Source organism: Dethiosulfatarculus sandiegensis (assembly GCF_000931935.2).
Lineage (GTDB): Bacteria > Desulfobacterota > Desulfarculia > Desulfarculales > Desulfarculaceae > Dethiosulfatarculus > Dethiosulfatarculus sandiegensis.
Map to the genome: position 1 here is coordinate 1 of NZ_AZAC01000014.1, position 115343 is coordinate 115343.

General features: G+C 53.0%; 93 protein-coding genes and 1 tRNA gene. 32 read left to right on the forward strand and 62 right to left on the reverse strand.

Annotation, left to right across the window (positions count from 1 at the left end; translation table 11 throughout):
• The 3 genes from X474_RS09780 to X474_RS09790 all read left to right on the forward strand — a co-directional run.
• Positions 1-630, forward strand: a 630-nt coding sequence (locus X474_RS09780; protein WP_231688316.1) for a Slp family lipoprotein, incomplete at its 5' end; no start/stop codon positions are given.
• Positions 631-912: 282 nt separating this feature from the next.
• Positions 913-1311: a response regulator transcription factor gene (locus X474_RS09785; protein ID WP_044348577.1), complete on the forward strand. Its 399-nt coding sequence runs from the start codon at positions 913-915 to the stop codon at positions 1309-1311.
• A 15-nt stretch (positions 1312-1326) separates the two neighbouring features.
• Positions 1327-2079 (forward strand): DUF364 domain-containing protein, encoded by a 753-nt coding sequence (locus tag X474_RS09790; protein WP_044348578.1) that lies wholly within the window; start codon positions 1327-1329, stop codon positions 2077-2079.
• A gap of 230 nt (positions 2080-2309) precedes the next feature.
• Here X474_RS09790 and X474_RS09795 read toward each other — a convergent pair whose 3' ends face one another.
• Positions 2310-2798: an MOSC domain-containing protein gene (locus X474_RS09795; RefSeq protein WP_044348579.1), complete on the reverse strand. Its 489-nt coding sequence runs from the start codon at positions 2796-2798 to the stop codon at positions 2310-2312.
• A 558-nt stretch (positions 2799-3356) separates the two neighbouring features.
• Here X474_RS09795 and wtpA point away from each other — a divergent pair.
• From wtpA to X474_RS09840, 8 genes are all read left to right on the forward strand, one after another.
• On the forward strand, positions 3357-4343 hold the full coding sequence (wtpA, locus tag X474_RS09805) for a tungstate ABC transporter substrate-binding protein WtpA (protein WP_044348581.1): 987 nt from the start codon (positions 3357-3359) through the stop codon (positions 4341-4343).
• A complete protein-coding gene (locus X474_RS09810) occupies positions 4343-5185 on the forward strand; it encodes an ABC transporter permease (protein ID WP_082464281.1) in 843 nt (280 codons plus the stop codon). The genes wtpA and X474_RS09810 overlap by 1 nt, the downstream gene beginning before the upstream one ends.
• Entirely contained in the window at positions 5182-6219 is a 1038-nt protein-coding gene (locus tag X474_RS09815; RefSeq protein WP_044348582.1) for an ABC transporter ATP-binding protein, read from the forward strand. Before X474_RS09810 ends, X474_RS09815 begins: the two co-directional genes overlap by 4 nt.
• A 285-nt stretch (positions 6220-6504) precedes the next feature.
• Positions 6505-7593, forward strand: coding sequence for a YedE family putative selenium transporter (yedE, locus tag X474_RS09820; protein WP_044348583.1), 1089 nt, complete (start codon positions 6505-6507; stop codon positions 7591-7593).
• Between the two features lie 104 nt (positions 7594-7697).
• Positions 7698-7916 (forward strand): sulfurtransferase TusA family protein, encoded by a 219-nt coding sequence (locus X474_RS09825; protein WP_044348584.1) that lies wholly within the window; start codon positions 7698-7700, stop codon positions 7914-7916.
• An 8-nt stretch (positions 7917-7924) separates the two neighbouring features.
• Positions 7925-8476: a putative Se/S carrier protein gene (locus tag X474_RS09830; protein WP_044349029.1), complete on the forward strand. Its 552-nt coding sequence runs from the start codon at positions 7925-7927 to the stop codon at positions 8474-8476.
• Positions 8461-9336, forward strand: a complete 876-nt coding sequence (locus X474_RS09835; protein WP_044348585.1) for an NAD(P)H-hydrate dehydratase — start codon at positions 8461-8463, stop codon at positions 9334-9336. Before X474_RS09830 ends, X474_RS09835 begins: the two co-directional genes overlap by 16 nt.
• A complete protein-coding gene (locus X474_RS09840; RefSeq protein ID WP_044348587.1) occupies positions 9329-9553 on the forward strand; it encodes a hypothetical protein in 225 nt (74 codons plus the stop codon). Before X474_RS09835 ends, X474_RS09840 begins: the two co-directional genes overlap by 8 nt.
• 211 nt (positions 9554-9764) lie before the next feature.
• On the opposite strand, the gene X474_RS09845 is transcribed toward X474_RS09840, so the two are convergent.
• Positions 9765-10733: a choice-of-anchor A family protein gene (locus tag X474_RS09845; protein ID WP_044348589.1), complete on the reverse strand. Its 969-nt coding sequence runs from the start codon at positions 10731-10733 to the stop codon at positions 9765-9767.
• 413 nt (positions 10734-11146) lie between these two features.
• Positions 11147-14350: a carbamoyl-phosphate synthase large subunit gene (gene carB, locus X474_RS09850; RefSeq protein ID WP_044348591.1), complete on the reverse strand. Its 3204-nt coding sequence runs from the start codon at positions 14348-14350 to the stop codon at positions 11147-11149.
• A 970-nt stretch (positions 14351-15320) separates the two neighbouring features.
• Between carB and X474_RS09855 the strand changes: the two genes are divergently transcribed.
• Positions 15321-16874 carry a histidine kinase N-terminal 7TM domain-containing diguanylate cyclase gene (locus X474_RS09855; protein ID WP_044348594.1) on the forward strand — a complete coding sequence of 518 codons (1554 nt, stop codon included), beginning with the start codon at positions 15321-15323 and terminating at the stop codon, positions 16872-16874.
• Positions 16875-17340: 466 nt separating this feature from the next.
• Here the strand turns inward: X474_RS09855 and X474_RS09860 are convergent, their stop codons facing one another.
• The 5 genes from X474_RS09860 to X474_RS09885 all read right to left on the reverse strand — a co-directional run bounded on the left by X474_RS09860 (position 17341) and on the right by X474_RS09885 (position 24137).
• Positions 17341-17898 (reverse strand): hypothetical protein, encoded by a 558-nt coding sequence (locus tag X474_RS09860; protein ID WP_044348596.1) that lies wholly within the window; start codon positions 17896-17898, stop codon positions 17341-17343.
• Between the two features lie 737 nt (positions 17899-18635).
• Positions 18636-19793, reverse strand: coding sequence for a DUF362 domain-containing protein (locus tag X474_RS09870; RefSeq protein WP_044348600.1), 1158 nt, complete (start codon positions 19791-19793; stop codon positions 18636-18638).
• Complete coding sequence (locus X474_RS09875) at positions 19786-21669, reverse strand: TRAP transporter permease (RefSeq protein WP_082464282.1); 1884 nt, start codon at positions 21667-21669, stop codon at positions 19786-19788. Before X474_RS09875 ends, X474_RS09870 begins: the two co-directional genes overlap by 8 nt.
• Before the next feature lie 187 nt (positions 21670-21856).
• Entirely contained in the window at positions 21857-22807 is a 951-nt protein-coding gene (locus X474_RS09880) for a TAXI family TRAP transporter solute-binding subunit (protein WP_044348602.1), read from the reverse strand.
• Between the two features lie 454 nt (positions 22808-23261).
• The gene (locus X474_RS09885) at positions 23262-24137 is read right to left on the reverse strand and encodes a PAS and helix-turn-helix domain-containing protein (protein WP_052515070.1); all 876 of its coding nucleotides are present in this window, start codon (positions 24135-24137) and stop codon (positions 23262-23264) included.
• A 570-nt stretch (positions 24138-24707) separates the two neighbouring features.
• Here X474_RS09885 and X474_RS09890 point away from each other — a divergent pair.
• Both X474_RS09890 and X474_RS09895 read left to right on the forward strand, forming a co-directional pair.
• A complete protein-coding gene (locus tag X474_RS09890; RefSeq protein ID WP_044348604.1) occupies positions 24708-26561 on the forward strand; it encodes a PAS domain-containing protein in 1854 nt (617 codons plus the stop codon).
• Positions 26555-27325 carry a response regulator gene (locus X474_RS09895; RefSeq protein ID WP_052515071.1) on the forward strand — a complete coding sequence of 257 codons (771 nt, stop codon included), beginning with the start codon at positions 26555-26557 and terminating at the stop codon, positions 27323-27325. Before X474_RS09890 ends, X474_RS09895 begins: the two co-directional genes overlap by 7 nt.
• A gap of 161 nt (positions 27326-27486) precedes the next feature.
• Here the strand turns inward: X474_RS09895 and X474_RS09900 are convergent, their stop codons facing one another.
• Positions 27487-28341 (reverse strand): aminotransferase class I/II-fold pyridoxal phosphate-dependent enzyme, encoded by an 855-nt coding sequence (locus X474_RS09900; RefSeq protein ID WP_082464283.1) that lies wholly within the window; start codon positions 28339-28341, stop codon positions 27487-27489.
• A 683-nt stretch (positions 28342-29024) separates the two neighbouring features.
• On the opposite strand from X474_RS09900, the gene X474_RS09905 reads away from it, so the two are divergent.
• Positions 29025-30941 carry a tetratricopeptide repeat protein gene (locus tag X474_RS09905; RefSeq protein ID WP_044348606.1) on the forward strand — a complete coding sequence of 639 codons (1917 nt, stop codon included), beginning with the start codon at positions 29025-29027 and terminating at the stop codon, positions 30939-30941.
• Positions 30942-31072: 131 nt separating this feature from the next.
• Here X474_RS09905 and X474_RS09910 read toward each other — a convergent pair whose 3' ends face one another.
• From X474_RS09910 to X474_RS09985, 16 genes are all read right to left on the reverse strand, one after another.
• Complete coding sequence (locus X474_RS09910; protein WP_044348608.1) at positions 31073-31591, reverse strand: NUDIX hydrolase; 519 nt, start codon at positions 31589-31591, stop codon at positions 31073-31075.
• 41 nt (positions 31592-31632) lie between these two features.
• Complete coding sequence (locus X474_RS09915; RefSeq protein ID WP_082464284.1) at positions 31633-32487, reverse strand: response regulator; 855 nt, start codon at positions 32485-32487, stop codon at positions 31633-31635.
• On the reverse strand, positions 32484-33659 hold the full coding sequence (locus X474_RS09920; protein ID WP_044348612.1) for a PP2C family protein-serine/threonine phosphatase: 1176 nt from the start codon (positions 33657-33659) through the stop codon (positions 32484-32486). Before X474_RS09920 ends, X474_RS09915 begins: the two co-directional genes overlap by 4 nt.
• A gap of 7 nt (positions 33660-33666) precedes the next feature.
• Entirely contained in the window at positions 33667-34770 is a 1104-nt protein-coding gene (locus X474_RS09925) for a protein-glutamate methylesterase/protein-glutamine glutaminase (protein WP_231688317.1), read from the reverse strand.
• A 256-nt stretch (positions 34771-35026) separates the two neighbouring features.
• Positions 35027-35611, reverse strand: a complete 585-nt coding sequence (locus tag X474_RS09930) for a hypothetical protein (protein WP_044348614.1) — start codon at positions 35609-35611, stop codon at positions 35027-35029.
• A 5-nt stretch (positions 35612-35616) separates the two neighbouring features.
• Positions 35617-36504, reverse strand: coding sequence for a CheR family methyltransferase (locus X474_RS09935; RefSeq protein WP_052515073.1), 888 nt, complete (start codon positions 36502-36504; stop codon positions 35617-35619).
• Positions 36505-36506: 2 nt separating this feature from the next.
• A complete protein-coding gene (locus tag X474_RS27605) occupies positions 36507-37889 on the reverse strand; it encodes a chemotaxis protein CheW (RefSeq protein ID WP_082464285.1) in 1383 nt (460 codons plus the stop codon).
• 70 nt (positions 37890-37959) lie between these two features.
• A complete protein-coding gene (locus X474_RS09945) occupies positions 37960-40005 on the reverse strand; it encodes a chemotaxis protein CheA (protein ID WP_044348616.1) in 2046 nt (681 codons plus the stop codon).
• Between the two features lie 12 nt (positions 40006-40017).
• The gene (locus X474_RS09950) at positions 40018-40401 is read right to left on the reverse strand and encodes a response regulator (RefSeq protein WP_044348618.1); all 384 of its coding nucleotides are present in this window, start codon (positions 40399-40401) and stop codon (positions 40018-40020) included.
• 33 nt (positions 40402-40434) lie between these two features.
• Positions 40435-40728 carry an STAS domain-containing protein gene (locus X474_RS09955; RefSeq protein ID WP_044348620.1) on the reverse strand — a complete coding sequence of 98 codons (294 nt, stop codon included), beginning with the start codon at positions 40726-40728 and terminating at the stop codon, positions 40435-40437.
• Between the two features lie 12 nt (positions 40729-40740).
• Positions 40741-41052: an STAS domain-containing protein gene (locus tag X474_RS09960; protein WP_044348622.1), complete on the reverse strand. Its 312-nt coding sequence runs from the start codon at positions 41050-41052 to the stop codon at positions 40741-40743.
• A gap of 215 nt (positions 41053-41267) precedes the next feature.
• Complete coding sequence (locus tag X474_RS09965) at positions 41268-41696, reverse strand: PilZ domain-containing protein (protein WP_044348624.1); 429 nt, start codon at positions 41694-41696, stop codon at positions 41268-41270.
• 421 nt (positions 41697-42117) lie between these two features.
• Positions 42118-42831 (reverse strand): OmpA/MotB family protein, encoded by a 714-nt coding sequence (locus X474_RS09970; RefSeq protein ID WP_044348626.1) that lies wholly within the window; start codon positions 42829-42831, stop codon positions 42118-42120.
• Positions 42828-43616, reverse strand: coding sequence for a motility protein A (locus tag X474_RS09975; protein ID WP_044348629.1), 789 nt, complete (start codon positions 43614-43616; stop codon positions 42828-42830). Before X474_RS09975 ends, X474_RS09970 begins: the two co-directional genes overlap by 4 nt.
• 54 nt (positions 43617-43670) lie before the next feature.
• Complete coding sequence (locus X474_RS09980; RefSeq protein WP_044348631.1) at positions 43671-44744, reverse strand: ChaN family lipoprotein; 1074 nt, start codon at positions 44742-44744, stop codon at positions 43671-43673.
• A 493-nt stretch (positions 44745-45237) separates the two neighbouring features.
• Positions 45238-46629: a M23 family metallopeptidase gene (locus tag X474_RS09985; RefSeq protein WP_052515074.1), complete on the reverse strand. Its 1392-nt coding sequence runs from the start codon at positions 46627-46629 to the stop codon at positions 45238-45240.
• Between the two features lie 523 nt (positions 46630-47152).
• Between X474_RS09985 and X474_RS09990 the strand changes: the two genes are divergently transcribed.
• Positions 47153-47641, forward strand: coding sequence for a gamma carbonic anhydrase family protein (locus X474_RS09990; RefSeq protein ID WP_231688318.1), 489 nt, complete (start codon positions 47153-47155; stop codon positions 47639-47641).
• Positions 47641-48729 (forward strand): Sfum_1244 family protein, encoded by a 1089-nt coding sequence (locus tag X474_RS09995; protein WP_044348635.1) that lies wholly within the window; start codon positions 47641-47643, stop codon positions 48727-48729. Before X474_RS09990 ends, X474_RS09995 begins: the two co-directional genes overlap by 1 nt.
• A gap of 65 nt (positions 48730-48794) precedes the next feature.
• Here the strand turns inward: X474_RS09995 and infA are convergent, their stop codons facing one another.
• Positions 48795-49013: a translation initiation factor IF-1 gene (infA, locus tag X474_RS10000; RefSeq protein WP_044348637.1), complete on the reverse strand. Its 219-nt coding sequence runs from the start codon at positions 49011-49013 to the stop codon at positions 48795-48797.
• A 514-nt stretch (positions 49014-49527) separates the two neighbouring features.
• Here infA and rpmB point away from each other — a divergent pair.
• Complete coding sequence (rpmB, locus tag X474_RS10010; protein WP_044348639.1) at positions 49528-49719, forward strand: 50S ribosomal protein L28; 192 nt, start codon at positions 49528-49530, stop codon at positions 49717-49719.
• A gap of 120 nt (positions 49720-49839) precedes the next feature.
• On the opposite strand, the gene X474_RS10015 is transcribed toward rpmB, so the two are convergent.
• From X474_RS10015 to purM, 5 genes are all read right to left on the reverse strand, one after another.
• Positions 49840-51987 carry a RelA/SpoT family protein gene (locus tag X474_RS10015; protein WP_044348640.1) on the reverse strand — a complete coding sequence of 716 codons (2148 nt, stop codon included), beginning with the start codon at positions 51985-51987 and terminating at the stop codon, positions 49840-49842.
• Between the two features lie 132 nt (positions 51988-52119).
• A complete protein-coding gene (locus X474_RS10020) occupies positions 52120-53835 on the reverse strand; it encodes a proline--tRNA ligase (RefSeq protein WP_044348641.1) in 1716 nt (571 codons plus the stop codon).
• Entirely contained in the window at positions 53825-54928 is a 1104-nt protein-coding gene (gene ispG, locus X474_RS10025; RefSeq protein WP_044349042.1) for a flavodoxin-dependent (E)-4-hydroxy-3-methylbut-2-enyl-diphosphate synthase, read from the reverse strand. The genes X474_RS10020 and ispG overlap by 11 nt, the downstream gene beginning before the upstream one ends.
• Before the next feature lie 159 nt (positions 54929-55087).
• Positions 55088-55546: a 2-thiouracil desulfurase family protein gene (locus X474_RS10030; RefSeq protein ID WP_044348642.1), complete on the reverse strand. Its 459-nt coding sequence runs from the start codon at positions 55544-55546 to the stop codon at positions 55088-55090.
• A gap of 194 nt (positions 55547-55740) precedes the next feature.
• A complete protein-coding gene (gene purM / locus X474_RS10035) occupies positions 55741-56787 on the reverse strand; it encodes a phosphoribosylformylglycinamidine cyclo-ligase (RefSeq protein WP_044349044.1) in 1047 nt (348 codons plus the stop codon).
• Positions 56788-57013: 226 nt separating this feature from the next.
• On the opposite strand from purM, the gene recG reads away from it, so the two are divergent.
• Positions 57014-59128: an ATP-dependent DNA helicase RecG gene (gene recG / locus X474_RS10040; RefSeq protein ID WP_044348643.1), complete on the forward strand. Its 2115-nt coding sequence runs from the start codon at positions 57014-57016 to the stop codon at positions 59126-59128.
• 313 nt (positions 59129-59441) lie between these two features.
• Here recG and X474_RS10045 read toward each other — a convergent pair whose 3' ends face one another.
• Genes X474_RS10045 through X474_RS10060 form a run of 4 tightly spaced genes read right to left on the reverse strand, consistent with a single transcriptional unit; the run spans position 59442 to position 62769 of the window.
• Entirely contained in the window at positions 59442-60194 is a 753-nt protein-coding gene (locus X474_RS10045) for an RNA 2'-phosphotransferase (protein ID WP_044348644.1), read from the reverse strand.
• Entirely contained in the window at positions 60195-60557 is a 363-nt protein-coding gene (locus tag X474_RS10050; RefSeq protein ID WP_044348646.1) for a hypothetical protein, read from the reverse strand.
• Between the two features lie 2 nt (positions 60558-60559).
• Complete coding sequence (locus X474_RS10055; protein WP_044348648.1) at positions 60560-61840, reverse strand: dihydroorotase; 1281 nt, start codon at positions 61838-61840, stop codon at positions 60560-60562.
• Positions 61840-62769: an aspartate carbamoyltransferase catalytic subunit gene (locus X474_RS10060; RefSeq protein ID WP_044348650.1), complete on the reverse strand. Its 930-nt coding sequence runs from the start codon at positions 62767-62769 to the stop codon at positions 61840-61842. The genes X474_RS10055 and X474_RS10060 overlap by 1 nt, the downstream gene beginning before the upstream one ends.
• A gap of 222 nt (positions 62770-62991) precedes the next feature.
• Between X474_RS10060 and X474_RS10065 the strand changes: the two genes are divergently transcribed.
• On the forward strand, positions 62992-65898 hold the full coding sequence (locus tag X474_RS10065) for a DEAD/DEAH box helicase (RefSeq protein ID WP_044348652.1): 2907 nt from the start codon (positions 62992-62994) through the stop codon (positions 65896-65898).
• 93 nt (positions 65899-65991) lie between these two features.
• On the opposite strand, the gene X474_RS25590 is transcribed toward X474_RS10065, so the two are convergent.
• A complete protein-coding gene (locus X474_RS25590) occupies positions 65992-67155 on the reverse strand; it encodes a tetratricopeptide repeat protein (RefSeq protein WP_082464288.1) in 1164 nt (387 codons plus the stop codon).
• 537 nt (positions 67156-67692) lie between these two features.
• Between X474_RS25590 and X474_RS10075 the strand changes: the two genes are divergently transcribed.
• The 4 genes from X474_RS10075 to X474_RS10090 all read left to right on the forward strand — a co-directional run bounded on the left by X474_RS10075 (position 67693) and on the right by X474_RS10090 (position 69421).
• Positions 67693-68160 (forward strand): hypothetical protein, encoded by a 468-nt coding sequence (locus tag X474_RS10075; RefSeq protein ID WP_044348653.1) that lies wholly within the window; start codon positions 67693-67695, stop codon positions 68158-68160.
• On the forward strand, positions 68157-68423 hold the full coding sequence (locus tag X474_RS10080; RefSeq protein WP_156360714.1) for a hypothetical protein: 267 nt from the start codon (positions 68157-68159) through the stop codon (positions 68421-68423). Before X474_RS10075 ends, X474_RS10080 begins: the two co-directional genes overlap by 4 nt.
• Positions 68424-68563: 140 nt before the next feature.
• Complete coding sequence (locus tag X474_RS10085; RefSeq protein ID WP_044348656.1) at positions 68564-69091, forward strand: HAMP domain-containing protein; 528 nt, start codon at positions 68564-68566, stop codon at positions 69089-69091.
• A gap of 117 nt (positions 69092-69208) precedes the next feature.
• Complete coding sequence (locus X474_RS10090) at positions 69209-69421, forward strand: dodecin family protein (protein ID WP_044348658.1); 213 nt, start codon at positions 69209-69211, stop codon at positions 69419-69421.
• Positions 69422-69485: 64 nt separating this feature from the next.
• On the opposite strand, the gene X474_RS10095 is transcribed toward X474_RS10090, so the two are convergent.
• The 15 genes from X474_RS10095 to X474_RS26100 all read right to left on the reverse strand — a co-directional run bounded on the left by X474_RS10095 (position 69486) and on the right by X474_RS26100 (position 85561).
• Entirely contained in the window at positions 69486-70004 is a 519-nt protein-coding gene (locus X474_RS10095; protein WP_082464289.1) for a molybdopterin-dependent oxidoreductase, read from the reverse strand.
• Between the two features lie 242 nt (positions 70005-70246).
• Positions 70247-71443: a knotted carbamoyltransferase YgeW gene (ygeW, locus tag X474_RS10100; protein WP_044348660.1), complete on the reverse strand. Its 1197-nt coding sequence runs from the start codon at positions 71441-71443 to the stop codon at positions 70247-70249.
• Between the two features lie 280 nt (positions 71444-71723).
• The gene (locus X474_RS10105; protein WP_044348661.1) at positions 71724-73184 is read right to left on the reverse strand and encodes a pyridoxal-phosphate dependent enzyme; all 1461 of its coding nucleotides are present in this window, start codon (positions 73182-73184) and stop codon (positions 71724-71726) included.
• 14 nt (positions 73185-73198) lie between these two features.
• Positions 73199-74371: a threonine synthase gene (thrC, locus tag X474_RS10110; protein ID WP_044348662.1), complete on the reverse strand. Its 1173-nt coding sequence runs from the start codon at positions 74369-74371 to the stop codon at positions 73199-73201.
• A gap of 58 nt (positions 74372-74429) precedes the next feature.
• Positions 74430-75464: a TRAP transporter substrate-binding protein gene (locus X474_RS10115; protein ID WP_044348663.1), complete on the reverse strand. Its 1035-nt coding sequence runs from the start codon at positions 75462-75464 to the stop codon at positions 74430-74432.
• Positions 75465-75613: 149 nt separating this feature from the next.
• The gene (locus X474_RS10120) at positions 75614-76897 is read right to left on the reverse strand and encodes a TRAP transporter large permease (protein WP_197282050.1); all 1284 of its coding nucleotides are present in this window, start codon (positions 76895-76897) and stop codon (positions 75614-75616) included.
• Positions 76894-77415, reverse strand: coding sequence for a TRAP transporter small permease (locus X474_RS10125; RefSeq protein WP_044348664.1), 522 nt, complete (start codon positions 77413-77415; stop codon positions 76894-76896). The genes X474_RS10120 and X474_RS10125 overlap by 4 nt, the downstream gene beginning before the upstream one ends.
• 83 nt (positions 77416-77498) lie before the next feature.
• Positions 77499-78449, reverse strand: a complete 951-nt coding sequence (locus X474_RS10130) for a carbamate kinase (RefSeq protein ID WP_044349047.1) — start codon at positions 78447-78449, stop codon at positions 77499-77501.
• 130 nt (positions 78450-78579) lie between these two features.
• Positions 78580-79797, reverse strand: coding sequence for a YgeY family selenium metabolism-linked hydrolase (locus tag X474_RS10135; protein WP_044348665.1), 1218 nt, complete (start codon positions 79795-79797; stop codon positions 78580-78582).
• A gap of 80 nt (positions 79798-79877) precedes the next feature.
• A complete protein-coding gene (locus X474_RS10140; RefSeq protein ID WP_044348666.1) occupies positions 79878-80549 on the reverse strand; it encodes a GntR family transcriptional regulator in 672 nt (223 codons plus the stop codon).
• Positions 80550-80899: 350 nt separating this feature from the next.
• Positions 80900-82117: an SGNH/GDSL hydrolase family protein gene (locus X474_RS10145; RefSeq protein WP_044348667.1), complete on the reverse strand. Its 1218-nt coding sequence runs from the start codon at positions 82115-82117 to the stop codon at positions 80900-80902.
• 225 nt (positions 82118-82342) lie between these two features.
• A tRNA-Pro gene (locus tag X474_RS10150) sits at positions 82343-82419 on the reverse strand.
• A gap of 24 nt (positions 82420-82443) precedes the next feature.
• Positions 82444-83691: a BPL-N domain-containing protein gene (locus X474_RS10155; protein WP_044348668.1), complete on the reverse strand. Its 1248-nt coding sequence runs from the start codon at positions 83689-83691 to the stop codon at positions 82444-82446.
• A 135-nt stretch (positions 83692-83826) separates the two neighbouring features.
• Positions 83827-85212 (reverse strand): TldD/PmbA family protein, encoded by a 1386-nt coding sequence (locus X474_RS10160; protein ID WP_044348669.1) that lies wholly within the window; start codon positions 85210-85212, stop codon positions 83827-83829.
• A 136-nt stretch (positions 85213-85348) separates the two neighbouring features.
• Positions 85349-85561: a hypothetical protein gene (locus X474_RS26100; protein WP_156360716.1), complete on the reverse strand. Its 213-nt coding sequence runs from the start codon at positions 85559-85561 to the stop codon at positions 85349-85351.
• 269 nt (positions 85562-85830) lie between these two features.
• Here X474_RS26100 and X474_RS10165 point away from each other — a divergent pair, with 269 nt between their 5' ends.
• The 3 genes from X474_RS10165 (at position 85831) to X474_RS10175 (ending at position 88033) form a co-directional block, all read left to right on the forward strand.
• Positions 85831-86466, forward strand: coding sequence for a rhodanese-like domain-containing protein (locus X474_RS10165; RefSeq protein ID WP_044348670.1), 636 nt, complete (start codon positions 85831-85833; stop codon positions 86464-86466).
• 41 nt (positions 86467-86507) lie between these two features.
• Positions 86508-86906, forward strand: coding sequence for a hypothetical protein (locus X474_RS10170; RefSeq protein WP_044348671.1), 399 nt, complete (start codon positions 86508-86510; stop codon positions 86904-86906).
• A 419-nt stretch (positions 86907-87325) separates the two neighbouring features.
• On the forward strand, positions 87326-88033 hold the full coding sequence (locus X474_RS10175) for a DUF169 domain-containing protein (protein WP_052515075.1): 708 nt from the start codon (positions 87326-87328) through the stop codon (positions 88031-88033).
• 280 nt (positions 88034-88313) lie between these two features.
• On the opposite strand, the gene X474_RS10180 is transcribed toward X474_RS10175, so the two are convergent.
• Both X474_RS10180 and X474_RS10185 read right to left on the reverse strand, forming a co-directional pair.
• Complete coding sequence (locus X474_RS10180) at positions 88314-89489, reverse strand: YibE/F family protein (protein ID WP_044349051.1); 1176 nt, start codon at positions 89487-89489, stop codon at positions 88314-88316.
• Between the two features lie 119 nt (positions 89490-89608).
• Positions 89609-91129, reverse strand: a complete 1521-nt coding sequence (locus X474_RS10185; RefSeq protein ID WP_044348672.1) for an alkaline phosphatase — start codon at positions 91127-91129, stop codon at positions 89609-89611.
• 422 nt (positions 91130-91551) lie between these two features.
• Here X474_RS10185 and X474_RS10190 point away from each other — a divergent pair, with 422 nt between their 5' ends.
• The 3 genes from X474_RS10190 (at position 91552) to X474_RS10200 (ending at position 93616) form a co-directional block, all read left to right on the forward strand.
• Positions 91552-92259, forward strand: coding sequence for a molybdopterin-dependent oxidoreductase (locus X474_RS10190; RefSeq protein ID WP_044348673.1), 708 nt, complete (start codon positions 91552-91554; stop codon positions 92257-92259).
• Between the two features lie 247 nt (positions 92260-92506).
• Entirely contained in the window at positions 92507-92995 is a 489-nt protein-coding gene (locus tag X474_RS10195) for a bactofilin family protein (RefSeq protein ID WP_052515076.1), read from the forward strand.
• Positions 92996-93616 (forward strand): hypothetical protein, encoded by a 621-nt coding sequence (locus X474_RS10200; protein ID WP_044348675.1) that lies wholly within the window; start codon positions 92996-92998, stop codon positions 93614-93616.
• Positions 93617-93698: 82 nt separating this feature from the next.
• Here the strand turns inward: X474_RS10200 and pbpC are convergent, their stop codons facing one another.
• Together pbpC and X474_RS10210 are read right to left on the reverse strand one after the other, a co-directional pair.
• Positions 93699-95861: a penicillin-binding protein 1C gene (pbpC, locus tag X474_RS10205; RefSeq protein WP_052515077.1), complete on the reverse strand. Its 2163-nt coding sequence runs from the start codon at positions 95859-95861 to the stop codon at positions 93699-93701.
• Positions 95858-101407 (reverse strand): alpha-2-macroglobulin family protein, encoded by a 5550-nt coding sequence (locus tag X474_RS10210; RefSeq protein WP_052515078.1) that lies wholly within the window; start codon positions 101405-101407, stop codon positions 95858-95860. The genes pbpC and X474_RS10210 overlap by 4 nt, the downstream gene beginning before the upstream one ends.
• 1039 nt (positions 101408-102446) lie before the next feature.
• Between X474_RS10210 and X474_RS10220 the strand changes: the two genes are divergently transcribed.
• Positions 102447-105317: a discoidin domain-containing protein gene (locus X474_RS10220; protein WP_044348679.1), complete on the forward strand. Its 2871-nt coding sequence runs from the start codon at positions 102447-102449 to the stop codon at positions 105315-105317.
• Positions 105318-105344: 27 nt separating this feature from the next.
• Here X474_RS10220 and X474_RS10225 read toward each other — a convergent pair whose 3' ends face one another.
• From X474_RS10225 to X474_RS10245, 5 genes are read right to left on the reverse strand one after another with little or no spacing between them, the layout of a single operon-like run.
• Positions 105345-106697, reverse strand: coding sequence for a hypothetical protein (locus X474_RS10225; RefSeq protein ID WP_044348680.1), 1353 nt, complete (start codon positions 106695-106697; stop codon positions 105345-105347).
• Positions 106694-107386: an ABC transporter ATP-binding protein gene (locus X474_RS10230; RefSeq protein WP_044348681.1), complete on the reverse strand. Its 693-nt coding sequence runs from the start codon at positions 107384-107386 to the stop codon at positions 106694-106696. The genes X474_RS10225 and X474_RS10230 overlap by 4 nt, the downstream gene beginning before the upstream one ends.
• Positions 107387-107412: 26 nt before the next feature.
• Positions 107413-108633, reverse strand: a complete 1221-nt coding sequence (locus tag X474_RS10235) for an ABC transporter permease (RefSeq protein ID WP_044348682.1) — start codon at positions 108631-108633, stop codon at positions 107413-107415.
• A gap of 25 nt (positions 108634-108658) precedes the next feature.
• A complete protein-coding gene (locus tag X474_RS10240; RefSeq protein WP_197282051.1) occupies positions 108659-109900 on the reverse strand; it encodes an ABC transporter permease in 1242 nt (413 codons plus the stop codon).
• Between the two features lie 6 nt (positions 109901-109906).
• Positions 109907-110668, reverse strand: a complete 762-nt coding sequence (locus tag X474_RS10245; protein ID WP_044348683.1) for an outer membrane lipoprotein-sorting protein — start codon at positions 110666-110668, stop codon at positions 109907-109909.
• Between the two features lie 190 nt (positions 110669-110858).
• Between X474_RS10245 and X474_RS10250 the strand changes: the two genes are divergently transcribed.
• The gene (locus X474_RS10250; protein ID WP_044348684.1) at positions 110859-111965 is read left to right on the forward strand and encodes a hypothetical protein; all 1107 of its coding nucleotides are present in this window, start codon (positions 110859-110861) and stop codon (positions 111963-111965) included.
• Positions 111966-112019: 54 nt separating this feature from the next.
• Here X474_RS10250 and X474_RS10255 read toward each other — a convergent pair whose 3' ends face one another.
• Positions 112020-113066 carry a class I SAM-dependent methyltransferase gene (locus X474_RS10255; protein WP_044348685.1) on the reverse strand — a complete coding sequence of 349 codons (1047 nt, stop codon included), beginning with the start codon at positions 113064-113066 and terminating at the stop codon, positions 112020-112022.
• A 1-nt stretch (position 113067) separates the two neighbouring features.
• On the reverse strand, positions 113068-115167 hold the full coding sequence (locus X474_RS10260; RefSeq protein WP_044348686.1) for a TonB-dependent receptor: 2100 nt from the start codon (positions 115165-115167) through the stop codon (positions 113068-113070).
• Between the last annotated feature and the right edge of the window lie 176 nt (positions 115168-115343).

Sequence of the window (115343 nt, forward strand, 5' to 3'; positions counted from 1 at the left end):
TATTTAGCAACTACACCTAGCGGCCCGCATGCCGAAGAAGCCCTTTCCAAGGGATGGGCTCCCGAGCCTTTTATCAAAGGGAGATTTTATATGAACAGGTTTTTTATCTTCTTGGTTTTATTGCTCTTTGCTTTTGCAGCCGGATGCGTTGCGGTGGATAACGGTTTCGGTCCGGAACAAGCGCCTTCGGTCAAACTGGGTTTGGTAAAGCAAAACCCCGAGGCCTATAAAGGTATGGATGTGCTTTGGGGCGGCAAGATCCTCAAGGTTGTGAACAAGGAGAAAGGCACTTTGCTGGAGGTGCTGGAGCAACCTTTGGGGTATGACAACCGCCCCCTTGACTCGGATTCTTCTGAAGGCCGCTTCATTGTTTCTGTTAAGGATTTCATTGATCCGGCCATATACCAGGAAGGCCGGGAGTTGACAGCCAAGGGGGCTGTGGCCGGGGTGAAGGATCTTCCCCTGGGGGAAATTACCTATAAATACGTTCTGGTAAAGGGCGCGGAACTAAAACTTTGGAAAAAAAGACCTCAGGTGATAAGGGTTTACCATACCGGAGATGCTTTCTACGGCCCCCGCCCGGCCGGTCCCGGAGCTTACTGGTATTGGGGACCCTATTATTGGTGGTAGGGTCTAACGTATGTTTCAATATGAAATTTTACGTTTCTTAATGAAATGAGTTCTGCCTGTCCGCTTTAGGCCTTTTTTCATATTGTGCTTTGTTTGCAAGGAGTTGTCAGGCCGGACAAAGTGGCACATTATTTGAAAGCCTGTAAAACGGTGCAAAAGGCAGGTAAAGTGAAAACTGTTGCCTTTTGCTTAAACGGACAATGAGTTACTTGAGCCTGTTTTACGGGCCATGCAATTTGCCCGGCTTGAGTTGAAACACAATATTTGCTTCAGGAGTAAAAAATGCCCCAAAATGGAGCCTCTTACAAAATTATGATAGTCAGCAACCGGAAGCAGGCTTTGGCGGAGTTTGCCGATACCTTGAGCCAGGAGGGGCGGCATGAGATCGCCTGGGCTCAAACCGGAGAAGCGGCCTTGAACTTGGCCAAGGAAAAGATCTTTCAGATGGTGGTGGTTGATCACGAACTGGCAGACACCACAACCGGGAAGCTTTGCAAGGATTTGTTGGATGTAAACGCCCTGATCAACACCGTTGCTGTAAGTGAACTTTCGCCCGAGGACTTCCATGAAGAGTATGAGGGATTGGGTATTCTGTCCCATTTGCCCCTTGAGCCCGGGGCCGAAGACGCCAATGCCGTCCTGGAAAAACTTTCCGGCCTGGCCTTTATTCTGACCGACTGAAAAAAAGGGGGGGTCGTGAGTATCCAAACCGATTTGAAAAACGCCCTTATGCCCCTGGCCAAAGGGGTTATGGTTACGGAAGTCGCCATAGGACTGGGATATACTGCCGTGGCTTTGGATAACCAGGGCGCCGGTGTGGCCTACACCTTCAGGGACCTGGCTACCGGCGGGTGCAATGTATTTCACGGCACCCGCCCCTTGGCCGGGGCCAACGCTTTGGAACTGCTTTCTTATCTGGAGAGTGACGACGCTGTGGAGTTGGCGGTTGGCATGGCCACTGCCAATGCGCTTACTCCTTTTGATCATGATAAAGTCCTGCAAGGCGATGTGCTTGAACATCTGGGAGTTAAACCGGGTGATAAGGTAGGTATGGTCGGTAATTTCGCGCCGGTTATACCCGGCCTTAAAAAGGCCGGGGCAGAGGTGCTGGTTTTTGAACGGCTGCAAAAACCAGTGGTGGGTCTTTTGCCCGAAGAAGATGCCCCCCGGATTTTACCCCAGTGTGATCTGGCCCTTATCAGCTCCACCACCCTGTTAAACCGCACCATTGAGCCCCTGCTTGAGGCCGCGGCGACCTGCAGGCAGGTGGTTCTTTTAGGAGCAACCACCCCTCTTATGCCCAAGGTTTTTGCCAAGACGCCGGTGACGATGCTCTCCGGTGTACGGGTTGCGGATACGGCAGGCGTAATGCAGGTGGTAAAAGAGGCCGGGGGAATGCGCCAGTTTATGGGAATGGTGGAAAAGGTGGGGCTTAAGGCAGACGCATAAATAAAAGCCCACCCCTTTTCAGGTTGGGAGCAGACAAGTTGGGGGCGTTATTTGTCTGTAATTAAAAGACCCGGTTTTTTTGAGAAAAGACCGGGTCTTGATTTTTAGTTTGATCAGAAAAGCCTGTGTAAATGCGCCATTGTTTTTAGGCTGTCCACGGTAAAAAACTGAAGAACAATTTTAAGGACATAACGACATGTTGGTGACATGCCCGAATCTCGCGCTAAGTTTCACGGCATTTCTTCGGGGGAGAGAATGTCCTCTTTGGTGATTTTACGGCCCACTATCTCCACTCCGTCGCCGGGGACCACCACCCCGCCGCGCATGACCCTGAGATATATGCCTCCTTCTGCGAGCAAGGCCCTTCCTTTAAAATTATAATCACCTGGCTTCCATTCAGGTTTTCCTATGCCCACCACCTCTAAAAGGCAAGGTCCGACCCTGAGACGCACTCCAGGGGATAGAAGCTTATGATCCAGGCTGCGTACGATTATGTTCTCTGCAAAGTCACCTGGTTCAGGGGAAAATCCGGCTTCTTCGGCCTTCTCCCAAAGCAGTATGCTCACCTGACGCGGGCCCTTGTTAAAGTGGGCGTCGCCTTCAACCCCCATGTCCTGAATCAGGCTGATCCAGTCTTTTTTGTCTTTACGCCCCCGTGTGGGTGAAAGGGCCACGCTTTGGACTATGCCCGTGGGCAATTCGTCCGCCGGTTGGTTCATTGGTTTCCTCCAGGGTAAACCCCGTTTGCCCAAGTCTTCTGATTTGTAGCTAAAAATCAGGGATGTAGGGCTTGTTATGGGGTTTAATCACTTAAAAACCTGGGTGTATGGTAAATTTGATTGCCCACAGGTTTATCTCAGATTTAAAATATGTGCAAATCAGGTTAACTTTTCGCTCAAGACCTTTATTCCGGTCCGGAGCTTGCCGATAAACAGTTTGTACATTTTAGAACAAAGTAATCCCAAAAAACAATCGGTCAAGCCGTTTCACTTCAAAAAGGCCGTTATTTTATTTTTTGCGATGAAAAATAAGAAATCAGGTGGCTGTTCCGAGGGCTGAAAATGGGGTTGCCCTCCTCTCTTAAGAAGCAGTCGTTTTCTTTTAAAATAGCAGCATTTCTCAACTATTTTTTGGCTCTGACTTGTGTGTTTTTTTTAGCTTGACCTTGTCAGGTTACTATGTCAAGTAAGACATAGTCGTAAAATTCCTAAGGTTTTTGGGGTTATATCTATTATCGGCTTGAGCTTTAAAGGCTTAGCCCGTAAGGAGAGAGCAAAATGAAACGGAAGCTCGGGTTTTTAGGGGTATTCCTTCTTATCTGCGGATTGACTCTGGGAATGGCCCCTGCCCAGGCCGGGGCTGAAATCTCCGGCAATGTGATTATTTTTCACGCCGGTTCTTTGACCGTACCTTTTGCGGCTATGGAAAAGGCCTTTGAGGCCAAGCATCCCAAGGTGGATATCCTGCGCGAGGCGGGCGGCAGCACCAAAATGGCCCGTATGATCTCCGAATTGGGGAAACCTGCGGATATCATGGCTTCTGCCGATTATATGGTGATAAAGAAAAGCCTTATGCCGAAATTCACGGATTTCAATATCCGTTTCGCCACCAACCAGCTGGTGCTTTGCTACACAGATAAAAGCAAATTCGCCAAAGAGATCAATAAAGACAACTGGTATGAGATCCTTACTAAAAAAGGCGTGGTCTGGGGGCACAGCGACCCCAACCTGGATCCTTGCGGCTATCGCAGCCTCATGGTTCTGCAGTTGGCGGAGAAGTACTACAAAAAAGAGGGCCTTTACGATAAACTCATCGCCAATAGGCCCAAGGCCAACATAAGGCCCAAGTCGGTTGAGCTGGTAAGCCTTTTAAAGACCGGCAACATGGATTACGCCTGGGAATACCTTTCCGTGGCAGTGCAGCACAAACTGAAATACCTGACCCTGCCTGCGGATATCAACCTTGGTGACTATAAAAAGGATTCTTTCTATAAAAACGCCAAGGTCAAGGTAACCGGTAAAAAACCCGGCACCTTCATGACCAGGACAGGCAAGTCATGCACCTATGGCATCACCCTTATCAAAAACAGCCCCAACCCCGAGGCGGCCAAGGCCTTTTTGGCCTATCTGCTGGACCCCCAGGGTGGGCTCAAGATTTTGAAGAGCATGGGGCAGCCTCCTCTGGACCCGGTGCGGGTGCCGACTGCCGAGATGAAGGCCGCATTGCCCAAGTGCCTGGACAAACTGGTTGAGGTTAAGAATTAATGCCAAATCAGGCCGCGCGGGCCGATACCGGCCCGCGCAACCCTTCACATATCAGAAAAAAAAGGCCGGATATCTTTTCGGTGGCGGTTTGGTTCTGCGCCCTCACCATTCTGGCCTTTATCGGCCTTCCCCTGGTTCAGATGATCACTGAGCCGTCCTTGGGCGACCTGGCTGAATCCATCAGCGACCGGGATGTGCAAAACGCCATCTGGATGAGTATAAAAACCTCGGGCCTTGCCGCCTTGATCTCGCTTTTCTTTGGCACTCCACTGGCATATCTTCTGGCCCGTAAGGAATTTTGGGGCAAAAAACTTCTGGAGAGCGCGGTGGACCTGCCGATCATGATACCCCATCCCGTGATTGGCATCGCTGTTTTGAGTCTGGCCGGAGCCAACCACCCCATAGGCCGTTTCCTGGCTGATTTGGGGGTTCGGCTCATGGGCACGGAGGCCGGTCTGGTTGTGGTTCTCACCTTTGTGGGGCTCCCCTTTCATATAAATTCCGTGCGCAATTCATTTCAGGCCGTGCCTCCCCGGCTGGAAAAGGTGGCCAGAAGCCTGGGCGCAGGTCCGGCCGGAGCCTTTTTCAGGGTGACCCTGCCCCTGGCCTGGCGCGGAGTGCTGGCGGGAATGATCATGTGCCTGGCCAGAGCCATAAGCGAGTTCGGAGCGGTTGTGATTGTGGCCTATCACCCCATGACCGCGCCTGTGATGATCTATGAAAGATTCACCGCCTATGGGCTCAAGTATTCCCAGCCGGTGGCGGTGTGGCTTATATTTGTCTCCCTGGTTTTGTTCCTGGGGCTGCGTTTGCTTTCGGGAAACAGAAAAGCCCGCACATGATTAAGATAGAAAACCTGACTATAAAACTGCCCGGTTTTTCCCTTGAAAATTTCAATCTAAGGGTGGAGCCTGGTGGGTTCTCGGCCCTTTTGGGCCCCACCGGAGCCGGCAAGACTCTGGTTCTTGAGGCTGTGGCCGGGCTTTGTTCCATCTCAAAAGGCAAGATAATCATAAACGGCAGGGATGTTGCCGGGTTGGGTCCCGAAAAAAGAGGAGTGGGGATCGTTTATCAGGACTGCGCGCTTTTTCCCAATCTGGATGTAAGGGAAAATATCACCTTTGGGCTGCGCTATCAGCCAAAGGGCGGCCAGGGGGGGACAGACCGTTTTGACTGGCTGGTTGAGAATCTGGGTATCGGCCATCTTCTGGGCAGGGACGTTGTCAGTTTGAGCGGCGGGGAAAGGCAGAGGGTTGCCCTGGCCCGGGCGCTCTTGGTGGAGCCAAGCCTTTTACTTCTGGATGAACCCATTTCAGCCCTGGACCCCAATTTCAGGCAGGAGATAAGGGAGCTTTTAAAGAGGCTGCACCAAAAGACCAAGGTGACCTGCCTGATGGTCACCCATGATTTTAGTGACGTGCTTTTTCTGGCCGACCGGGCTGCGGTGATGAGCCGGGGTAAACTGGAGCAAAAGGGTAGTGTTGACGAGGTGTTCAATAATCCCAGCTCGCCTTTTGTGGCCAGGTTTGTGGGCATGAAAAATGTCTTTGAGGCAGAGTTTTCCGAAGGCTGCGCCCTGGTGAACGGATGGAGACTGAATTTGAATCCTGCTCCAAAAGGCCTGTGCGGCCATGTGGCCATAAGGCCGGAGAACATTTTTTTAAGCCTGGATAAACCAGACTCCTGCCGGGAAAATGTCATAACCGGTCGGTTGGCTGATTTGGTGGATTTGGGGCCCTATTGGGAGGCAAGGGTCTCGGCCGGATCAGAGATGATGACCACCATCCTTTCTAAATCCGAGCCGTTACGGCTGGGATTAAAGCCGGGCAGGGAAGTGCATTTATTAGTGCCGTATGATGCGGTACATTGTTTTTAAAGGCGGTTGACCGGCAATTGGGAAACTGTTATCTTGCCTTATGATTATTCCTCATACTACGGGGTAAAAGAGGATGTTCCATTTCTTTGGCTTTACTTGACAAGAGGGCGCGGGATCTGCCCGGGTTCGGTAGTCGAGTTATGGCCAAAGCCATTCTTTTTTGAATTTTAAAACAATTTAAATAATTCTCGGTTATCGACTCCTTTTTGGGCAGATGGTTGCATCGCGTTCCGCGCCGTTTGTGCGGCATGTTTATTGTTAACCCAGAAGGGAGTTTTAGATCCAATGTCTGGTAAGAATTTATTTTCAACCACCGGCGGCATAGTGGGGGTGGGGGCTTTTATTGGTGTTTTCGCCGCTCTTTTGCAGTACTGGGGCAACCCGGGCAACATGGGCATCTGCGTTGCCTGCTTTGAGCGGGATATAGCCGGTAGTGTGGGATTACACAGGGCCGGGGTGGTGCAGTACATGCGGCCCGAGATAATCGGCTTTGTATTGGGTTCCTTGATCGCCGCCTTTGCGTTTAAGGAGTTCAAGCCCAGAGTCGGTTCGGCCCCTATTGTGCGTTTTGTACTGGGAGCCTTCGCCATGATAGGCGCTTTGGTATTTTTAGGGTGCCCCTGGAGGGCGATCCTGCGCCTGGCGGGCGGAGATTTAAACTCCCTGTTCGGCCTGGCCGGGTTGGCCGTGGGGGTTTGGATCGGGGTTATGTTCCTTAAAAACGGATATAACCTTGGCCGTTCCCAAAAGACTTACGCCTCGGTGGGCCTTCTGATGCCGATCCTTATGGTATGCGCACTTGTTTTGATGCTCATCTATCCCCAGATTACCGGCCAGCCCAAAAGCGGGGTGCTTTTCTACAGCTTAAAAGGCCCCGGAGCCATGCACGCACCTTTGATTATTTCATTGTTGGTGGGTCTTGGTGTGGGAGTGCTGGCCCAGCGCAGCCGTTTTTGCACCATGGGCGCTCTGCGCGACTTGATTCTTTTCCGCCAGGCCCATCTTTTCTATGGTGTGGCCTCTCTTTTGGTTTTCGCCTTTATCGCCAATTTGATTTTGGGACAGTTCAATGCCGGATTCAGCGGTCAGCCGGTGGCTCACACCATGGGCCTGTGGAATTTCATGGGCATGGTCCTGGCCGGATTGGCTTTTGCCCTGGCCGGTGGTTGCCCGGGCAGGCAGTTGTTCCTGGCTGGTGAAGGAGACGGCGACGCAGCGGTCTTTGTGTTGGGCATGGTGGTTGGAGCCGGTTTTGCCCATAACTTCGGCTTGGCCAGTTCGCCCAAGGGTGTGGGCCCTCACGGCATAGCCGCTGTGATAGTGGGGCTTTTGTTCTGCCTGTTTATTGGTTTCACCATGCGGAAAAAGGCCTGAGTCCGACTGCCCACGGTTAGGAGCTGCTGATTTACCCCGTTAAGCCTTCCCGGCCTGGGTTTGTCAGACTGAGGTTTTTAGCTTGAAAGGAAAAGGAAACAAAAATGAGCGATATAATCGATGCCAGAGGGCTTTCCTGCCCCCAGCCCGTGATATTGGCAATGGACAAGATGAAGCAAATGAAAAAAGGTGTTTTTGAGGTGCAGGTGGATACTGAAACCTCAAGCGAAAATGTATCCCGGGCCGCTAAAAGCAAAGGCTGGGAGGTGAAAGAGGTCAGGGAAGAGAATGATGCTTTCTGCCTGACCATTGCAAAGGACTGATCTTGGGCTTGCTTAAGTTCTTGAAACGCAGGCAGCCTTCTGAAGGGGAGGCTGCCTTGGGGCAGGGGTGGGGGATACTGGTATTTGAAAATACCAGTGAGGTCATCCGGGCCGAGGCGGGCTTAAGGGCCGCCGGCTGGGAAGTCAAGGTCATGGGGCCGCCTCCCGAACTGCGCACCGGTTGTGACCTGGTGATCCGTTTTCCCTTGATTGAACAGCTCAATATCATTCGTTCCCTGGAAAACCTAGGCATACCGCCCCTTGAGGCTGTACCGGTAACCGATCCCCTGCTTAAACCTGTGGATCTTTTTCTGGTGAAGGATCTGGGGGCATGGCTCATGATCAGGGCCGCCAATATGAAGTTGACTGTAGAGAAAGAGTCTCGAAAGATAGTCAATATTTCAGGCGGCGGATGTCCGGATGTTCCATATCTGGCAGCACTGATGGTGGGCAGGGATCTTGAATCCGCTCCCCAGCCCCGGGAATTGGGACACACCCTTTGCGGTTATGCGCTTCAGTTGGCTTATGAGGAGATGCTTAGAAAATGCTTTCAGTCATAGGCACCATACCTGATCCGGATATGCCCGTTTTTGAGGGAGAAGCCCGTCTGGAAGGCGACCACATCAGGGTGGCCGGTCGCAGCGTTTCCGTAAACCGGGGTACGGCAGCCCTTTTGGCCGCCGCCTGCCAAACCGTGCAAGTTTGGGGCGGGCATCAGGTTTTTGCCCATTTGGTTGGTGATACAGGCCTGGGCCAGGGCAGCCGGGAGCTTTACGCCCACCTGGCAGCGGGGATCTCAGATTGCGGCAATAAAAAAGCCCTGGTTTTTCATTACCTGCAACCCGATGCCGATTGGTGCGCTAAACTGATGCTCCGCTTTGAGGCAAAGGCTGATAGGCCCCTTCTCATAGCCGACGCAGGATTCATGTATGCCGCAAAAATGGCAGGACTTGCGGGAATATTTGATCTTTTTACCCCTGATATGGGTGAGCTGGCCTTTTTGGCTGATGAAAAGGCGCCTCATCCCTTTTATACCCGTGGATTTATATTGCATGAGGGTATTCAGGCCGATGAACTTATAAAAAAGGCCTATGCCGCTTCCAATGCTCCGCCTTACCTTTTAGTTAAAGGCAATCCGGACCAGATTGTGCATCAGGGCCGGATTATGGGCACGGTTGACTCTCCCAGTGTTCCTTCCATGGAGGCCATGGGTGGCACCGGAGATACTGTCACCGGTGTGGTTTCGGCCTTGCTTGCCCTGGGGGTTGAGCCACTGAGAGCTTGCCTGGTGGCGGCCAGAACCAATCGCCTGGCCGGGGAAATGGCGGATGTGAATCCTGCTTCCCAGATTATGGAGATGGTGGGTAAAATTCCCCAGGCATTGGAGCTGGCCCTTGAGGAGTATTCCGGCAATGAGTAAAGAAAATTCTATAAACCAAGGCATGACCGTATTGGATGTGGTGCACCGTTTTCCGAGTACCGAAGAGGTTTTCAGGTCTTATGACCAAAAAGCCGGTGTATGCGTGCTCTGCGAGGCGCTTTTTGAAACACTGGAGGGTTTTGCGGGCAGGTTTGGTATTGATTTGGACGAGCTGTTAAACCGCTTGGAAAAAAGCCCGCCTGGAAAGTCAACATAATTGAACAAACGGGCAGGAGGCGGCTGGCCTCCTGTCTGTTAACTTGCTGACAATGTCCTCCTGGACTTTGCCTGAGGCCGCTTGACAAAAACTTGGGTTTTGTCAAGCGGCTCGAATTATTCATCTTAAGAAAGCCTCGCAATTCGGCGGGCCGTCATTCGGGGTCCCCGAAAAATCGCAGATTTTTCAAAGGTGTGTCCTTGCCCCGGTTTCAGGCTGTTTTCTTTTTTCTGCGCGATCTGTAGACCAGACCGGCCAGGCCGGAACCCAAAAGCAGCAAGGTCCCCGGCTCGGGAGTGGCAGCGGCTCCGCCACCGTTATATCCGGCAAAGGGATTAAGATTCTGCTGCAAAGACCCCTTCATGGATTTGGCAATAAGGTTTCCCTGAATCACACCTTCTGCAAAAACAATATCCGCAAAAGGAGCCAGGATACTGCCTTCCACGCTGATCCCTGAGATCCTTAAGGTTTCAGCCTCAAAGAAGTTAAATAAAACCCTTGAGGAAAGTTGGGAAAACACGGATTGATTGCCCTGCAGGGAAACATTTTTACCGCTGATATTGAGCAGGATGGTGGCGTCATCCGGGATGCTGCTCAGGGCATTCCAATAGGTGGCCTGGCTTAAAAGGCTGCCGTCCACATCTATCACCTGTAAATCACTTTTGCCGTCACCGAGCATATTCATTCCGCCCCAGAGCGTGGAACTGGAACCTGTGGCGTCCAGCCCGGCCAGCTCACCGGAAAGACTGGAAAGCCTTTTTTGCTCAGTTGCGAAATTCACAGACAGGTTATCCTTGCCCTGTTTGTCTGTGAGGGTGGCTCCGGGAGCCAGACCATAAACCACAGACTGATCCACCTTGGCCTTACCGCCGACACTGATGTTGCCCCAATAGACTCGGCCGTTGTTAAAATTAAGATTGCCGCCAACCACCAAGGAATCGCCGGAAAAACCAGGTTTGAGCCGGTCTCCCACGGAATAACCGCCTATCATTTTGGCGTTGCCACCCACAGCCAGTCGTCCCTGGGTGTCTGAAGATATTTGTAAATTTTCAAAAATAAAGGTGTTGAACTGGCCTGCTGTCATAAGGTCTATGTTCAGTGCCCAGGCCTGAGTTCCCGTGCTAAGGAGAAACAAGGCCCCCAGTAAAAATATTGGGAAGCACAATGAGCGCTTGATCATTAATTTTATCTCCCTGGAGCTCTTTGGTTCCGGTTCTTTTGCTCGCCGTTGCCAAGGATAAGTCCTTGTATATACTATATTTGGAATCTTAGCAGTTATTAAGCCGATTGCCATAATGGAAAAACAAGATCCAATAATAGTTTTGTCGTGAATCAGAAGGTACGCAAAAAGCGGGCCAATATGTATTTAGAATGAGCCTGGATTTCAGATAAAGAGTTATGGCTATAAAAATAATTATTTTAGATAGTTATCAACGACGGACGAAATCAGATTTTTTTTGATGTCTTTGGGCTGCGCCCTGAAACTGGACAAGTCTTGCCCAGCAAGACAATACTTTTCCATTATTAGAGGACAAGGAGTCGGCAGCCGGCCCAAGCCGGGGGCCCTGGCGAAGCAAGGCCCCCGAAGGGATGCTAATCTGTTATGGCCTGGTGATACTCCTGCAGGCTTCTCACCTGACCTGCTCCCCTTAAGCGGGCTGCAATTCCCCTGGCAGCCGCCCTGGCCGCAGCCACTGTGGTGATATAGGGGATCTTATAGCGAACCGCAGCCTTCCTGATGTAGGAATCGTCGGTTTTGCCCATTTTTCCGGCCGGGGTATTGACCACAAGCTGAATCTGACCGGATTTGATGGCGTCTGTGATATTGGGCCTTCCCTCATAGAGCTTCAGAATGGATTTGCTCTCCACCCCGTTTTTGCCCAGGAAGTCACAGGTGCCCTGGGTGGCCATGATCTCAAAGCCCAGCGCCTTGAATTTACGTGCGACTTCAAGGGCTTCTTCCTTGTCAGGGTCCACCACGGTGAGCAGTACGCAACCCTTGCTGGGAAGGATCTGGGAGGCAGATTCCTGGGCCTTGTGGAAGGCCAGGCCATAGGTGTCGGCCAGACCCAGAACCTCGCCGGTGGAGCGCATTTCAGGTCCCAACACCGGGTCCACTTCCGGGAACATGTTAAAGGGGAAGACCGCTTCCTTGACTCCGTAGTGGGGAATGTGACGTTTCTTAAGGTTCAGGTCCTTGATGCTCTTGCCCAGGATCACCTGGGTGGCCAGGTTGGCCATGGAGATGTTGCAGACCTTGCTGACCAAAGGCACCGTACGGCTGGCCCTGGGGTTGGCCTCCAGTACGTAAACCTTGCCGTCACTGATGGCATACTGAATGTTCATCAGGCCCACCACCCTAAGGGCAATGGCGATTTTTCTGGTGTATTCCTCTATGGTGGCCAGATCTTCGGGTGAGATGCTCACCGAGGGGATGGTGCAGGCAGAGTCGCCGGAGTGAATACCGGCCAGCTCAATGTGCTCCATAACCGCCGGCACAAAGGCATCTTTGCCGTCGCAGATGGCGTCGGCCTCGGCCTCTATGGCGTTTTCCAGGAATTTATCGATCAGGATGGGCCTTTTATGGGAGATGCCCACTGCCGCGGCCACATATTCCCTAAGCATATCCTCGTCGTGCACCACTTCCATGCCCCTGCCGCCGAGTACATAAGAGGGGCGCACCATCAATGGATAGCCTATCTTGTCTGCAATGCCAAGGGCTTCGTCTATATTGATGGCCATGCCTGATTCAGGCTCGGGTATGCCGAGTTTTTCCATGACCACCCGGAAGCGGTCCCTGTCCTCGGCCAGGTCAATGGTGTCAGGCGTGGTTCCCAGGATATTGACCCCGGCTTCGGCCAGTTCGGTGGCGATATTCAGCGGAGTCTGTCCGCCGAACTGGATAATCACCCCCTTGGGCTTTTCTTTTTCATAGATGCTGAGCACATCTTCCACAGTCAGCGGCTCAAAATAGAGTTTGTCGCTGGTGTCATAGTCCGTGGAAACGGTTTCGGGGTTGCAGTTGACCATAATTGAGCCAAGGCCGGCTTCGCGCAGGGCAAGGGCGGCATGAACGCAGCAGTAGTCGAACTCGATGCCCTGGCCAATGCGGTTGGGGCCGCCGCCTAAGACCATGATTTTTTCACCCTCGGCCGCTTCCACTTTATCAGGGGCGTTATAGGTGGAATAGTAATAGGCAGCGTCTTTTACACCGCTTACAGGCACAGGCTCCCAGGCCTCGGCCAGGCCCAGCTCGAGCCTTTTGACCCTTATATCTTTTTCCGGCAAGTCCAGTATCTGGGCCAGGTAGATATCGGCAAAACCGTCTTTTTTGGCCTGGATTAGAAGTTCGTCCGGAGGCAGTTGGCCCTTATAGGCAAGTATGTTTTCTTCGAGCTCAACCAGTTCCTTCATCTGTTCTATGAACCAGGGCTTGATCGAGGTGCGCTGGTTCAGGGCTTCTACTGTGGCACCCTTGCGCAGGGCCTCATACATGATGAACTGGCGCTCGCTGGTGGGCGCCCAGAGAAGGCCCATCAGCTCATCCAAGGTTTTTTCATGGAAACCATTGGCAAACCCCAGACCGTAGCGACCCGTCTCCAGGGAGCGGATGGCTTTTAACAAAGCCTCTTTGTAGTTTTTGCCGATACTCATCACTTCGCCCACGGCCCGCATCTGGGTGCCGAGCTTGTCTTCCACGCCTTTGAATTTCTCAAAAGCCCAGCGGGCGAATTTCACTACGACATAGTCTCCGTAAGGGGTGTACTTCTCCAGGGTTCCGTCCCGCCAATAGGGGATTTCGTCCAGGGTCAATCCTGCGGCCAGCAAAGAGGAGACCATGGCGATGGGGAAGCCCGTCGCCTTGGAGGCCAGGGCGGAGGAGCGGGAGGTGCGGGGGTTGATCTCAATTACAACCACCCTGCCGGTCTTGGGATCATGGGCAAACTGCACGTTGGTGCCGCCTATGACCTCAATGGCCTCTACAATTTCATAGGAGTATTTCTGGAGCCTTTCCTGGAGCTCCTGTGAGATGGTGAGCATGGGCGCTGTGCAGTAGGAATCGCCTGTGTGCACGCCCATGGGGTCCACGTTCTCAATAAAGCAGACCGTGATTTTCTGGTTTATGGCGTCCCGGACCACTTCCAGTTCCAGCTCTTCCCATCCGATCACTGATTCCTCGACCAGAACCTGGCCCACCAGGCTTGCGGCCAGGCCCCTGCTCACAATGGTGCGCAGCTCGTCTGTGTTGTAGACAATGCCGCCGCCGGTCCCGCCCATGGTGTAGGCCGGGCGGATGACCACCGGATATCCCAGATCCCGGGCTATGGCCTCTGCTTCTTCCAGGGAATAGGCCACCTGGCTCTTGCACATCTCTATGCCCAGGCGGTCCATGGTCTTCTTAAAGGCGATGCGGTCTTCGCCTCTTTCAATGGCGTCAACCTCAACCCCGATAATACGTACGCCATATTCTTCCAATACTCCGGCCCTGGCCAGTTCGGAAGAGAGGTTCAAACCGGATTGGCCACCCAGGTTGGGCAACAGCGCGTCCGGTCTTTCTTTTTCTATGATGCGCGTAACGGATTCGACCGTAAGGGGTTCAATATAGGTGGCGTCTGCCATTTGGGGGTCAGTCATGATGGTGGCGGGGTTTGAGTTGACCAGGACAACTTTGAACCCCAGGCCCTTAAGAGCCTTGCAGGCCTGAGTGCCGGAATAGTCAAACTCACAGGCCTGGCCAATCACAATGGGGCCTGACCCTATGATGAGAACCTTGTTGATGTCGCTCAGCTTGGGCATGCGGACTGACCTCCTTTATGGGAAAAAGCTGTAAACTTTTTGGCTACTTAAAAAACAGCATCCCTTGGCTGCGTAAGAAATGCGCCTTAAGGCGCACTAATACCACCAGCATTTTCCAGGATGCCGCAGATTAACATACCTCATTTTGCGCCAAGATAAACCCAAATAATGACTAATGTTAGCCTGCAGCCGGGAAAAAGTGGCTCAAGCTGTAGCGAATGAACGATTAAGTTTAGCTAATCAATAGGATTAAGCAGTCGGCTGAGACAGACGCCATACTATATGGGAAGGCATATCTGTGAGCCTTCTTTGGCACATTTGGGGACGGGTTTCAAGAACTTGAATAATGATTAGTTTTTTTGGGGAGAAGTGGGATGAGGAGGCGGGCCAGACTTGTTTGTTCACCTCAAACCGAGCCGGGAGGAGATGCTTTTTCGCATACTCCGTTGCCATTGGTAGAATTAAAAGTAAGAATTCGGATAAAAACCGGCAACAAACAAGTGCTTTTTCAAGTGGACCTGAAACAATTTTTGGCTTCCCGGACAATGCCGGTTTTTTCGGCCCTGGAGAAAAGCATCTGAAAAAATTTTTGTGGCTTTGCTTTATTAGAGTTTGGGAAAGGTCCTCACTTAGGTGCTTAGGCAACTACTCTGACGAAATGATGAAAGATAGGTATAGTTACTTGGTTTTGGTTATAAAATAGTGTAAGAGACAGTTTACCTAATCAAAGGCCGGAAAGATTGCCGTGAAGGCCAATGCCTGGTGATCCCGGCTTTTTACATGTTAAAGCCGAGGGAGGGTGATTTGCCCTCGTGGATATGGTACAGGACTTTCCAAAATTTATGCCTGCCTTGGTCGTTTAATACTCTGAATTTTCGGGATGCGGTAGACTAATTTAAAATGGCCTGAATTATTGGAGGGCTTCGCCTGAAGGATTATTTGGGTAAATCCTGGTAGGGTGCGTTTCTGCATGGATTTTAAGATTCTAATTGTTCTGTTATTGGTCTCGGCCTGTTTCACCACAGGGCTGATTTTCTATGTCTGGCGGCACAGGACGGCCCTTTGCGCCGGACCCTATATGGGGCTGCTTGCCGCGGCAAGTATTTATTCCGCGGGCTATGCCCTGGAATTGGCCAGTCCAAACCTTGAGGACATGCTTTTATGGAGCAAGGTGCAGTATTTTGGGATCAGTTTTATTCCGGCTTTTTATATCCTTGTCGCACTTCGTTATATTGGCTGGGACAGCAGACTTTCCACCAGCATGACAGTCACTGTTTTTTTCTTTTCGTTTCTGACTTTGGCCTTTAGGCTGACCAATCAGCACCATGGCTTGATCTATCAGTCCTCTTGGGTTGAATATTCTTACGGGCACCGGATTCTGGCCTTTGAAGAGGGCCTTTGGTATTACGTGCACATGGTGTATATAAATTTTTCCTGCGCCCTGGGAGCCTTTGTATATATACGTTTTTACTTGAAGGCCGCTCCGTTTTACCGCAGACAGATAATGGCCATGGTGGTGGCATCCACCATTCCCTGGAGCGCTTACATAGTTTATATTTTGTGGCGCGACATGCCCAAGATTGATTTAATCCCCTTTGCCATAACACTATCAGCACCGGTTTGGGCCATAGGTATTTTTCGCTATCAACTAATGAATCTGGCGCCCATTGCCAGGGATTCCATATTTGAAAATATGGCCGATGGAGTAATGGTGCTGGATTGGGAAGACAGGCTGACCGATTACAATCCGGCGGCACAGCGAATTTTGCCTGAATTGAATGATCACCTGATTGGTTACAGACCGACATTTGTTTTCCAGAATTATCCGGAAGTGGCAGGGCTTTTGAAAAACAGGCAAGAGGCTCATCTGGATATTGAAACCACCAATAACGGCGAAACAGCCTTCTACCGCACCAGCCTGATTCAGTTAAACAGCAAAAAGGGGCGTGCTCTGGGATATATGCTTTCCTTCAGTAACATTACAGAGCAGGTAAAGCTCATGCAGAAGCTGGAAATCATGGCCTCCACAGATGAGTTGACCGGCATATACAACCGCCGTTATCTGCTGTCACTTTCCAAGGTGGAGATAAGCCGGGCCAAGCGTCACGGCCTGCCTCTTTCTCTGATCATTATGGATCTGGATCACTTTAAAAATGTAAATGACCAATATGGTCATGCCCTGGGGGATCAGGTTCTGAAGGAAGTGGCACAGGTGATTTCGAATAATATCAGGGATATTGATGTGTTTGGCCGCTATGGTGGGGAGGAGTTCGCAGTTCTTTTGCCGGACACCCTGCCTGCCAAGGCCCGGCAGGTTGCAGAAAGGCTCTGTTCTGCCCTTCACCATCATCTAGTTCCATATGAGGAAGGCTTCATCAAAGTAACAGCCAGTTTCGGAGTTGCGGGCAGCCTGACTATGCATCAGGACAGCCTGCGCGGACTGCTAAACAATGCAGATCAAGCCCTTTATAAGGCCAAGGCCGGAGGCCGCAACCAAGTTGTGCTGTATACCGGCAGCCGGTGAATACTCTTTTGGCTCTATCCTGTTAAATTAATTTGAACTTTCCAGTGTTTAAGGCTTTCTTCCCCAGTTTGTCCAACCACATTAGCGGGCTGTAAATTGCTGTATTAAAACCGCGACAATGCGGTTTTTTTTATTTCTTTGGACCCACCCCGGAAAAACCTTTTCCCGTTATCCGCTAAAAAAGAGCAAAGCTGCTGCTGAAAGCCTCAAGGAGTTAATTTAAGTTGTTTGGCAGCTGCGCAAGGGTTGATATTGAAGGTTATGCGCTCCATGAAGAGGAGTTGGGTGATTTTTGATAACCGGTTTTACTTTTCAAGTAGGCGCGAGACCTAAGGCTAAGAAAAAATGTTTTCTTTACAACTTAAGACGGGAAACGCCCCGGGTGGACAAGTTGGTTTGCCCGGGGCGTTTTGGGGAGGGAAGCTGGTAGGGACAGCGCAGGGAGTAAAGCTGTAATTAAGGGGGGTCATCTCATAACCCGGTATGTGTATTGCGGTCCCCGGCGATAAGGGCGACCCTTGTAAACCGGTCCTCGGGCGACGCAGGGAGGGGGGCAGGGTCTGGGCCGCCTTACCAAAGGCCTGGGGCAAGGTCTTGGGCGGGGCTTATAACAGGGAGGCGCACAGGGAGCCGGGTTTAAATACCGCCCCGTGTTTCTGATGTGATTGACTACCAGATTGAACCCACGGTGGGGGTGATAACCCCTGGCCAGCTCCACGCGGGTGAAAAGCCGGGAAGACGGGGCGTATACGACCTTTATGATCAGCCTGCCTCTGGGGGCGAGATTCAGGCGTCCTTGCGGATTGATCACCAGGACTGCAGGCCCGTGGCCGGGTCTTAAAAAGGGTGCATTGACTGTGACCACAGCCTGACGATGTGAAACGTGATGGACAATGGGATAGGCCACGATTTCATTAACCCGGTGGTTGCGCGGGCCGCCCGCCTGTACCAAAGTTACGCTTGCCGCCATGATCAAGATGCTCATCAAGCCAGGTAAACAATATCTTAAATATCTATTTTTCATTTTTAACTCCTTTTGAATTTTGTTTTTATTTTTGGAGACGTATTGCCTGGTTATTTTGTTTACAAGAAAAATAGTTTTTTATTTTTAATGTTATAAAAATGGTTATAGTGGTGAAAATTAAGCTGTAACTATTTGTTTTTTATATAAATTTTAAAAAAATGTAAAAAAATTATTTTATTGTAAACAAAAATATGCACTTAAACGTCTTAATTGAGAAAGAAGCAGTTTAGCTTTTTTGCGGGGAAATAAAATGGGAGTCTTGCTTAAGCTGGAAGGCCTTTTCACAGGGCCGCAGTGTAAGGATTTGCGTCCTTACAGTCAGGAGAAAGTTACCATGGTCAAGGTGCTCACATTCATATTGGTTTTATCCATGACAGCTTTGGCAGGATGTGTGGTTGTCCCGGCTAAACATTACCGCGGCCCCGGTGTTGCGTGGCCTGTGGTTATCTCACCGTTTTATTACCCTGGCCCCAGGGTGGTGCGGCCCTATAGAAGGCCGCCCGCAGTGGTGATTAAGCCCGGCCCCGGACGCGGATACTGGTATGGGCGAGGTCCAGGACGCGGATACGGACGCGGCGGGTACGGACACAGATAACCGATTATTCTTTGTGAAGATATGGTTTGAAACCTTGCGGCCAGGGGCTTGAACAGGGGAAAAACGAAAAAGGCTGCGATTTATTGTCAAAACAAACCCGCCATGCAAATCTACGCTGGCGGGTTTGTTTTGTCTTTTAAGATCAGGAATTGGGTTTTAGTTTGTCCCAGATTTGGCTGGCCACCGGCGGACAACCGGAGATCGGGATTCCGTTTTCCGCTTCCGGCATATAGCAGCAGCAGTTGCCTAAGTAAATGGTGCCTTTGGGCAGGTTGGCCACACCTTTTCCCAGAGCCAGATGCAGGGTCGGGTCTGTATCCAGGTTGAGCCCCAATTTGTGGTGATAGCGCTCCAGAAAAAGATAAAGGGTGTTCTGGCAGGCGCTGCAAGAGTCCTTGTCGTGCACCTTGACCCCGGGATAGCGGAAAGAAATTTTCTCCGGGGGCTTGGCAAAGGGGGTTTTGAACTTAAGGTAATCGTCGGGAAGGCACTTGATTTCCCCGCAATCAATCCCGCGGTCCTTGGCCGAAAAACTGAGGTGAGGCACTTCGCTCGGCTCAATATCCATAAGCCGGCAGGCAATCCAATCCGCTGCCAGGGCTTCATGACCTGCTACAACAAGGCCGGCGCCTTTGGGTTCGCCTGCACCTGGGCCAAGACCCTGCATGCCGATGGTGCCGTCAATTACAGCCATGTCCGGATACAAGATAGTGGACATGTCGCTGATTGCCATATCCAGTTCCTTAGCGCCTCCGGTGATTGTCTTTGGCGCATGTATCTGGTGAAAAGCCACCTTTTGCCTGCGCCAGAGCATGCCTTTCATGTTTTTCACCGAAAGGGTCACCTTGGTGTGCATATGGGTCTTCATCACCGGAATAGAGATGATAAAGTCGAAATCCGCCCAATGCCAGGTGACTTTTATTCGGTTTACCACCTTGCCCCGGGGAATATTGATTATCTGATAGGGCTCCGCATCAAAGTCCAAAAGTGGTACGCCTTTTTTTGCGGCCATGGAGGCGATTCCGGTCTTTTCATAGACTTCAGTGACCTTGACTCCGGTAATGGGGCTTTCACCGATGGCCACCTCCCTGGCCCCCAGATCCCGGCAATAGTCTATCACCGCCTCCACCACCCGGGGGTTGGTATTGGCGCCGGAAGTGTAGGGCAAAAGCCTGGAGGCGTTGGGCTTTAAGAGCACCCTTTTGCCTTTCAAGTCCGGTGGATCAAGCAGCTCGAGCGCTTTTTGGGTCGTGTTGTAGGGGTCTTTGCCCTGGGTTACTGTTACATGGTGTTTAAGCATTAGGGTTAGTCTCCGAGAGCGGAAGAGGGGATGACTCCCTTTTTCCGGTGGAAAACCACAACCAACCTCCGATAACGGCGCCTAAAAGGTTTACCCACCAGAAGGCGGGGATGAACAGGCAGCCTGCGGTGATGATCAGGATTCTTTCCAAGATCTTCAGCTCTCCCCGGAAATAGCCCATGAAACCCGCTGAGAGCAGGGTCAGGCAAAGGAGGCTTTTAAGCCCGGAAAAGAGAATCTCAACCGGGGTTCCGACAAGAACCAGGCTGGGGTTGTAGGCAAAAAGAAAGGGTAGCAGAAATGCCGCATAGGCCAGTTTCAGGCCCAGTTTGGCGGTTTCTGTCCAATTGGCGTCGGCCATGCCGGCGGCAATGAATATGGCACCGCAGATGGGCGGGGTGATTGCCGACAAAATGGCCAGATAAAAAACAAACAAATGAGCGGCCACCAGGGGAACCCCCAGATCGGCCAAAACCGGACCGCCGACCACCACAGCTACGATATAGGCGGCAGTGGTGGGAACCTCCATGCCCAGAATAATACTGGTAAGTCCAACCAGTAAAAGGGCCAGGAAGAGGCTGTCCCCTGTTACTGAGAGTATGGAGGTGGTGAACTTGACGCCTACGCCGGTCATGGCGATGACCGAGACAATGATCTGGGCACAGGCGCAGATGGCTGCGATCACCGAGGCCTGGCGGGCGCCGGTAAGAATGGCCTGATGATATTTTTCCCAGAGGTGGGACAGGTCCAGATGCCAGTCCGTATCAAAAAAGGCCAGGAAAAAGGTGGTGAGAACCGCCCAAAACGCAGCGTACTGGGGGGTGTAGCGTTGAAGCAGCCAGTAGGCCAGCATGCCAAAGGGGATAAGGAAAAAGGTGCTGGCCTTTAATGTCTCGCCCCACCCCGGAATGCTGTCGTCACCCATTCCCAAGTATCCGGACTTGCCCGCGTAAAAGTGTATGCCCAAGGTAACGGCCACAAAGTATAAAATGGCCGGCAAGGAGGCTGCGGCGGCGATCTCCAGATAAGGGGTCTGCACCAGCTCGGCCATGACAAAGGCGCCCGCACCCATAATGGGGGGCATGATTTGACCGCCGGTCGACGCCACCGCTTCCACTGCTCCGGCCAGGGCCGGATTGTATCCCAGGCGCTTCATCATGGGGATGGTGAAGGAGCCGGTGGAAGCCACATTGGCACTGGCGGAACCCGAGATGGAGCCAAACAGGGCCGACGACACGGTGGCGACCTTGGCCGGGCCTCCCTTAAATTTTCCGGCCAGGCGAATGGCTATCTTCATAAAGCCGGTGCCGCCGCCGGAATGGACAATAAAGGCGCCTAGAAATACAAAGATGGCTATGATATTGGCGCTTACTCCCAAAAGTTGGCCCCAAAGCCCGCCGGTGGTCAGGAAAAGTGAGGAGCTTAAGGTTTCCAGACTGTATTCCGGATGGCCAAAGGTGCCGGGAATATGGTGCCCGAAAATTGCGTATAAAAGAAATAAAGAGGCGATTATGGGAAGGGCCGGGCGTACTGCGCGGCGGGCCATTTCCAGGATAACCACCACCAGGGTGAGTCCCATCACCACTTGCATCTGGTTCTCGGCAATGCCGTACTGGTCCATGATCTGGTAGTAGTTGGACACCATATAGACGCAGATGCCCACGCCTGTGAGGGCAAAAGCCGAGTCAATCACCCAGTCAAGAGCGGTTCGATCTTTCTTTTTGAGTCCCCAAAACACCAGGATAACGGCCAGGGCAAGGTGAATCGCCCTTTCCTGGATGTTCGGTAAAAAGGCGTACACCGGTAACATTAAGTGAAAGAAAACGAAAATTATCGATACGGCCAGGAGAAAAAGGCCGTGCATTCCAGCTCGCATGTAAGTATCCTCCGGGCCTGGAACTGCCTGTCCCGGGCGGATTAAAGATAGGGAAATGAGGGCCTTGGATTACTACCCGCTTTATTAGTATGGAATTAAGCAAGGCCGCTTCGGCCTTTTGATTTCAGGTTTGCCCGGCAGGCTGTTTACGATCGGCCTGCCGGGCAAACAACGGGCAGCTTTTGTCTTACTTCACTGCGTCATCCAGCTTAAAACCGATCTCCTTATAATATTTCAAAGCACCGGGATGCAGTTTGGCTCCCAGGGAATTAACCCCCTCCATCTTCAGAAGGGCCATGGCGGGGTGAGCCTTTTCCCATACCGGTCGATTTTCCCAGAAGGACTTGGTGATGTTGTAGACTACGTCTTCGGGCATGTCGGCCTTGGTGTACACACCAACCAGAAGGCTGATGGTCTTGGTGTCTTTGTCCACACCCTTGTAGGTGCCTGCCGGGATGACATAGCGGGCAAACTTTTTGGAGACCTTGGCATAGGTCTCATCAGAGAGTTCCAAAAGCCTGATCGGCAAGGTGGCGCTGATCTCGGTCACCAGGGCGGCCGGAGGCGAGCTGGAGGTGGAGAAGCCCACGGCCCTTCTGTTTTTCACAGCCTGTACGCCTTCGCCCAGGTCCACGGTGATAAGGTCAACCTTATCCAAAATACCTTCGGCTTTTAAAATACCCTTGGTGAAACGGGCTCCGGCTGTTCCCGCGCCACCGGGGATAAATTTTTTGCCGGCCAGATCTTGCAAGGTTTTCACGCCGCTTTGTTCTGTGACCACCCAATGCATGACCAGACCGGGCAGGGGCCACAGGGAGCGGATCTGATCGTAGCCGCCTTCTTTGAATTTACCTTTACCGGCGAGGGCTGACTTAATAAGAATAGGAGGGGAGGTGAAGATATAGTTGCTGCGCTTTCTGCTTTCCTTCACATTGACCATGGAGCCGGGGCTGCTTTCCACGGTCACCTTTACGTCCGGCGCACCCTTCATGATGCCGTTGGCCACGCCCACGGAAAAGGCGTAATAAGTAGATGCCTGACGCGCACTCTTTAAGGCGATCCTGGTCTCGGCCAGGCCCTGGGTCGCCATGGCGGCGACTATCAGAGCCGCTGCTGTCAAGACAATTAGCTTTTTCATGATATCTCCCTGCTCTGTTGAAGTGGTGTCTGCGGTAACGCTTGCCTGCGCCCCGTATTTTGCAAAAGGCGCCTGGCTGAAAAGGGCCTCTCAAATCAGCCGGGAGCCTCTCTATCTTATTTGTTTTCAGAAACTGTTTTCACCTGGCCGCCCATGCACCGGCTGCGATTTTGCGGTGATTGCCTTCCCAAGGCAAATAGAATCTACTATTTAATGACACATAATTTAAAAACTCTTTTGACATAAACAGCTTTTGACCAATTGGTAGTTGTGAACACTCTCCCGCGAATTCGTGTGTCGGGAGCCTCTGTGCGCAACAGGCACAAGCAACGGTCCTTTTTGCTGATAATTAAACCGTTTGAAACGATTTTTCAAACCGCCAAAGACTTTACAACAAAAAGGCTTTACGATGTTGGGGTTTTATTGGGTAAATAATGCGTAGTAAATCTACGCATTATTTTAAGGAGGATAAGTATGACCGCAGATTCTGGTTTTTACCAGTCAGCCCCAGTTTTTTTCGTATGGCCCGGCGATGAGTCTCCACACTGCGCACACTCAGCCTGAGCAATTCCGCTATGCCCTTGTTGGTTTTTCCCTGACGGACCAGTGAGGCAACCTGGATTTCACGGGGAGTGAAGTTATAGGTCTTGGCTGCCATGGTGCTGCTGAAGCTGCTGAATATGTCGGTTAAGTTGGCCAGGGCCACCTTGAGGAACATTCTTTGCTCTCCAACCATGGGACTGTCGCTGAGTTTGGCAAGATACGGCAACACCAAACTGTGTAGATTGGAGATGATTTTGGCTTCAAATTCTTCTTTGTCCTGCTCCCTTTGTGCTAAAAGAACCCTGAGCGCACTGTTCAGTTCTTCCATTTGCCGGGACTGTTCGGTGCGTTCTTTAACCATTTGTTCCCGGTCTTCATCTGCAAATTTACGCTCGGTAATGTCTTCCAAAGTAGCGGTCATGGCCCAAGGGTTTTGACCGTTTTCGAGTATCGGGCTTGCGTTTATGGAGAGAATAAGGCGGCGGCCATCCTGTCCTTCCAGGTGTTTTTCAACTCCAAAAACAGGTTGACCCGTCTTTTTCACCACCCTTACCGGGAGTTGAAAGGGATCGAAAACCTGCTTTAAAAGATGTGACTGATCCTGGTGAGGAGCGTGTTCCGGTGCGAAAAGCATCCTGGCATGGGTATTGGCAAAAAGGATCTCTCCCTGGAAAGAGACAACCACGATGCCCATGGGACAGTGTTCCATGGCCAGTTCGTTAAGATTGTACATCTCTTGGTCGCCGATAAAAAAACGATTATTTGCGGGCTTTAGCATGGTTCCCATGACCAGTCTCCCATGGGCATGAAAGGGGCAAGAACCAAAAAAGACGAGCTGAATTTTATCTCTGCTTGGGCCTGAATACAAGCTAAAGCAGGTGGCCTTAACCCGAATAGAGCAAAAAAAGAAACCCGGCGGTGACAGAAATTATTCTTTTGCCTTCGGAAATGTTTCACTTGGTTGGGGGGTGACAGCTTTTTGCGGGAGGACTTTTTCCAAGTATTAGGTGGTTTTTTCATTTGCGCCGCTGTTTGGCCTTCTGTCAGCCGATGATACTTAGGAACATTTCAAAAATATTTCAGGGTTCCGGGTGCGCGTCCTTTGTTAAATTGTTGTTTCATCTCAGAGGGAAATTGCTTAAAATCTCTATTTTATTATTCATATCGGTTTTTGGGATATGTTTGTTCCCTTGCGCCCGGCAAATCATTGGGGGAGAATATGAGGTTAGAAGAAATTTTGAGCCAGGCCGTACGGTCAGGCAGGCCGCTTTTTTGATTGTTTACATCTGATTTTTGATCAAGGTTTAGAGCGATTTTTCGGGCCGTTTTTTGAGCTGATCAAAGGGGAGTTTTGATAATGAAAACAGCCATCATAGGCGGAGGTAACCTGTGCCGGATCATTCTGGAGCTTTGGGCGCATAAGCGCCTGCATTGCTTTACAGTGGATATTGTCTGTATCGCCGAATCCGCTCCAAACGCCTCTGGAGTGTTATTGGCGCGGGAATTGGGGGTGCCCACCTATACTGATATGGATGCGGCCCTGGATCAACCTGATCTGGATATGGTTATTGTCCTGGACAAGACCCGCCTGCCTGAAGTCAAAGAACGCCTTTCTCCTGAAGTTCGCATAATGGATCGTAAAATGGCCCAGGTCTTCAGGGATATGAGTGATATCGCCTGTGAACTGCAGGAGGAGCTTGCCCTGAGGGATGAACTGGACGACCAGATGCAGGCCGAGCACGATAAGTTGCAGAAGTGTTTTGACTCCCTGCCCGATGCCATAATCGTCCTGGACCAGGATCTGCAGGTGCGCTGGGCAAATGCCAGGTTGCGGGAATACACGGGCCTCACACCTGAGGATCTGGTTGGTGAGGGCGGGTACAGAGATCCGTTTTGCCGGAGGGATGCTGAAGGACGAAGGCTCGATATCAGGTGTTCCCTGGAAGAAGTCTGCGTTACTGCGAGCCCGGTGCAGCTTATTTTCATGGACTTGGACGGTAAGACCAATCACACCTATTATCGGGTTATCATCACGCCTATCTTTGATGATGACGGCGAGATAGTACATATTGTGGAGACTGCCCGCCCCATTGACGAAATGGTGGTGCAGGCCAGAGAGGTTAAGGAAAGTGAGCAGCTTTTCCGTCACTTTGTGGAAAATGCCCACGACATGATCACCATGAAGGATAACGAAGGTCGTTATCTGGTGATCAATGATCAGGCTGCGGCCCTTTTCGGCATGAACCCCATGGACCTGATCGGCCGCACGGACGAGGAAATTTTCGACCCCCACCTGGCAGGAGTGCTTACCAAGCAGGATCAGCAAGTCCTGACCAAAAACGAGTTCGTGCGGCGTCAGGAAGCGCTTAACATAGGCGGCAAGAGCAGGCACCTGGATACGGCCCGTTTCCCTCTTTTCAATTATCGGGGGGATGTTACAGGCATCTGTTCCATCAGCCGCGATATGTCTGAGGAAAAGTGGCTGCAAAAGGCGCTGATAAGGTCCGAGCGCATGGCGGCGATTGGCAAGCTGGCCGCCTCGGTGGCCCATGAGATCAATAACCCCCTCACCGGGGTGTTGAGTTTCGCAGAGGAACTTAAGCAGGATGCCTTGGAGCAAGACCCCAATGACCCTGTTATTGCGGACTATGATTTTTTGATTCACGAGGCTATGCGTTGTCGGGAGATTGTTTCTCATCTTTTGGATTTCGCCCGTTTGGGGGTGGGTAGGTATGTCACTTCCAGCCTGAACACAGTAGTGAAAAGATGCCTTTCTCTTTTGCAAAAACAGGCCGCTTTTCAGGATATTGATTTTATTTTAGAGCTGAATGGGGATCATGCCCTGGGTAATTTTGACCCCAATCAGATGGAACAGGTGCTCTTAAATCTTATAATAAATGCGGCCGAAGCCATGGAAAACCAGGGTGCCATTACACTCGGAACCGGTGTTTCAGAAGACGGCGTCCAGGTGGAAGTGTGGGTGCAAGACCAGGGTCCGGGCGTGGATCCCGCCTTGATAGATACGATTTTTGAGCCTTTTGTTACTTCCAAAGGTCACAAAGGGAATGGTTTCGGCTTGAGCGTGGTGCAGAATATTGTCTCTCAGCATGGCGGAACTGTGAGCCTGGAAAATGCTCCGGGGAGTGGCGCGCGTTTTATTGTCAGGCTTCCCCTGGAAAAACGCCGTGCTCGGGATGAGCAAAAATGTTAAGACCGGGCGGCACTATTCTTGTCTTGGATGACGAAAAGGTGGTTCATGTGGCCATACGTCGTATCTTGAGGCGTTATGGGCACGAAATTATTGATGTTTTTTATGGCGTAGATGCCCTCGGGATACTCGCCCAAAAGCAGATGGACCTGATTCTGAGCGATCTCATGATGCCTGAAATGGATGGGTTGTCGTTTTTAAGGGCCATGCATGAAAAGGGTCTTAAAATTCCGACGATCATGATAACCGGATATCCCACCATCTCCTCGGCTTTACGGTCGCTGCATCAGGGCGCCTGGGATTATCTGCCCAAGCCCTTTACCCGAAATGAACTTCTGGATTCCGTTAACCGGGTCTTTAGGCGTAGTCAAAAGGGGCATGTGCCTGTTTTTCGAGAATTGGTTAATTCAAGCCCTAAAGGCCTTAAGACCGGCGAACGCCTGGTTTTACCCGGGCACTCCTGGAGTCGACTGAACCAGGACGGTCAGGTCGAAATTGGGGTGCGCAACAGTTTTCTGACCAGCATTTCCAAAGTGGGCGAGATCAAGGCTCCTGGACCGGGTAATTCGATTGAACAGGGATTGCCCGGGTTTAAGCTGATATGCGCTGACGGTGAACACCGGGTTTTCATGCCTTTGGGGGGGCGGGTTCTGGAGCTCAATGAAGAGCTTGTTTCCCATCCGGAGGGGATAAGAGAAGAGGACTGGGTAGTCAGAATACTGCCCTATCGTCCGGAGGAAGAGGCAAAAAACCTGATCCAAAGGTAATAAACCCGGTTCGTGACGGCATCGCCTGTCCCGAACCGGGCATCTCAGGTGGTTTTCGCGCCTGATCAGATCACACCGGCTGCCTTGACCGCTTTTTCCAGAGAAATGATCTGGTCTTCCAATTTACCGGTGTGACCGACCGAGATGCGCACCAATCCTGGTTACAGACCCATATCGGCCTGGTCCTCAGGCGGTATTTCAGACGAGGTTGAACTGCCCGAGCAGGATATAAGGGTGTCGCAATACCCCAGTGAAACCACGATCAAGCCGAATTTCTCCTGATTTTGTAAAATGGCCAAAAGTCTTTCGGCTCGTAAAGTGGTTCTGCAATCCAGGGCCAGTATACCGCCAAAGCCAAACTCAGGGTTGGCTATTTTTTTTAATAGGTCATGTTGAGGGTGGTCCGCCAGGCCGGGGTAGTACACCGGTGCGAAAAGGCTTTTCAAGTGCTTTGCCATTGCCAGGGCCCTTAGGCAGTGCTCCTTGATTCTGATCCCCAGAGGAGGCAGGCGCTGGATCACGTCAAAGGCCGCCCTGGGGTCCATGGTTGGCCCTAAAAGCATAGCCCCCCCCCGATGCAGGTCCATTAGCTCGAGGATGAATTCTTTGCTGGCGCAGATTGCCCCTCCGATAATGTCGCTGGCTCCGTTGATGAATTTGGTCAGGGAATGGACCACCACATCCGCGCGCTGATTTATGGGAGATATCATAAGTGGAGTAAAGGCGTTGTCCACCACCAGTTTGATTCCGTTTTTATGGGCCAGATCAGCCAGGGCTGGAAGGTCGGCAACCGTCAGGGTGGGGTTGGCCATGGCCTCAACGTAAAAAATTTTGGTCTTTTGCGTGATGGCCTTTTCAAATGCGCTTACATCTGTTGGATTTACAAAGGTGGTGGTGATGCCCAAGATGGTGTGGCTGGCAATGCTTTCATCTCCTTGATGGCATATCTGCAATAAAGCGCTTGAAATAGCCGACATGCCGCTGGCTGTGCATACCGCGGCCTCTGTACCTTCCATATGGCCGCAAGATAGCGTGAAGGCACATCAACTGTGGGGTTGAAGTGGCGGCTGTATAGGAAGCACCCTCCTTTGTCAGGTCCGCCAGGTCCTCAAATATTTCAGGCATAATACCCGGGTCAAGGACTGTGAAGGTGGAGGAACGGGCAATCGAGGGGTGACACCGCCGTGCTCGCCAAACTCCCGCCTTACCTCGTACATGGCCTTAATAGGATCATAGGCGGACATTTCTTCTCCTTGATTTTTTAAAGTAAAACAGCTTGGCGGGATTTTTCATCCCTGCCGGGAAAAAACAGCAAGTTTACGGCCGGTTGGCCCATGGATGATCCGGTCTCGGTATTTGGCCCCATGATGCCAAAACCCTTCATTTAAAGTAAGGATTTAGCTTGGTCCGTTTTTTTGACTAACACGCTTAATTTATAGGATTTTTATATTTACACTGACATCATTCCCTGCCTAGGCCCGGTTTGGGGAGATTTGTGGAACCCGCTGGACGGGCTCTTGACTTGAGCCTCAGGGTATATATAGTGAGACCATAAATATAAGGGTCTCAAAACGGTTATTTTTATTGAAAAGCCAACCGGCCCTTTATTTTTGAATTTGCCTGGGAAAATGGTGGGCATTCACCTGGTTGAGCCTAAGAGGTGCTTGCTTTTAAAATTCCTTTAATTCAAGAGGCTTTCATGAAGATCTACTCAAAGAGCCGGGTTGGCTTGCTGCTTTTATTCTTTCTTATGGCCTTTTCCGGCTGTGGCAAGGGAACAGCTCCGGCCCCGCTAAACACTAATCCGGCTTTGAATGTAGATCAGAAAAAATGTCTGCGTGTGTTTTGGGTGGCTGATCCGGCAGAGGCCCAGGCAGTACAGCAAAGCCTGGACAGCGGCGAGGACTTTGTAGAGCTTGCCCGCACCAGGTCCAGGGCTAATCCGGATAAGGTTATGGATCACACCTATTGCCTCAAGCCGGTTGATATGGAGCCCGGTTTGCGTAAAGCGGCCTTGGAGTTGAATCCGGGAGAGATGAAAGGTCCCTTATCCCTTAACCAGGGACGGGCCTGGATAAGGGCCACCACTGACAAATATTTTCGTCAGGCAGGGGCGCTTTTTCGGCAGAACCGTTTTAAGGAAGCCCAAGAAGCCTTGGCCGGCGATCTTGAGTTGAACCCTGATCACATAGCCGGGTGGCGTCTCTTAAGTGTGATCAAGGTTGGCGAAAGGGACTGGCCGGGAGCCTTGGAGGCAGTGGACAAGGCCCTTTATTGGACCCCGCTGGACCCGGTTTTGATCAGCAACCGGGCCTCCTTTTTATGGAAAATGGGGAAAAAAAAAGAGGCTGTCAGGTCCTATGAAAAAGCTTTGGGCCTGGACCCCACCAACCCCAAAATGTTGAATAATCTGGCCTGGGCCCTGGCGGCCCAACAGTCCGACCTTAAGCGGGCCGAGAGTTTGGCCCATAGGGCGACCGTGTTGTCGCCCTATGAATCAAATCTGTGGAACACCCTGGGATTGATTCAGAAATTAAGGGGGAGCCATGCCGAGGCTGTGGTGAGTCTGCAAAAAGCCTTGCAACTCGGCGGTAAAAATCCGGAAACCAGAAAGTGGCTTTTAGAGAGTTTTTTATCTCTGAAAAGGGAAGATTTGGTTGCTTTGGAAGAGTATCTTTTGGTTAGAGAACCGGCCTTGGTTGGGAGTAAAACCACTCTCAAACCAGAAAAGGTTTCAGCTTCTAGAAAAAAAGACCCGTCTTTATTTCAAAAACCTGATAAAAGGCAAGAGATCCCCATAAGTGAACAGGATATTTCCGCCCCGCCTCCCTGGATTTTGGCCAAGGGGACAAATGAAGGTGGGGGCCTTGCCGCCCCTAGAGTCAATAAACCTGTCAAAAAAGCTGAGCCCAAAACCAAGTCCGATTTCCCTGGGACTAAGCCGGTAGTATTTAAAGACGCTTCAAAGCCTTCGGAAAATGCCAAGAAGAAGGCGTCCCAAAAGGCTGCTCTGCATAACAGAACAGCCCCCAAAACCAGCGAAGATACGCCCAAGATATCTGGATTCCGGGTTGCTTCCTTGCCGGGAAAGCCTTCTCAAAAGGCATCTCCCGATAAAGAACCTGTGCAGCCGTCGCTTGCACCTGATACAAAAAAAGCGCCGCAACCCAATCAAAATGTGGTTGCCGCCTCAAAGGATCAGCCGAGAGACCTGTCTCCCAAGAAGCAGGAAAAAACTCCCAGCATACGGGTCGCTTTTCCCACAGACTCTTCAAAATCAGGGCAAACAAAAGTGTTCAGGGCTCCTCTGGATCAGGACCGGTTACCTGAGAAACCCACCAGCGAATCAGTAAGGTCTCGTGAAGAACAGCAAAAGGTTCACGCCCCTTATTTGCAGATAGCCTCGTTCAGGAGTTTGACCGATGCCCTCTCGGCCAGAAGGGTTTGGCAGAGAAAAGGCGCTGATTGCTTTTTGGAACATTTGGATCTTGGTTCAAGGGGAAAATGGTACCGGATTCTTTTGGGCCCCTTTACATCTTATGAAAAGGCCAGGGACCAGGGGCGAAAATTGCAGAAAAGAGGTGAGATAAAGACCTTCATGGTGGTGGAAAAGTAGCTTGAGCCAACCTTGCGGGCCAATGGTCGGACCAGCGTTCTAAAACCATTTCAGGGCTGGTTTTACACTTATGCCTTTAAAGTGAAACAGACAGTTACAAGGGGCTTTAGTCGCAGACCAGGCCTGGGAAATCAGAGGCAACTAACCGGTAAAAGGTCCTTAAGGGCCTGCCTGGTGGAAAGATATCCCAATTCGTCCCAGGGAATCAGGTCAAAAGGGAATACCTTTATCTCCAAAGCCTCCGGGCTCATGATCAGTTCTCCAGAGGTTGCCGTGGCCGCATAGGCAATAAGCACTGTGGGGTTGCTTTCATAGGAATAAACCCTGAGCGGCCCGTCCAGGCGAACGCTTAACCCGGTTTCTTCCTTAACTTCCCTTAAGGCCGCTTTGGTCACCTCTTCGCCGCGGTCCACATGTCCGCCCGGCAGTATCCATTTACCATAGGCCTTGTCTCTTTGGGCTCGGCGCAACAGGACCACTCCCTGGTTTTCAGTGGTGACTACCGCGGCCACCGCCAGTTTGGGATCAAGGTAAACAGCCCGGCCGCATGATGTGCATATAAAAGGAGGGCCTTCCCCGGCTTGGCTCAAGGTTTCCCTTAGGGCGCCGCCGCAGGTCTGGCAAAAACTGGGGATTACTGGTGTAGCCATTTTTTTTACAAATTGCGCCTTTGGAATTCAGATATAGAGTCTTAAACAGCTTTTTTGCGCAGGATTAACTGATTGCCTGGAGGAACGTGGAAGACTTCATCCATTATACCGTTCATTAGGAAAATTCCCCTGCCTCTTTCAGATAAAAGATTGGATTCCAAAGTGGGGTCTGGAAGTTGTTTGGGGTCAAAGCCCTCGCCTTGGTCTGTAATGGAAATTTCCAAAAGTTCCGGAGCGCACACAACCTCCACGTCCACCCTTTTATCGTGATCCCATTTGTTGCCGTGTTCCATGGCGTTGGTAAGCCCTTCCACCAAAGCCAGTTTCAGGTTATTGTCCAGTTCATGGTCGGAAAACCCGGATGTGACAGTGGACTGGCTTATTATGTGTATTACTTCCCAGATAAGTTCGGCATGGCTTGGGACCGTAATATTGGTGGTTTGCTGTACGGATATATAAGCGGCGTGGCCCTTTATGGAGGTGGCTTTCAGAGTTAATGCCTGTTCCACCACCTTGGCCAGGACTTTCATGTTGAGAGGCTTGGCCAGGAAGTTTTCAGCCCCTTCCTTAAGAGCTTCGACTACAGTTTCAATTTCCCCGTAACCACTTATCAAAACCACAGGCACCTTGGGGTTGGTCTCCTTGACCGCCTTCAGTAACTGGATGCCCGAAAGATTCGGCATTTTAAGGTCGGTCAGGATCATATCCGGGGAAATTTTTAGAAATTGGTCGAGACCTTCCTGCCCGTCAAGGGCCGTTATAACCTCATGCCCTTTGGATTCGAGGAATTCTTTCAGTAGTTCCAGAATCAACGGCTCGTCATCGACTATCAATATACGCCCATGTACGTGCTGGGGAGATAGAGTCCGATAGTCCAGTGGCGGTAGATTTTTCATAGTTTAAAATCCAAAAGGATGAAAGCCACATCATCCGGGAACTCTCCGGAGACCCAGGCCTTGAGGTCTTCTTGTAAGGCCTGACGGAAGCTTTGGATATCATATTGACCATGAGCCAGCATCATGGTTTCCAGACGGTCCAGTCCGTATTGTTCACCTTCCAGGGTGGGGGCTTCGGTCAACCCGTCTGTAAACAAGGCCAGGCGATCACCGGTTTTGATCTCCTGGATATGGTCCTCATAGCTCACCAGGGGACTTTCATTGTCAAATGCCCCCAGAAAAATCGAACTCTCGCTTAACCTTGATATGTCTGTTCTGTTGGTCATGAAAAGCGGAGAAGGGTGCCCTGCCAAGGCCCAGGTGAGTTTTTTTTGGGCGGGTGAAAAAAGCGCCGCAAAGGCGGTTACGAACATATCGTCTTGCGTAAGGTTGTAAATGTCCTGGTTTAAGGCCAAAAGAGCTTTGGCCGGGCTGCGAAGGGTGGCCAGGTAGTTGGGTAAAAGCGCCTTAATGATGGATGCGGTCATGGCTGAGGCCAGGCCGTGGCCCGAGACATCGGCCACGATCAGGGCCACGTCGCCTTGAGGCTGCCTTATGATGTCAAAGTAATCTCCGCCCACCCCGGAACAGGGTTGGAAAAGATATGTCACCTTGGCTCCCGGCACATCAGCTTCCTCGGGTAATAAAAACCTTTGGTAGCGGGCCGCCATGTCCAGTTCCTTGTGCATGATGTCGTTTTGCCTGCTGATCTGGGACATCAGCTTTCGGTTATTCACCGCGTTTTTGATTTTAAGTGGCAAAACAACCCTTAAGTCATCCATGGAAAGCGGTTTGGTGAAATAGTCGTAAGACCCCATGGTAAGGGCCTTGCTGATGGATTCAAAGTCGTCTAAGGAGCTGTTTACTATAGTCGGGATATTTTTTATCTCAGGTTGGTCCGAGCGCCATTTGAGAAAATCAAACCCATCCATTTCGGGCATGACTAAATCAAGGATTATAAGATCTATTTCAGGGTGTTCGGTTACCTGTTCGATGGCTTCCTTGCCGTGGCAGGCCATGAGGATGTCATAGCCGAACTTGCCCAGATGCATGCGCAAAAGTTCGCGGTTGACCCTGGCATCGTCAACGATCAGTATGGTTGATTTAGTGTTTGTTTTAGGATTTAAATCCAAGTTATTGTCACTTTCGCCCTTTGGGAGCGTCTTTCCAAAGCCCGATTATAAGAGGGGCTATGTTGCCCAGGGGGACAACCCTGCTGGCGGCGCCGATCTCCACGGCGCTTTTGGGCATGCCGTAGACCGTGCAGGTTTCCTCGTTTTGAGCCACGGTAAACGCCCCGGCTTCATGCAGGTTTTTAAGGCCTTGGGCGCCGTCGTCACCCATGCCGGTCATAATTACGGCTACTGCATTTGCACCCGCGTTGTTGACTCCGGACCTGAAAAGTACGTCCACTGAAGGTTTGTGTCGGTTGACAGGCGGACCGTCTTTAACTCTTACCTTGTAGCCGGTCTTTCCCCGTTCCAAAAGCATGTGCCGCCCACCGGGAGCTATCAGGGCCTGCCCAGGGGACAGAGGCTGGTTGTCTTTGGCTTCCTGAACATTTATCTCAACCAAGCTGTCCAGGCGGTCGGCAAAGGCCTTGGTAAAGTGAACCGGCATATGCTGCACAATGGCAATAGGCGGGCTGTCCTTGGGAAGGCGCTTCAAGACCTGCTCCAAAGCCACGGTGCCCCCGGTTGATGCGCCTATCAACACAATCATGGGGCCGCCCGACCTGGGTGGAGCCTTGGTCAGGGCCACAACCTCGTCCACTTCGACCTTTTGGGGAACCTTGAGCTGTTCCACGGCAACAGGGATCCGACGGACCTTGGCCTTGACCGCTCCCCTTATCTTATCCGCCAGTTCCTCGATGAGTGCTTCTTGATATGCCGACACATTGCGGGAGGGCTTGGCCACAAAGTCAACAGCCCCGTAGGCCAGGGCCTGCAAGGTTGCCTCGGCTCCCTCCAGGGTGAGGCTGGAGAACATGACCACCGGGGTGGGATAGGCCTTCATTAGTTTTTTAAGGAAGGTCAGCCCGTCCATGCGCGGCATTTCAATGTCAAGGGTGATGACATCCGGTTTGAGCTTAAGGAATTTGTCCCGGGCAAAATAAGGATCTGCCGCCGCGCCTACAACTTCTATATCAGGTTCTTTATTAAGGGATGAACGTAAAAATTCTCTGACCATGGCAGAGTCGTCCACGATCAACACCCTTATTGGTTGTCTTCTGTTGAATGTCAAAAAAGTCCCCCGACTGACTTTAGGAAAGGGCCTGTTTTGCAGGTCTTTTTAATATGATCTTTTTAAATTATTATAACGCCGTTTATGGAAGTTGCGCTCTAAAGCATTTACGTTTTTTGAAAATGCTTGTACTACTTTTTAATTGAACCTTGACGGAATTTTTGTTTTCGTCAGGTTTTTTTAAAACGCATAGCTCTTGATGCTTAGTTGTCAAACGCCTTATCAATGGCGTCTTCGGTAGGTTGTTTTTAAACCGTTAGAAGTAGGTAAGGCTTTCCTTGCCCACCTGATGCTCCAGGCGCTGCTGATATTTTTGATCACGTTCAGCAACCTTGCGCTCAGCTTCCGGCACCAGTCGTTTTACAAAAACTTTGCCCGAATAGGGAAGGTAGAGCACTTTTCTTCCCAAAGATCCCCCCACATCGGTCTTCAGGACCTTTATCCCCTCCATGGAGAGAAAGGATTTTACAAACTGAATATTTGAGGTCGGGACGCTGGCAGCATTTTGAGCCACGGTTTTCAGTACATGACCGCCGCCAAATACCTTGGCGGTCAAATGTTCTCTATCCCCTCCCAGTTTTATAAGATCACCAAGAACCATTTCCATGGCATACATGCCGTAACGGGCGCTTTGGCTGGTGAAGACATCTTCCTGCCTGAAATCTCCGGGCAGCATAAAATGGTTCATCCCGCCTATTTTATTTTTTTCATCTTTCAAGCACACGCTGATGCAGGAGCCAAGAACTGTGGCTATAACTTCGTCCTGGTCGGTTACATAATATTCACCAGGCTTGATAAGCACCATTGGCCGCTTAAGCTGGGAGTGAAATCGCTTAAGCATAGTCGTCAAACCTTCACATAGGTGGTGGTTGCCACGTATTTAAATAGATGCTTAACCATCATGAGCGACTCTGAGTGACCTACAAACACATGACCTCCCGGGCGAAGAAGTTTGTGGAATTTTTCCATCATGCTGGTTTTGTCGGCAGTGTCGAAGTAGATCATAACGTTTCGGCAGAATATGAAATCCAGTGTCACCTTTAGAGAATAGCTTGGAGACATCAGGTTGAATTTTCTAAACATTATTAAATTACGCAACTCGGGTTTCGCTTTATAAATAATTCCATCCGGGGTGCGCCTGCGTGCGAAATAGCGTGCCTTAAAGGCCTTGGGCACCGGATTCAACAGGGCTTCGTCATATTCTCCCTGGCTGGCTTTGGTCAAAATGGTGGTGTCTAAGTCTGTGGCCAGGATCTTGAAACGCCAATTGGGGTGGTCTTTAAAAAAGTCAGACATGGTCATGGCCAGGGTGTAGGGCTCCTCGCCGGAGGAACAGCCCGCGGACCAGACCCTCAGTTCCCTTTTCCCGGTTTTTTCACCCTCTTGATAAAGCTGGGGTAAAAGAATGTTGGTCAGGTATTCAAAATGATGCTTTTCTCTGAAAAAATCCGTCTTGTTGGTGGTAATCCGGTTGATCATCTGAACCAGTTCATCACCGTCGTCTTTATTTTTCAGATGATTTATATAGTCTTTGAAACTGCTTAATCCCAGGGCGCGCAGCCTGCGCGAAAGCCTGCTCACCACCAGGTCTCTTTTATGTAAACCAAGGCTGATGCCGGTTTTTTCCTTCACCAGCACCCTGATAATTTCAAATTCTTTGTCAGACAAAGTGAAGGTTGTGAAAAGAGCCTTATTGCCTGGCGCCCTTTTTTTGGCTTTTTCAAGCGTTGCCAATATTAGCCATCCATACCTAAAAGAAGTTCCAGGTCAAGGAGAATGACCATCACACCTTCATGCCTGCTCAATCCCTTGATGTGTTCCTTTTGAATGGGGCCGGTGAAGTTGGGGGTCTCCTGCACGCTTTCCTCGTTGAATTCAACGACGTCTTCCACTCCATCCACAACCACGCCCAATGTGCGCGCCCCCACCTTCACAACCATGACTACAGGCTCGTTGTCCTCATTGGCTTCCAGGGCCAGTTTGAGCCTGAGGTCCAAAACCGGCGCCACCATCCCACGCAGGTTCATCACCCCAAGTACATATTGCGGGGAATTGGGCAGGCGAGAGACGTTAGGCATACCTATGATTTCCTGAACCGTAAGAATGTCCACTCCATAGGTCTCTTTACCTAAGGTGAAAGTCAGGTATTCGCCGCCCTTGACTTGGGCCTCTGACGCGGGTTCGGCCTCCTCGGCAAGAACCAGGGCTGAGTTCTGCTCTGGCTGTCGACCGACTCCTGCACCGGATTGGGGGCTTAGGATTTCCGGCTCCACAAAAACCTCCTGCATAGGGGCGGCCGCTTGGGTGACAGGGGCAGGCTCTTGCAAGATCGGTTCAGGCTCAGGCTTGGCGACCGCAGGTTCGGGTGTTTCTTCCATACCGAAATCCGCCATGTTAATGGCTCGGATGTCGGAGGCATCTATCATTAAAGCCGCTTCGAGCAGATCAGTCTCAAGCACGGTAAAATAAAGGATGTCAAAGCGCGGTTGTATTTCTTTTTCCCCCTCGGGCAAATCCAGATGAGAGTCGAGAATTTCACCCATGGAGAGCATCTCGTTGACCAGTTGCAGAGGGGTGAGCCCCCGGTCTTCTATCTGGCTCATATTCAGGCGGACATTGTATACGTTGCCCTGGGATAATTTTTTCTCAAGGGTGTAAGCCGATATGTCAAAAGGCGGCAGTCCGGCTTCGGCCGAGGGGGTGCCTTTTTTCCCCATGCTTTCCTTGACATCCTGGCTCACCCCGGAATTCAGGGCCGCGTCCAGCGCCCTGATGGGCGCCTGGACGTCAACATCCTCTTCTCCCTCAACGTGCTCGAATAAATAGTTGAGCACATCCAGGGCTTGTAAAAGGGAATCAGTGATGGGCTGGTCGGCGACCAGATCACCATTACGTATAAGGTTCAGGATGTCTTCCATTTTGTGGGCCAGGTTCTCTATTTTGGACAGGCCCACAAAACCGGCGCCACCTTTAATGGAATGAATGGCCCTGAATATGGTATGGATCGTGTCTTCAGTGATTTCACCGGACTCAAGGTTCAAAAGACCGCTTTCCACTGTCTCAAGAAGTTCGGTGGATTCCGCCACGAATTCCGGTATCATGTCATCGAAATCGCCCATCTGGTCTCCATTTTGGATTAAGGGGCATTTTAATCATCAAGAGGGATTCGTCTCCCCCATGGCTGAAAAATCAGTCGGCGAACGCCAACTTTTCCAGACCATGGATATCAAGGATCAGGCTAACCCTGCCGTCACCTAGGATGGTCGCCCCGGCAACACCCGGCACCTTCTTATAATTTTGTTCCAGGCTTTTTATCACCGCCTGCTGCTCACCCAGAATATCATCCACCAGGATTCCGAAGCGCTTGCTCACGCTTTCTATAATCACGACAAGGGCATTGGTGGGGTCTGTTCTGTCTGTGGGAAGGTTGAAAATCTTATACAGCCTGATTAAAGGCAGATATTCGCCGCGGACGCTTATCAGCTCCCCCCCGCCTTCCACAGTGGAAATCTCTTCGTTTTTGGGGCGCATGGATTCCAAAATCGAAAGCATAGGCAGGGTGAGTATGTCCTCTCCCACCCGCACGGTCATGCCATCGATTATGGCCAGGGTGAGAGGCAGCTTTATACGGAAGGTGCTTCCCTTGCCCGGGGCGGATTCCACATCAACCGATCCGCGCAGCTCCTCGATGTTTTGGCGCACCACGTCGAGTCCCACACCTCGGCCCGAAACCTCGGTGACCTTCTCCGCCGTGGAAAATCCGGGTTGAAACATAAAGGCAAAGGCTTCTGAGTCGCCAAGTTGCGCGCCAGGCGAGCAGAGGCCTCTTTCGATAGCCTTGTTGACCACCTTGTTTTTATCGATTCCCCTGCCGTCGTCAGCCACCTCTATGATGATCTTGCCTTCCTGCTGGTAGGCCCTTAACCATATGGTGCCTGTCTCCGGTTTCCCCAAAGCCGCTCTTTCCTGAGGGGTTTCCAGACCGTGGTCGGCGCTGTTTCGGATCAGGTGTTTTAAGGGGTCGGCTATCTGCTCGATTACGTTTTTATCGAGTTCTGTTTCCGTGCCGCTCATCTCCAGGTGGATCTTTTTGCCCATTTCAGAGGCAAGATCGCGCACCACCCTTTGAAAACGGTTGAAGGTGCCTTCCACGGGGATCATGCGCACCCGCATGACCTGTTCCTGTAGATCCCGGCTGATATGATCCAGGGCTTCCACCGCGCTGGCCATTTCGCTGTTGGAATCACCTTCTGAGATCTGGTTCACCCTGGCCACTCCAATGACCAGCTCACCCACCAGGTTTACCAGCTTGTCCAGTTTGTCTGTCTCAACCCTGATGGTGGCTGCGTGGGTAACTGTCTTACCTGCGGGAACCAGGGCCTTGGAAGCCTTTGGAACCTTTTGGGGTTTTGGCTTTGGTTCAGGAGCCTTGGGTTGAGGAGGTTTTGTCGTAACCGACTTTTGAGCCTCGGCCCTGGGTTGAGGCTTGGGAGGTGGAGTCGGTGCTGCCTGTTTGGGGGGCGGCTCGAATATCTCCGTCATTTCGATCTCATTTCCGTCTTTCACAAAAATAAAGACGTTTTCCAGGATGCCGGGTTCATGATCGGAGACCATCCAGATCTCCCACCATAGATAGAGGTCATCAATATTGAGTTCATCAAAAGGCGGTAAGCCATCAGTGTGACAGACCACCTTTTCCAGTTCTCCCAGTTCGGCCAACTCCAAAATAAGCTGTAAAGGATCAGTGCCCGTGACAAAGATGGTGGGATCGAACCGCATCTTTATGTGGTAATGTCTCTGACCCGCATAAGCTTCTTGGATTGCTTCCTCTTGCTGTGCGTCTTGAGGCTCTTGCTGCGTTTGGTCCGGACCCAACAACCCTGACAGGGCGTCTTTGATTTCCCGCGGAGCCAGCGGGCTTTCTCCGGCCAAATAGCCGCTTATCATCACTTTTAATGCGTCCAGAGCCGACAAAAGGATGCCGACCGCTTCCGCATCAGGTTCCATGCGGCCTTTACGCATTTCATCCAGAATACTCTCCATGAGGTGAGTGAGATCCACCACCTGGTCAAAGCCGACTATGCCGGCGTTGCCCTTCATGGTATGAGCCGCCCGGAAAACCGCGTTTATCTCATCAGGGTCCTGACTGCCCTCAAGGTCAAGCAGGCCGGACTCAAGAGATTCCAGGATTTCCTGGGATTCTTCAAAGAATATTTCAAGAAGCTTGTCGTCCATGAAAGGGCCTCGCTAAAGCGAACGGGTGAATTTGCGCACCACCTGCAAGAGTGTTTCGGGCTTGAACGGCTTAACCAACCACCCTGAAGCGCCCGCTTTTTTCCCTTTAATTTTCATACTGTCTTCCCTTTCGGTGGTAAGCACCAATATGGGAAGAAAGCGAAACGATGTCTGCTTGACCTTGGTTATGAATTCGATTCCGTCCATGATAGGCATATTGACATCGCTTATGATCATATCCGGGCTTTGATCCTTTTGGGTCATTTCATCCAGGCGGTCCAGACCTTCCTGTCCATTGGTGGCGTGGATTACGGTAAATCCGGCAGGCTTCAGGGTCATCTCCACCGACATTCTTAAGGTGGTGGAGTCGTCAACAACAAGAATGGTTTTATTCATACCTGCTCCAACACTTTGAGAGTAGGGGGGCGTTTATGCAATGAATTCAGCATAATGTTCCTCTAGGCCGGTCAACTTCAAGGCGCGGTCGAATGCCTTGGATAAACCGGTGATAAAGGCGCCTCCCACCTCCTTACGGCTTCTTAGGAACGCCAATAAAAGTTGTAAGCCTGCCAAATCAACTTCCTTGATCTGGGAAACATCCACCGTAACAGGCGAATTTGAAGAAAGGGGTTCCCACAGGCTTTCTTTGAAGCTGTCCAGGTGCCGGATTAAGAGTTGCCCGGCGATGGCCAGATTTCCATCTTGGTTCTGTAATTCAAGCACTGCCCTGCCTGCCTAGCTGCCTTGGGATATGTTGAATATTTTGTCTAATTTAACCACTTTGAACATGGTGAAAATGTCTTTACCCATGTTTTTAATGGTTATTTTCCCGCCATGTGCGGCCAGACTCTTGTAAAAGAGGAGTAATTTGCCGATTCCGGCGCTGCCGATAAAGGTGACGCCCTTGAAGTCCAGGACCACTTCACTTATGGATGAGACGTCCATCTCCAGAAAACGACGCTTGAGCTCTTCCGCCCCTCTTTCGTCTATGCTTCCGGTGATCTCCATTAAAAAACCGTCACCCTGCGGAGTGGTGTTAATCTCCATTTTGTTTGCCTCCCTGAGAAGATGTCCCGCTTGCAGCAGGTTTTTATCGGGATTGTCCTACTTTAAGCCTGAGGTTTAATCTGGTATCAGGCATTAATTTAATCGTATCATTTAAAAGTATGCCATATCATTTGAAACGGCCAATACTTTGTTGCTACTTTTATCAAAAACTTCGCACCTTTAAAAATAGCTTCCTGCCGGGATTGAAGATGTTGTTAATTCTTTTTCGGTTCCCTTTTCTGGGCTTCCAGAACCTTTTTTTCCTCTAACTCTTCCTTTTGCCTGGCCAGAACGTATTGATGAAGGGATTCGCGGCCGCTTTCTTTTATCCTGACGTACTCCATAGCCGCCACGGTCTTTCCGGCGATAAGCGTTCTCACCTCGGCCACCACCGGCACATCCGGATAATCTGCGGGCAATTTGATCACACCGGCAACCTGTTCACCTACTTTGAGGTTAAGGTCGTTTTTAACCGCAATGCCGCCGGCGCTTAAATCTACCAGGGGTATCTGTTGCTTTTGGCAGTAAAAAAAAACCGGCGCCCCTGGTTTAGGGGTTACTCTGAAATACCGGCGCTGGTCCAGGTCATAAGAGAGCCCGAACAGCTTTTCGGCGTCTTTTTCTTTTTTCTTTTTCCAAAACAAGCTCTGCCACTCCCCACTATCAACGCGTTCCGTTAGGTAAATATTCTGAACTGCGGATTAGCGCCTGACAACTCGTTTTTTTAATAAATGCCTTAATTCCCCACCTTTGGCTGTAAATGACGCCATAAAGTTAAAGGGCCGATACTTTAGTGGTTACGCGGTCCCGGGATTGTGACCAGGCTTTACACCAAATTTTTATTTGTGAGCAATCTTTTGAAGTATCCCCGGCTCGGTTGCTCATTTTACTAAAGGCCCTTTGCTCTCTCCTTTTTATGGAAAATAAGTAACGCTATATCAGTATAGCAGAATACCCCCCAAACCAATGAATCCAACCCGTAAGTATTTGATCCATCTTCAACTTAAGCTTCCAAATTTTGCAGGACATATGAAAATTTGGTGCGCCGGTTTTTCCGGATAGTTTTCAGCGATACATTTTTTCCAGAACGAATTCCACCCTGCGATTCAAGGCCATGTTCTTGGCGGTGGTGTTGGGAGCCAGCGGATCTGTATCCGCATACCCGGTTGCCGTGAGCCTGCGGGGGTTTACTCCTTGCCCCACCATATACCGCAGCACCGCAGTTGCCCTAAGCGCGCTGAGCTCCCAGTTGCTGGCGTATTTGCTGGATTTTATGGGGCGGGAATCAGTATGGCCCCCAACATCCAGTCTATAATCAGGGTTATCCCTGACAATAGTGGCTATCTGGTTCAGCACCTTTCTTGCCTCAGGCTGGAAAAGGGAAGACGCAGAGTCAAAAAGGATTCGTCCTTTTACCCTTAAGACCACTTTTCCGTCTTGGGAGACCACGCTCACCGCGTCATCCAGGTTCTTCTTTTTAATCATTTGGCGTATGTCTTTGAGCAGCGGTTCGTTTTCATCTCCCGTGACCTGGGAAAGGCTCTGCTGGCGCACAGCGTGCATGTCGATGCGCCCGGTGTGCCCGCCTTTGGACACGTTGGCCCCCAGGGTGAACTGTATGGAAGTTATGATGTTTTCAAACCGCTCTGTATCCAGGCTGGAGATGGCCAGGAGCATAACGAAAAAAGTAAGGAGAAGGGTTACCATGTCGGCATAGGTGGTAAGCCAGTTTTTGGCCTCCGACTCTTCTGCAATATCTTTGTATTCTTCTTCGCTCATTTTGCCTGCTCGGGTTTTTTAGATTTTTCAGGCTGGTATTTATCCCTGACTTTAGGAGGAATAAAGGAGCTGAGCTTTTCATAGATAAGAAGAGGGTTGTTGTTTTCCAAAATGGAGAGCGCCCCTTCGAAGATGATTTCCAGGTTTATGACTTCAACAGAGGTGCGGCTTTTCAGCTTTCCCGCCAAAGGCAGGAAGAAAAGCGATGAAAGCAAGGACCCGTAAAAAGTGGTTATAAGGGCCAGCGCCATGGCCGGGCCTATAGTTTTGGGATCATCCAAGGTCCCCAGCATCTGAACCAGTCCAATGAGGGTTCCCAGCATGCCAAAGGCAGGGGCATAGGCGCCCATTTTGCGGAATACGTCCTGAGCCACTGAGTGACGCTGGCGCATGGCTTCAATTTCAATACGCAGGGTTTCCCGTATCAGTACCTCTGGCGCGCCGTCTGCGATCAGCATAAGGGCTTTTTTCAGAACCGCGTTATCTGTGCGAACCTTGCTCAGCGCCACCAGGCCTTGGCGGCGGGACAGGTTGGCCACAGTCAGGATGACCCTCACCACATCATTGGGGTTTACTTTTTTTTGGCTGAAGGCGTGCTTCACCGCCTGAAAGGCATGGATCACATCAATCAAGGGAAAAGTGATTAAGGTGGCGGCCAGGGTGCCGCCGAGAACAATCATGACGCTGGGCAAACTTACAAAGGCTGATAAATCGCCTTTACTTACAATAGCGCCAAAGATGAGCGCCATGCCGGAAAAGATGCCTATGATGGTTGCTATATCCATCTATTTCAGCTCCAGACAAAACACGAAACAAAAGAGAAAGGTTATTTAGTTATCTTACCTTGAAAGGGAAATGTTAGTGTTAAATTGCGACCCTTGCCTTAATAAATTGTATTCACGCTGCTTTTCTGGGTTATCCCTTATCAGGCGATGTATGTCCATTACCTGCCGCACCGGTTGGCCGTCTATGTTGACAAGTATATCGCCCGCCTTGATCCCCGCTGTTTCCGCCCGGCTTTTGGGCATGACCCGTTCGACCAGAAGGCCCTGGTCCACAGGTTTCAAAAAAAGGCCGAGTCTTGGCCTGTGACTGGGGGTGGGCTCTGAAATCACCACCAGGTCGGCCAGTTTTGTCAACTGGCCTCCCATAGCGGCCATTGCTTTTTCACTCACCGGAATAACCGTGAGTAAACGGGCCCCGGGCAGCCTGCGTAAAATCCGTGGCTTAAGGCCAAGCCCGCCGGTCATATGGCCGCTTCCGGCCAGAAGCACCGCTTTGGCCTCGGCCTGGGGCCAGGGCAAAAGGTGCTTGGCCAGGTTGTGAGCCATGGTTTCGTCGCGGGCGATCTGGGCGTTGATAAAATAATCGGCAGCCTTGGGTTCCATTATGCCGTGTTCCGTGAACCGGGGCTTGAGTTGGGTGCGATACAGGGTGTCGTCTAAATCCAGGGAAGGGGCAATGGCATCCCTTTGCTCAGGGGAAAGGGAGTTGAGCCCATTTTGGGCGATCTGCTTGATTATCCGGGTGGGGGCGCTTAATGGGACCAAGGTCAAACCCTCTTTGCGGACATATTCCAGGATGGGCTTGTAAAGTTCCAGGGGGAATCCCCAGGTGTGGGGCCAATCAACCTCTTGGGCAAATTCAGAGACCGTTATCTTTCCGGCGCTGAGCCTGGCACAGGCCGGTTGGGCCGAGGCATCGAGCCATTCAATCCCCACTATGATGCGGGCCTGGTTCACCCGGTTAAAGTCCTTTAACATTTTAAGCTGGATAAGGTGGTGATGGGGATTGGTATGGGTCTCACCCAAAAGGATAATTTGGGCTTGAGATAGTGTCTGGTCCAGGTCTTTTGCTCCCAGGCTTTTCTCCGCCTGGGGGTAAAAAACTTCACCAACCTGAACAGAAGGCATTGGTGCGCATCCCAGCGTTATTGTCAAAAGGCATAGCACCAGGGAACGGAAAAACATTATTCCCCCAAGGTGTTAAAAAATAGCTTTTGGGAAATGATAGTACCACATCTATCCAGAATTGTTAATCAAAAGGCCTTGGCGCGCCGCCACCGGCCATTGGGCGGAAGGTTTCCGGAGTGCTAACTATGGGTGATTTAAGTGTAATATCAGTTTGTTGCCTGTATGTTGCGGGTGTTTTACTTTCTTTTGCCTGCCGGTAAGAATTTTGAAAAGATGTAAATCAAACAGCCCGTTACCTTTAAATTAAAAAAAACGGGCTGTTTGATTTTTCGTCTGGCGCATAGTGGAGGCTTTTCAAAGAAAGGCTTGCCGTCAAGACCGCCAACATTAAAAAATAGTTTTTCGCTTATGTGGTTTTTCTAAAAGTTATCAAAATATAAATTCAATAACTTTATTGGAAAAAAACAAAAGAACACTTTTCTATGACACCCTCTCAGGATTTGGCGGGTTTTTCAGCCTTTTTGGCGCCGGGAAAGGGTAGTCCCGCTTCTTCGTAGCGCTGAATTATATTGTCCTTGATCCAGTGAGAGTCCCACCACTCAACCGGATTCACGTAAACCCCGTTTATAAGGACCGAGTAGTGGAGATGATCTCCCAGGGCAAGACCCGTGGCCCCTGAAAGCCCCAGTTTTTGTCCTTTTTCCACCTGGTCGCCGGCTGATACGTTTGTGCTGCTCAAATGGCCGTACAGGCTGGCCACTCCCTGACCATGGTCCACAATAACACAACCGCCGTAAATCCCCATGGGCCCTGCATGTCGCACGATTCCGTCGGCTGCCGCCAATATGGGGCTTTGTGCGACATCGGCCAGGTCCACGCCCAGGTGCACCGCCCGGGTTATGCTTTGGCCGTTATGGAAATAGGTTCTACGGTCCCCAAAACCGGCCATTGGCTGGCCCCTGGGACGGTCAAAAGGCCCTTTCCAGAGCATTTGGTCTTCGGTTTTTTGGGCCAGGCTTTTGATCTTTTGGTTAATTTCCTTGCGGAACGTTGTGTTTATCCAGGTGAAAATCTCCACCGGCGCACCGTTTGGCGTAGGTGATATGGCGGCAAACCTGGAGGAAAGGATATTTATGGTGCGGTCACTCAGTTTCAGTTCTGCCCGGCGGTATTTTTTCCAGCGCACCCTGACATTGACCGGCACTTTTATCTTGTTTCCGGCTTGGTCCAGGGCAAACGCCGCGATCTCCGCTCCTTTCACTTCATCCTGGCTATAGGCAAACGGGCAGACTCCTATGCGTTGGTCGTCTTTATAAGGCCTGTAGCCGGGGAAGGTCCTTGCCCCAACTGTTACACCGTGGGTTTTGGCGTCTTCGCTCATTTCATAGATGGCCAGGGCTGATCCGCCCCTGCGCATATGAATGATGGCGTTTCTGATCTGGATTTTGGGCGGAGTGAAATCCACTGTGGCCGCAAAGCGCCGGCTTGAGAATTTCCCCGGGAAAAAGGTGCCGAGGCGTTTGCCCCAGGCGCGCACCTCAAGGTAGGCCTGTCCTTGGGCAAGCCCCATTTTTTTCACGTTTATCTTTAGATCCGCCTTTACACCATCGGGATCTTTTGCTGTGAGGTCTGTTCTGGCCAGGAGAATTTTTTCCGTACTGCCTTGCTGCAAGGCCACTTCCAGTTTGGAAACCCCCTTGCCGTTGTCTTTTATGAGCAGGGAGAACGGGGTTTCCTCCCCCAGATATTGGGGTGGTTTATCTGCTAAAATTTCAGGGGCCGGGCCCAGGTAGATCTTCCAGCCCAGAAAAGCGGCCAATCCGCCCAGGATTATACAAATAAAAAGGGCGATAATGACCAGGGACGCACTCCTTTTAGTGCCCATGATAAGGAAACTCCGAAGGTTTAGGTGAAGGTTTTTAAAGACCCGTTCTTACGGGATTTTGATTTTTCAGACCCAAGACCCGGGGTGTTTTTATACTTGCCGTTTGCCCGGGATTGCGATCGGCGGTTAAGTTGCTATTGCGAAATTTGTCAAGATTCCGCCTGCTTTCACAAAAGGTTAGGCTAGGGGGCAAAGGCTGTCAAGTACAGCTGTGTCAAAGTTAAGCACGGAAAATAAAATTTTAATTAAATCAGCATGTTTGCGTGAGATGCTAATTTTCGTGAAAGGGTTCTTTGCTGATTATTCATTTCTGTTTTCCGGGAAAGGGCCCCATGGACACAATTACCCGGTTTTTTATCTATAAGACAGGTTTAGAGTGCATTTCAGTATTAAACTGCTAAAGTGCACTTGAAGAAGTTAACGGGTTTTAAAGCACCTTGTTTTTGAACTTACAATCGTCGGGTTTGGTGAGATGATTCAAGAAGTGAACGGAAGAACACCCAAATTGGGGAAGAACGCATTTGTGGCTGAAGGTGCCTTTGTGCTGGGCGACGTCACCTTGGGTGAAGACGCCAGCGTGTGGTACGGGGCTGTTATTCGGGGGGATATTAACTGGATCAGAATAGGCGACCGCAGCAACATCCAGGACGGAGTGGTGATCCATGTCAACCACAAGGGCCAGGGCGTGAGGGTTGGCAATGAGGTTCTGGTGGGGCACAGGGTGGTTCTGCACGCCTGCACAGTGGAAGACGGCGCCTTGATCGGTAATGGGGCTGTTGTGCTGGATGGGGCCCATATTGGAGCCCGGGCCATGGTGGCCGCCGGATCGGTGGTGCCGCCGGGGGCCAAGGTGCCGCCCGAGACCCTGGTTATGGGGTCGCCGGCCCGCCCCAAGCGCGCCCTGACCCCGGAGGAGATGGAGTCCAACCGAAAGGGCTCTTTGCGGTATGTTAGAATTAAAGAGGCCCATCGTACACCTGGAGTTCTTGTGGAGTACGGCCCGGAGGAATAATGCGGCAAAAGGCCCGTCAGATCTTGGAGGAACTTGCCCCGCAGGTGCAAAGAAACTGCACCAGGGCAGACGCCTCCCTTGCGGGCCGCTTTTCCCTTTGCGGGCTTTTGATGCGGCTGAACAGCCTTTATAAATGGGAAAAGAACCTGCCTCCCTGGCAGGTGGAAGAACCGCCGGTGCTTCTGGACTGGGTGGGCAGACGGGAAGAGCTATGGCTTTCCTGCCAGGATCAGTCCTACGAAGACCTGGTGATTGAAAACAGGGTCTATGACCCTTATGACTCTCAGGCTGTGAATCAACTGCTGAGGCCTTTGGGGCTGGTCTACAGCGCCGGCCTGGCCGGGGGATTGACCCCGGTGTTTTTTTTAGGGGGTATAAAAAAAGAACAAAGGCAAAACGGGCTTGAATGCCTTTGGATTGAAAGGGAGCAGGCCCGCAGCCTTTTACTCCTGCCCGGCCTGAAACAGGGTGATGTGGTTTACCTCAGGGAAGAGCCCTTGGCCCATCTTTTGTGGGACAGAATATCCGATCCCAGGAAAAGCGCCCGCGCTTTTGCCTGGATGGGGCTAAAGGGGTATGGGGTGAACCTGGAAGAGGTCTTGGCAAAACCCTCCTGGCCGATGCTTGAACCGGTGCTGCAAGGAGAAATGGAGACCGTGCTTTGGCACGAGTTGGGAGAGGCGGAGGTGGACGATGACGCCAACCGTATTTTCCACCTGGTGCTGCAAAGCTGCCCGGCCAGTGATCTGGAACTCTTTGTAAGAGCCCTGAAAGACCTTCTGGCCGACACCCTCCCTCAAGGCCGCCTCAGCAGAATTATTGCCGCTGAAAAAGAGGGCGCCCTGGGGTTTTATCCGGCCTGGCTCGACGGATACACCAGGTTTCTTTTTCCGGAGATCAGCCGGGCGGTGTTGGATTTCGTCAAGTCAGCCGACTGGCAGGCAGTGGAGGTTGCCAGGGATGTTGGCCTGGAACGGGCTGCAGACGCAATCTCCAGCCTGTCCTTCCTTTTGGTTGAAGGAGTGAATGAAAAAAGCCTGGCCAGAGCCCGCTCCGAGGTCATGGAACCCCTGACAGGACAGTTGTAGTCCCGTTAAAAGTACGCCATGAGAACCCGGAGCCCGCTGAATTTCAAAAGGTGTGTAAGCCGGATTTATTTGAGCCGGTAAGTGATAAGTCCGTGGCTGAGGTCATAAGGGGACACACTGACGCGCACCCGGTCTCCCACCAGAACTTTAATTTTAAAACGCTTCATACGACCGGACAAAACGGCCCTTAAGGTGTGCCCCTGCTCAGTTACCACCTCCATCTGGCCTCCGCCCAAGGTTCTGGTAACTTCGCCTTCCAAATGGATCAGATCATCGCGACTCAAACTTAACCCCTTTTGTTTCAGTTAAACAAAACCGCCAACTCTGGACGGATCAACGACTAACTATGGCACGGGGTCTACTTGCAGTCAAGTCTTGACGGGCTTTTGATGCCCTGGCAAAGCCGATATTATTCTAAAAAAAACCGGGAAAGGAAAAAGGCTCCTCATTGGGGCATTGCCAGTCTTTTTGTTGTACGATTTATTTTGTATTGACAGCGGGTTGGCCTGGACAATGAAAGGCGGGGCCTTGGGCGCCGCCAAAGGGCCGGACCAGGGTGAGGGCGGTTGATCCGGGCGAGTTTGGGCAGGGCTGATAAAAATTATGAAAAAATGCCCGATCTGCTTGATAAATTCGGCTTCATAGGGCATATTTACGCGCAGGCTTGAACCGGCTGGGCGAAACGGGCCGGGGATAAAGGCTCTGGTGTAAAAACGCTTGCAGCCTTAGCTATTAGTGTGTATAAAGCCTATTCTATTTAAAAATCGCCCGGCACGTGGAGTAACCAGGAGGGACAGCATGAGTCAAGTATGCGAGATTTGCGGTAAAAAGCCCCAGGTGGGCTGCAACGTGAGTCATGCTCATAACAAAAGCAAAAGGCGTTTCAATCCCAATCTGCAGCGCGTCCGCACTGTGGTGGACGGCCAGACCAAGCGTATCAAGGTCTGCACCCGCTGCATCCGTTCGGGCAAGGTTGTTAAACCCGCCTGACCTTTGCTTTTGCATGCATTTGGAAACAGGGCCCTTTAGCAAAAGGGGCCCTTTTCTTGTTGGTGAATCAGGGGAAAATCCCTGGATATGAACAGCCACCATGTTCTTGGCGAACCAGGGCTAAAGCCGAATGGTTCCCATCCTCTTTATTTGAACCACGCCTTTTACCCTTTTGATATCCTTGAAAACCTTCTGCAGTTGGGTGGTGTCGTGGACCTGTAGTCTGAAGTTGGTCACCCCTCTTTTGTTGGCTTCGCTCACCTGCACTTGGGCCTCTGCGATGTTTACCGAATGTTTTTTCAACACAGCGGTTACATCCGCCAGGATTCCCGCCCGGTCGTTGCTTTCAACCTGAACCCAGACCGGGTGCACCTGGTCCTGATCCACGTTCCATTGCACGTCAACCACCCTTTCGGGATCGGCGTTTGCAAGGTGAGGGCAGTTTTTATTGTGCACGGTAACGCCTTTCCCCCTGGTGATGAACCCGGCTATGGGATCCCCGGGCAGGGGGTTGCAGCATTTGGCAAAACGCACCAGTATGTCGTCCAGCCCCTTGACTTTGATCCCACCTGCCGGACGTTTCCGCAGCTTGGTAAAGGACCTTTCCAGTAAACCCGGCTTACGCTCATGCTCGGGCGGCGGCTGGATGCGGTTGGCCACCATGCGGGGTGAGACCTTGCCGTAGGCGATCGCGGCCAAAAGCAGGTCAGGGTCGGGGAAGGAAAGGTCTTTGGCCACCTTTTGCAAGTCTCCGCCCTTGGTTACCTTGTGCAGGGTCAGGTGGACCTTGCGCAATTGGCGGTCCAAAAGGTCCTTGCCCAGGTTGATGGCCCCGGCCCGCTCGGATTCCCTTATGTAGGATCTTATTTTGGACTTGGCCCGACCTGAGACAACATATTTGAGCCAGTCCTTGCTGGGGTGATGATTGACTTGGGTGTCAATTGAGACCTGGTCCCCTGTCTGTAGTTCGGTGCGCAAAGGAACCATGCGCCCGTTCACCTTGGCGCCCACGCACTGATGTCCCACCTCGGTGTGGATGGAATAGGCAAAGTCAACCGGGGTGGCCCCTCTCGGCAGTTCCTTTACTTCTCCGTTGGGGGTGAAGACAAAAATGGCTTCCGGGTAGAGGTCCATGCGCAGGGAGTTTATTATCTCAGACGGGTCCTCGGTCTCCCTTACACCTTCCATGAGGCGTCTCAGCCAGGAAAAGCGGTCCTGCTCCGCCATTTCACCGGAGCCCTGCTCTTTGTAGCGCCAGTGGGCGGCGATGCCTTCCTCGGCCACCCTGTGCATGGCTTCGGTGCGGATCTGCACCTCCATGCGCTGCCCCAGAGGCCCAACCACCGAGGTGTGCAGGGATTGGTACATATTGGATTTGGGCATGCCTATGTAGTCCCGGAAACGGCCGGGTATGGGCTTCCACAGGTTATGCACCACCATAAGGGCCTCATAGCAGTCCTTGAGCTGGGTTACTATGACCCTGAAGGCAATGAGGTCATAGAGTTCGTCTATGTCCACATTACGCCGCTTCATTTTAAGGTAGATGCTGGAGAAGTGCTTGGGCCTGCCCGAGACATTGCATTCTATACCGTGCTTGGCCATGGCCTTGCGAATGCGGTCTTTTACATCTGTGGTAAAGGCCTGGCGGTCGCTTTGCTTGGTGGCCACCCCCTGTTTGATGTACTGATAGGCGTCCGGTTCAAGATAATAAAGGGAAAGGTCTTCCAGTTCCGCCTGCCAGCGTCTTATTCCCAAGCGGTGGGCCATGGGGGCATAGATGTCCCTGGTCTCGGTGGCTATTGATTTTTGCTTGGCCGGCGGCATGAACCCCAGAGTGCGCATGTTGTGCAGCCGGTCGGCCAACTTGATCAGAAGCACCCTTATGTCGTCGGCCATGGCCAGGACCATCTTGCGTAAGGTGGCGGCCTGGCGCGAAGTCTGGGTGGCCCCGCGGAGCATGGTGATCTTGGTGACCCCATCGACCAGGTACGCCACTTCCTCGCCGAGGAGCTGCTTTATGTCTTCTCTGGTGGCGCTGGTGTCTTCCACTGTATCGTGTAAAAGGCCCGCGCAGATGCTGGCCACATCAAGCCGCATCTCGGCCAGCAGTCCGGCCACGGCCAGGGGGTGGCTCAAGTAGGGCTCACCCGAGCGCCTGGTCTGTCCTGCATGCAATTTGGCTGAATAGACATAGGCCTTCATTATGGCCTTGTCATCGGCTCCCGGATGGTAGGTTTTGACCCTGTCTATTATTTCATTTATGCGCATGCGGGGCTTTTACTGCACCTGACAGGGGCGGAAAATCATCTCCGGCCCTGGTTTGTTCCCAAAAAGCAGGGAAGGGTTTTTAAAGAAAAAGAGGAGACCCTTTTAAAAAGGACTCCTCTTTTGTTTTAATGCCTATGCTGTCTGACCGCCTGCCTGGCGCACCATTTGACTGATAGTCAGAACCGCCTTGTCCAGGTCGATCATCTCAATGTCTCCGCCGGAGCGGCGTTTCAATTCCACCTGGCCGTTGGCCAGGCCTTTTTTACCTACAACCAGTCTCAAGGGGATGCCGCTTAAATCGTTATCCTTGAATTTGAAGCCCGGCCTTACGTCGCGGTCGTCGATAACCGTATCCACGCCTGCGGCCCAAAGCTCGTCATGCAGTTTTTGGGCGGCTTCGAGCACCTCACCCTTGGCCTGCATGGCCAGCACCGCCACAGAGACAGGGGCCATGGACATGGGGAAGATGATGCCGTTCTCATCGTAGCTCTGTTCAATGGCCGCGGCCACGATGCGGCTGACGCCAATGCCGTAGCAGCCCATGATAATGGGTTTGGATTCACCGTCCGCATCCAGGAAGGTGGCTCCCATGGACTGGCTGTATTTGGTGCCGAGGCGGAAGATGTGCCCCACCTCGATGCCCCTGGCAAAGGTCAGGGTTGCGCCGCAGCGGGGGCAGGGGTCTGTCTCGGTTATATCCCTCAAATCCGCCCGGACGGCCTTGGGTGCGTCTCTTTTGATATTGAGGCCCTTTAAGTGAGCGTCTTTTTGATTGGCTCCCACCACCAGGGCGGGGATGCCGAAGAGCTCCTGGTCGGCATAGACCGGGATCTCAAGGTTCTGGGGGCCTGAGAAGCCCATGGGGCCGCCGGTGACTTCTGCGATAACCGAAGCCGGGGCCAGCTCCAGCTCGGCCGCGCCGAGCCTGTTCTTGAGCTTGATCTCGTTTACTTCCCTGTCTCCGCGCACCACTGCGGCCACGGGCTTGCCGTCGGCCAGGTAGATCATGGTTTTTGCGGTTTCATGAGGCTTTACCGAGAGGAATTTTGCCACCTCTTCGATGGTGTGGGCGTCCGGGGTGGCCACCTGCTCGGTTTCCATGATCGGCTCGGCCGCGGATTCGTCGGCCAGCTTGACTTCTGCCTTTTCCACGTTGGCCGAATAGCCGCAGGCCGGGCAACTTACAATGGCGTCTTCGCCAGCCCCGGCCAGGACCATGAATTCATGGGAAAAGGAGCCGCCGATGGAGCCGCTGTCCGCCTCCACCACGCTGTACTTAAGGCCCAGGCGGTCGAAGATCTCCTCATAGGCCTTGCGCATGATGCGGTAGCTTTCAGCTGAGGATTCTTCATCCGGGTCAAAGGAATAGGCGTCTTTCATCAGAAATTCCCTGGCCCGCATAATGCCGAACCTGGGGCGCACTTCATCCCTGAATTTGGTCTGTATCTGGTAGAGGTTAAGCGGCATGTCCCGATAAGAGCGGATCTCCTTGCGCACCAGGTCGGTTATGACTTCTTCGTGGGTGGGGGCCAGGCAGTATTCATGGTCATGCCTGTCTTTGAAGCGCAAAAGCTCCCTGCCATAGTGCTCCCAGCGGCCGGATTCCTTCCAAAGGTCGCCCGGTTGCACACCGGGCATCAGTATTTCCTGGGCGCCGGCCGCGTCCATTGCCTGGCGGATGATGTTTTCCACCTTATGCAGAACGCGTAGGCCCAGGGGGAGCCAGGTGTATATGCCTGAAGCCAGCTTTCTGATCATGCCCGCCCTGAGCAGAAGCTGGTGGCTTATGATTTCGGCCTCTGCCGGAGTTTCCTTGAGAGTGGGTGCTAAAAGTCGGCTAAGCTTCATTCTGGTTCCTTGTCTTTCTGTTGTTAAGATATTCGTCCTGGGCCTTCAGAACCTGGTCCATAAAGGCTTCGACCAGATCGCTTTCAGGCACTTTTTTTATTACTTTTCCCTTGGCAAAGATAATTCCCTGGCCCCTGCCCCCGGCCAGGCCCACGTCCGCGTGAGACGCCTCGCCCGGACCGTTCACCACGCAACCCATCACCGCAACGGTGAGCGGCGCGGTGATCACGGCCAGTTCCTTTTTCACCTTGGCCAAAAGCCCCATGAGGTCAATCTCGGTGCGTCCGCAGGTGGGGCAGGATACAATCTCCACCCCCCGCTTGCGCAGGCCCGCTGCCCTTAGGATGTGCCAGGCCACCTCCACCTCGCGCACCGGATCGGCGGTGAGGCTCACCCGGAAGGTGTCGCCGATCCCCTCCATGAGAAGCGCGCCAATGCCCATGGCGGATTTGACTGTGCCGCTTGTGATGCCCCCGGCCTCGGTGACACCTATGTGCTGGGGACAGTCCGAGATTTCGGCCAGGGCTCGACAGGCGGCTATGGTATTCAATACAGAGGAAGATTTCAAGCTCACCTTGATATCGTAAAAACCCCGCTCCTCCAAAAGGCGCACATGGCTCAAGGCCGCTTCCACAATGGCTTCGGTGGTGGGACCGCCGTGCTTTTTCAGCAGCTCTTTGGGAAGGGAGCCGGAGTTGGCTCCCACCCGGATGGGTGTGTGATGGGCCTTGGCCGCATCCACCACCCGGTCAACCGCCTTGGTTGAACCTATGTTACCCGGATTTATACGCAGGCCCTTGGCCCCGTTTTCCACTGCGGCCACTGCCAGGCGGGCGTCAAAATGAATATCCGCCACCACAGGCAAAGGGCTTTGATCCGTTATGGGGCGAAAGGCCAGGGCTGCTTCCTGATCAGGCACGGCCAGACGCACTATTTCGCATCCAGCTTGATTCAGTTCTTTGATCTGGTTCAGGGTGGCTTTAACATCCCTTGTGTCTGTGCAGGTCATGGATTGAACAGCAACCGGGGCGCCCTTGCCCAGTTCAACTTCTCCCAGTTTGATCCGCCGGGTTTTGTCTCTTGTATATAACATATTGATTTTAGATCTTTTTTGTCGTTTGTAATCAACCCCCCCCGGGCAGGGGCAGTTTAGTAACGGCCTTTGGCAAGTTTTGAAAACAGCTTGCACTTGGGCTTTTTCATGATAACTGTCACAACCCTTCATTTTTTGTACTCCCCTGGCAAGGCCCTGTCAACGAGGCCAGGCAGGAGCCCTGATTTCAGTTATTTCTAGGCCGTGTTCCTCAAGAAGGGCGGTCAATACACCTTGCCTGGGGCCTTTTCCCGGATTTTTACCAAAAGGGTCAAATCCGCAGGAGGGGGAGCGGTCTTTCAGATAGCAATGGGTCACCCCGGCCCGCAAGGCCGCAGCCACTACCAGCTCGGCCCCTTTGATAAAGGCCCGGGAAACGTCTTGTCCATCAGGGGTGACCAGCCTGGCCTTGCCCGCCAAGAGGTCTTTGCCCTCTTGACCTTCCCCGGCTCCTTCAAAACGGGCCGGAGGCCTGGGAACGGCAAGGCCGCCCAAGAGTTCAGGGCACAGGGCCAGAAAGGGTTTATCCTTTAATATCTCCCACAGCTGAGGCGCGTGGGACTTTCTACCGTCGTAGCGCACGCTTTGCCCGGCCAGACAGGCTGACACCAGTATCACTCTGCACCTGCTTTTTCAAAGGAAAGGGGGGTTAAAGCGGGGTTCTTAAAACCCACCCGATCTTGCCGACAAAGTCCTCCCGGAGTTTGTCAGAGGCCGCTTGGCAAAACTTGTTTTTTGTCAAGCGGTTCGAATTCCTTGCCTTAGGAAGGCCTCGCAATTCGGCGGACCGTCTTCATGCAGGGCCCCATTCGTTAAATAATCTCCACCTGCTCCGTACCCTGGGGATTATCGACCAATTCACCGATCAGATAGGCCTTTTGCCCCATCTCGGCAAGCAGGTCGATCGCTTTTTGGGCCTGGTCCCGGGGCAGCACGGCCACCATGCCCACTCCGGAGTTAAAGGTGCGGAACATTTCTCTTTCGGTCAGCTTGCCCGCCTTTTGCAGGAACTCGAACACAGGTTGCCTGGGCCAGGAATCCTTTTTAATCACCGCCTTCGTGGAAGGGGGCAGGACCCTGGGCAGGTTTTCCAAAAGCCCGCCGCCGGTTATGTGGGCCAGGGCGTGGAGATCAAGGTTCTGCAAAAGGGCGAGGGCCGCCTTTACATAAATCTGGGTGGGCTCGATAAGCTCTTCACCCACCAGGCGGGGCAGGTCGTCCACCTTGCTGTCCACCTTGAGCCCCAGCTGGTTGAATACAATATCCCTGACCAGGGAATAGCCGTTGCTGTGCAGGCCGGTTGAGGCCATGCCGACCAGGGCCGCTTTTGAGGGCACTTTGGCCGGGTCCAGGATTTTGGGCTTGTCCACAATGCCCACTGCAAAACCGGCCAGGTCGTATTCCCCGTCCGGGTAGGAGTCCGGCATTTCCGCGGTTTCACCGCCAATCAGGGCGCTGTCGGCCTGGCGGCAGCCTTCCACTATGCCCTCTAGCACTTCCTGGGCCACTCCGAGTTTCAGCTTGCCGGTGGCAAAATAATCCAGCATGAAAAGAGGTTTTGCCCCGCAGACCACCAGATCGTTGACGCTCATGGCCACCATGTCTATGCCGATGGTGTCATGTTTATCCATGAGAAAGGCAATCCTCAGCTTGGTGCCGACTCCGTCGGTGGCGCTCACCAGAACCGGTTCCTCCATGCCCTTGGCCGAATCAAGGGAGAAGAGCCCGGAGAAACCGCCCAGGCCGGTAAGAACCGAGGGATTATGGGTGGATTGCACTAACGGGCCGATGTTTTTAACGAATTGATTGCCTTTTTCTATGTCAACCCCCGCCTTGCGATAGCGGTCTTCTTGGGTCATGAGCTTCTCCAAAAAAATAAAACCTGTTGCTGAAACCATGAGTTCAGCTACTTTAACAGTTCAGGGAAAAAGGCGTCCATGGCTTTTTCCCGGGTGGTTATAGTATATGAAAGGTTTAATTTTATCTCAGAATCCGCCAAAAGGCCCGCATTGCCGCAAAAGCTTTTGCCTGACCCTGAAATCCGGCAAACACGCCCCCTGGGCTCGGGCGGGTAAGGAGAAATAATTGCTCACATCCCCCGCACCTTTTCCCGTGCCTGAACTGGCCCGCTCCTTAAGCTCCCTGCCCGGAGTGGGGCCTGCCACTGCCAAAGCCCTGGCCATGCGTGAATTGCGCACCCTGGGTGACGCGCTTTTGTTTTTGCCCAGGCGTTATGAGGACAGAAGGCACCCTCAGTCCATAGATCAATGCTCATTGGGCCGGACAACGGTGCTCAAGGGGGTTGTGAGGGCGAGTTCAACTCAGGGGAGATGGGGCAAGGTCTATCGCCTGGTGCTGGAGGATGACACTGGCGTTATTGACTGCCTTTGGTTTCGTTTTAAAAAGGCCTATCTCGCCGGTTTTAAACCTGGCGATCCTGTCTATGTGGTGGGTGAAGTATCCCGCAGTAAAAAAGGTGCATTTCAACTGGTTCATCCGGATATTTTTCAGGCCTCGGATGTGGGGCCTGATCATGCCTCCATTGGCCGGGTGATACCGGTTTATCCCCAGTTGGAAGGGGTGAGGCCGGGAAGCCTGCGCCGCATTATGAAGGCCCTTTTGGCCCAGGTGGCGGACAAGGTGGTTGATCCCCTGTTCGGGTTTTTACCTGCCGAACTTTATCCCCTGCCCGCGGGCCGGGCCCTGGAAATAGCCCATGAGCCGCCTTTTGAAGCCTGCGAACGGGATCTTGACCCGGATGAGGCTGATTGGCGCTTGAGCCTGGCGGTTAATGAACTGTTTTATTATGAAATGGGCCTGGCCCTCAACCGCCGCAAAAGGGCGGAAGTAGAGGCCAGGGCGCTTAGGGCCACCGGTGAATTGGGGAACAGGTTCCTTGACGGTCTGGGGTTTGAACTGACTCCGGGACAGAAAAAAGCCGTCTCCGAGATAAAGGCCGATATGGCCCGGACTGTGCCCATGGCAAGGCTTTTGGCAGGGGATGTGGGCACCGGCAAGACCGCAGTCGCCTGCGCCGCCGCCTGCGCGGCCATAGAGGCCGGGGCTCAGGTGGCCTTTATGGCGCCCACCGAGGTCTTGGCCAGGCAGCATCTTGCCACCATGAAAAAGCTGCTTGAACCGCATGGGGTGAACCTGGTTCTGGCCACCGGCTCCCTGGACGCCAAGGAGCGCAGGCAGGCCAGAGAAGCGGCCGAGTTGGGCGCTCAGATGGTGGTCGGCACCCATGCCCTGATTTCAGAGGGTTTTGAATTCAAGGACCTGGGCCTGGTTATCATTGACGAACAGCACCGCTTTGGGGTGGAACAGCGCCTGGTGCTCACCGGCAAGGGGGAGAGCCCCCATCTACTGGTTCTGAGCGCCACTCCCATTCCCCGCACCCTGGCGCTGGCCATATCCGGCCATATGGATATAAGCGACCTGCCGGAAAAACCAAATAAAAGGCCGCCTGTGGCCACCTACGCCGTGGAGCACGCAGGCCGAAGGCAGGCGGTGGACGCCATCACCAGGGCCCTTCATCAAGAGGAGCAGGTGTATGTGGTCTGCCCTTTGGTTGAGCCTTCGGAACATATAGACGCCAAGGATGTTATCTCAACCCATCGTGGCCTGGATGCCTATTTCCCGGAGGTTGAGGTGGGGCTGTTGCACGGCCGCATGGAATCGGCTGAACAGCAAGAGGTGTTGGAGAGGTTCCGCCGGGGCTTGTGCCGCATACTGGTCTCCACCACGGTGGTGGAGGTGGGAGTGGATGTGGCCGGAGCCACCTTGATGGTTATCCTGGGGGCGGAGCGCTTTGGTCTGAGTCAGCTTCACCAGTTGCGGGGCCGGGTGGGCCGGGGCGATAAGCCGGGCTCATGTTATCTGGTGGCCGGGTCCAAGGCCGGTGATCTGGCCCATCGCAGAATGGAGGTGCTCTGCTCGACCAATGACGGTCTTGTTGTGGCCGAGGCGGACCTCTCCCTGCGCGGCCCGGGCGAGGCCTTGGGCGCTCGCCAGGCCGGTTTGCCTCCCTTTAAGGTGGCGGACTGGGCCAGGGACGGAGAGTTGACCATTGAACTGCGGAGTTGGATAGAACAGGAACTGGCCAAGGACCCTGAGATGCAAAAAAGCCCGCTTAAGCCCTTGGGCGAGGAATGCCTGCGCCGCTGGGGCCGCAGGTTGGGGTTGGTAAAGGCAGGATAGACAGACCACCCCTAAAAATCTGCGATTTTTGGGGACCCCGGAGACCACCCCTAAAAGTCTGCTGCTTTTGGGGGGGCGGGGAGGCACACCAAAATATAAAGATGTTTAGTCTCTGGGAAAAAGCCTTCCAAATAGCAGCTAATCCCGTTTGTCAGAACGCAGTTAGGGAAAGAATTCTATTTAAGAGAAAGTAATCCATGGAGATCTGCTGGGGAGGGCCTTTGAAGGGGGCGATGCCGCAACCGGTTCAGTTTTTTGGGAAAAGGAAAAACAGGACACCCCAGGAAAGCAACGGCTTTCCCGGGGTGGTTTTTTAGTTGGCTTTTTTGCGGCGGTTGGCTTTTTTACGTTCGTTTTTCCAGGAGATCTCTTTTTTAAGGCCTTTTTTCTTGTAAGGCTTTTCCATTTCATCCTGGGCAATGAGAAAGGAGCCGGGCATGGCGTCCGGTTCGGGCATAAGGGATTTTTCCGGTTTGGGTTTGGCCGGTTTTTTCACCGGGAGGTTTTCTTCCACCGCCGGTCCCGTGAGGCATTTGGCCGGAAGCCAATCCGCCAGGTAAAGACTTTCTCCCCACAGGGCGAAGACCACGCCCTGATCCATGGCCTGGTGGGCCTGGACCGTGATCATTACAGGCTCTGTATCCCTTCTTTTGCCGAGCAACAGGGCCTCTTCCCGGTCTGCGGCCAGAATGATCCGATCGCCTTCCCTGGGGTTTAAGCCCTTCTTTTTTATAACCGGCCAGGCCTTTCTCTTAACCCCCAGGTGAAGATGAGCCGGCGGATCCTCTCCATAGACCGGTCTCGGCGGGGTTTTTTCCAGGGCGCGCACCAGCTTGCCTGAAACCTCCAGCTTGTCAGGGGCCAGTCTGGCGGCCGCGTCCTTTATCATGGTTTCCCTGACGTGCTTGAACCCCTCCTGCTGGCCCAAAGCCTTGACCAGTTCCTTGAGGGGATACCAGCCCTCGGAGTCGGGCAGGATGCCGAACTCCGCCGGGTTTATACTAAGCGCATAGGTGAGCATGCGCACCAGGGCTTTTTCCTTGTGCTCCTGCCTTTTATTGGCCATTTAACGGTACTCTTGCGTGATCTTTTCCGCGGTTATTACAAACTGTTTTTCAGCATCTTTGTGCCACAGGTTCACCTGCCAGTCTGATGCGCGGTCCTTTTGAGCGGGGATTTTTATGAAATAGCCCTTTCCCAAGGTGAACCCGGCCTTTTCCAGGGCCTCCCGGCTGAGCCGGCCTTCCGGATTTTCCGTGAAAAAGGCCTCCACCAGGGCAGGCACCTTTTGGGCCATAATGCCCGCCTGCTGGTTAAAGTCCTCCATTTGCCGGGAATAATGAGAAAAAACAAAAATTCCGGCAATGCAGAGCACACTGACCAAAGCCAGCGCCTCCATGGTGTAAAATCCCCCCGCTCTCCGGCTCATTTTCAGCTCTCCTCGTGGGTGTAGGTGATTTCTCCACCGCAGATGGTAAGCACGGCCCGTCCCGGCAGTTTTCTGCCTGCAAAGGGTGTGTTCCTTCCCTTGGAAAGGAAAAGTTCGGGCTTGACCACCCAGGGCAGATTCAAGTCTATCACGGTGAGGTCTGCCGGTCCGTTTATTTCCAGCTTGCCGCCGGGCAGGCCAAAGGCCCGGGCCGGAGCCAGGCTCATGCGGGTTATCATCTGCTCAAGGGTGAGGACGCCTTTTTCCACCAACTCCAGCATGATGCCCAAAGAGGTCTCCAGGCCGACCACGCCAAAGGCGGCCCGGTCAAATTCCACATCCTTTTCCAGGATCGAGTGGGGGGCATGGTCGGTTGAAACCATATCAATGGTTCCATCGGCCAATCCCCGGCACATGGCTTCCCTGTCCTCGGCGGTGCGCAACGGCGGGTTCATTTTGGCGTGGGTGTCGTAGTTGCCCACGTTTTCGTCGATCAGGGTGAGGTAATGGGGAGCGGTTTCGCAGGTGATGCGGCCGCCCTTTTCCTTGGCCCGGCGCACCGCTTCCACTGAACCGGCGCAGGAAAGGTGGCAGATATGGGTCCTGGCTCCGGTGAGCACGGCCAGGGCCGCGTCCCTTTCCACGGCCAGCACCTCCGCCTCGTGGGGGATGCCGTTCAAGCCGTATTTAGTGGCAAAGGGGCCTTCATGCATCACTCCATGGGCCGAGAGCCTCTTGTCCTCACTGTGGCAAACCACGGCGATATCAAAGGTGAGGGCGTATTCCATGGCCCGGCGCAGCATGCGGCTGTCCGCCACCGGTTTGCCGTCGTCGGTCACGCCCACACAACCCGCTTCCACAAGCTCATACATTTCGGTGAGCTCTTCGCCCTTAAGGCCTTTGGTTATGGCTCCCACCGGGTAGACCCTGGCCTTGCCCAGGCGTCTGGCCTTTTCCATGATCAGGTCGGTGACTGCCCGGGTGTCGTTCACCGGGTTGGTGTTCGGCATGGCGGCCACCGCGGTGAACCCGCCTGCCGCGGCGGCTTTGGTGCCGGATTCAATGTCTTCCTTGTATTCCTCGCCTGGCTCGCGCAGATGCACGTGAGCGTCGATCAGACCCGGAGTTATCAGTTTGCCCTGACAGTCAATCTCCTTGGCGTCTCCGGCTGTTATGTGGCCTCCGAGCTCCTTGATTTTGCCTTCGCCCAAAAGAACATCGCCGGTTTCATCCAAATTGGAGGCAGGGCAGAAGAGCCTTCCGTTTTTAAGTAAAATGCGCATTATGCGGACTCCTGACCAACCAGCAGGTACAAAAGCGCCATACGGACGCTGACGCCGTTTTCAACCTGGTTCAAAATCACGGAATAAGGGCCGTCGGCTACGTCCGGAGCCAGCTCCACTCCCCGGTTGATGGGTCCGGGGTGCATCACAATGACATCCGGCTTGGCCTTTTTAAGGTGCTGGGCCGAAAGGCCGAAGCACCGGGCATATTCCCTTAAGGAGGGGAATAAAACGTCGTCCAGACGCTCCTTTTGGACCCTCAGCATCATCACCACGTCCGCGTCTTCCACGGCGTGGTCCATGGAATCGCACACCTCGGCTCCCAAGGTCTCGACATAGGGGGGCAAAAGGGTGCGCGGCCCATAGACTCTCACCTTGGCTCCCATGGTGGTGAGGCCGATAATGTCCGAGCGGGCCACCCTGGAGTGAGAGATGTCGCCGATAATGGAGACGTTCAGCCCGTTAAAATCACCCTTGTTCCTTTTGATGGTCATCATGTCCAAAAGGCCCTGGGAAGGGTGTTCGTGGGTGCCGTCGCCCGCATTGATAATGGAGCAGTTCATGTGTCTGGCCAAAAGATGGGGCGCGCCGCTCATGGAATGGCGCATGATCAGAAGATCCGGCCCCATGGCCTCCAGGTTTTTTGCGGTGTCCACCAGGGTTTCGCCCTTGGTGAGGGAACTGGTGGAAGCGCTCAAGGAGACCGAATCGGCGCTTAGGCGTTTGGCCGCCACGTCGAAAGAGGTTTTGGTTCTGGTGGAGGGCTCGTAAAAAAAGCTCACCACCAATTTGCCCCTTAAGGTGGGAACCTTTTTTATGGGGCGGGCGTTAATCTCGCTCATGGACTCGGCGGTCTCAAGGATATGGCTGATATCATCAGCGCTCAGTCCCTCCAGGCCCAGCAGATTAGTTAGTTTGAAAGCGGCCATTTAGTTTTTCCCGTCAAAGATAGTACGTATTGGAAGGCCCAAAAAAAACCTCCAATAACTATTCAAGTTATGGAGGTGTTTGACTCGGTTGCCTGTGCACAGGCCCGGTCTATGCGATTTTCCAAGCATAGGACTCTTCCTTTGTTTATTTTCATTTCAATAACAAACACATTGTGTTCTGTCAAGTGGACGGAGACAACTTGACGTGGTACAAGGCCAAACATGTTAAATGATGTGGTTCAATTTATAGATTCTTTGGGCAGGGAGCTGAACCTCGCGGGCGAGGTGGTGCATGTGGAGCGCATCAAGTCCCGAAAGGCTTCATACGCCGAGCTGAATCCACCCTTGCATCCCCTTTTGAAACGGGCGCTTAAGGCCCAGGGGGTGAGCAAATTCTATAGCCACCAGGCCAAAGCCCTCAAGTTGGCCAGACAGGGTAGGGATATTGTGGTGGCCACGCCCACGGCCAGCGGCAAGACCCTGGTCTATGCCTTGCCTGTGCTTGAGAACCTACTTGAAAATCCCAAGGCCAAGGCGCTTTTTCTTTTTCCCTTAAAGGCGCTTGAACAGGATCAGCTCACCGCCTTGAACACCATCTCAACCTTGAGCGGCCTGGGCCAGGCGGCGGCTGTGTACGACGGCGACACCCCGCCTTCGGTGCGTAGAAAATTAAGGGAAAAACCGCCCGCCATTCTTATTTCCAACCCTGATATGATCCATGCCGGTATTTTGGGCTATGCCGATGCCTGGGACGAGTTTCTGGCAGACCTCGAGTATGTGGTCATAGACGAGGTGCATACCTACCGGGGGGTGTTTGGCTCCCATGTGGCCCAGGTTTTGCGCAGGCTTTTGCGCCTGGCCGCCAAAAGGGGGGCTCGCCCCAGGTTTATCCTGAGTTCGGCCACCATTGCCAATCCGGCCCTGCACGCCCGCTCCCTGACCGGGCGCAACCTGGAAGATGAAGCTGTTGTGGACCGTTCCGGCGCGCCCTTGGCGGGCAGGCATTTTGCCCTGGTCAATCCCCAGGGCGCGGCCAGCACCACGGCGGCCCATGTCTTCACCCGGGCGGTGAAGGCGGGCTTAAGCACCATCTGCTTTACCAAAAGCCGTCTGCATACCGAGCTTATCCATTCCTGGGTGGCCAACCAGAATCCCGAGCTGAGAAACAAGGTGGCCGGTTACCGGGCCGGATTTCTCCCTGGAGAACGCCGGATAATTGAAAGGGACCTGGCCTCGGGAAAACTTTCCGGAGTTGTAACCACCAGCGCCCTTGAGATGGGTATAGACATAGGTGAGCTGGATTTGTGCATCCTGGTGGGCTATCCGGGCAGCCAGATAAACACCTGGCAGCGCGGCGGCAGGGTGGGGCGTTCAGGCAGGGACAGCGCCATTGTCATGGTGGCCGGGCCCGATGCCCTGGACCAGTACCTCATCAACCATCCCGGGATATTTTTTGCCCGCCCGGTGGAGGCAGCTGTCTTAGACCCGGATAATTCCAGTATTGTAGGCAGGCACCTCACCTGCGCCGCGGCCGAGGAACCGCTCACCCCCAAAGAAGAATTTTTCGACCTTGACCTGCACAGCCAGGTGGTCAAGGATCTGGTGGACCAGGGTGATCTGCTCTATGACGCCGAAGGGGTTAACCTTTTCAGCGCCCGCAAAAAGCCCCAGCGTTTTGTGGATCTGAGGGGAGCGGGCGACAGCTTTGCCATAGTGGGGCCGGGCGGCCGGGTGGTGGGATCGCTGGACGGCATCCGGGCCTTTAAGGAAGGCTATCCCGGAGCAGTGTATCTGCACCAGACCAAAAGTTATGTGGTCAAGGAGCTCAACCTGGTGGAGAGAAAGGTCATAGCCCTTCCAGCCCAGGCGGCCTATTACACCAGGGCCAGGAGCGATAAAGACACGGAGATCCTGGAAGAGACCGGGCGCAGGCCGGTGAATAATTTTCTTTTACGCCAGGGCAGGTTAAAGGTAACCGAGAATATCACCGGCTATGAACGCCGCAATTTAAGGGGAGGCGACCTTTTGGGGGTCTTTGATCTGGACCTGCCTCCGCTTATCTTTGAGACCCATGGCCTGTGGCTGGATATTGAGGACTCGGTCCGTCAAGTGGTGGAAAAGGCCGGTTATCATTTCATGGGTTCCATTCACGCCCTGGAACATGTGGCCATTGCCATGTTCCCCTTGTTCGCCCTGTGTGATAGGGCGGATATTGGCGGTATATCCATTCCGTTGCATCACCAGACCAAAAAGGCGGCGGTCTTTATTTACGACGGTGCGCCCGGCGGGGTTGGGCTCAGTGAAAGGGCCTTTGAGATCATAGAGGATCTTTTGGCCAAGGTGGAAGAACTTCTCGCCTCCTGCCCCTGCGAGGAAGGCTGCCCGGCCTGTGTGTATTCTCCCAAATGCGGGGCAGGCAACAAACCTCTGGATAAAAAAGGGGCCTTGCTTTTGGTGCGCACCCTTTTGGGTAAAGAAGACCTTCTGCAAAAAGAGGCCGGGCCCGCGCCGGTGATTGTCTCTTCCCCCAAGGACCGGGAGGTGAAGCCCATGGAACTTTCCTACGGTGTATTGGACCTTGAGACCCAGCGTTTGGCCAATGAAGTGGGAGGCTGGAAAAATGCCCATCTCATGCGGGTGAGTGTGGGGGTTTTGTATGACTCCGTGCAGGATGAATACTTTAACTTTCCGGAAAACAAGGTGCACCACCTGCTGAAACGCCTGGAGCCGTTGGATATGGTGGTCGGCTTCAACATCAAGGGTTTTGACTATTCCGTTTTGAGCGCCTACACCTCTTTTGACCTGCACCGCTATTTCACCCTGGATCTGTTGAAGGATATCCATGCCCAATTAGGATTCAGGCTGAGCCTGCAATCTTTGGGAGAGGCCACTTTCGGCCTGGGCAAAAGCGCAGACGGGCTGATGGCGGTTGAGTGGTTCCGGGCGGGCGAAATGGAAAAACTGACCGAATACTGCCGCCGGGATGTGGAGCTGACCAGGGATCTGTTTTTGTATGGCCAGGAAAACGGCTATCTGCTTTACCAGCGCAAAAACGGACCCAAACTAAGGGTTCCGGTGGATTGGTCCTGGGAGTCTTTGAAAAAAAGGAAAAAAGAGCACCGCGGATAAAGCCGCAGACAAGGTCTGAACAGGCCATGCCAATAAAAAAAGCCCCGGAGCTTTTAAGCTGTTCCGGGGCTTTCTTTGTTTTGGCTTAGAGGACTAGCGCACCTTGGAAAGCCGGTCATAAAGGGTGCGGGCCTCTTTGAAATCGGGTTTAATGCGGAGCGCCTCGCCAAGAGTCCTTCTGGCCAGGCTGTATTCCCCGGCCTCTGTATGGGCCACAGCCATGTTGAAGTAGATGCTTTCGTTATCCGGGGACACGTCCAGGGCCTTTAAATACTGCTGAATGGCCTGGTCGAATTTTTTCTGTTTGCGATAAGCTATGCCCAGGCGGTTGTAGTAGTGAATCTGCTTCGGGTCTTGGCCCACCGCGTTTTCAAATACCTCGGCCGCCTGTTCATACATGCCCGCTTCCAGAAGCAGCTCTCCCACTTCACTTGAAATTTCCGGGTTATGGGCCGCCATTTCACCGGCTTTTTTCAGAGCCTTGAAAGCTGCTTCCTGGTTGCCCGCCTTGAGCATATTCTTGCCGAGATCCATTTGACGGTTGGGGTTTCTGGGGCTTATCTTGGCTGCCACCGCTCCATGCTCGCAGGCTTTTTGGGTCTCGCCCCTTTTGGCGTAAAGCGCTGCCAGATGGTCGTGGGCCTTTACAAAGCGTTTGGCCTTGCTGACTGAGGTGTGGTAGTGCTCCAAGGCCTTTTCCTCATTGCCCAGGGCCTCGTGGGCCTGGCCTACGCTCAAATTGGCCCGGGGGCTTTCCGGGGCCAGGGAAAGTGCTTTTTCAAATTCGGTCAGGGCCTCTTGGGCCTTTCCCTGGGCCAGTTGGTTTGCACCCTGGTTCAGGGCCTTGTCAAGTTCCGAGGGGTTGGCCTTTCTCTCCAATATGCTTTCTATCTTACCCACCAGGGTGTCGGCCCGGAAGGGCTTGGTGATATAGTCGTCCACTCCTTCTTCAATGCACTCGGCCACCACATCTTCAGCGGTTTCCGCAGTTACCATCAAGAAAGGCAATTCCCGGTAAAATTGGTCTTCCCGGACCTTGCGCAGAAAATCCACCCCGTTCATCACCGGCATGTTCCAGTCGCATATAACAAAATCCGCGCCATGGGCGTTTAAGTATTCCCAGGCTTTATGTCCGTTTTGGGCCTCGCCGCTCTTGGTGAATCCATGGGCCCTGAGGAAGTTTATCACCATGCGGCGGACATTGAATTGATCGTCAACTACTAAAAAAAACAAGTTTTTATCTGCAGAAGAAGACACGGACCATCTCCTTGTTTAGCTTGGCCGAACCTGAAAACCCGTTTCAGGTGCAGGGTGAAATTTTAAAAAAGCCTTTTATTATAAAGCCGGTTTCAAGTTTGTGAAGCATCAATGGATTGTCAGCCCGGACCAATGGCAGCCAAAATAAAGTGCAGATTTTGTGGCAGAGTGCAATAGTCAACAGGTAGCGTTTTTTCAATGTGACAATTATATGCTTACAGTTTTTTTGTTAAGCATGGCATTAAAACCTGAATCTGACCAGACTCGGACCCGCATCTTTTTGCAATTATCCAGTTGTGAAGGGTAGGTTTCCCGGCTGGTCCTGAAAGCCGCTGGAAGCATGCCCCCGCTCATCCGGTTCTGTTTTTATTCAAGTAATATTATTTCCCCATATTTCCAGCTTAGGGTCAAGTCGTAGTTATCAGAATCCGGGAGTGCTTGCCCGTTTTGAGCATACAAATGTAGAATAGGCTAAAAAGGTGAGAAATACGCTGTTTGATCTGTCTTCAGATCAGGTGATGAGCTGAGGTGAATTGTATGAAGCCGCAGGATGTTTTCAGGGATCTCCCCCCACAAGCCCATTGGTATAGAATATTAACCGGCGGCTTTTTGGCTGCCTGGTTTTTCTCCGCGGCCTTTCTGGCTTGGGGCTGGTTTGAGGGCGGCTATTTTTCAGGCGGGTTGGTTTTATTCTTTGCCCTGGGTCTGGCCTATGGGGTGATTTGGGGCCAAACGCCCAGAAGATATGAAATAAGCCCAAAGGGAATGTTGATTGTCCTAAACGGGCCTTTTAAATTTTTCATTGGCTTTGATAATCTGCAGAGGATATCTGAAGGCGGTTGGGAAGATGCCCTGGCAGGGGCGGGCCTCAGATTCATCTCCTCCCATGAGAATGTGCTGCGGGTGGAGAGGAAAAAAGGTTGGGATGTGATTATAACTCCTGGTGATGCCGGACTTTTTAAAGCCAAGCTGGAACAGGCCAGGGAAAAATGGGGGCAAAATTGAGGTTTTTATACGCGGTTGTTTGTTTCTGGCTGTTAATTACCGCCTTGCCATACCCGGCCCGGGCCGAGATAGGCTCCACCAAACCCGAGGCTATTCAAAAGGAAATAGACCGGCTCAGGATTCATTACACAGACGAGCATCCGGATATCCAAAGGTTGTTGCGTCATCTGGAAAAGGCCAGGGCCCAGCAGGAAGCGGAAAAGGCCAGGCAGGAACAGAGGGAGAAGTTGAGAAATCAGGGAGATGAAGACAGTGAAAATTGACCGGGTTTTCCGGCCTGATCCGACCGGCAAAACAAAAGTGCCTACAATTTGGGGGCGAAAAAACGGTGGCGTTTTTTGTTGCCTTACATAAAGGTGGTTGAAAAGTCAAAATCGAGCCCCGGTTTTAATGTGGAGATGCCATGTCCAGCCATACCCCTGCCCGTCGAGTTAAGCGAATAGCCCACAAGGAGTTTCAGACCAGTTATATTGCCAACTACCTTGTGGGGGCGGTTACCGTGATGCTGGCCGCCGGTTTTTCCTTGACTATTTTGACCCTGTTTTACAATGAGTATGGCTTTTCTGATCTGTTTTGGTATCTGGCGGCCCTCGACGGGATTATCCTGTTGGGCATTTTGCTTATGCTCTATTGGGCGGCCCTGATCTCCTCTCACCGGGCCGCCGGTCCCTTGTATCGTTTTTCCAGGGCAATGGGCCAGGCGGCTCAAGGGGATTTAAGTCAGAGATTGGTGTTGAGGAAAAAAGACCAACTCAAGGATCTGGCCGAAGAGTTCAACTCCATGACCCAATGCCTGGCTTCCCGACTCAACGAAATAGACTGCCGGATTGAGGAGTTACAGGCCAAGGCCGCCAACTCCGGCGCGAGCCCCGAGTTAATGGATGAGCTGAAGGAGTTGCGAAACAATCTCCACTCTTCATTCAGGTGTTGAAAAAAGTACTGTTCTCCTAGGTTGTTATTGGGATATTTGGGGTGTTAGACTGTTTTTAACCTGAAGAAACCAATAGGCAGCCGGTTTAATCACCGGCCAAAGACAAGGAGGATGGGCATGGCCGAGAAAAAAGTGGCCCGGGTTACCGAAATTATCGCCTCTTCCACCGTAAGCTTTGACGATGCCATCAAAAACGGGTTCGAGCGCGCCACTATGACCTTGCGAGGAGTCACCGGCATCAAGATCAAGGAAATGCGGGTTTCGGTTGCGGACAATCAGCTGAAGGAATACCGGGTGCGCATGGAAGTTATCTTTGTACTTGAATCCTAGCTCTCTTGAAATGCCGACAAGGGGTTTCCTTTGTCGGCATCCTTGCCTTTAAGCTCAGAATAAATTACCAGGCCGGGTTTTTTGAGCCGGTAAGCCCCGAGATATCGGTTATCAAAATGCGGCTTACAAAGTGGTCTGTCCATTTGTAGCCCAGTTTGACCTGGCTCGGCGGTAGAAAGGGGAGCCCCTGATCAGGGGTGACCGGTCTTTTGTTCTCCTTGAGAACCAGCATGGCGTCGCTTTGACTTAAGTATTCCAGGGGAAGCGGCATGCCGCCCGTATTGCCGTCCGGTGCAAAGAAAATAATTGAATCAGCCTCTTTTTGGGGACCGGCCATGGTGACAAGCCGCCAGACCGAAATTCCCTCCAGGGCGCTTGATTGCTTTTCAGTGTCGGTTTTTTCGCGGGTGAGTGTGGGCAGGTTAGCCAGATCGCTCAGGGTGAGTTTCAAAGGGGTTTTGACCATGCCGTTTATGCGGAGGACCACACGGGCGGAGTCTTCCGCACTGGCCGGCGGAATGCACAGGAAAATCAAAAGGGCCGTCAAGGCGGTTTTCCATGGAATGTGCCCCGGACAAGGCATGGCTGCTTAGATTCCCTTCGCTTTCAAAAGTAAATCCTTTTAGACCTTCTGTGTTTTTTTTGAGGATGCACCCAGCATAGCAGTATGTGTATTTTTTCTCAAGCCCGGGGATGGAAGAATGGAAACACACTCTTAAGCGCCGGGGCCTTTGTGTTCTTAAAAAAAGCGGACTGAAAAAGCCATGCTCATAAAGCCCATTTGAGCGGCCTTATGAGCATGGCCAGGTGAATCCAATTAAAAATTTAGAAAACCCTGGGTCTATCCCTTTCCAGCATCTGCATGAGCTTTTCCGCCGGATTGGGGAACTTGGCCAAAAGAATCATGGCGGCGACCACATAGGGTTTATAGCTGGCTTCTTTGTAGAGCGGGTCCCGATAGCGGTCAAAGACCGAAGCCTGGACCTCGCCCTGTTCGCAACTGACCCCTGTGATGTCCGCGGGCAGGCAGTGCATGTAAAGGGCCCTGCCGTCTTTGCTGGACTGCATAAGCTCTTCCGTGCATTCCCAGTCCTTGAACTCCGCGTTTTGAGTCAGAAGCTCCTTTTCAAGGGCCTTAATGCCATCCATATCGCCCTGGCCGTAAAGGTCTGTGCGTTTTTCCATGGCCGCAAAAGGAGCCCAGCTTTTGGGATAGACTACATCCGCGTCCTGGAAGGCTTCTGCCATATTGTTGGTCTTGCTAAATGATCCGCCTGAATCGGCGGCGTTCTTTTGGGCCACTTCCTCCACTTCGGGCATGATTTCATAACCCTTGGGATGAGCCAGAACCACCTCCATGCCAAAGCGGGTCATGAGCCCCACAATACCCTGGGGCACGGAGAGGGGCTTGCCATAGGAAGGCGAATAGGCCCAGCTCATGGCGATCTTTTTGCCTTTGAGCCTTTCCACTCCACCGAAATGGTTGATTATGTGCATGGCGTCGGACATGGACTGGGTGGGGTGATCAATATCGCATTGCAGGTTGACCAGGGTGGGGCGCTGTTCCAGGATGCCCGCGTCATAGCCTTCCTGGACGCTCTGGGCCACCTGACGCATGTAAGTGTTGCCTTTGCCGATATACATATCATCTCTGATGCCTATGACATCGGCCATAAAGGAGACCATGTTGGCGGTCTCGCGCACGGTCTCGCCGTGGGCTATCTGGGATTTGCCCTCGTCCAGGTCCTGGATTGTGAGCCCCAGCAGGTTTGAGGCGCTGGCAAAGCTGAATCTGGTGCGGGTGGAGTTGTCTCTGAAAAGGCTTATGGCCAGCCCCGAGTCAAAGGCCCGGCTGGAGATGTTCGCCTTGCGCAGGCCCTTCAGGATTTCCGCCACGGCAAAGGTTGCCTCAATCTCATCCCGGGATTTGTCCCAGGTCAGGAGAAAGTCGTTTAAATACATGGCCTCTGTTTTTAAAAGGGCCAGTTTTTTTATGGCTTCTCGGATGCCTATTTTGTCCATTTAATGCACTCCCGTTGCCCTAGAAATCTGCTGCTTTTATTTGAAATCCCTCCTGAAAAATCCATGGAGGGATTTTCCCGGTCTACACCTGCGGGCCAAGGATACACCCCTAAAAATCTGCGATTTTTTGGGGACCCCGGTGAACCACCCCTAAAAATCTGCGATTTTTGGGGACCCCGGTGACGGCCCGCCAAGATCTATCCTTGAGATCTTGGGGATTTGCATAAAATTTAGTTTTTGCAAATCCGCTTAGGTAAATCCATGGAAGGAGTTTCCCGGTCTACAATAGCCCTACACGGTCGTTGAACTCGGTGATCAGGCGGTCGATCTCATCTGTTTTGTTGAAGGTTTCCTGCCAATAGTTGTCGTGGTCGTACCATTGGGCATTAAGCTCGGCCAAGTCCCTGCCCTGTTGCTCCACCCAGGTGAAGTATTTGAGGTTGTGGATGGCCTTTTTGTCATAATAGGTCAGCTCTTTGGTGTAATCAAAGGTGATGGAGTTGATCAGCTCCAGATCCCTTTGGGCGTCTTCGTTTTTGTAGACGCCTCTTTCCTCGGTTAGCTCCCTTAGTCTGGAGTCGTAAAGCTCCAGGGAGTCGGTGGCAATGGTGACCACGTAGTCGTTTTCCGTGAGTTCGTTGTATTTGGCAAACTTGATGGCGGCAACCAGGTTGCCCACGCCTGAGATCCCGAAAAGATCCAGGTTGTTCACCAGATTTTCGTCCACACCTTCTTTTATGAGCGCCTCTCGGCCCGCAGGTTCGTTAAAGAGCCTCAACATGCGCAAGGGAGCTTCGTCGTCGACTCCGATAATGAAATCGGTTTCCTTGCAGTCATGGACCCAGGGGATGTGCTTGTCGCCGATCCCCTCGATCCTGTGGTCGCCGAACCCGTTAAGCAAGAGGGTGGGGCACTGCACCGCCTCGCCCACGGCCACCTTTATGCCCGGGTATTTTTTGCGCAGGTAATAACCCGCTCCCAGGGTTCCGGCGGAGCCGGACGAGGCCACATAACCGGCGAAACGCTTGCCGTCGGTGAGGAGGTCTGTCATCAGTTCTTCAATGGCGCTGCCTGTGACTGTGTAGTGCCACAAGGGGTTGCCCAGCTCGTCGAACTGGTTGAAGATCTGAAGATCCTGGCCCGAGTTCCTGAGCTCCCAGCATTTGTCGAAGATTTCCTTGACATTGGATTCGCAGCCCGGAGTGGCTATCACCTCTCCGGCTATGCTTTTAAGCCAGTCGAAACGTTCCTGGCTCATGCCCTCGGGCAAGATGGCTATGGCCTGGCAGGCCAAAAGGGCCGAGATATAAGCGCCGCCCCGGCAGTAGTTGCCTGTGGAAGGCCAGACAGCCTTGGTCTTTTGGGGATCGAACTGACCCGTGACCAGCCTGGGAGCCAGGCAGCCATAGGTGGCGCCCACCTTGTGAGCGCCTGTGGGAAACCAGCGCCCGGCCAGGAAAACAATGTTGGCCCGGCAACCGGTGATTTCAGGGCCGAGCACAAAATGGTTCACCCCATTGTAAAGCCCGCCTTTGGGCCGCGGCTCGTTTTTCCAGGTGATGCGAAACAGGTTCGCCGGGTCCACATCCCACAAGCCGGTGTGGCTAAGGCGTTCTTTTATCTTTTCCGGCACCTTGGCCGGGTCTTTCATCATGGCAAAGGTGGGTAGGGCGATGCCCTTTTCCCGGCAATATTGGACGGTTTTGTCCAACACCTTTTCATTGACCTTGAGATCGATCACTTTTTCCCTCTCTTTTATATTTCGTCTAAAGTTTTGATTGTCTTTTCCGGGACATCCACATAGCCGCCCGCGGTCTGGATGTCTTTAAGGCCACTACCCGTGGCCAGTACCACAATGGCGTCCTTTGGGTTAAGGTCTTTTTGTATTTTTAAAAGGCCTGCAAAAGCGGCTGCACCTGCCGGTTCGGTGAAAAGTCCGGTTGAACTGGAGAGCCTTTTTTGGGCCTCTTTGATTTCCTGGTCAGTTACATTCACTGGGTTGCCCTGATATTTTTTAAGCTGGGTCAGGGCGTAATAGCCGTTCCTGGGAATATCAACGCTAATGGAGTCTGCTATGGTGCTGCTTGGTTTCAGGTCAAAATCACCGTTTTCAAAGGCGCGGTTAATGGCGTTTGAGTTTTCGGCCTGCACGCAGTGGATGACAGGCATTTCAGAGATGAGCCCCAGTTGCAAAAGGTCCTTGAACCCCTTGTACACGCCTCCTAGGATGCAGCCGTCGCCGGTGGGGACGAGGACATGTTGCGGAGCTTTTTTCAACTGCTGGAAGAGCTCCAGGGAAACGGTTTTTTTGCCTTCCAGGGTCATTGGGTTGTAGGCGGTGCTTCTGCTCATGCCTCCGAATTTGGCCGAGTATTCCAGGGAAAGGTCATAGGCCTGGTCATAGGTGCCTTTCACCCGATACACCGTGGCCCCGTATTGCAGGGCCTGGACCAGCTTGGCCTTGGGCGCGGTATGGGGCAGAAAAAGCACTATTTCTTGACCAGCCGCCGCTCCTACTCCGGCCATGGATGAGCCCGCATTGCCTGTGGAGGCCAGGCAGAGTTTGTTAATCTTGTGCATCCTGGCAAAGGCCGAGACCAGATAAGAGGCCCTGTCCTTAAAGGAGCTGGTCGGGTTCCTGCCGTCGTCCTTAAAGAAAAGATTTTGGAAACCCAGCTCTTTGCGCAGATTGGGGGCCTGCCACAGAGGAGTATCTCCCACCGGAAGAAGTGGGAAAAATTCTTGGGGTACAGGCAAAAGGGAGTGCACCTCAAAATCAGGCCGGGCCTTGCCTTTGAGCCTTACCTCCATAACCCCCAAAAGGGGTTTTTGGGGATCTTGCTTCAGAGAGCAGTCCGGGCAGACCATCAAATCGGGGCTGATGGGATGCTCTTTACCGCACTCGCTGCATATATAGCTGAATTCCATGAAAAAATCCTGTCATGAATCTTGCCGCCCACCCCGGTGGGGCAGGCGGCGTTCAGGTTTAGTCGGCTTGTTCCACTGCCTTCATAAAGGCCTCGAGCATTTCCTTGCCCTCGGGCCCGAATTTTTTGATGATGAGTTCCTTGACCACGGGCAGGGATTTCTGCTTGAAAGCCTCGCGTTCTTTGGGGCTCAAGGCATTAACCTTCATGGCCTTGGAAAGGGCGGGCAGGCCGCGGTCCGAAGCCTCGATGATGCGGCCGATGCCCCTGCCGGCCACAATGGCGGACTTGGCGGCATTTTGCACCACGGCCTTTTCGGTATCGGAAAGGCTGTCCCAGAATTTGGTGTTGATCACCCAGACATAGGGGGCGAAAAGATGGCCGGTCAGGGTGAGGTATTTCTGCACCTCCTGGAACTTGGCCAGGGCGATGATGGGAATGGGGTTCATCTGGCCGTCGGCCACACCGGTCTGCAGGGCGGTGTAGACCTCAGACCAGGCGATCGCCGCGGGCTGGCCGCCAAGGGAGCTGATTATGGTCTTGTGGGTGTCCAAGCCCATGGTGCGGATCTTGAGTCCGTCCATGTCCGCAGGTTTGGTAATGGGATGCTTGGAGTTGGTGATATGGAAGAATCCGCCGGAGTCGCCAAAACCCAGCACATGCATGCCGGTTTTCTTTTCAATGTCAGCAGCCAGTTTCTTGCCAAAGGGGCCGTCAAAAACGCTGTAGGTTTTGCTGATATCGGTGAAGACAAAGGGAATGTCCAGAACACCGATCATGGGATAGGCAGAGGCAAAGCCGCCCACCGAGTGAATGCCGGACTGGATAACGCCCGCCTTGACCTGCTGCAAGACGTCTTTATCCTTGCCCAACTGACCGCTGGGGAAGATTTGCACCTTTACCGAACCATTGGTTCCGGCTTCCACCAGGCTCTTGAAAACCGTGGCCATGGCGCCGGTGGGGTTGTCAAAGGGATCGTTTTTGTTTAGATGATGAAGTTTGATGGTTTTTTCAGCCATTGCGAAACCAGCCACACCTGTAATCAAAAAGGCTGTGGCCGCCAGAATTGCAAATCCTTTCAGGATTCTCTTCATACGTCCCTCCAAGTCCTGGGCGGGCTTTTTTGCCCGCCGGGTTGTTTGGCAAGAAGATTCGATTTGATCTTCTGCGTATTAAAACCTGGTTAAAATCCCCTGGGGATTAATCTGTCTGTAAAATTTTGCCTAAACTAAAAAAACTGTTCTCAACTCCCCTGCAAAAGCCTGGGGATAAACAGGGTGAGGGTGTCCCAATAGGCCACTACGATCAAAATCCCCACTTCCACGATCAAAAACGGGACCAAAGCCACACTGATTTTCTCGATGCGCTCGCCTGTGACCGAGGAGAGCACAAACAGGCAGGCCCCCACAGGGGGAGTCATAAGCGATATGTTCAGAGCCAAAACGATCATGATGCCCGCATGCACCGGGTCCATGCCTATGGAGCTGGTGAGGGGCCCCAAAACCGGCGCCAGGATGATCAGGGCGGCGTTGATATCCATGAACATGCCGATGCCGAGCAAAAGAAGCAGGATCAGGCCGATGATCACATCCGGGTTGCTGGAGAGGTAAAGGAAAAAGGCCGCTATTTTCTGGGGGATCTGCATGAAGGTCATCCACCAGCTTAAGATCGAGGCCGCTGCTATGATCAAAAACACCACCCCGGTTATACGGGCGGTGCGAATTAGCATCTCCACAATGTCCGAGAATTTAAGCGCCTTATAGATAACCGTCGAGATAAACAGAGCGTAGAAAACCGCAATGGCTGCCGCTTCCGTGGGGGTGACTATCCCGAACAGAATGCCGCCCAAGATGATGCCGGGCATCAAGATAGCCAGGAAACTGGATTTAAAGGCCCAGAAAATCCGCAACAGGCTGAATCTTTCCTTGCTCTTGGGCAGATTGAGTCTTTTCCCCAAAGCGGCGATGACAGCCATGCACAAAAGGCAGATTAAAATGCCGGGTAAAATGCCGGCTGCAAAAAGTCCGGCAATGGAGACGCCCATCAGGGAGCCGTAGATAACCATGAGGTTGGAGGGCGGAATGGTGGGGCCGATAATGGAGCCAGCCACTGTCACGGCGCAGGAAAAGGGCCTGGAGTAGCCTTCTTTTTCCATGGCCGGGACCAAGGTGTTGCCGAAAGCGGCGGTATCCGCCACTGCTGCGCCTGTCATGCCCGCGAAAAGCACCGAGGCTATCATATTTGAGTGGGCCAGCCCGCCCCTTAAATAACCCACCAGGGCGTCGGCAAAGGCTGCCAGGCGGTCGGTGATGCCGGATTTGTTCATGATCTCACCGGCCAGGATAAAAAAGGGCATGGCCATGAAGGTAAAGAGATCAAGCCCCTCGAAATAGCGTTTGGGGGCCATGAGCAAAAATTCGTTGCCGCCTATCTGTATAAGGCCCGCAACTCCGGCCACGCCCAGGGTTACACCCACAGGCAGCCCTATGAGGATCAGGAAGAAGAACAGAACAACAACGGTTATCATTTGGCTGCTCCTTTATTGATGCCGCCGACCAGGGCCACATCAGGGTCTCTGAAAATGGCGGCAAAGATCTGAAAGGCAGTCAGGGCCGAGGAAATGGGGACCGAGGCAAAGGGAACCACCATGGTCATGCCGAATATGGTGGCAAATTGGGTGGCTCCGTTTTGGGCCATGGTGACGCCGAAATAGGTGAGGAACAGGAAAAAGGCCAGGCTGATCAGGTCCAGGAGCAAGGTCAGCGCCCTGGCCCCCTTTTCCGGCAGCCTTTGCCGCAAAAGGGCGAGCCCGATATGCTCCCGGTAGTGGGCCCCGCAGGAAACCGCCAGAAGTGCGGCCCAGATCATGATGTAGCGGCTCAACTCTTCAGTCCAGGTGTGCCCCAGTTCCAGGAAATAGCGCTCGGCCACCTCGAACCAGATGACAACCACCATGGCGCCGACCAGCAGGGCGCAGATGCGCTCCACCACCCAGTTCACCCTGGAGGCCGCCTTCTCCAGCTTGCTAAGAAAGTTTTCCGGCATGATAGTCTTGCCTCCGCCTTTTTTTAGTAGAACAGTCCCTTGAAAAGGGGCCGGTCGGTGTTGTTTTTAATGGCCCTTTTTATTCAAGGCACAATCAGGGTCCCGGCCTGGTGGTGGCAGGCGTCCCTTAAGTGTTCGGGGTCGGTTATGATCACTTCGTCACCTCCCTGTTCCAGAAAGGTGATCGCCGCCTTGATTTTGGGCTCCATGCTGCCTTTGCCGAACTGACCTTGGATCAGGTATTCCCTGGCCCGGTCTGCGGTCATTTTTCTGATCAGCTCTTGGCCTTCCCGGCCGTAATTCAGGTAGACGCCGGGAACGGAAGTGGAAATTACCAAAAAATTGGCCTTGAGATCCCTGGCCATGAGGCTTGAGGTGAGGTCTTTATCCACCACAGCATCCACACCCATAAGCGAACCATGGTCTCCCAAAACGGCCGGTATTCCGCCCCCGCCGCCTGCAATTACCAAAAAGCCCTTTTCCACCAGTGACTTGATGGCCTTAATCTGCACGATTTTGGTTGGGGCGGGCGAGGGCACCACCCTGCGCCATCCCCGGCCCGAGTCGTTTTTGAATGCCCAGTCCGGGTTTTGAGCGGCCAACTCCCTGACCTTTTCTTCCGAAAGGAAAGATCCGATGGGCTTAAGGGGGTTCTTGAAAGAGGGATCGTTTTGCGAAACTTCAACCTGGGTGACCAGGCTTACCGCGGATTTGTCCAGGCCGTGTCTGTTAAGGGCGTTGCCCAGGCTCTCTTGGATCTGGTAACCCAAAGCGCCTTGGGTGTCGGCCACGCAGTTTTTCAAGGGAACCGGGTGCAGTTCCTTTGATTCGTGGGCGATTTCGCTCCTGCGCAAAATAAAGCCCACCTGGGGGCCGTTGCCGTGGGTGATGACCACCTGGAGTCCGTCTTTTATGAGTTCTACGATATGTTCAACAGTCTGGTGTATGGCCTCCAGTTGATCTTCAACCGTCTGCCTGTTTTTATCCGGAATTATGGAGTTTCCCCCTATGGCCAAGACAGCGAGCTTTGCCATGATTGCCTTTTCTCCGAGCAAAGGGACAAATCTTGGGGAACCCGGATGAACCGGGCCGGTCTTAATGCCTCATAAGAGGGCTTAAAGCACTACCGGCGCCGGGTTAACCCGGCGCCGGCCATAGAGAGGACTATTTGGGCCCCGCATATTTTTTAGCGTATACGGCTGGGATAACCGCATACATGGCGGCGGCCCTGACCAGCTCTTCTTTCCAGGTTTGCTCATTGGGGGCATGGGCCTGATCCTCATGACCCGGACCAAAGCCCACGCAGGGGATGCCGTAGCGCCCCATGATGGAGACGCCGTTGGTGGAGAAGGTCCATTTGTCCACCACCGGGTCCTGACTAAACAGGGACTTGTAGGATTCAACCAGGGTCTGGCAGGCGGCGTGTTCTTCTTCCAGGACCCAGGCCGGGAAATAGCATTCGGTGGGATAGACCAGGCCGGTGTAGGCCGGGCGGTCGTAATTGTAAAGAGAGACCTCTGCCCCGTATTTTTTCGCTGAAGGCAGTTCGCGGATTTCGTCCAGGGCCCCTTCCCAGGTCTCGCCCCAGGTCAGACGCCGGTCAATGCTGATGCTGCAACCGTCGGCCACTGCGCAACGGGAAGGAGAGGTGAAGAAAATTTCCGAGACAGTGAGCGAACCCTTGCCCAGGAAGGGGTCGTCGCCCAGGCGGTGGTGCAGTTCCTTTACCTCGCTTAAGATTTCGCCCATCTTGAAGATGGCGTTGTCGCCTCTTTCAGGGGCGGAGCCGTGGGAGCTTGTGCCCGAGACCGAGACCTTTATCTCCATGCGCCCCCTCTGGCCCCGGGTGATGGTGCAGCTGGTGGGCTCGGTGGAAAGCACGAACTCGGGCCGGATCTTGTCTTCTTCTATGATGTACTGCCAGCAGAGCCCGTCGCAGTCTTCTTCCTGCACGGTTCCGGCGACCAAGAGGGTGTAGTCGTCCGCCAGGTCCAGATCTTTTATGATTTTGGCCGCATATACCATGGAGGCCATGCCGCCTTCCTGGTCGCTGGCCCCTCGGCCATAGATGATTTCGTCGTCCTCGTAACCCTTGTAAGGATCTTGGTTCCAGTTTTCCAGGTTGCCGATGCCCACCGTGTCTACGTGGGCGTCCATGGCGATCAGGTGGCTGCCGTTTCCGATATAGCCCAGGATGTTGCCCATGGGATCGATCTCGACCTTGTCGAATCCCACCTGCTCCATTTCCTGCTTGATGCGCTGAATCACCTTTTCTTCTTCTGCGCTTTCGCTGGGAATGGCTATCATGTCGCGCAGGAATTTGGTCATTTGCGGTTTGTAGGCTTCGGCTTTTTCCACGACTTTATTGAAGTCTATTGGCATTTGGTTCCTCTTTCGATAGGCAAAGGACTTTCGGCTGGTCCATGGCCTGTTTACGGCAAAGGGTGGGTGCTTGAATGGGCTCAGCCGGAGCAGGTAACCTCCATGAGCCTTTTAAGGCTGCCTTTCCAGTTCAGCCTGATCATTTTCTGGGCTTGCTTAAGGTCCTGGTCTTTAATTGCCTTTATGATCTCGGTGTGTTCATTAACCGAGTTCAGGGCAAAACCGCTGCCCCCGAAATAGTGAACTTCCAGGCGGCGGTGTTTGATCTTCAAATCTTCGAGAATGCCGAACAAGTGGGAATTGTGGGAGAGATCGATGAATGTCTCGTGAAAGCGCGCATCAGCCTGATAAGCGAGAACCGGGTCGCCGTTGGTTATGGCCTGCTCCAACTCCAGGTTGGATTGCTCCATCTTATCCATGTCCGCATCTGTAATCCGCGGAAGGGCCATCTCAATGGCCAGATCTTCCAGCTGCCAGATTATAGGATAAATCAATTCCGCCTCTTTGACGGAAATTTTCGTAACCCTGGTCCAGCGGCTGGCCGAAGTCTCGACCAATCCCTTATCCGCCAGCCTGCGCAAGGCCTCGCGAACCGGGGTGCGGCTCACGCCTAAATTTTCGGCCAGGTCTGTGTCCACCAGTTTTTCTTCGGGGCGCAGTTCTCCGGCCATTATCCATTCCAAAATGGTGTGGTAGACCTCTTCGCGCATGGTTGAGTGGCTGATCTGTTTGGCTTGGACAGGTATGGGCATGAGGTTCTCCTTTTTCAGATTTAGGTGCAATCGGCGCGTATCAGCCCGGAATCAAGCGCCGGGAAAGGAGACGATAGCCTATTTGGGTAGCTGAATGCCATATGCAGAATCCAGTATATCGGTATATTGGATGCAATATAGCCATAGCGAGTTTTGCTTGTCAATGGAAAAAATATGTTTTAGTTAATTTCAAATACCGGTTTTTATAGGGTATTTAGTAGGGAAACGCAGACGGCGAGCAGAATTGATAAAGGCTTTGGCGGATTTATTTTCGGAGGGGAAACGGAAACAGCCGCCTGAGGCGTTTGAATTCAGGCGGCTGTTTTGGTTTTGAAATGCTTACCGGGTTTTTATTGGCCAGAGGCTGTGTTTTTATCCGGCAGGGGTTTTAAAAAACCCCGGGCCAAAAGTTCTTTGGCAATATCCCTGCTGAAAGCCCTGGAAGGATGAAAATGATCATCAGGCTTCATGCGGGCCCAGGCCCGGTCTTTTCCCTTGAGCAGTTTGCCCAGAAGCGGGGCCGTATCGTAGTAGGGGATCTTGAGTTCCTTTAAGATCTCCAGAATTTGCCTGTGTTGGCGCACATAGCTTTCGTCCCATTTGTCCAGATGATCCAGTTCAGGATAAACAACCACCCGGAAGGCAAAACCGTCTTCCTTTGCATAGGCCAGGAATTGGGCCAGCTTTTTCCCCACGCTCTCCACGGTTCCGGCCCGCTCGGTAAAAGAGGCCATGACCGAAAGGAAGATGCGGTAAATGGTTGAGTGCTTAAACAACCAGTAGTTGAAGTATGTTTCTCCCAAATGCAGGTTGGCGATAGTTACTTTGCCGTCTTTATCCCGCAAAAGCACCGGGGTTCCGTCCCAGTCGTTTAAACAAAAGCCCAAAATCACTACATCAGGTTTCAACTTGCGGCCATAGCGTTCAAAATAGCGCAGCTCCTGCCAGGTGGAATAGCCCCACACGCCTGTGTTCCAATATTCATAATTGGGATCCGGGTTCAGCTCGGCCAAGGCCTCTTCGGTAAAGCCATAGGCTGTGATGGAGTCGCCTGAAAAGACCACCCGCACCGTGCCCGGTTTTTTCTTGAACTCAAAATTATTGTGCAATGCCCCTAGTTCTGAATAGGCATATTGGGGGCCATAGAGAGGTTTGTAGCCCAGCTCCAGGTCCTTGCCCCACCAGATAAGCCGGGCCTCCAGGGAATCTTTGGCCTGGGGATTTTTTTCGGCGTGTTGCTTTCTTTTGTTGAAATCAATGCCGTGTATATTGGCTGAATCAAAAACCATGTTAAAGGGGGCCATGATCAGCTCGAACAAAAGCAGCCCCACGACCAGAGAACCCAGGACCAGGCCGGTGGATATCATATTCTTGGGTTTGAAGACCACCTCGCGGAAATGGCAGAGCGCCCACAAACCAAGGCTCAGCAACACCCAGAACAGGGCCAGGCCGATTTCCTGGTTGTCCCAGGCCAGGCTGCCTTCCGTATAAAGCACCATGCCCAGCTTGACCAGGAAGAAAACCACAAGCAGGGCCAGTAGGATATCAATCCATTTGAAGATACGCATTTACATCGTCCTTTGGGCGGATTAACAGGGGCTTTGCCAAGGAAAGACACGTGGTCGAAAGGGACCATAACCATTTGGCTGTTTTAAAGTCAAGGGTTATGTGGATCGATTTGTTCATTAACTTTTGGTCTTTTACCTGAAAGCCGTTATGGAATTGTTCGTATATGGCTAGAAAACAAAAAGCCGGTCAAGCCCAAAGGGCTGACCGGCCTGTTGCTTGCTTACTGGTCGGGACGACTGGATTTGAACCAGCGACCCCTTGAACCCCATTCAAGTGCGCTCCCATACTGCGCCACGTCCCGACAGCGACAATGTATGTACCATCGTCATAGGTGGCTGTCAATCGCTTGTAACGAATTACTGATTTTATTTTTCCGAATTAGCGCGAGCACCCCTTGTTCAAGGGCTTCCATGGCTTCCAAAAAAAATGAGCCCACTCTGCGTGGTCTGGGAAACCATTGGTCATGCTGGATTTTTTCGGATTTCAGGGTGTCGTGGCCAGCCAGCAGATCCGCCTGGGTCTTGAGTACGGCGGGTCCTTTTTGCAATATGGGCTCCATGGACATGGCCAGGTTACCCAAAAGTGGATCGCTCTTTTCGGCCAGGTGGCAGGCTGCCTGGACCAGTCTTAAAAGGGTGAAGAATTCCAGGCCCCTGGCCCCTCTTTTCCACAGGGGCATGGCGGGATGCCTTTTTTGCCACAACCCCAGATCCTCTCCCAGGCCCCACAACCTGAGCGTGCGGCCATAAAGGGTAAGCTCACAAGGTGTTTGGGAGTAGAGGGGATCCACTGACTGGCTGGGAGACCGGCCCAGCCAGTCTTGCCAAAGGTTTTTAAGCACCTGGCCGCCGTTTGGATCAAAAGGGGTGTCCCAGTGCAGATAGCTTAAGAGAACCTCGCCCTGGCCGTAATCGGCTGAGACAGCACCCAAAAGCCCTTTCACCCGGGTGGGGTCCAGGCGCATTCCATAGCGCTTTTCCAGGGAAGGCCACATTTCAGAGGGGATCTCATCGGCCTCAAGATCCGAGGTGCAGAAGCCCGGTGCGGGTTTCAGGTATTGAACCAGCGGGGTGATTCCGTTTTGCAAGGGCAGGGCAAACTGGCCGGGCCACCATACATTAAAAACAGCTGGCGCTGAAAATCCCTGCCAAAGGGGGTGGCTTTCCGCCCCCGGTGTGGGCAGGCAGTAAAGTGGTCCGCTCAGACTGGGAAGCCGCTCTTTGCCTGAGGTCCGGTCGGCCTTGACCAAGTCGAGGCCCTTTTCCACGGAAAGGGCCAGGCCCGCTCCGCCACAGAAACCCAGGTATATGCCGCCTTGCTTTACAAAGGATCGAATAGCCGCACTGCCTTTTGGTCCCAGGGCCTTGTATTTAAGGGCTGCCCAGCCGCCGGGAACCACCAGCAGCCGGGCTGTGTCCAACTCGCCTGCCGCTATCTCACTGGCAGTTATGGGAGTCAGTTCCAGCCCGGCCTGAAAGGCGCTTTGCCAGGTCATAAGCGACCAGAGCCCGCCTTTATCCCATAAAAGCCGGGCCAAGGTCGGTTTTTGGTTTGTTTTTGGAATGGTCGGCAAGTTCCCCCCCTTGTGTTTACCGAAACCCTGGATCATCCCCTGGCTGGTTTTTGGTTGGAAAAGGGGATTTTAAAAAAGGTCCGCAATCCCCCTTTGCGGTATTGCGGACCCTGTTTGAAAAAGGCGCGTTTCCGGTCAGCCGTTCTGCTGTCCGCCGACCACCATGGAGGGGATGCGCAAGGTGGGCTGGGCATCCGCCACAGGCGCGCCCTGGCCGTCCTTGCCGCAGGTGCCCACGCCATAGCCCAGGTCGCTTCCGAGCCGGTCTATTTCCTTGAGCACCTGGGGGCCGTTGCCGGTCAAGGTGGCCCCGCGCACCGGCTCCTTGATCCGACCGTCTTTAATGAGATAGCCTTCGGCCACCTCAAAGACAAAGTCACCGTTAACCGGGTTGACCTGACCACCGCCCATTTTGCTTACCAAAAGCCCATGGGAGGTGTCTTTGACAATGGCTTCGGGGTCATCTTTGCCGGGCAGGATCATGGTGTTTGTCATACGCGGCACAGGTGCGAACTCGTAGTTTTCCCTGCGTCCGTTTCCGGTGGGCTCTTTGCCCATCTTAAGGGCGGAGAGCCGGTCATGCATATATGACTTGAGCACACCGTTTTCAATGAGCACGTTTCTCTTGCTGGGCTCGCCTTCATCGTCAAAGCCAAGGGAACCCCTTTTGGCTAAGATGGTGCCGTCATCCACAACCGTAATAAGCGGGCTGGCTACCTCTTCGCCGACTTTTCCGGCGTATACGCTCATGTTCTCATTGATGTGGTCAGCCTCCAGGCCGTGGCCCACTGCTTCGTGTATCATGGTGCCGCCTGCGCTGGCCGCCAGGACCACAGGCATGGAGCCGCCCGGCGCGGGGCGGGCGGTGAGGGTCTGGATAGCCCTTCGGGCAGCCTCTCTGGCCACTTCCTGCGGGTCTTCCGTGTCAAACAGCTCCATGCCGCACATGCCGCCGATCAGCTCATATCCGGTCTGCATGACACCGTTTTCTTCGGCCACGCAGTGCACCAAAAAGACCAGGTAATTGCGCTCGTCATACACATCCGCACCCAGAGAATTGGCTATGCGGACCCTTTGCACCTTATCCATATAGATGACCCTGGCCTGGCGTATTCTCGGGTCAACCGACTTGGCCGCCGCCTCGGCCGCCCGCACCAAGTCTGTTTTGCGCCGGGTGTCTACATTCTGAAAGGGCTTGGCCGGGGTGCTGACAAGCCCCGGCTTCAACGGACTGGGCGGCGCGATCTTGGCCTCGCCTTTTCCGGCCATGGCCGCCAGGTTTTGGGCCAGGGGCAAAAGGCTTTTTTCCTCAACCTGATTGGTGTGGGAATAAGAGGTGGTGAACTTGTGAATCAGGCGCAGTCCGGCGCCCCGGTCCATACCCGCCAGGACCTTTTCCATGCGCCCGTTGTCCATGACAATGCTGAGGCTTTTGGATTCTTCCAGAAATATTTCAGCCAACTGGCTGTTATTAGTGGCCAGGGCCTTAAGTACGGGATCGGTTTCTATTTTGGTTATCATGTGTTCGCCTTTTTGTTCTGGCTGGGACAAGTTTGCGAAAATCAGCCGCTTTTCCGATTATAAACGGCACGATACCACAGGCTTTTCCCCTGGTCAACGCAAGCGCGGGAGCCTCTGGCGGCCATTTTTCACCTGCTTAAAAGGTACCACTAAAAGGCGCTGAATCGAAAAGACCGGCCACTGTTTGTTCCTGTTTGGCGGGAAATGGGTGAAAAGACTGGCCAACTAAAAATAAAGCGGACCATGAACACAACTTTGAAAAAGCTGTTTTGTTTTGATAAATTTCAGGGAAAAAGGCCTGTTGAACCGGGGTGCCTGTTAAAGCCGATTTACTTAAACGGCCCGGCATAACCGCTCTTTAGTTAAAACACATCCGGCACAGCCCTGTTGGATGATCTTAAGGGGCTTGGAGCACCAATGAAGCGACTTTTCTCTGTGTGTTTTGAGCGGGCTTTGATCCGGACGGGCTGAGTGGAAAAGAGTAGAGGCCGATTTGCCTTTGCTCGGGATTGAAATAGAGCCTTTGCTTGCTTTAAGGTGAATCTTGGCTTTACCGTTGACAACTGGGCAGGGTATCCTTATTATCTGCTCCACGTTGGGTGTAGGGAGATTTAATATATGCTGCAAAGATTTTTACTGACTGCCTTGGCTTTTTTAATGCTTTTTCATCCAGGTTCAGCCCTGGCTAAAGACGCTAAAAAAGCGCGTAATATAAGTGTCTTGGAAGCTATTCAAATGCTTGAGCAGGATTCTCGGGCAACCTTTTTGCTCGATGTCCGCACCAGATGGGAATACACCCTTTTGGGGCATCCGCCCAAGGCCTATAACATACCCTGGCGCTTTGCCACCACGGACTTTCAGGTCAAGGGCGGCCCTTATCAGGGAGGCAATGCTCCTTATACCGGATATCAGCTTTCCGGTGCGGTGAACCCGGATTTTGTGGGTGTGGCCAAGAGCCTTTTCAAGCCGGAAGACAAGCTTATCATCATTTCCACCAAAGGGGATCAGGGAGCCGAGGCTGCCGATGCCCTGGTAAAGGCTGATTTTAAACATGTATTCAATACGGTGCACGGCTTTTTTGGTGATGAACTGGCGCTTGAGGATCAGAAGAATCTGGCTGAAAAGTTTTCTCCCTATTGGCAGCGTCCGGGCAGGCTTAACGGATGGGTTTACTGGGGCCTGCCGGTGAGCCACCGTATTGATCCCAGGTATGTCTACCCGCCGGATTTGAAAAAGATGCAAAGCCAGAAATAGTTTTTGCCCCATCAGGCTCTGATCAAAGGGAGGCTTTTGCTGTGGATGACAAATGGAAGACCCTGGCCGGGGCTATGAGGGCCGAGATTGAGGCCATTCCCCGGGCCATGCTCCAGGACGACGCTGCTCGAGGGGCTGTATTGAGCCTTTTGTATCAGGCTGTGGCGCAGATGGGCCTTACGCCGGTGCTTTATTGGAAGCCGCCTCGCTCCACCCGGGAAAAAATAGACCTGGTGGGGGTTGATTCCGGCGGGGAAGTGCCCGAGGTCAAGATAGCCTTTGCCGTGGACCCCTTGGTGGAGCTGGCTAAGGTGAAGGCCATGGAATGGGTGGAATGCCCTGACAAGATTGTGGTGACTTACTCCCCCAGGCAGGACAAGGTTAGCCAATCCACTTTTTTTCTCACTCCGGCTTTAGAACATATCAATCTGTTTGACTGATCAGGCCCTTTAAGGCTGGTTTAGCCAAAAAAAGCGCACACCCGAATAATAGGTGAGCGCTTTTTTTATGGTTTTTTATGAAATATTTCACTTCTGCGGTCAACGGTCAGCTCCATGCCGCCTGATACTCAAAGCTGAAATCCGAAAAATTTGACCGGCTTATTTGCCTTGTAATACCATGCGCTCAAGACGGGGGACGAAACTACGGTTTTATGTTTAGTAATAGTAATAATAAGGTATGATGCAATTGCCGCCCAGGTCCGCTAAGGCGCGTATTTATAAGCTTAAAAAGACCTCATGTCAGGATGAAGAGAAGATCCCGGATTCCACTTGATACAGGTAATTTACGGATTGCGAAACTGAAACCTTGAAACCGACCGAGTCTTGATAGTGACTTTGATCCTTTGGAGGGGGGCAAGATGGCTGATTCGAAAATTGTAAAAGAGAGTTTGGCCAGGTTTTTAAAAGCCACTTCATTTAATTATCCTGCAACCGCCTGGTATTTTTCAGCAGAGGGAATAGAAGACTCCTTTGTCTTTACCAAGGATAAATGGGTCTGTATGTTCATGTATTTCAAAATGGTGATTAAAAAGGGCCGGCGGATTCGGTTTTCAGGGGACTATGCCAAGGCTTGCACCGGCCCGGCGGAATATTTCGGTTTCCGAGATATTGTTGATGACGGCGGAAGTTTTATCGCTGAAACCGAACGGTTCAAAAAAACGTGCAAACTGGCTTATGCGTATTACAAGGAGTCTTTGCAAAGCGTTCATCCCGCCAAGGAAAAATATTTGTATCTGGAGAGAATTGAGGACCTTGATCCCCAAAGGGAAGTAGAGGTGGTTAATCTTTTTCCAGATCCGGTAAGTTTGGCCGACCTTGCGGTCTTGTCGAATTACGACCGGGCGCAAAACCTGGATAATGTGATGGTGCCCTTTGCCTCAGGCTGCCAGTCTCTTTTTGCTTTTCCCTATAATGAAAAATTCCGGGAAAACCCCAAGAGCGTCATGGGTTTGATGGATCCGCTCGCCAGAAATTTTACGCCTCGGGATATGCTGGCTTTTTCAGTACCGGCAGATCGGTTTGTTGAAATGGCCCAAAACATCAAGGGTAGTTTTCTGGATAAGTAACCAACGGCATAAAACGTTTTTTGCCAGGTGGCGTTTGCCAAAGCTCGGGAGGGCTTTAGCAGTTCAGGCTGTTTACAAACAGCCTGAACGCGGGCCATGGACACACCCCAAAAAAAATTTCGATTTTTCGGGGGCCCCTAATGACGGCCCGCCGAATTACGAGCCTTTCTTAGGATGAGTAATTCGAGCCACTTGGCAAAACCCAAGTTTTTGCCAAGTGGCCTCTGAGAAATTCCAGGAGGATTTTGTCAGTAAGCTAAACAGCCTCACATATTTTTTATCAGGCTTGTTTCAGGCTGGAGTTTTCACTCTTTGCCCTTAGTGATACAGGTTTGCGGGTATAGATAAAAGCGCCTATCACAGCGGTGAAGGGGGCTACAGTAACCAGCCCAAAGCTACCCACCAGGGTTTTCAGCACTTCGGCCGCCACATATATCAGGTTGAAAAAGTTGGCCAGGGGAACGCCCTGGGCCATAAAGGCCATGAAAAGGGTTAGAAAGCCGCCTGAATAGGCCAAAAGCAGGGTGGTGGTCATGGTGCCCACCACAGCCCTGCCCACCCTGAGGCCGGAAAAGGCCAGTTGAGCGAATCCCATCTCCGGATTCTGGGCATGAACCTCGTCCAGGCTGGCCGCCACATCCATGGCCAGGTCCATAACTGCGCCCGAGGCGGCCAGAAACACCGCGGCCACATAGATGCGCATCAGGTCCAGGTGGCCAAAGCCCGAATAAAGCAGGGTCTCGGCAAAGGGCATCACCGCGCCATGCACCTTGAATGCGGCGGTAAAGTAAAGAGCCAAAAGGCAACTCACCCCCACTCCGCAAAAGGCGCCCAAAAAGGCGGTAACCCCCTTTTGATTGATACCGGCTACCAGAAACACGATTACCGCGGTTAAAAGGCTTATTACAGCCAAGGAGATCAGAACCGGGTCCAGACCCTTGAGTAAAAGCGGCACCAGAAGCTTCCAAAGCATCAGGCCCGCAAAGACAAAGGAGAGCAAGGCCTTGAGCCCGGTGAACCCGCCAAAGGCAATCAACAGCAGGGCAAACAGCCCAAGGAGGATCAGCTCCAGGTCCAGGCGGTAGTGGTCCTGTGGATTTACAAAGACAACCCTGCCCTGATCATCTAAGGAAACCACCATGAGGGCCTTGTCGCCGGGGGTGAATATCTTGTCCAGATCCATGCGCCCCTGGAGCTGATTGGACCCTTTCAGCACCTGGCCCTTCAATGGGCCGTCCAGGGCCTTGAGCACCAGATCCTGATAGCCTTTTTTGATTATTCCCATGCGCTGAAGCCCTGAGTTATCGGCCTTGAGCACCAGGCCCTGACATCGAATGGAGTCCTGATTGACCCTTTGATCAAATCCTGTGGGCAAACACAGGAGGATTGCGGATAAAACCAGCAAAAGGCCTGTGAGAAGAGCGTCTTTTTTCCAGGCGTGCTTTTTAAATTCCACGTTTGACCTTGCTGCTTTCGGCCGGGGCCTTTTAAAGGCGGGCTTGGGGAAATAACAAAGCAATTTCACCGGACAAGGCCAAAAGGCCCTGTCCGGTCGGCATATTCAGTAGGGTTGATTTACCTGGCAGCAACCTTCAGGCCGGTTTGCCCGGCAGCATGGTAGTCGGCTTTGGCTTCCGCGCCCAAAAGACTCATGATTTTTTTGGCCACGTCAGTATTGTCGTAGAATCCGTTAAAGATTTCAGCTCCCACACCCATGGCCGAAGTGGCGACAGGCAATGCGGTGTGTTTGTAGGAGGTCCAGCCCAGGCCGGCCTTGTTGTTCAGGATATGGGTGAGCTGAACCGCCAGGGGGTTGTAACCGCCATAGAGTAGGTATTCCTTGGGACTTTTGCTTTCTTGATCCTTCATGGTCCGGTCAAAGGCCTCTTCCAGCATCTTGACCTCGTAAGGATTCAGAACCAGTTGGTCTTTTTTGGCGTCACCTTTGAATTTAAGGCCGAAATATTTGGTGACCAGCGGTTTCATATCGGCAAAGGAGCAGCTCTTGCCGCAGTTTTTCCGGAAGTCTTTAAGGATTTCATCGGTGAATTTCTGGAAGGAGACCTTTTGAGCGCCAAGCACCTCAAAGTGAGAGGCGTATTTGGTGCCGGCAAAGCCCAGGGTGAGGCCGCCGCACTCATGGTCGCCGGTGACGATAATGACTGTTTCCCGGGGATGCTTTGCAGCGAAGTTGATGGCCTGTTTGACCGCATTGTCAAAGGCCAGGGTGTCTTGGATAGAGGCTGCACCGTCGTTGGCGTGACAGGCCCAGTCGATCTTGCCGCCTTCCACCATCATGAAAAAGCCCTTGGGATTGTCCAGAAGCTCAATACCCTTGGCAGTGAATTCGGCCAGGGAGATGTCCTGATCCCTTCTGTCCATGGCATAGGGCAGGGCCTTGCCGTCTTGCAACCAGGCATTGTAGGCCAGCACCTTGCCGTCGCCTTTTTTCAGCTTGTTAAAGGCCGACTTGTCTGTGACCACCTTGTAGCCGTTCTTTTGGGCCAGCTCAAGGGCATCACCCTGGGGAGCTTTGGACCTCTTGCCCCGGGGATCTTTCAGCCCGCCGCCGGCAAAATAGTCAAAATCGCTTTTGGCCAGGGCCATGTCGATTTCGTGGTACATCTTGCGGGTTTTTACATGGGCGTAAAAAGCCGCCGGGGTGGCGTGGTCAATGCTCACGCTGGAGACGATGCCTACCTTGCGCCCCTGCTCCTTGGCTATCTCGGCCACGCTTTTGAGCGGCTTGAACTGAGGGTCAACACCAATGTAGTTGATATTGGTTTTCATGCCGCAGGCCAGGGCTGTGGCCGCAGCGGCCGAACCGGTGATGAAGCGGTCCGCGGCCTGGGTGCTGGTTATGCCCTGGGCCTTGAGGCTGTCAATGGCGAGTTTTTTGCCGGTAAAGGCTCGGGCTGCGGTGCGCTGGGGAATGCCCAGGCCGTCGCCGATAAAGTAGAAGACGTATTTGGGGGATTTGCCTTGATAAAAGGCGGTTCCGGCCAGGACGGGCAGGGCGCTGGCCAGGACAAAAGCAAAAACAGCCAGGACTGTTAAGCCTTTTTTGAAACCTTTTCTGTTGAATAAAGACCTCATAACCTTAAAAGCCTCCTTAACGGGGAAGATAAGTTTCGCTACCAAAACAAGACGCTTCACTTTAACGTTTTTTGGGGTGAAGGCAAATCCCCCAACCAGGTCAATTGGGTGTCTTAAATGTTACATTTCTAAGGCCAAATCCTTGCCCTACAACATCTAAAAAGTTTTTTCGTTATTGCAATTGAATAATCAGACCATGAAGAGGAATCTAAAAATAGACACCCTTCAATTTTATAGCAGAAAAGCTAAAGATAATACCGGTCAATTTTTTGTAGCTTTTTGTAACGTATTTTATTTGTTTGGAAGAATCTAGTTTGTTTTCAATCTTGAAACAGCCTGGGAGGCTTTGGGAAAAGGTATTGTTATGTAATAAAATCGGTATAATAAAAGTAGTGTGTAACCTTTAAAGCAAGAGAAAGACCATGCCCAACTATCCGATAAACAGGCGCTTTGTCCTAAAGGTGGCGGCCTTTGCCACTCTCTTGGCGGCCTTGCCTCAGGTGGTTTACGGCTTTTTCCTGAAGCGTTTCCCGGTGCGAACCGTGGAAAATAAAGGTTTTTCCTTTGATTCGTCTTCAGGCATCTACAAAGATCGGCAAGGCAGGGAAGCACCCTTTCAACTTGTTGTGAATGGTTTGGTGGAAAAACCTTTGCGGCTATCCTGGCGGGAGCTGAATGATCTGCCCCAAGTGGAGCAGGTAAATGACTTCCATTGCGTGGAAGGCTGGTCCGTGCCCGACCTTAAGTGGGGTGGGGTTAAACCCGGCTATCTTTTGGCTATGGCGGGGATTAAAAAGCAGGCGAGTCATGTTGTTTTTCACGCCTTGGGTGAGACCAGGCATAAGCCGGGCGGCCTTAAGTACTATGTGGAGTGCAATTCCATAGACGAATTGAAAGATCCTGCCAAGCAGATGCTCCTGGCTCACAGCTTAAACGGCTCTCCCTTGCCTTTGGAGCATGGTGCGCCTTTGCGTCTTATTTCTCCCTTTGACCTGGCTTACAAGTCGATCAAGTTTGTTTGGCGGCTGGAAGTGACGGACAGTGCGGTTGAGGGCTGGTGGACCAGGGCCAACCCTATCTACCCATATGAGGCTCCGGTTCCTCCTGAGAGACTGCGCAAAAAGTCATAATTTCGCCAAAGTTTGGAAGTGTTTTTTATTGATTAAAATTTATTGTCATATCGAGCTGTTAAGGCGTCTGTTAATCAAGGGGTCTAAAGTACGCTTAACTTTGCTTTAATTTTCCGGCAAGCCTTTAAGGCAAAAAATACTTTTTTCATGCTAATATATTCCTGGCTTTACTACTAGCCTGGTCAACGGCTAATAAAGCCGGAGTCCGCCTAAACCATAACCCCATTATCATGTCAGGGGACCAGTTATGTTAAGAAAAAGTCAGCCAGCAAAACCAGCTCCGGAACCTTCCTTCAAGCCTGCGGCTCAGGCCGCACCGCGAAAGAGCCCGGTGACCGTAATCGGCCAGCATATCTCCATTCAAGGTGATATCAAGGGAAGTGAAGACCTGTTGATCGAAGGTAAGGTGAAAGGCAGTGTGGAACTCCCGCAACATCACTTGACTGTGGGGGCCAAGGGACAGGTGGAGGCCGCTATTCACGCTGATCGGGTGACCATCAGCGGCACCCTGGTGGGAAACATCGCCGCAAACGGCAAGGTGGAAATCACCAAGGAGGCGGATTTTACAGGCGAGATCAAGGCCGGGCGCATTTCTGTTGAGGACGGGGCCTATCTCAAGGCTGTTGTGGAACTCAAAAGGGATTCCGGCTCCAGACCGGTGAGCGCTCCCAAACCGGTTGACACAGAGCCCAAGTTGGGCCTGGCCACGGGTGAGTCGGCCAAGGCGAAAAAGTAGGTGGGCGCGCTTTCGGTCAATCCCACCCCGGGGCTGGAGGGGATAAGGCAAAGGGCCGAACCTGAGGAATACTTCAGTATGGCGCTTGAGCTTCTTGACCAGAATCTGGGCAAATCACCCCAAGGCAGCGTTTTGGACGTGGGGCCTGTATGCGGCGAGAATATAAGCTATTTTGCTACCAGAGTGAAAAGGCTTTATCTGTGCGACCTGTTTTTACGTCTTAAAATCGACCAGGAAAAGGAACTGCCGGTAGAGGCCCTGTGGAGACACTTGGATTATCCGGTCGAGGCCTTTGAGGGAATCCTGATATGGGATCTGGTTGATAGACTGGATGGAGAGCAGACTGAACGCTTGGTAGGGATTTTAGATCACCTTCTCAAGCCCGGCGGCATTGTGACGGTTTTTGCCTTGGGCCAGTCCGGTATAACCACGGAGGTGTATTCTTTTGCCCTTATGGGTGATTACCGGGTGCGCCCCAGACGGCAGCGTCATCTGGAGCTGCCCAGGGTTTTCCGGCAAAATAGAGAGATTCTGGACCTTTTTGATGCCTTTGTCCCGGTGAAATCTTTCCGTTACAGAAACGGCTTCAGGGAGTTTGTTTTTCGGAAAAACAAACTCTGACGCCTTGAATTACCGGTGATTTTTTTGCCGGGGATGCAAACCGAAAAGCCGGAGAAGCTGTTAATGCTTCTCCGGCTTTTTATCAGGGCATTACCCTGAATCCCGCCTTTTGACTGGCCTCGCCCCAGGGGCCTTTAACTTCAAGCAAAACCGTATGAAGACCCGGTTTCAAAGCCAGTCGGGCCTCAAGGAGGCTTCTCTCCGGGGTTAGCGGAGCCCCGTCCAAAAGCCATTTGGACTGGGTCACCTCTCTTGAGCATTTTGCCTTGCAGTTAAGAACCTGAAGCAAAAGGGGCATGTCCGGGTCCAGGGCATAGACGGCTCCGTCAAAGGGAGCCAGGAGTTTAAGGGGATTGACCGGTTTCTCCAGGTTTTCCTGGTCAGGCTGGGGTACAGTGCCCGGGGAAAAGTATTCCTGAATGGTTGCCAGGGTGTCGGGGCCGGGCAGTTTACCTGTGTGGGGGTCTATGGCCACCCGCTCCACGCCCTGGGGCCAGGGGGGGAGTTTGCCGGGTTTGTCTTTGTGCAGGTAAAGCATGGCCTGACGCCAAAGCGGGGCTGCGCCGGTTATGCCGCTCACCCCCTGCATTCCCTTGCCCTGGAAATTGCCCACCCATACACCGACCGTGTAGGAGCCGGTAAAGCCCACGCACCAGTTGTCTCTGTATTTTTGGCTGGTTCCGGTTTTTACCGCCGCTTCAAAAGGCAGCTCCAAAAGGCTGTGCCTGCCAAAACCCGGGGCCCTGGCCCAGTCATCGGCCAGGGCATCGGCCACCAGGCGGCAGGCATAGGGGTCCAATACGGGAATAAGGTTTTGCCCTGCCTGGCCCTGCCAAAGCCCGGCCCGCCCTTTTTTCCCCATATTGGCCATGGTGGCATAGGCTTGGGTCAGCTCCAAAAGAGTCACTTCACCATTGCCCAGGGCCAGCCCCAGACCATAGTGATCCGCCTGTCTGGGGAGTTTGAAGCCCAGTTGCCTTAAGGTTCGCAAAAAGGGTTCAACCCCCACTGAATCGGCCAGGCGCAGGGCGGGCAGGTTCAGGCTGCTGGCCAGCGCCACCCTGAGCCTCACCGGACCCCTGTGGCGCTGGTCATAATCAACCGGCCGAAACACTCCGCCTGAGACAATCAGGCCCAGGGGTTCGTCTTTGATGGTTTCGGCCAGGGTGTGTCCTTTGGTCAGGGCCAGGGCGTATAAAAAAGGTTTCAAGGTGCTGCCCGGTTGTCTGCGCGCCAAAACCCCGTCGACCTGGCCTGCGTCCGGGTCTGAAAAATCCGGAGACCCCACCCAGGCCTTTATCGAAAGGTCGTTATTGTCAATAACCAGAACCGCCGCCTGCCTCACCCCCCTGGCCTGGTTTTTGGTGCAGGCCTCCCTTGCCAGGTGAAGCATTTTTCTTTGCAGGACAAGGTCGATATAGGTTTTTATCACCGGCGGTCTGGTTCCCTTGAAAAAGGTGTTCAGGTGCCTGGTGAAATGGGGTGCCGGGTTGGGGTCGTAATACTTATGAAAAACAACCGGCATTTTAAGGGCTTCGGCAAGGGCGTCTGGGCTTATGGCCTTGTTTTGGGCCATCTTTTTCAAGATGTGATTTCTTCTTTTGCGCAGCCGGTTTCGGTTCTCCGGCCTGATAAGCCTGCTTGGGTCCTTGACCAGGGCCAGCAGGAGCGCCGCCTCATGGGGGGCCAGGTTGTGTTGGTTTTTACCTAAAAGTTCGCGGCTGGCCGCGGCCAGGCCCTGCAAAGGGCCTCCAAAAGGGGCCCGGTTAAGGTATTGCCGCAAGATGGCCTTTTTATCCAGGCGGGCCTCCAGCCAAAGTGCGGTTTTTATCTCCTTGAATTTCTTTTGCAAGGTTCTCGGCCCGGGGTTAAGAAGCCGGGCAAGCTGCATGGTGAGGGTCGATCCCCCGGAGACCACTTTATTTGCCAGGAGGTTTTGCACCATGGCCCTGACCAGGGCCATGGGGTCTACTCCGGGGTGCAGATAAAACCGTTTGTCCTCGGCCGCCAGGGCGGCCTGCTCCAACAAAGGCGGTATTTCACCCTTGCCCAGCCAGGGACCGGCCCTTAGTTGCCTGCTTTTCAGCCTGGTCAGGATTTGGCCGTTCTGCGCCAGCACAATGCTGTCCTTTACCCGGCCATAGCCCTCTTGAGGCAAATGGCCGGGTAAAGACACGCAAACGATCCAAAGTAAAAGGGGGCTCAAGGCCAAAAGGCCGAGCCCCGTTAAAAGGCTTTTTTTCATTTTACGGTCAGGCTGCCCGCCTTGCTCTGACCAAAGACCTCCTGGGAGTACATTTCTTCGGCCCTGGCCGCAGGCAGCATATATTCGCCCTGGGCAATTGCCCTGAGCTTGAGCTTGTAGGTGTAGACTCCAGGTTCAAGCCTTGGCGCATAGAGCATAAGCGCGGTTTGGCCAAGCTCCTTGTAGCGCCAGGGGCCGAACTCCATATCATCCTGCTGGCCCTTGGCTGCCTGATTAGGTTCCAGGCCCGCGGGATAGGGCGCCTCCACCAACAGGTGGTGTCTGGTGGCCTGGGTTATCACCGTTATCACGCACTCCAGATCCTGTCCCAGCTCCCAAGGTCCCTGACCTCCGCCCTTGGCTGCCTGGAAGAAGCGGGAAACCGATACTCCTGCGTTTACCGGAGCGCCCGAGGGCTCTCCAGGGGCAAAGGAAAGGCGGGCGCTGTATAGAAGCCTGCCTTTGCCCTCTGCGCTGATTAAGAGTTCCTGGCCCGAAGAGAGCAGGTTGCGCACCACTTCCACGGTCAAGGGCTGATCAGTGGGCTTGGTAAAGCGTCTTTCGGAAACGGTTTTTTGATCCAGACGCACCTTGGCCTCAAGATCCGTGACCTCTCCGGTCAGGCGGGTGTAGGCAGCCAGGGCCCAGAGCCCGAACACCGCCTCCTGGGTGGATATGTATTTTTTGCTGCCGAGCGTACGGGCCACAAACCAGGCCAGTTGATCCAGTTGGGGGTGGGCCGGTTTCACCCGGCTGAGAGCCCACAGGGCCATGGCATTTCCCCTGAGGCCGGAACCCAGCACAGGCTTCAGCCCGCCGGGATCAACCGTGACAAACTGCATGCTCTGGGCGCTTAAACGGGCCGAGCCTTCCAGTTGCTTTATCAAACCGGCCCTGGCTTTGGCTTTTTTGTAAATCCCGCAGGCTTCAATCAGGCAGGCCAGGCCAAATGGGTCCAGGCCCCTGGTTCTGGTAAGTGCGTTATTCAGGCGCGAGGCCACCTTGAAGCCCTCCCTGGAAAGAACCCAGATGATAAACGCTTCCTGGCTGCGTCCTGCCAGGTCCCTTTGTTTGGGGGCGCGGGTCCGCCTCAGATAGCGCATCAGGTAATCCGCCGCTGACTGCCTTGTGTCTTCACTTAAAATATGCACCCCGCTTTTTTTGATCATGGAACCGGCCAAAAGTGCATAGGCTGTGACAAAGGGATCTGCCCTTTCCCAGCCGGGCCAATAGGCGAATCCGCCGTTTCCGCTTTGGAAATCGGGTATTACGGAAGCAAGGTCCAAAAGCGCCTTTTGGTCTGAAGGGTGGGGCGTAAGTCCCATGACCGGCCCCATGTCAAGGCGCATGGCCCGGGCCGCGCCCCGGCTGAGCCTTTGTTCCAGGCAGTCCCAGGGATAGTCCAGGAGCATGGTCGCCGGTCTGGTCATGCCAGCTGTCAGGGAAGGCGAAAGGGTTATATTGAGCCCTCCCTTGCCGGCCAGAGCGTCTGCTGGAAGGGCAAGGGTCATTTTACGTTTGGTCGCGCCTTGTCCGGGCGTGAGGCTGCCAAAGTCGGCCATGGTCTCAAGCCTGGTGAGGGACTTGACCGGCAGGCTGAACTGAACCTGATCTTCAAACTTGCCTAATCCGGCCTTGAAAGTCAGGCTGACCTTGCCTGTTTGCATAGCCTTGACCATAAAGCCCACCGGTTTGGTTTGGTTGGGCATAAGCTCTATGGTCTTTTCCTTTTTACCCTGAAGCGAAAGCCCCTTGCCCTGGGCCTGGATATGAATTTTTCCCTTGGCGTCGGTCAGGTTCTGCACCAGCACCCTGGCCTGGAAAAGGTCGCCAAGCCGGGCGAACCTGGGCAGGGCGGAGAGGATCTGCAAGGGCTGGGAGGCGGTGATGCTCTCCCGGCCCAGGCCAAAGCGTCCCTGTTTGTCGCAGGCCACAGCCACGATGCGGTAAGAGGTGAGGCTGTCCGGCAAGGGGAACCGGGCTACGATGCTTCCTGATTCCCCGGTATCGGCCTGTCCCAGCCAGAAGACCGTGGGCGTAAAGCGTTTGCGCAACATGGAGCCCATGCCGCCGCCGCCCGCGGCTGATTCGCCCTTTTGCATGCCAAGCACCCTGCTCACCACTGCTGTGCGCAGGTCCGCGGTGAGCACGCTCAAGGGCTGCATTTTGCCAAAGGTGGGGCGGGGGTCATAGGGGTCTTTTTCTCCCGCGGCAACCAGCACCCTTTCATCCACTGCCAAAAGCGTCACCTGGCTGTGATGGGGTTTTCCCTTAAGGGTCACGTCCACGAAAATTTCGGCCTTTTGGCCGGGGCGCATTTTCTTGTCAGTCGCCCGCACCTTTACTTCAAGGTCGGTCGCTTCCCGGTTTACCTTGATTTCGGCGCAGCCTATGCGGACCTGGGGCTTGCCCAGGTCCGCCCCGTGGGGCTTGGGTTCACCAACCCGGCCCCGGACCAGAAGCACACTGAGGTAAACCCCGGGGGCGTCGCCTTTTTCCAAGGACACTTCCAGGACCGGTCCCGGTCCCTCGACCTCCTGGACCAGGGTTTTTCGCACCCCCTGCCTCTCCACCGTCAGCAGGGCGGTTGCCCGGCTGAAGGGGTTTTTCAGCATAACCTTCACCGTCTGGCCGGGCTTGGCCTCCTTTTGCGAAAGCACCAGGTCCAGGCGGTTGTCATCATAGCGCTTCCAGGCCGAAATTCCCTGGCCCGAGGCCCAGAGATAGAGCCCGGTTTTGGTCACAAGCCCCTTGGAGTCCCTGGCCGTGGCCACAACTACATAGGTTCCCGATTCAGGCGGGGTGAAATTGAATTCCGTTTTGGGCTTATCCATGGCGAGGTCCTTTTGCCACACCTGTTTGCGCCTGGCCTTGATGAGGTAGCGGTAATATCCGCCTTCACCCTTTTCCCGCACAGATTCCCAATACTGGCGATAAGCGGTGATGCTGACCTCACCCGGTGACACGGCCTGGTTGTCCTTGGTCGCGGCCGCCAGCTGGATTTGGCTGGGTTTCCCTGCCTGGGCGAGCAGGGGAGCCTTAAGCCCCAGGTAGATATTGGAAGGATGCACCAGTATGGAGCCTGTGCTTCTCAGGCCGCGGCTTGAGGCGTCTGTAACCTCTGCCGTGAGGTCCAGCCTCAAGGGAACGCCGGGGTTGGCCTTAAGGGGCGGCAGCTCAAAGGCCGCGCCACCGTTTTGATCGGTTTCACCGGTCAAAACGCCCACATGGGGATCCGAGGGCCTGTCTTCGTCCGGCAGCGGGATATCGCCCACCGCGTATTTTTCCAGTAAGGGCGGCTGAAAATGGGTTTCAGCCCGGTTCATCAGGAGTTTGACCTGGCCTTCGGTCACCGGTTTGCCAAAGAGATAATCCGCCTTGACATCCGCCTTGCCCAGGGAGCCCGGCCCCGCATGATCCTTGGGCGCGGTGAGCTTGACCTTGAAATCAGGCGGCCTGAAAGATGCAACCCGGAAAGATCCGGCCCTGAGGGAATTCTTGCCGATTTTCAGGGTCAGTTCATATTCTCCCAGCCTGCATTTCGGGGGCAGGTCGCAAAAACCGGTGAATGTTCCGAATTCGTTGGTTTTTGCCTTGAATACCTTGATTTTCTTGCCATAAGGGTTATTGATCCAGGCCTTGATTTCGGTCACTGGGGGAGGGGTGGCTCCCAGGGGGCCGGGCCTTCTGACAAAGACCGTGAAATTAACCTTTTGCCCCGGCTGGTATAGAGGAAGCTGGAAAAGGGCATAGGCCTTGTCCCCGCTTATTTGCCCGGGCTTTCTCTGCGAAATTTCATAGGGCATGCTGGAGTCCAACTCAGAGGCGAATTCACTGGGTGTGATGGCCAGCTCGCCCTTGTATTTGGCCAGCAGGTAAACAATCGGGTTGCGCCAGGGCTTTTTTTTGTCCGGAGCCGGGTTCAACTCATCCAACCCCGGGAATTTGGCCAGCCCCAATTCATCGCTGAGGCCTTGCCACAACAGGCGGTTTTTACGGTCCCTCAATTCAAGGGCCGCCCCTTTGAGGGGCTTGCCGGAAGAGAGCCTGGTCACCCAGGCCAATCCGTTTTTGTCGCCAATCTTCAGGCTGAGCCCCATGTCGGTGTATTGGAGAAGGGCCCGGCGCACCCTGGCCTTGGGCTTGCCTTTGTAATCCGGCCAGGTGGCGCGCAGGTCAATAAGGGTGACTCCGCCTCTCAGGCTGCGTCCCAGGTCTTTTTCCAGATCCAGGGGATATAGAACCAGCTGGTTGGGCGAAAGGTTCGGGTCCACCATCTTGGAGGTTGCATTTTTTTGGCCCAGGGAAGGGGCGCGGGGAGTTTTGTTCCATGGCCTGCTGCGTTCGGCCTCCATCACTAGAACCGCCTCGTCGGCCGGATAATAACGCAGCCCCAGGCGGAACTGTTCTATATTGCGTAAACGCAAGGGATAAAGCGGTTTGGCCTTGGCTTCCAGCACACCCGGCCCTTCAGGCAGGTGAAACGTGGGAGAAAGGTCCCCGGTTTTAAGGCTTATAAAGGCGTCTTTGCCCAGGGTTGTGCCGTAGATGTCCTTAAGCCCTTTGGTGACGATGACCGTGTATTGGGTTCTGGGCTTAAAGCCAAGGGCCATATGGTGCCAGCGTCCCTTGTATTCATAGGAAGAGCGCACCATTTCCGGCAATTGGGGCGTAACGCGGATGTGTTTTTCCACTTCCTTGCGGGAGACCGGGTTTGTGAATTTCAGGTTCAGCCCGGATTCAGGGGCAAGACCGCCGAAGGGGGAGGAATCCATGTTCCAGGAGGTCAGTAGCAACGGATAATAGGGTTTGTATGAGGCCCTATGGGATTTGGGGGATGATCGGTCTCCGTCAGCCGGAATCACGCCCGGCTTCACCACTATCTTGACCTTTTGGCCGGGTTTTACCTTTTGGGGGCAGGAAAAGACATATTCCCTGGCCAGAAGGTTTTCTGCCCTTTGCCAGCGGGGCAGTTCTCTTTCCGACACCTTGGCCGGAACCATTTTACCCTGAACCACAAAAAAGGATTTTTGGCTAAGGGAGGCGAGGTCCACCGGTTGGTTTATCACCGCCCTGATAACCGGTTCGGGCTCTGTGGAGCCGCCCGGTTTGGGGCGCCATTCGATCACCTCCACCTCAGGGGTGGAGACCTGCGCTTTCACCTCTTTTGTAAGGTTTGCGCCGTCTAAGGCCCTGGCGGTTTTCAAAACAGTCATATTGAGTCTGGTCGCCCCCCTTAGGGGCGTATCCAGGATATAGGCCAGGGTTCTGGTGTCGAGCCAGCGAAAAGAGCCTTTGGGAAGGGGAGAGATCAAAAGGGGCGAGGTCTCGGTTTTTTGCCCGGCCTGCCCCAAGGGGGTCATATCTTTACTAAAGCGAACCACCACCTGGGTTATCTGGTCCACTTCTCCTTGGGGCATAAGGCTCACCACCTTGAGCCCCTCGGGCTCGGCCATGGCTTGAGCCGGCTGGACCGGGCCAAGGGCCAGAAAGCATAACAACCCTATAAAGGAGATGTTTCTGAAAATTTTTGTAAAACTGAGCATGATTTTCACCCTTTTCAGCACGGGAATAGTAATTTTCAAAAAAACAGTGGATTTTTTCTTTGGCAGCGTTCAGCAGAAATGACTTGTATAACTTTTTTCCGGCAATTTGTCCGCTCTCAGACCCGGGTATTGGTAAATCAAAGCAAGTGCATGGTTATTAGATAAAAATACCATTCAACTTAAAACCGATCGCTTGATGATACGCCGCTAAAACAGTTTAAGCATGCCGGGGAAAGTTGGTCAATACCCGCCTGCCCGTAATAAAAAAAGGCTTTCCAATAAACCTCTTCAGAGGTTTTGAAAAAGGGAAAATATCCCTTTGGCTATGGATTTGGCAGTATTTTTCGGGGCGGCAAATTGAGAATTAAGATTTTTGGGCTGAAAAAGTTTCGGTTTTTTTTGAAAACAGAGTACTCCGAGCCTTTCAAATGGTGCGGAAAAGAGAAAAGGCCTGACCTTATCGGTGTATTCGTGTATTCGGTAATTATGGCGACTGCTTGGAAATTATGATATATACGCCCTCAATTCATGCCGTTTATCTCAGATGGTGCAGGTTTTTTAAGCTTCGGGTCCTTTGCAGGCCGGAGAAAAAATATGTCAAGCACTTTAAAAAACGATTTGTGAGCGCGGCTTAAACCTGTAGCGTTATACGTGATTGAAGCTGATGTATTTGTTTATGAAAAAACGCAATGGGGACGCCCTTCCGCGGTCTTATTCAAGCAGAATTCCGGCTCCGGATCAGGCGTTTTTGATGGTTCACCTATGCCCGGGGTGATTTTTAGTCTACCGAAGCCTGTCCTCCTCAGGCCGGGACCATCCAAGACCCATGGTCCTTCTTCCCTGATAAGGGCGGTATTTCTTGTTTTTTCTTATTTCTTATCCTTTATGTCGAGATTGATCCCCGCTTGTTTAGCAATTTCTCACCTGTTGAATAATTCCTTGAAACCCAAGTTACCTTGCCTCCGACTCAAGAGGAAAGCCTTGTTGTTTTCTGCGGTTTTTGTTGGCCAGGTTTTAGTTGCGCTAAAAGAGACAGTTGATGTTCCAAAATAAAATGACCGGCTTTGCCCCTTCAATTATTGATAATTCACCACCAAAGGCGATAAGGCTGGCCCTGATGGGCCTGGTCTACTCCCTGGCTTTGGGTTTGCTGGCCTGGCGTTTTTATTCCAGCCAGCTTCACTATGACAGTGCGCTCATAGGCCTGATGGCTCAGTCTTTTCTAAAGGGTGATTTTCATTATTTTTTCTTTGGCAATAACTATATGGGCACCTTAGACGCCCTTTTTGCCGCTCCCTTGCTCTATTTTTTTGGCCCCACTTCATTGGTCGTTAATATCTGGCCGCCGTTTCTATATCTGGCAAGTATGGTGGTGGTGCACCGCATCTTGGACCGTTTGTTCGGTTTTTGGGGAGTTCTGGCCGGGTTGGCCTGGATGGCCCTGCCTCCGGGATACGGGCTTTTCTTTGCCGGTGAGGCCCGCACCCATTATGGCCTGGCCCTTTTGCTCTCCGCGGTTCTGTTCCTGTTGACCCTGAATTTGTGGCAAGGCAAAAAATGGAAGTTCAGCTCCTGTTTTGCCTGGGGCCTGGTGGCCGGGCTGGCCTTTTGGACAAATTTCCTTTCCGCCCAGGTGATAGCCCCTTGCGCCTTGTTCCTGGCTTATTACGGTTGGCGAAATAAACTCCTCACCCCGGCTATGATAGCGGGTTTTGTCTCGGGCGCTCTTTTAGGCGCAGCTCCGCTTATTATCTACAATATGAATAACGGCTGGCCCCACCTGGGCTTGAGCGGGGACCTCAGGCTGGGGCCTGAGACCAAAATCAGAGAACCGCTTTCTGAAATGTTCGGCACCTATCTTCTGGCGGTTTTGCGCAGCGGCCTGCCTGTGATGTTCGGGGTGATCAGCCCCAACCAGAGGTTTGTCACCCCGGGCACCCTGGATTTCTGGGTCTATCTGGCGGTGGCCCTGCTGGCGGTTATAGGTTTTGTCGGCTTGATCATGCGTTCACGCAAAACAGAGGTGACCTTAAGTTGGCTGCCGGTGGCGGTTTTTGCCGGTTCAGTGGCAGCGGTGATCTTCACTCATTACGGCTCCCAGGTTAACCAGGCCAGGCCCCGCTATCTTTTGTGGGTTTTGTTTGCCTTGCCTTTTGTCTGGGCTTTCTGGGGCGGACTTTTGGCCAAAAAGTCACCTTGGCTGAGCCTGATTCTCATTTTGGGCCTGGCTGTTTCCAATGTCAGCGCCTATCAGGGGTTCCGGGCCCTTTGGGGAAAACCCCTTTTGGATGCCAAGGGAGGTTATTATTTCCGGCACGAAGCCAAGACTAAAGAACGTCTGGCAGGCCTGTACGAAAAGGGCATAACCCATCTTTACGCAGATGAGAAAAGGGCAAGGAATTTTTACCCCAATGACTCGGAAGGGGCCTATGAGCTGTCTTTTCTGGCAGACGAAAAGCCCTTGATTGTAGATTTCACCCAGGATAAAAGGCCTCAGGCCTCGGCTCAGGTGGATGCCTCGGAAAACCCGGCCTTCTGGTGGCGCACCCTGGCTGCCCAGGCCCGGTTTCTGGGTGTCAAACACCAGGTAATCAACAAAGAGATATTCCACTCCTTTGCCGAACCGGAGAATGTGGAAAAACTACTTTCCCCAAGGGGCTGGAAGGTGACCACCCTTAAGGGTAAACTTTTGCATGATCGGCTTTGGGATGCAAATTTCCGCACAATTTATGTGGCTGTCAATAATAAAAAGGGCGGTGAGGGGTTTGTGCTCGACATGGGCCGCGAAGAGGAGGTCGCCGGTTTTTCCTTGATACCCACTGTCTTTTGGCAGGTGCCCAAAAACGTTACCGTTGAGGTGGCAGGTGAGGACGGGCGCTTTCGCCTTTTGCGCAAGATCAGTCATTACCGCACCCCTTTTTATTTTTCCGGGCCTCATCCCTTTTTGAAGCAGCGCTACGGCAGGGTGGAATGCTACTTCCCGGTGCAGAAGATTCGCTATATGCGTTTCACCCATTTGGGTGACGATGGCCATGCCTGGAGTGTACAGGAAATGCTGGTCTATGGTCCGGGCAAGCCGCACAGCGATTTTTGCTGGCAGAAGAGTATTGAGCTGGCCCTGGAGGAGGTGCGCAAGTCCGGTATAGAGCGCCTTTATGCCGATGCCTGGCCCTCGGCCAAGGCCCGGCTTGAGTTTGGCAGGGAGATATGGACCTTGACGGCAAACCGGTTTACCAATGTTTTTGGCTCCACTCATCCCCGTACTGACCGTCCCCTTTTAGTTGACCTTCACCAGGGCAGCGGAGTGTTGGTGCTTGGCCGGGAGGCGGATTTGGCGGAAGAGGTTCTTACCAATGCCGAGGTGCGCTTTATACGTAAAGCCTGTGGCCGCTTCACCCTGTTTGTCCTTGAGGGGCGCAAAGGCGTAGAGGCGGTTCCTATAAAAGCGGTGGATTCCCATGTGGACCGCAAATCCGCCTGGAAACTGGCCCGGGGAGGTTCCTTTAAAGGGCGCTGGGGCAGCCAGGAAAGCCAACGACCAGGAATTTATCTGGATCTGGATTTTGGAAAGCCCAGGGACCTGGGGTGGTTGAAACTGGAGAACCATAATTATCACGCGGATTTTCCCCGTGGGCTCAAGGTTTTGGTTTCCAATGACCAGAAAAAGTGGGTGGAGATGCCGGTTACTCTGGCCGGACCCATTGCCTTTAGCGGTCAGGTGCTTTTCCTGGCCCAGGGACCTGTGAGCGTTTATCGCCTTGAGCGGCATGCCCAGGCCAGGTATGTGAGGCTTGAACTCGACGCCCATGATCCGGTTTGGTGGTGGAGCGTGGAAAAGGTGGCTGCCTATGGTCCTGATGATAAACACCTTGCCCACTTCAACAAGGGGATAGATTCCAAAGACGGCTGAGTTAGGTTAACCCTTGGACTTATGTTTTTAAAAATACCAGGTCCACCAAAGGTAAACCGATTGGGCCGGACGCAGGTGATAAATAGTGCCCGGCATGGTCAAACCGCCATATTCAGTACCGGGTGCGCCATATACCAGGTTTGCGCCGACAGTCAGGCGGGTGTTTTGGCTGATATCCAAAACACCCCGCGGCTGCACTGTCCCGGAAGGATCGGCCAGGTTGTTTATCATTGTGACCCAGCAGGAAAAAAGGGGATGCAGCTCCACCTGCAAAGAGGCGCTTAAGTAATTGCGGCCCAAGGCAAACAACCCGCCCCTGGCCAGCTTGTCCTGGATTTCAAAATCTGTGAAGACTTCGTTATAGTTGCAGGCGCCCAGGCCGTTAAAATAAAATTCCACCAGCCCGTAAAAGTTTTTTCCCCACCAGATCCAGGAGTAGTCCATATTGGCCACCAGGGAGAGGTAATTCGAACCCTGCCCTGCGTTTGTCCAGACCAGGTCCATGCGCCAGGCTGTGTCTCCCAGATAACCCTGGCTGCCGAGGCCTGCCACCCATTCTCCGTAGTGGCGGGCAAAAAGAAAATCAAACTCGGTTGTTTCATGAGCAGTGTGTATTTTCAAGGCGGCGGAAGATCTGGAGCTTGCCAACTCTCCGGTCTCCGGTTTTCTCCTGGGCACAAAAAGCCCTTCCAGGGAAACGGCCCCACCCAAAGGCAGTTCCGCCCAGGCCATGTCGTCACCCACTTTGTAATCCCGTTCAATATCGGTTGGGGCAAAGGGGTTGAAAAGGTCCATGGGATTGAAGATGAGCCCGTTTCCCCAGGTCACTGCCTGTCTGCCGATCTTTAGCCTGCCCCAGGTGGGGTTGAGGGCCAGCACCAGGCGGTCCAGGCGCTGGTAGGCTGTCCGGCTTTTTCCATCAAAGGCCGTCCAGGTAAGGTCAAAAAGCCTGGTTTTATCGTTCATTGCCTGGCCCAGACCCAAAAAGGCCGCGCTCTGGGGAAATTGGACCCCTGAGAGCTCAAGCTCCCTTTTTTTGCGCCTGTTGTCCCCGGCCGAAAGAACAGCCTCGTAATGGGTCTTGAACGAGGCATTGCCTGGAAAGAAAAGTTGGTTTTTGAGTCGCAGGCTCAGGGAGCCGTCTGTGTAAACACCGGTTCCCACCGGTGCGAAAACCGTGGTGTCCTCGTATTGGCTGATACTGCCCCTGAGCTTGAGATGCCCGCCCCATTGGCTGGTTGTCTGCCTCCAAAAGCCTTCCGGCTTTTCCCGGGCCAGACTTGCGGGGCAGGCCAGGGCGGCCAGGCCCAAAAGGGCCGCCAAAAAGAACAGGGCCGGGATCGATCCCTTGCCCCTGACCTTGGGGCGGAAAATGTTCATTGGCTCGTTTTGTCCATATCCTGGGCAATAAGCCCGTCTTTCAGCATCACCAGCCGTTCGGCATGGTCCATTACCATCTGGTCATGGGTCGAGAAGATAAAGGTGACCTGCTTTTCCCGGTTCATGCGGCTCATCAGCTCCAACAGGGAACGGCCGTTTTCCGAATCCAGGTTGGCGGTGGGTTCATCGGCCAGGACCAGGGAGGGGTTGGCCACAATGGCCCTGGCCACAGCTACTCTTTGTTGTTGGCCGCCGGAGAGTTCAGAGGGCCTGCGTCCGGCCTGTTCGCCGAGCCCCACCATCTCCAGGATTTCCTCTGCCCGTTTTTTGCGTTCTATTGGCGTCACCCCTTGCAGCTCCATGACAAACTCCACATTTTCCCGAGCAGTGAGCACAGGTATGAGGTTATAGGCCTGAAAAATGAATCCGACCTTTTTAAGCCGCAGTTTGGCCAGTTGGGATTGCTTGAGGTTTTCATAGTTGCGGCCGTCGACCGCAATACTGCCGGAATCCGGTGTGTCCAGGCCCCCTATCAGGTTCAACAGGGTTGTCTTGCCTGAGCCGGAAGGCCCTGCCAGGGCCACAAAACCGCCTTTTTCTATCTTCAGGTTTATTCCCGCCAAGGCGGTTACCTTGACCTGGCCCTGCCTGTAGGCCTTAACCACATCCACACATTCAACCAGATTCATTTTATAATCCTTTTACCGGGATTTTCTCAGATATGGCCCATGGCCTCCCTGGCCGTGATCCGGGCCGCCTTGGCAGCCGGATAGGTGCTGACCAAAAGCCCCAGGACCAAAACCACTGCGTTTGCGCCTATCAGGTCTCCCGGGTTTAGGGCGGGATAGATCACCTTTGTCATTTTTAAATACTGTTGGGCCTCGGCCAGGGCGGAAAGGTCTATACCGGTCCGGGCAAGGAGGGCCACGCTTAAGATTCCCAGCCCGCTGCCCAAAGCCATGCCGATGAAAAGAATTATGCCGGATTCAGCCATCACCTGGCTTACAATCCGCCAGGGCGACATGCCGAGCGCCTTGAACAGGCCGAACTCCCGAATGCGGTCCATCACCGCCATGAGGCTTGTGTTGACAATGCCAAAGGCCATGGCAATAAAGACCACCAGATACCAGATGGCTGTAAAGCTCCCCATCATCTTGAGGTATGAGGCCAAGAGGGGGAGCAGCTCCTGCCAGGTCAGCACCTGGATGCCTTTGGGAAGCAGCCCATCCAGCTTTGCTGCCACTTCTCGGCTTTGCTCCCTTTGAGGCAGCAGAATGGAGATTTCGCTGATGTTTTTTTTCAGTTTGAGCATGCTGCGGGCCGCGGCCAGGCTAATAAAGACGTATCTTTTTTCCGTGGCTTTAAGCTCCGCCCTGAAGACCCCTTTGATGCGAAAAGCCCTGGAGGCTATGCCGCCTTGTGTGTCCTGGCTCATGAGCACCAGTTTGCGGCCTGGTTTGGTGTTGAATTTTGCCAGGAGCGCCTGGCCCACAAAAATGCCGTACTTTTCACCTGGTTTAAGCTTTCTACCTTGGCTGAGCGAGTCACCGTAAAAAGAGATGCGGGCCTCTTTTCCCGGTTCGATCCCCACCAGGGTCACCCCGCTGTTGTTGTGGGCGTTTGAGGCAATGGCGTTTACCTTTATTCTTTTTACCCACAAGGATCCCCGGGGAAGGTTTTGGCACAGGGTTTTATAGATCGGGTCCGGGTCTTTAAGGCTGTTTTGGATAACCGGGTCGGACCGGTAGACAGGGTTTTGGATCTTGATATGCCCTGTAAGGGTGGCTATTCCGTTTTTCACCATGTTGGAGGCCATCCCCTGCATCAAAGCGCCCAAAAGGACCATGGACCAGACGCCGATGACAACGGCGGTCATGATTACCAGGGTTCTTTTACGATTGCGCCAGACATTGCGCCAGGCCATGCGGAGTCTCATGGTTCTCCCCCTGCCTGTCAGAAAGTTACAAATGACCGAGAGCCTCCACTATGTTGAGCCGTCGCACCTTGAAGGCCGGGTAAAGTGCTGTCACCAGGGTTACCAAAAGCACAGCCAACGGTCCCAGGGTGGCGCTTAAAAAGGAAAGCCTGGGATAGAATTTAGATGGCATCCCGAACTGGGCCAACATTTCGGCAGCCTCTTTGAATTCGAGCCCGACTTCTTGAAAATACAGGGTGATCACACACCCCAGGATTGTTCCGACTGATATGCCCAAAAAGGTCAGGAACCCGGATTCCATGATCAGAATTTTTACAAGCCTGCCTCTGGTTGCGCCCATGGCCAAAAGCACCCCGAATTCACCTGTTCGCTCAAAGATGGTCATTAAAAAGGTGTTAAGAATGCTGAAGGCCACCACAATAATCAAAATTGCGTAAAAAATGGAGCCGCTTATAAGGTCCATTTGAATGCTTTGCATCAAACCGGGCATGAGCTGGTCCCAGTTCAGGCAGACCAGTGGTTTGGGGTTTTTCAGCCGGGACAGAGGCGCGGCCAGGGCGTTTTGCACGGTTTGCACCTGATCCAAGCTTTTCACCAGAAAGACCACCTGGTGCACCGAATTTTCCATGGCATAGGTGTTTTGGAAAAAGGAAAGCGGGATCTGAATGGAAGCGCGGTCAAAGTCGTCCTGACCCGAATAATAGATGCCCTTAACCTTTACCACGGTGGCGGCTATGGACCCGTCCTTGCCCTGGCCCAGAATGGTTATTTCGCCGCCCAGGCCGAGTTTAAGGTTTTTGGCCAGAAGGCGGCCCACCAAAGCCTGGTTTTGATCTTCGGGCCCCAGGAACTCGCCTCGGCGGACCAGTTTTTTCAGGCGCGAAACCCCGGGCTCGGCCACGGGATCAACGCCCACCACCAGGGCCCCATAGGTGCGGTCTTGGGAAGAGAGCAGGGAAAAGGCCTCTGCCCGGGTGGTTACGGCCTTAACCTGTTTGAGGGGGGCCAGCAGCTTCAGCACTTCAGCGGGTTGCCTGATCACCTGCCTTATATTTCTGTCCTCATGATACCCCTTGGCCTGGACTTGCAGATGACCGGTATGGATCATCACCGCCAAGTTTATCATGGTTTGATAGGAGCCGAACTGCCAGGAGAGCATGAACACCAACAGCACACAGGCAAAGGAGATGGCCATTACAGTCAACAGGGTGCGCCTTTTGTTGCGCCATACATTGCGCCAGGCCATTTTGGCGTGAGTGGAGATCATGCAAACCTATTGACGCGGGTTTTTAAGGTTAAGGACCGTGAAGATCCGGGCGGGCAGGGTGTCTTTAAACTGAAGCTTAAGGTATTCCACCTGGGTGTAGCTTTGCTTGTTGTCTTCCCCGGCCTTTTGCATACGCATGCTTAAGGGGAAAAGCTTTTTTCCCACCATCTCAATCCTGCTGAAGTCAAGGGCCTTAACCAGCTCGTGATCTTCGTCGTAAAATTCCTCGCGTAAAAAAATAAGATCTTCCCTGATGTGCAATATCTGCATCCCCCAGATAACCGGGGCCTGAGGCTTGGGAACGGATTTGATCACATAGACTTTTTTGCCTTGCCGGTCAAGGGTCTTCAGCAAGGTGTGGTCATAATCCTTGATAAGGCTGTCTGACTTGGCCAGATCGTTGTTGGAAAAATCAGAGCCCATCCAGGCCTGGGACATCATGGAGGGAGGCAGTTTTATGACCCGGTTCACCTTTGGGTTATAGATCCACATCTCCCGCCCTTTTTTCAAGGTGCCGTTCATCTTGTCCTTGGGAGGTTCGGTTATTCTGAAAAGGCTTTCAGACTGCCCCAGGGTCCAGGCCTTGAGGGTGATGGTGCGCTCCCAGTCCGGGCGGTGGATAGTCATGCTGCATAAAGACACGCTTGCCTTGCCCCGATAATAATCAAAGGCGCTCTGCACCAGTTGATTTGTCTCCATGGCCCGGGCCTCAACGACGCAGAGAAGAAGGATAACCAGGCAGACGAACGGGCTTTTTTTGAAATTCATCTTTGCCTCCTTGATTAGTGGAACCCTCCGGGCGTTTTCAGGCGGCAAATACGGTAATTGCAATGAAAGCACTTGAAACATGTCATACTAGCATGGTTGTCAAACCATTGGCCATGCGGTTCGGGTTGATTTATAAATGATATGGCCTGGGTCGGCTGGTCTGATGGGAGTTACAGGGGAAGGGTGTGTCATGCTGGAGCTGGGTAGAAGAATATTTATACTGGTGATGTTTTTCGGGGCGATCGCCTGTTTTCTGAACCATGCGGACAGGCTGGTTTATTTTCGTGCCATGGATTTTCAGGCAGATCAGAAAAAAAGTGCGGCCTGGAAAAAATTAAGGCAGCTTGACCTTGAAGCCTATATCGCCCGCAAGACCAAAGACCGCCTGCGCTCTCCAGCCTCCCCGGAGGCCGAGGCCTTTTTAGCAAGGGTTTACAACGCCCTTCTAAAGCCCGGATCAGACCGGGAGCTTGAAAATAAGATCAACAGGGGCTACAGAGCGCGGTTGTTCATGGCGCCGGGTGACCCCGCCTTGCTGCCCTTGCAAAAGCCCTGGCCTGAATTTGGCTATATTGAGCTGAAGACCAATAAGGGGAAACTTTATCTGGGCATGGGTCATCAAAAGGCGAGCGACTATGTTTTCACTGATGCGCCCAGTGAGCTGGTATATCCCTGGCGGACTTTTTGGCCCTATCTATTGGCGCTTGGTATTCTAGCCTATTTTTTCCCGAAAAGAAAAAAGCCGCCCCAAGAAGCGCTTTATTACTCTCGCGCAGCCAGTGTGGTGCTGGTCGATATCCTGGGGCTGTTTTTAGGCGGGGTTTTCTTTGCCTTTCCTTTTTTGATTATTCCTTCTATTTCCTCCACTGCCGGTCTGCTTGATTTTGATAAAGGTTTTGCCTGGTTGACTTTGGCCTTTTGGTTTCTTACAGCCATTAGCATCAGCCTTTTATTCATAGCCGGGTGGTATGCCTCGCTTTGGATCGAGCTTAACTCTGAAGAGCTGGTCAAGGTGAATATAAAGGGGCGTCAGTCCGTAGCCCTGAAGGAGATCAAGGAGGTTTCTTATTATCAAAGAAACGCCCCCAAGTGGCTGGTCTACGGCCTCTTGATCCTGGGTTCGGGCAACCCCACCGCAACCGGCCAGGCGTTTTTGATCTCCGCCAATTCGGAACAGGGCATCCAGGTGACCCCGACCAAGGGAAAGCCCTTGAAGATCATGCTCAACAGCTTAAGAGGACACGAAAAGTTGTTGGATTACTTAAAAGAAGCCGGCTTTGAGCCCCCGGAGCCATGAAAACCCGAGGCAACTCCGGGTGAGGAGCCGGAGTTGCCTCGGGCGTTAAAAGGATCAGGCCTCAGGCTTGAAGGCCAGTTCAAGCTCAAACACACTCCAGGGAGTCTTTACTTGCCTGGTTTGAATGGGATCAAAACCAACCTCGGCCATGGCCCGGGCCAATTCCCCCTTTTGGAACATCATATCCGGCTCGCCCCTCAGCGAAGTGAGCAGCATGGAAAGCACCGCTGCAGACGGGCTGGTGCCCTGTTTCTCCATTCCTTCATGGAGGTTTATAAAAACGCCGCCAGGTTTAAGGGCCTCTAAAATGCGCTTCATCATGGCCTTAAGATCATGCCTGGCAAAATAAAGGCAGCTGCTGGCCCAGATCAGGTCGTAGTCCCGGCCCGGATCATCAGAGGTAAAGTCTCCCCCCATGGTGTTGAACCTGGCTTCCAGACCTTCACTTTTGATGTATTTACCGGCTTCCCTAACAACTCCGGGCTGGTCAAATAAAACCCCTTTGGCCTGCTTGAACTCTTTGACCAGGGCCATGCCCACCAGACCCGGCCCGCCGCCCAGGTCCAGGATTTTTTGGAAATTTTCGTGACCCGGCACCTGTCTCGCGGCCTCTATGGCCAGGGATGTGATCATCATGCGCTGGGACGCGGCCAGGCCCTGGCACATGGTTTGCCACATGGCGTCTTCGGTTACCTTGGGCTCCTGGGCTGGCAAAGGGCCTTTTTTGATCTGCTCCGCCATCTGGTCCAGTCCATCCAGCCAGTAATAGCGGGAGTTATAAAGCATGCCACCCAGAAAAACCGGGCTTTTCCGAAGCAGGTATTGGTTTACAAAGGCCAGGTTTTGATAGTTTTCGTCTTCTTTTCGCAAAAAGCCTCCCGCTGTGGCCGCATCCAGGAAAATTCGGGTGTTTAGAGGATGCAGGCCCATGCGCCCGGCCAGTTCCCGGGCTGAGCAGGGCGACTCAAGGTGTTCGAATATTTCAAGTTCCAGTCCCGTCAACAGCACCCAGGACCGGACCGGGGCCACCATCAGCTCAAAAAGCTCCGCTGCTTTGGGATCAAATCCCAGTTCGGGCAGGCCGGCTGTTTTACCTGTCATATTAAAACCTCCAGGTCAGGGTGGCGCCGATTGTCAGGGGCTCTCCATCCGCAACCACTGTGCCCATGTTGCCATAGGGGGCTGTGTAAACGCTGTACTCGGTGTCAAAGAGGTTCATGGCCCAAAGGCTGATGTCATAGTGGTCGGTTTGATAACCAAGTCTTATATTCACCAACTCATAGGCATCCTGCTCGGTCTGGTTTTTGGGGTCGCCATAGGCTTGGCCCACACCATTTAGCTCCATGCGGCCGAACAATCCACTTGTGTGATTGTACTGAGCCCCCAGGTTGTAGGTGTAGTCGGGTGCGTATTGCAGCTTCTTGCCCGAATAGTCGTACTGAAAGAGATTGCCCGCGCCGTCTTTTTCCCAGGCCTTCCAATCGTCAATCTCAGCTTGGCTCAGCCCCAGATTGGCAAAGACCTCCAGGCCCTTGGCCGGAGTTCCCTTGACTGACAATTCAAGTCCGCTCGAATGAGCTTGCGCCGCGTTTCTGATTCTGGCCACCTCGTAGAAGGGATGAACTTCCGAAACCTGCTTATCCGAAATATCAATGTAAAAAACCGAAAGGTTGACCAGGAGTTTTTTTTCAAACCACTGGGATTTGAGGCCTGCCTCATAATTCCAGGTGTATTCCGGGTCATAGGTCTTGGCTGTTTCCTGGTGGATCATATCGGCGAAATGGTTGAACCCTCCTGTGAGGTATCCCCTTGAGGCGGAGACATAGAGCATGGCTTGGTCGTTCAAGTCATAGGACAGGCTGGCCTTGGGTAAAAATTCGTTAAAGCCAAGCTCTTCCTGATAACGGCTTTGCATAAGCCTGTTATTGATCTCGCCGTCTATTTTCTGTATATCCAGGCGCGCGCCCAGTGTGGCCTTGAAGCCCTGGAAAATACTGTAGGTGGCCTGGCCGAAGAGCCCTTGGGCCTGGGTGTCCAAGTCTGTGGTTTGTTTATAGATCAATAAGTTGGTCTGATCTTTCATGTTATAGTCATAATCGGTTTTATCCGAAAAGGCGGACACGCCGGCCAGCCAGCTTGCGGGACCGTTCTCGGGCTTGGAACTGATCCGCATCTCCAGGCTGGCCTGGCGACTGTCCGCTCCAAGGAAGGAGGTTCCGTTGGGGCTGGGCATGAGCCAACGGTCGCCCAGAGAATCAAAGTTGAAGTCCAGATAACCGCCGACTAAAAGCAGGTCAAAATTGCTGCCCTCATAGTTTGCTTTCAGGTTTTGGGAATACCACTCGCGGTTGTAATACTGGTCTTTTATGTCCTGGTTGAGTTTATAGGGATCGGTTTTAAACATCCCCTCGCTGAAGCGATAGATGCCATAGCCCTCGTCAGACCTGCTGGCAAAGCTGATGAACTGGATATCCCAGGCCTCGGAAGGGGTGAAGCGCAGGTTGAGCCTGCCGTCAAGATGGTCTTTGGAAGCCGCCTTCTCATCGTCATAGGCCAGGTTTTCCATGTAACCGTCTGATTGCCGGGTCTGCAGGTTTATTCCGGCGTAGAATTTATCCTTTAAGACCGGCCCGCTCACTCCGGCCTGCAACCTGGTTGTGTTGTATGAGCCATACTCTAAAGTGGCTCTCCCTTTGAGCTGAGTATCGGGCTTTCTGGTGATTACATGGACCAGGCCCGATTCACTGTTTCGCCCGTAAAGAGTTCCCTGGGGGCCTTTTAAGATCTCCACCCTTTCCACATCCATGAAATTGATTTCCTGCATGGATTGCAAGGCAAAGGGAATGTCGTCCACGTAAAATCCTGCTGGGGAGTAAATACTGCTGGAGAATGTGGAGACGCCCCTTATAACCAGCATGTTCTGGGTGCCTCCGGCGCTGATGTACAGATTGGACGACCAGGGCGCCAGCTCCTTGAAATCCCTTATATCAGCCTGTTCCAGCTCATATCCGCTGAACGCATCCAGGGAGGTGGGCACCTTTTGAGCGTTTTCGCCTCTTTTCTGGGCAGTGACATTTATCTCGGACAATTGAAAGGCATTGCTTTCCTTGGCCTGGGCCAAGGCGGCCCCGGAGAAAACAAAAATCAAAAGGGCCGCACCGGTAAAGGACAAGGCCTTTTTTAAGATTTGGCTTTTTTCCATTAGAGACTCCTAGATATAAACAACAGGGAAAAGAAAATGTCGGCCAATCCAGTCCGGCCGAGCTAAGCAACTTGCTCGAACCCATTTTAATTACGCTTGATTTCTCCTCTACTCCCAGAGGGATAAGAGATACTCTTAAAGGGATTATTTGAATTGTCAAATAAAGTTAAAAATGG

What these genes read in the sequence shown, in the direction of transcription:
- X474_RS09785 (WP_044348577.1), top strand. Translation starts at nt 913, where the DNA reads ATGCCCCAAAATGGAGCCTCTTACAAAATTATGATAGTCAGCAACCGG.
- X474_RS09795 (WP_044348579.1), bottom strand. Translation starts at nt 2,798, where the DNA reads ATGAACCAACCGGCGGACGAATTGCCCACGGGCATAGTCCAAAGCGTG.
- wtpA (WP_044348581.1), top strand. Translation starts at nt 3,357, where the DNA reads ATGAAACGGAAGCTCGGGTTTTTAGGGGTATTCCTTCTTATCTGCGGA.
- X474_RS09810 (WP_082464281.1), top strand. Translation starts at nt 4,343, where the DNA reads ATGCCAAATCAGGCCGCGCGGGCCGATACCGGCCCGCGCAACCCTTCA.
- X474_RS09815 (WP_044348582.1), top strand. Translation starts at nt 5,182, where the DNA reads ATGATTAAGATAGAAAACCTGACTATAAAACTGCCCGGTTTTTCCCTT.
- yedE (WP_044348583.1), top strand. Translation starts at nt 6,505, where the DNA reads ATGTCTGGTAAGAATTTATTTTCAACCACCGGCGGCATAGTGGGGGTG.
- X474_RS09825 (WP_044348584.1), top strand. Translation starts at nt 7,698, where the DNA reads ATGAGCGATATAATCGATGCCAGAGGGCTTTCCTGCCCCCAGCCCGTG.
- X474_RS09835 (WP_044348585.1), top strand. Translation starts at nt 8,461, where the DNA reads ATGCTTTCAGTCATAGGCACCATACCTGATCCGGATATGCCCGTTTTT.
- X474_RS09840 (WP_044348587.1), top strand. Translation starts at nt 9,329, where the DNA reads ATGAGTAAAGAAAATTCTATAAACCAAGGCATGACCGTATTGGATGTG.
- X474_RS09845 (WP_044348589.1), bottom strand. Translation starts at nt 10,733, where the DNA reads ATGATCAAGCGCTCATTGTGCTTCCCAATATTTTTACTGGGGGCCTTG.
- carB (WP_044348591.1), bottom strand. Translation starts at nt 14,350, where the DNA reads ATGCCCAAGCTGAGCGACATCAACAAGGTTCTCATCATAGGGTCAGGC.
- X474_RS09855 (WP_044348594.1), top strand. Translation starts at nt 15,321, where the DNA reads ATGGATTTTAAGATTCTAATTGTTCTGTTATTGGTCTCGGCCTGTTTC.
- X474_RS09860 (WP_044348596.1), bottom strand. Translation starts at nt 17,898, where the DNA reads ATGAAAAATAGATATTTAAGATATTGTTTACCTGGCTTGATGAGCATC.
- X474_RS09870 (WP_044348600.1), bottom strand. Translation starts at nt 19,793, where the DNA reads ATGCTTAAACACCATGTAACAGTAACCCAGGGCAAAGACCCCTACAAC.
- X474_RS09875 (WP_082464282.1), bottom strand. Translation starts at nt 21,669, where the DNA reads ATGCGAGCTGGAATGCACGGCCTTTTTCTCCTGGCCGTATCGATAATT.
- X474_RS09880 (WP_044348602.1), bottom strand. Translation starts at nt 22,807, where the DNA reads ATGAAAAAGCTAATTGTCTTGACAGCAGCGGCTCTGATAGTCGCCGCC.
- X474_RS09885 (WP_052515070.1), bottom strand. Translation starts at nt 24,137, where the DNA reads ATGGGAACCATGCTAAAGCCCGCAAATAATCGTTTTTTTATCGGCGAC.
- X474_RS09890 (WP_044348604.1), top strand. Translation starts at nt 24,708, where the DNA reads ATGAAAACAGCCATCATAGGCGGAGGTAACCTGTGCCGGATCATTCTG.
- X474_RS09895 (WP_052515071.1), top strand. Translation starts at nt 26,555, where the DNA reads ATGTTAAGACCGGGCGGCACTATTCTTGTCTTGGATGACGAAAAGGTG.
- X474_RS09900 (WP_082464283.1), bottom strand. Translation starts at nt 28,341, where the DNA reads ATGGAAGGTACAGAGGCCGCGGTATGCACAGCCAGCGGCATGTCGGCT.
- X474_RS09905 (WP_044348606.1), top strand. Translation starts at nt 29,025, where the DNA reads ATGAAGATCTACTCAAAGAGCCGGGTTGGCTTGCTGCTTTTATTCTTT.
- X474_RS09910 (WP_044348608.1), bottom strand. Translation starts at nt 31,591, where the DNA reads ATGGCTACACCAGTAATCCCCAGTTTTTGCCAGACCTGCGGCGGCGCC.
- X474_RS09915 (WP_082464284.1), bottom strand. Translation starts at nt 32,487, where the DNA reads ATGAAAAATCTACCGCCACTGGACTATCGGACTCTATCTCCCCAGCAC.
- X474_RS09930 (WP_044348614.1), bottom strand. Translation starts at nt 35,611, where the DNA reads ATGCTTAAGCGATTTCACTCCCAGCTTAAGCGGCCAATGGTGCTTATC.
- X474_RS27605 (WP_082464285.1), bottom strand. Translation starts at nt 37,889, where the DNA reads ATGGGCGATTTCGATGACATGATACCGGAATTCGTGGCGGAATCCACC.
- X474_RS09945 (WP_044348616.1), bottom strand. Translation starts at nt 40,005, where the DNA reads ATGGACGACAAGCTTCTTGAAATATTCTTTGAAGAATCCCAGGAAATC.
- X474_RS09950 (WP_044348618.1), bottom strand. Translation starts at nt 40,401, where the DNA reads ATGAATAAAACCATTCTTGTTGTTGACGACTCCACCACCTTAAGAATG.
- X474_RS09960 (WP_044348622.1), bottom strand. Translation starts at nt 41,052, where the DNA reads ATGGAGATTAACACCACTCCGCAGGGTGACGGTTTTTTAATGGAGATC.
- X474_RS09970 (WP_044348626.1), bottom strand. Translation starts at nt 42,831, where the DNA reads ATGAGCGAAGAAGAATACAAAGATATTGCAGAAGAGTCGGAGGCCAAA.
- X474_RS09975 (WP_044348629.1), bottom strand. Translation starts at nt 43,616, where the DNA reads ATGGATATAGCAACCATCATAGGCATCTTTTCCGGCATGGCGCTCATC.
- X474_RS09980 (WP_044348631.1), bottom strand. Translation starts at nt 44,744, where the DNA reads ATGCCTTCTGTTCAGGTTGGTGAAGTTTTTTACCCCCAGGCGGAGAAA.
- X474_RS09985 (WP_052515074.1), bottom strand. Translation starts at nt 46,629, where the DNA reads ATGGGCACTAAAAGGAGTGCGTCCCTGGTCATTATCGCCCTTTTTATT.
- X474_RS09995 (WP_044348635.1), top strand. Translation starts at nt 47,641, where the DNA reads ATGCGGCAAAAGGCCCGTCAGATCTTGGAGGAACTTGCCCCGCAGGTG.
- rpmB (WP_044348639.1), top strand. Translation starts at nt 49,528, where the DNA reads ATGAGTCAAGTATGCGAGATTTGCGGTAAAAAGCCCCAGGTGGGCTGC.
- X474_RS10015 (WP_044348640.1), bottom strand. Translation starts at nt 51,987, where the DNA reads ATGCGCATAAATGAAATAATAGACAGGGTCAAAACCTACCATCCGGGA.
- X474_RS10020 (WP_044348641.1), bottom strand. Translation starts at nt 53,835, where the DNA reads ATGAAGCTTAGCCGACTTTTAGCACCCACTCTCAAGGAAACTCCGGCA.
- ispG (WP_044349042.1), bottom strand. Translation starts at nt 54,928, where the DNA reads ATGTTATATACAAGAGACAAAACCCGGCGGATCAAACTGGGAGAAGTT.
- purM (WP_044349044.1), bottom strand. Translation starts at nt 56,787, where the DNA reads ATGACCCAAGAAGACCGCTATCGCAAGGCGGGGGTTGACATAGAAAAA.
- X474_RS10045 (WP_044348644.1), bottom strand. Translation starts at nt 60,194, where the DNA reads ATGGCCAATAAAAGGCAGGAGCACAAGGAAAAAGCCCTGGTGCGCATG.
- X474_RS10050 (WP_044348646.1), bottom strand. Translation starts at nt 60,557, where the DNA reads ATGAGCCGGAGAGCGGGGGGATTTTACACCATGGAGGCGCTGGCTTTG.
- X474_RS10055 (WP_044348648.1), bottom strand. Translation starts at nt 61,840, where the DNA reads ATGCGCATTTTACTTAAAAACGGAAGGCTCTTCTGCCCTGCCTCCAAT.
- X474_RS10060 (WP_044348650.1), bottom strand. Translation starts at nt 62,769, where the DNA reads ATGGCCGCTTTCAAACTAACTAATCTGCTGGGCCTGGAGGGACTGAGC.
- X474_RS10065 (WP_044348652.1), top strand. Translation starts at nt 62,992, where the DNA reads ATGTTAAATGATGTGGTTCAATTTATAGATTCTTTGGGCAGGGAGCTG.
- X474_RS10075 (WP_044348653.1), top strand. Translation starts at nt 67,693, where the DNA reads ATGAAGCCGCAGGATGTTTTCAGGGATCTCCCCCCACAAGCCCATTGG.
- X474_RS10085 (WP_044348656.1), top strand. Translation starts at nt 68,564, where the DNA reads ATGTCCAGCCATACCCCTGCCCGTCGAGTTAAGCGAATAGCCCACAAG.
- X474_RS10090 (WP_044348658.1), top strand. Translation starts at nt 69,209, where the DNA reads ATGGCCGAGAAAAAAGTGGCCCGGGTTACCGAAATTATCGCCTCTTCC.
- X474_RS10095 (WP_082464289.1), bottom strand. Translation starts at nt 70,004, where the DNA reads ATGCCTTGTCCGGGGCACATTCCATGGAAAACCGCCTTGACGGCCCTT.
- ygeW (WP_044348660.1), bottom strand. Translation starts at nt 71,443, where the DNA reads ATGGACAAAATAGGCATCCGAGAAGCCATAAAAAAACTGGCCCTTTTA.
- thrC (WP_044348662.1), bottom strand. Translation starts at nt 74,371, where the DNA reads ATGGAATTCAGCTATATATGCAGCGAGTGCGGTAAAGAGCATCCCATC.
- X474_RS10115 (WP_044348663.1), bottom strand. Translation starts at nt 75,464, where the DNA reads ATGAAGAGAATCCTGAAAGGATTTGCAATTCTGGCGGCCACAGCCTTT.
- X474_RS10120 (WP_197282050.1), bottom strand. Translation starts at nt 76,897, where the DNA reads ATGATAACCGTTGTTGTTCTGTTCTTCTTCCTGATCCTCATAGGGCTG.
- X474_RS10125 (WP_044348664.1), bottom strand. Translation starts at nt 77,415, where the DNA reads ATGCCGGAAAACTTTCTTAGCAAGCTGGAGAAGGCGGCCTCCAGGGTG.
- X474_RS10130 (WP_044349047.1), bottom strand. Translation starts at nt 78,449, where the DNA reads ATGGCAAAGCTCGCTGTCTTGGCCATAGGGGGAAACTCCATAATTCCG.
- X474_RS10135 (WP_044348665.1), bottom strand. Translation starts at nt 79,797, where the DNA reads ATGCCAATAGACTTCAATAAAGTCGTGGAAAAAGCCGAAGCCTACAAA.
- X474_RS10140 (WP_044348666.1), bottom strand. Translation starts at nt 80,549, where the DNA reads ATGCCCATACCTGTCCAAGCCAAACAGATCAGCCACTCAACCATGCGC.
- X474_RS10145 (WP_044348667.1), bottom strand. Translation starts at nt 82,117, where the DNA reads ATGCGTATCTTCAAATGGATTGATATCCTACTGGCCCTGCTTGTGGTT.
- X474_RS10160 (WP_044348669.1), bottom strand. Translation starts at nt 85,212, where the DNA reads ATGATAACCAAAATAGAAACCGATCCCGTACTTAAGGCCCTGGCCACT.
- X474_RS26100 (WP_156360716.1), bottom strand. Translation starts at nt 85,561, where the DNA reads ATGCCGGGCCGTTTAAGTAAATCGGCTTTAACAGGCACCCCGGTTCAA.
- X474_RS10165 (WP_044348670.1), top strand. Translation starts at nt 85,831, where the DNA reads ATGCTGCAAAGATTTTTACTGACTGCCTTGGCTTTTTTAATGCTTTTT.
- X474_RS10175 (WP_052515075.1), top strand. Translation starts at nt 87,326, where the DNA reads ATGGCTGATTCGAAAATTGTAAAAGAGAGTTTGGCCAGGTTTTTAAAA.
- X474_RS10185 (WP_044348672.1), bottom strand. Translation starts at nt 91,129, where the DNA reads ATGAGGTCTTTATTCAACAGAAAAGGTTTCAAAAAAGGCTTAACAGTC.
- X474_RS10190 (WP_044348673.1), top strand. Translation starts at nt 91,552, where the DNA reads ATGCCCAACTATCCGATAAACAGGCGCTTTGTCCTAAAGGTGGCGGCC.
- X474_RS10195 (WP_052515076.1), top strand. Translation starts at nt 92,507, where the DNA reads ATGTTAAGAAAAAGTCAGCCAGCAAAACCAGCTCCGGAACCTTCCTTC.
- pbpC (WP_052515077.1), bottom strand. Translation starts at nt 95,861, where the DNA reads ATGAAAAAAAGCCTTTTAACGGGGCTCGGCCTTTTGGCCTTGAGCCCC.
- X474_RS10210 (WP_052515078.1), bottom strand. Translation starts at nt 101,407, where the DNA reads ATGCTCAGTTTTACAAAAATTTTCAGAAACATCTCCTTTATAGGGTTG.
- X474_RS10220 (WP_044348679.1), top strand. Translation starts at nt 102,447, where the DNA reads ATGTTCCAAAATAAAATGACCGGCTTTGCCCCTTCAATTATTGATAAT.
- X474_RS10225 (WP_044348680.1), bottom strand. Translation starts at nt 106,697, where the DNA reads ATGAACATTTTCCGCCCCAAGGTCAGGGGCAAGGGATCGATCCCGGCC.
- X474_RS10230 (WP_044348681.1), bottom strand. Translation starts at nt 107,386, where the DNA reads ATGAATCTGGTTGAATGTGTGGATGTGGTTAAGGCCTACAGGCAGGGC.
- X474_RS10235 (WP_044348682.1), bottom strand. Translation starts at nt 108,633, where the DNA reads ATGAGACTCCGCATGGCCTGGCGCAATGTCTGGCGCAATCGTAAAAGA.
- X474_RS10240 (WP_197282051.1), bottom strand. Translation starts at nt 109,900, where the DNA reads ATGATCTCCACTCACGCCAAAATGGCCTGGCGCAATGTATGGCGCAAC.
- X474_RS10245 (WP_044348683.1), bottom strand. Translation starts at nt 110,668, where the DNA reads ATGAATTTCAAAAAAAGCCCGTTCGTCTGCCTGGTTATCCTTCTTCTC.
- X474_RS10250 (WP_044348684.1), top strand. Translation starts at nt 110,859, where the DNA reads ATGCTGGAGCTGGGTAGAAGAATATTTATACTGGTGATGTTTTTCGGG.
- X474_RS10255 (WP_044348685.1), bottom strand. Translation starts at nt 113,066, where the DNA reads ATGACAGGTAAAACAGCCGGCCTGCCCGAACTGGGATTTGATCCCAAA.
- X474_RS10260 (WP_044348686.1), bottom strand. Translation starts at nt 115,167, where the DNA reads ATGGAAAAAAGCCAAATCTTAAAAAAGGCCTTGTCCTTTACCGGTGCG.